The following is a 112,402-nucleotide window of genomic DNA, read 5'->3' on the forward strand; positions in this document are numbered from 1 at the left end:
GTCGACGGCCTGCTTGCGCTTGTCGAGATCGTTGCGTGCCATCTGCTCCTGCTGCTGGAAACGCTGTTCGGCGAGCTGCAGCAGAGACTTCTTGTTGGCCTCCAGCGCCTCGCTGGACAGCGACTTGAAACGCTCCTCCAGCTGCTCGCGCGTGGCCTCCAGCAGCTTCTGCCGTTCCTGGGCGGCCTGCTGCTCGGCCTCCATGCGCGTGCGCAGCTCGGCGGCCGCAGTCTGCTCCCGGTGCAGGCGTTCGCGTAGCTCGGAAACTTCGCCCTGCGCCCGCTCGAGTTGGGCATCGCGCTCGGCCAGTCGGCCATCCTGGGCCTCGACGCGCGCGCGCAGGCTGGCCAGCTCGTCGCGTGCGGCCTGGGCACCGGCGCGCTCGCGCGCCAGCGCGGCGCGCTGCGCCAGGCAGACGAGGGCGAGCACGGCGGCCAGCGCGGCGACCGGGCCCGCAACGAGCCAGAACAGCGCTTCCTGCATCAGGGTATCGATGGTCATGGCGCCTAGCCTGCCACGCGCGGTGGCTCAGCAGGTGAGGCGGCGGTATGTCGATAGAACATGAACCACCTGTCACCACCCGCAACCTACCGCCTGTCAGACCTTTCACCGCACCCCGGTCGGGATCGGCAAGCATGTGCGGCCAGGCCCTCGCATAGAACGCGTATCAGGCGCACCCTTGTGGAGCAAAGCCGATTTCAGTATCGCGATACGGAGAAGGTCAGCCACTATGCACGGTGATAGGCAGGGCCAATGGACAGAGAGCGACACCAGAGCCTTCGCGACGCTGCGTGAGCAGGCGGTTGCATTGCTCGCTGAGCACCTTCGGGCGAGCCTGACCCCCGTATGGAAAGCCTTCGGCGCGGATCCCGAAGAAGCCGCGCGCGCGGACGCCGAGCATCACATCGACGCACTGCAGACGGCGCTGATCAGCGGCAAGGCGCAGAGCTGGCTGGACTATCTGCTCTGGTTGCAACAGGTGCTCGTCAGTCGCGGCGCCGACGCCAGCCTCCTCGCGCAGGGACTGGACCAGCTGCAAAGCCTGTACGCACAGCAGCTTCCGCAGCCGACACTGAATCCGGTGAACGCGCTGCTGAGTGACTCGATGCAGGTGCTGCACGAAGAGCGTGAGGCGGCCACCGAGTACGGAGGCACCGGCCCCGATGCCTGGGCGGAATGCATCGCGTTCCAGCAGGCGCTTCTGGACGGGAATCACGCCCGCTCAGCCGCACTCTTCGAAGGGGCCCTTACCCCGGGTCGCAGCCAGATCGCTGCTGCCGTGCACGTCATCCAGCCCGCCCTCTACGACATCGGTCGGCAATGGCAACGCAACACGGTATCGGTAACACAGGAACGGCTTGCCACGACAATCGTGGAGGCGGTGCTCGCGCAGACCGCCGGGCTGGGTCCTGCGGCAGCCAAGAACGGACGGCGTATCGTGCTGGCTCGTGCCCCCGGGAACCATCACGCGCTCGGCTTGCGCATCGTCGCCGACGCCTTCGAGATGGCCGGCTGGGAAACGCGCCTGCTCTATAAACCGGCCTGCGCGGAGGCCCTGATTCCGCTGCTCCGAGAGTTGCAGCCGGAACTGTTGGGCATCTCAGCCTCTCTGGCACCGCATCTGCTCACCACCCGGGAACTGCTCCGGCAGCTGCGCGAAGCCCTGGGCGAGAGCATGCGCCCGGCCATTCTCGGCGGGCTCGCCGTCAATCAGTACCCCGAGATCGCCCGCACCACCGGCGGCGAGGTCATTGCCACCGACGCCGACCAGCTGGGACCGGCTCTGGCGGACCGGGGGCTGGCCGCGTGACCAACGCGGAGCTATTCGTCGATGTGCTACAGGAACTGGCCTCCGTGGCGATGGTGGAGATCGCCAGCGACGGCACCGTCCGCGAGGCCAACCGCGGATTCCGCCGCCTGCTACCGCAGGAGGCGCGAGAGGTCGAGTCGATCAACGCCGCACCCTACTTTCTGTCGCCGAGCCTGCGTCAGCTCACCGCTATGGCTTCCAGCGGTGACACGCCCTGCTACGAAGGGCTGATGACGCTGGGTGATCCCAACGGCGAAACGCAGTCGCTTCGCGGCCGGGTCTTCTGCCGCGAGGATCATCTGCTGATCGTTGCCGAGCACGATATCGAGGAGTTGTTGCGCGCCTCGCAGTCGGCGATGGCGCTGACCTCCGAGCTGACGCAGTCCCAGCGCGAGCTCATCACGACGAATCGACAGCTCCGCGAGCGCGAGGCCGAGATCCGGCACCTGTCGATGACCGACGGGCTCGCCGGACTGGGCAATCGCCGGCAACTCGACGAGGCGCTGTCTACTGAGGTCAGTGCGGCGAACCGCCACGGCAGGAATCTCTGCCTGGTCATGGTGGACCTGGATCACTTCAAGCAGGTCAACGACGCGCACGGGCATTCGGTCGGCGACAGCGTGCTGCAGGCGCTGAGCCGCACGCTGCTGAGCAACGCCCGCGAGGCCGATCAAGTTTGTCGCTTCGGCGGCGAGGAGTTCGCGATCCTGATGCGCGATGCCGACGCCGACACCGCGGCGGCAGCCACCGAGCGACTGCGCGCACGGATCGAGGAACTGCGGGTGGGACCGGTCGAGCATACGTTCACAGCGAGCTTCGGCGTAGCGCAGTGGCGTCCCGGCGAAACGCCGGGCTCGCTGCTGCAGCGCGCGGACAAGCTGCTCTATCGCGCCAAGGCGGAGGGCCGTAACCGCGTGGTAAGCGATAGCTGAGAAATCCCCGCCGACGGCTGTCTGCAGGTGCGTGGCTCGTGAGCTTCGGCAGTGCCGGTGTTCGTGCGCAGGCACGCCAGGAGCCTGGCAGGGGCTTCGCACGCGCCAAGGGACCGTACGAACCTTGGAAGCTACCGCGCGGCAGACCATTCGGCACTTGCCCTTCCGGTAGAGACCATAGTGCCTGGTCCGAAAGGGCGAGCTGCCTGGGCACGCTCCGCTCCACCAAGCACCAGTGGCAGAACGACGCAATGCAGCCATCACCGACAAAACGCAGCGCGATCCTTAAGCGAAGGAGCAACATTCGCTGGAAGAACGTTTGTGCGTTGCGCGAGGAGGCGATCTCGCTGCTTGCCGAGAACCTCCGGTCGGCGCTCCAGCCGATTTGGCAAGAACTCGGGGCCGACCCGCTGGCGGCGTCGCGCGAGGACGCCGCCTACGCCTTCGATGCCCTGCATGCGGCGCTGGAGTGCGCGCAAAGCGACGCCTTCCTGGATTACATCGATTGGCTCCAGCAGGTTCTGGCCAGCCGCGGCGGCGCCGATCTGCTACAGCCGGCGCTCATGGAGCTGGAGGACTTATTCGGTCTGCGCCTGACCGGCGCGGAGAGAGACGCGGTTACCGCACTGCTCTCCGAGACCCGGGCCAGACTGGAAGATGAGCGCGACGCGCCTCTGGACTACGGGGGAAGCGGCCCTGAAGAAGCCTGGAAGCACCCCGGGGGCTTCCAGGAAGCGCTTCTGGCCGGCGATCATCGCCGGTCCGCAGCCTTGTTCGAGGAAGGCATCGCGCGCAGCGGCAATCACGTTCTGACAGCCGTCCACCTGCTGCAGCCGGCGCTCTACGAGATCGGCCGGAAGTGGCAATGCAATGCGGTGTCGGTCACGCAGGAGCGCCTGGCCACGGCCATCGCGGAGGCCGTTCTCGCGCAGGCATCCGGTCAGACCCCACCCGCTGCTGCCAGCGATCGCTGCGTCGTGCTGGCGCGGGCGCCGGGCAACCACCACGCGCTGGGCATGCGCATCGTCGCCGATGCCTTCGAGATGGAAGGCTGGGAGACCTTGCTGCTCAACGGACCGGCATCCTCGGATGAACTGCTGCCCATCCTGCGCGAGAAACGCCCGCAGTTGCTCGGCTTCTCGGCGGCGTTGCCGCCGCAACTGCTGGCTGTACGCGAGCTGCTTCGGCAACTGCGCGAAGCACTGGGCGACGCCATGCCCCGAGTGATCCTCGGCGGGCTTGCGGTCAATCAGTACCCCGAGGTAGCACGCAGCATGGGCGGCGATATCGTGGGTAAAGACGCAGGCGATCTGCAGCAGGTTATGGCAGAGCTGGAACGGGCCGCCTGAGCGTTACCGCAACGGCCACCACGCCCGTTCGTCCGGTAGCAGTGCCTCAGCAGGGTTGACGGGTGGCGGCACCGGCCCAGGGCGCCACGCCTGCGCTGCGCGCGGCGGTCACGCCCGGCGGCTAATATGCCCGGCTCAGCGCTCCCGGAGCTCCACAGCCATGTCGCAAGGCATTTCCGCGCAAGGCCTCAGCAAGCGCTTCGGCGCCACGCAGGCGCTCGACGGCGTCGATCTCGCCGTGCCGGCCGGCACGGTGCTGGGCCTGCTCGGGCCCAACGGCGCCGGAAAGACGACGGTGGTGCGGATTCTGGCGACGCTCGTCGCCGCTGACGGCGGCACGGCCACGGTCGGCGGCTTCGACGTGCAGCGGCAGGCGCATCAGGTGCGCCAGTCCATCGGACTGACCGGGCAGTACGCCTCGGTGGACGAGAAGCTGACCGGCCGCGAGAACCTGAAGCTGATCGCACGTCTGCTGGATTTCAGCCGCGACGAGGCGCGCGAACGGGCCGACGCGCTGCTCGCGGACTTCGATCTGCTGGAGGCCGCCGATCGCCCGGTCCTGGGCTATTCCGGCGGCATGCGGCGGCGGCTGGATCTGGCCGCGAGCCTGGTCGGCCGCCCGGCTTTTCTCTTCCTCGACGAGCCCACCACCGGGCTCGACCCGCGCGCGCGGCTGTCGCTGTGGGCGCTGATCCGCCGGCTCGTGTCCGAGGGCACGACGGTGCTGCTTACGACGCAATATCTGGAGGAAGCCGACGCGCTGGCCGATCGCATCGTCGTGCTGGACCGCGGCCGCGTCATCGCCGAAGGCACGGCCGAGCAGCTGAAGGCGCGGGTCGGTGCGCAGACCCTGGTGGTGCGGGCCCGCGATGCGGCCGATCTGCCGAAGCTGGTGGAGATTCTTGCAGCCGAGAGCGGCGCGCGACCGGAGGTCGATGACCGCCGCGCCAGCGTGCCGGCGCCCGACCCCGCCCTGCTGCCGCAACTTCTGCGCGCGCTGGACGCGGCGGGCATCGCCGTCGACGAACTGCTGCTGCGCGGCGCCAGCCTCGACGATGTCTTCCTGGCGCTTACCGGCCGTCACGCCGAGGCGGAGAACCCTGAGACGGAGGAACAAGCATGAGCGCCCCCGCCAGCCGTGTCGGCATCGCGCAGGCGTTGCGCCAGACGCGAGCGCTAGCCTGGCGCAGCATCCTGCAGATCCGCCGTAACCCCTTCGAGCTGGGCGACTACAGCATCCAGCCGATCATCTTCCTGGTGCTCTTCCTCTATGTCTTCGGCGGCGCCATCGCGGGCTCCACCGAGGACTACCTGCGCTTCATGCTGCCCGGCATCATCGTCATGAACATGATCTTCGTGACGGTCTACGTCGGCCACGGCCTGAATACCGACCTCACCAAGGGCATCTTCGACCGCTTCCGCGCCCTGCCCATCGCGCGCGCCGCACCGCTGGCGGGGCGCATCACGGCCGATCTGGTCAAGCAGGCCTGGTCGATCCTGCTGCTGCTGATCGTCGGCTTCCTGCTCGGCTTCCGCATGGAGGCACCGTGGTACGGCCTGATCGGCATGAGCGCGCTGCTGCTAGTCTTCGCGCTGGCTGCTTCCTGGGTCATGGTGCTGCTGGGCGTGCTCGCACGCGACCCGGAGCATGTCCAGCTCTTCGGCTTCACGGCCATGTTCCCGGCGACCTTCGTCAGCAACATCTTCGTGCCGGCCGAGACCATGCCGGGCTGGCTGCAGGTCGTGGTCGCGATCAATCCGGTGTCGATGCTCGCCGACGCCAGCCGCGGCCTACTGCTGGGCGGGCCGGTGCTGGCACCCGCAGCGGGTGCCATGCTGTGGGCGCTCGGCATCACCGCAGTCTTTGCACCGGCCTCGCTGTGGGCGCTGCGCCGGCGCCTGGCGCGGGGCTGATTTCTCGCCTGTTGAGGCTGTCCGAGGTCACCTCGGCGGCAGCGGAGCCCCGACACGACGGCTTCTCCAAGGTGCCCCCGGGTCGAAACCGCGAGGGGCCGGGGCAGGGACGGCGCAGCAGGCGCAGCGCGTCTCGCGTAGCATTTAGGCCACATGCATTCATTGGTGAAGCCCGTGCAGATCACCGCAAAAACCGTCGCCGAATTCCATTACACGCTAACCAACACTAACAACGAGGTCATCGATTCCTCCCGCGATCGTGAGCCGATGCGCTATCTGCATGGCGCGAACACCATCGTCTCCGGTCTCGAGCAGGAAATGGAAGGCAAGAAGCCCGGCGACAAGTTCCAGGTCGAAGTCACGCCGGAGAACGGCTATGGCGAGCGCGTCGATCAGCTGGTACAGAACGTGCCGCGCTCGGCCTTCGAGGGCATTGACGAGGTCGCCCCCGGCATGCGCTTCCGCGCCGAGACCCAGAACGGCCCGGTCACCGTCACCGTCACCGAGGTCGGCGACGAGGAAGTCACCGTCGACGGCAACCACCCGCTGGCCGGCGAGACGCTGAACTTCGATGTCGAGGTCGTGGACGTGCGCGAAGCTTCCGAGGACGAAGTCGAGCACGGTCATCCGCACGACGAGAACGGCGAGCACGAAGAGCACTGAGGCCGCAAGGAGCGGCTGCCAGGCCGCTCCTTCTTCAGTCGCCGAACGAGCGCAATCCCTGCCGCTCGTGCCATTCGGCCAGCGAGTACTCCGGATACTCGGCCACGACATCGTCTTTCGGCCCGGCCTCGACCGGCACCCAGGACGCCTTGCTACCGGTCATCAGGTGCAGATGCACCGGGGCCGGTGGCAGCGGCGTGTCGATGATCGATGCGAAGGGATGCACCAGCTCCGGCCAGCGTGGATCCCATACCCAGAGCGCACTGCCGCAATGACCGCAGAAGCGGCGTTCACCGGGGCTTTGCTCGCCGGTGTCGTGCAATTGCGCGTGGAAGATGCGGATGCCCTCCCTCCCCCGCAGCACTTCCAGCGTCGCGTTGTCGGCGCCGATATTGATCGCGTAACCGCCGCCCCCGGCCGTCTTGCGGCAGATCGAGCAGTAGCAACGCGCAAAGGGATAGGGGTGCGGCGCGAAGACGCGGAAGGCAACCGCACCGCAATGACAGGACCCGTCCAGCCACATGGCTTCGACTCCCGGAACGCAGGAAAGCCATTGTGCACGTAGGCACGCCATGGCATGCAAGGGTCCTTGCACGCCCGCCGCTTTAGTCCTGCGCGCCGTCGGGCCGGGTTCCGAATAGCGTTGTGATAGCTTCGAGCAGCGTCTCGACGGGGATATCCTCCGGCGCGGCGGAAGCAGCGACCATCAGCGCCTGCTGCAGGCGGGCATTGAAGCTGGCGATTGTCTCGCTGCCGCTGAGCGGCCCTGGAGCGATCATCGGCGGCGCGCGGTGTTGCGTCGCCTGCTCGTAGTCGTAGGCGATGCCGATGCCTGTGCCCTCGTCGAAGCGGCGGACGAAGATTTCCATGCCGCGCGGCACGCCGCGCCCCTCGCGATCCATCGGACCGGCGGCGCTGGCGTCGAAGCCCACCGGCACGACGATGGAGCCCATGTGCGTGGTCGATCCGAGGTCGCAGGTGCGCCCGCCGGTGGGGCCCGGCGACAGCACGAAGGCGTCGAGCCGAACCTGCTCGCCGTTCTCGTCCCGTACCGGCTCGCCGTCGGCGTCGACCAGTGCATCCATGATGCCGGTGACGTAGGCGCGCTCGGCGGCCATGGCATCGAGAGCCTCCTGCGTGCCGGCAGCATCCGGATCGCCCGTTGCATTCACAGCCAGCAGCGCCACCGAGCGCGGGCCGACGCGTCCCGTCTCGAGAATGCCCTGCATCCCGAAGCAATCACCGCGATCGTTGGCCGTGCCGCTGTTGAGGCTCGTCAGGCAGCGTCGCGGGCTCTGCCCGCCGTCGGACTCGAAGACATTGAAGTAATCATTGGCATCGAAATTCTGGTTGCCCGCGCCGCGGCTGCTGAACTCGGGCAGATGGATGTCGTAGATATTCGCGCCCATCGCCTCGAGCCGCTCGACGGCCGCCGCGATGAGCGCTCCCTGCTCGCCGGTGCCATAGGGTTCCGTATTGCTTCCCAGCTGTCGCAGCACGCCGATGTTGCGGCCAGCCACACCGTGGGTCTGACGGTCCAGGAAGCGCGTGTAGCTGTCCGGACGCTCGGCCGCCGGGAATTCCAGCGTGCGAAAGTCGCGCTCGTCGACGCTGGCCATGGCCGTGAGCATGAGGGCGGCGTCACGCACCGTACGCGTCATCGGCCCGCCGGTATCGCGGGCGTGCGACAGCGGGAAGATGCCGTGCTGCGAGACCACCCCCAGGCTGGGCCGGATACCGACCAGACCGTTGACCGACGACGGATGCCGGATCGATTGGCAGGTATCCGAGCCGGTACCGCCGATGGCGAAGCTCGCGGCGATGGAGGCGCCGGTGCCTGAGGACGATCCGGCCGGGCTTTCGAGAGTGTTGTAGGGATTCGTCACCTGGATGGCGCGCGCCGAGAAGCCGGTGGTGAAGTAGGCGAACTCGTCCTGGTTGGCCTTGCCCAGGATGAGCGCACCGGCGTCGCGCAGGCCGCGCACGCTCTCGGCGTCGATGCCCGCCTGGTGACCCAGCATGGCGTAGCTGCCGGAGGTCGATGGGTGATCGTGGGTGTCGTAGTTGTCCTTGAGCAGCACCGGCATGCAGTGCAGAGGGCGGTCGCCGATGCCGCCGTCGCGCGCATAGGCCGCGTCCAGCGCCTCGGCCTGCGCGATGGCGGCCAGATTCAACGACAGCACGCCGCGAATGGGCAGACCGCCGTTGGGCTGTGGATTGTTGTTGTGCGCGAAGATGCGGGCGCGATACATCTCTGCGAGCGTGACGCAGCTCAGGCGGCTTCCGTCCAGCAGTGGCAAGGCACCCGCGAGCGCCGCGTGGACGTCGTCCACGGTCGCCTCGACAATATCGAAGCTGCCGCTCGGTGCGGCCTCACCGGACTCGGGCGCACTGCCGCCACCGCAGGCAGTGAAGAGAATAGCGACACATAGCAGGGCTGCGGGATGACGCATTATGGTGCTCGTGAGGGCATAGGCCCGGAGGTTGCTGCGGTGCAGCATCCGTGCCATCTGAAGGGCGCGTCACCCCACGCCCGAGACTCAGCGAGCGCCGCGGAAACGAAAGACCGAGGGGGCCTGGTGGCGCTTGAGCGTCAGCGTGATGAGGCTGGTGCCGTGGGCGCGGAAGAGCGCGCGTAGCTCGGTACCGTCGACCACCAGATGGCCAGTATCGACGTCTGAGTAGCTGCGGTAGCCGACCTTGCCGTCGCCCGCGTCGGGACTCGCGGTCACGCTGATATAGAGACGATCGTCGGTGCCGTCCATCAGCGCGCGCATGACGGTGGTGTCGATGAGCAGACTGCGGCGCGAAGGATCGTCGCCGTAGGCGTGGACATTGACGACGCCCTCCTCTTGGATGCGGCGTGTGCGCTTGCGATCACGGGGACTGCGGTCGTCGTTGACGTAGAGCTCGACGATGTAATCGCTCACGGCGTTGCCGGCGTCATCGACGGCACGAACGACGGCGTTGTGAAAGCTGTGGAAGTGACACTCGCCGCGTGCTTCGGCCGCGGCGGTGACGCTCTGATTGTGCGCCTGCAGCTCGCTGCACCAGTCTTCGTAGCCGGCATCGGTGACCCTTAGCGCCCGACGCATCAGCGTCAGGCTGTCCGGTGCACGCGGCCCGCGGTTCTTGCCGGCAATACTGGAATGGTCCTCACCGTCGAGAATGCCGAAGGCCACTGTATGCTCGGGCCGACTCTGACTCATTGAGGGCGATGCGGCTGGATCACCGGTGAAATCGACACCGATGCGCAGCGCGTTGAGATTGGCACTGGCGACGCGCACGGTGCCATCCGTACCGGGCCGGTTGGCGATACCGGAGATGCCGTCGTAGCCGGTGTTGCCGCAGAGCACCGTCGCCAGCACCGCACCGGGTCCGTACCAGCGCGCGCCACCGAAGCTGTCGCGCTGGGCGAGTTGCTCGGCGTAGGGGCTGGCCAGCTCCAGCCCTTTGAGGATGTGGGTGCCGGTCTCGAAGAGCCGCGTGCCGCGCCAGCCGCGCAGCGCGCGCCCGACCAGGCTGCGGCCGGTATGCGCCAGCGGCGAGCCGAAGTTCGCCGGCGCCAGCATCAGCAGGCGGCGGATGGGCACGGTGTCCGGCGCGAAGCACTGTGTCATCCAATCGCGGATGATCAACCCGCCCGTGCTGTGCACGACAGCGTCCACACTGCGCGGCTTGCGTGGCAGGTCGCGGTCGCTCCAGGCCCGGTCAAGCGCTGCGACCAGATCGGCGTAGCGCAGCTCGTCATCCAGCGAAACGTAGTCCCCGAGGTGAACCTCGGCGATATCCGCGCCGACACCTTCCGGCGGCGCCTTCGCGAGCCGGCGCGCCAGGGGACGGAAAGAGCGGCCGTCGTCGCTCCAGCCGTGGATGATGACGAGCATCGATTGCCTCCGCGCATCGCCCGGGCCACGCCCTGCACGCTAGCCCATGCCGCGAAGCGGCGCCAGTCCGAGCGAACCTACCGGGCGCGCCGCAGGTCAAAGGTCAAGGCATCGCACGCGGGAGTTCCGTCATGGACCTTAAGGATCGTTTGGGTGATCTTCTGGGACGGCGCGAACGCGCCGAAGAATCCCGCTACTTCGCGACGCTGCTGCGGAAACAGGCGCAGCGCGCAATGGAGCCGCCCCCGGCCACCGAAGCGCTACCGGCGGAGGGGCATTGTCCGCGCTGCGGGCTACATGTCGTACCCGGCCAACTCGCTAGCCTGAGCCTGCACGAATGCCCGCGCTGCGGCGGCCGCTGGCTGGATCGGGGCGCCACCCAGGCCTTCCCGGGTGTCATGCATCAACCCTGCGCGCGCTACTTCGAGAGCTTCTTCCGCGCGCACTAGTGCCTCGCAGGGGTGCTGGACGCGCATTCAGCGCCTTGCCATGCTCGCTGAATGCGCGCTTCCGAAGCCGAACTGCGGAGGACCCCGGGGCCCGGTGGCCTGCTGGCAGCGCTGATGCTGCTGCCGGCGAGCGTCTGTGCGCAGCTCTACCACTGGGTGGACGAGCGCGGTGTCCCGCACTACAGTGACCGACCGCCGCCGGGTGGCGCCGAGCGCATCGAGGCAATTTCCCGCCCGGCGGTGCGCGAAGCCCGTGTCGCCTCGGTCATCGACGGCGACACCGTCGTTCTGGACGACCAGCGCCGGCTGCGACTGATCGGCATCGACGCCCCCGAGATGCCGTATCGCGGCCGGCCCGGCGAACCCGGCGCCGAAGCCGCTCGCGCACATCTGGCCAGCCTGGTCGAAGGCAGCGAGCTGCACCTGCAACCCGGGGACACCGCACGCGACGACTACGACCGCCTGCTCGGCTATTTGCGCGACGACAGCGGCCGGGACCTCGGCGCCGAGATGCTGCGCGCCGGCTGGGCGGTGGTCAGCCTGCACGAGGACAACGCAGGACACGCCGATGCCTACTTCGCAGCCGAGGACGAGGCGCGCAAAGCCGGCCGAGGGCTCTGGGCCGAGCCAGCGCTGCAGCCGCTACCAGCCATCGAAGCCGGCGCCCATCGCAACAGCTACCGTCAGCTCGAAGGCCGTGTCGTCGCCGCCCGTGCCGGGCGTGTCAGCGCCGAACTACGACTGGAGGGAGAGCTGCGCCTGCATGTGGCGGAGGCCGCCCGCGAGCGCTTTTCCGGCGCAAGATTGCGCGCGCTGGAGGGAGAGACCGTGCGCGTGCGTGGCGTCATCCGCCAACGCGACGGCCACCCGCTGATCCATCTGCGCCACCCGGCGCAGATGGATCAGCTCTAAGCCCGAGATAGGCCGATTATTCGCGCCTACTACCTGCCTTCTTCGCCGCGCGCTTGGCGCCGACGCCCTTCTTCGCACGGGCTTTCTTGGCGCCAGCCTTCTTCACTGCCTTGTGCGCCGTGGCTTTGCTCGCGGGCGGGGGTGCCTTGCGGCCTTCCAGCTCGGCGAGGGCGTCGACCGCGTACACGGCCAGGCGCTGCAGATGGGGAACGCTATCGCGGCAACCGATGAAGCCGAAATCCAGCTTGTCGACGTAGCTGACCACGGTGATATTCAGGCCGTAGCCGTGGAAGGGGATCGATATCGGGTAGTAGGCGTCCATGCGCCAGCCGCGGAAGTAGAGCGGCTCGGTGGGCCCCGGTACGTTCGAGATCACGACATTGAAGGCCGGACGAACATGACCGACAGCACCCGGCAACTGCGACAGCAGCAACGGCGACATCAGCAGCGCGCTGTACTGCATGATGCCGTTGCGCGTCATGCCCTGGAGCTGCTCCTTGGCGGAACGCGTCGAGGCGATGATGGCGTTGATGCGCTTGTAGGGGTCGGCGACATCGGTAGCCAGCGAGGCCAGCACCGCCCCTACCGCGTTGCCGCCGCCTGGATCGTCCTTGGGCCGGATGTTCACCGGCACCATCGCCGTCATCGGCTTCGCCGGCAGGGCCTTCTGCTCGATCAGAAGCCGGCGCATCGCGCCAGCGCTGATGGCGAGCACGACATCGTTGAGCGTGCCGCCGTGGGCACGCGCCGCGGCCTTCAGCCGGGCGATGTCGAATTCCTGCGTGGCGAAGCGTCGGTTGCGGCTTATGGGCTGATTGATGATTGATCTCGGCGCCTGCATGGGTGCCACGCGCTCAGGGTGTCCGCGCTGGAAGCTGCCCGCCACCGCGCGCGTGATACTGCGGCTGGTGCCCAGCTGCTGACGCAGACCCTGCATCAAGCTCTCCAGCACGGGCTGCTTCGTTTCGCCGCTGGCAGCCCGCTGCGCCTGTGGCGGCGCCGCGAAGAACAGCGGTGCCTCCCGCTCGTCAGGGGTGCGACTGAGGCTACGCGAGAGCAGCCGGATACCGGTATAGCCGTCGATGAGGCTGTGATGCACCTTGAAATAGAGCGCGAAGCGGCCGCCTTCCAGCCCTTCGATAAGGTGCACTTCCCACGGCGGGCGATGGAAGTCGATGCTGTGGCTGTGCAGGCGGGAGACCAGCACGCCCAGGGCGCGCTCGTCGCCCGGCTCGGGCAGCGCCGAGTGACGGATGTGATAGTCGACATCGAAGCTGTCGTCCACCACCCAGCCCTGCAGCGGATGCGCGAGGAAGCCCGGATACTTGAGCTTAAGATTCCAGGGTGGCTGCACCTGCGGCTCACTGCGCAGCTGCTCCATCAGCGCGCTCAGCGCCCCGGGTTCGGCATCGGCCGGTGCGGAGAAGGGCATCATCGAGCCGACGTGCATCATCGACTCGCGCGTCTCCGCGGCCAGGAAGGTCCAGTCCAGCGAGTTCAGGCGCTTGGTCGCCATGCCGCGTCTCCCGTTCTTTTAGTCTCCACGGCCACCTTAGCAGGCGGACGCGGTGGCTACTCCAGGAGGCGCGCGCGCAATCGCTCGACGACGGCTTCGCTCAGCCCGTAGGGCGCGAGGTAGTCGCGCAGGCTGCCGTGGACGTCGCGCATGCCGGCGAGAAAGCGCTGCATGTGCTCCGGTCGCGCATTCAGCGCCTCCGGCGGCGCGCCCTGCTCGCGATAGAGCGTAAAGGCTGCCGCGCGGTCCTCGGGGCGGATACCGGCGGCGACCAGCTCGGTGAGGGCATAGTCGGCGACGATCAGCTCGTCCGGCACACCGAGCAGGTCAAGCAGAGTCGCGGCGACGATGCCGGTGCGATCCTTGCCGGCCGCGCAGTGAAAGACCAGCGGCGTGGCTTCGTCGGCAGCGATGGCGGTCAGCACGCGCGCCAGCACCGGCCCGACGCCGCGCGCGATCCACAGATAGACCGTGCCCAGATCGTCGAGATCGGGCACCGGATCGTCCTTGGGCACATTCTCGCGATTCAGCGGCAGATGCAGCAGGCGAACGGCGTCGTCGTCGACGATGGGCGCAACGCCATTGCGCTCGCATTCGCGAGCATGGCGCAGGTCGATGACGCTGCTGATGCGCAGTTCATTGCGCATTCGCAGGATGTCGGCCGGTGTCAGGCCGCCAAGGGCGTCTGCGCGATAGAGTTGTTGCCAGCGCAGCCGCCGGCCGTCGCGCGTGGGATAACCGCCCAGATCACGCAGGTTGTGGCAACCCTCCAGCGGAATCCAGCGGCGGGCAATGGCGAGCTCCTGCTCCAGAACGAACCTCCGGTGCTTGAGAAAGGGGTTGCGCCGCGCTTCGACGGTAGCCGCTCGAGAGCGACGGCGCAGGGCATAGTATCGCGCAGTCGCCGGCCGCTTCTCGTCGCTGACGCCATATGCCCAAGGAATCCGCCAACACCCGCTGTGCGCTCTGCGACCGCGCCGTGCCGCTGAGCTTTCATCATCTGATTCCGCGCAAGAATCATCGCAAGCCCTGGTATCGGCGATATTTCAGCGTCGAGGAAATGCGCAGCCGCGGCGTCTGGCTGTGTCGCGAGTGCCACGCGGCCGTGCACCGCTTCTTCGACGAGCAGACCCTCGGCCGCCGGCTCAACACACTGGATGCGCTGCGGGCCGACGCACAGATCCAACGCCGCGTGGCCTGGGCGCGCAAGCTGCGCGCCCAGCGCTGAGGTCGATGCCCACCTCAGAACGAGCTTGGCGGCCCCAGGCGGCGCAGCGTCTGCAGCACCGCCTCATCCTCCACGAAATCGGCCGCCGAGCGTGCCTGCAGGATGGCTTCCGGCTTCTGCGCGGCGCTTATGGCCCAGCCCTGTACGTAATCGGCACCGCATTCGGCAAGGGCTTCGACAGTGGCTGCATCCTCCGCCCACTCGGCAATCGTGCGCATGCCCATGTTCTGGGCCAGCGCGACGATCGCGGAGACAATGGCGGCGTTGCGCGGATGCGCCGTCAGATCCCGCACCAGGGAGCCGTCGATCTTCAGCACTTCGGCTTCCAGCTCGCGCAGATAGTTGAAAGAGGTGTAGCCCGCCCCGAAATCGTCCAGCGCCACGCGCACGCCGCGCTCACGCAAACGCTCCATGAAGCGACGGCTCACCGGAAGGTCGCGTAGCGCCACGGCTTCGGTGATCTCCAGGCAGAGCAAGGGCGCGACGTCAGGGTGGTCCGCCAGCGTCCGCAGCACGGTGTCGATGAAGTCCTCGTCGTTGAGGGAGGTGCCGCTGAGGTTCACGCAGACGAAGCGCGTGGCCGGCAGCTGCTCCTTGTGCTCACGCAGCCACTGTAGAGTGCGGCCGAGAACCCAGGTATCGAGCTTGGTCATGTTGCCGCTGGTCTCGGCAGCAGCCAGCGCCCGACCGACAGGTACGGAACACCCGTCGGCGTCCTCCATGCGCAGCAGTACCTCGAAGTCCAGGCTTGCCCGCGGATCTTGCAAGGACATGATCGGCTGCATCTCGATGCGCAGACCGGCCGGAGCATCCCGGCGGTCCATGCTCTTGATGACGCGCAGCTCTTCGACCCGTTCGGCAAGCGCCCTCGCATTGCGGTCGTAGACGACCAGACGGGGGCCGCGCTTAGCCTCGTGGCAGGCGCGCTCAGCCGAGGAGATGGCGTCGATGGCCGCCATATTCGGCGTCAGCTCCAATACCCCGAAAGCGGCGCTGAGCGGAAAGGGCCGTTCGCCAACCACGATGGGGCGCTCGGTGATCGCGCTCTGGATCCGCCGGCAGATCCGCGCGGCCGGCGCCAGCGGCACATCGGCGAAGAGCAGCAGGAAGGTGTCACCACTGAGGCGCGCCACTACGGCCTCCGGCGGCAGCTCTTCCTGAATGCGCGCGCAGAGCTGGCGGAGCACGTCGTCACCCACGGCGTAGCCATGCAGCTCGTTCACCAGCTTGAAGCGATCCACATTCAGATAGACCAGCGCGCCGGGGCGTTGGGCGTCGCCGTCTGCGAGCGCTGTTTCCAGACCGACCTCAAGGCCACGCCGATTGCGTGCGCCGGTGACGGAGTCGTGATCGGCCAGGAAGCTGAGCCTGCGGGTGGCGGCGACCCGCTCGCTGACGTCCTGCAGCGAGCCCTCGATGCCGTCCTCGCCGCGCAGGGCGCGCAATTGGTACCAGCGCGCGTGGTCCGGCCCCCCCGTCCCTGGAATCTCCAGCTCCTGCGCACCCTCGGCGGCAAGGGTGTGCTGCAGCATCTGCTCCGCTTCCGGGCCGAAGAAGCCGGCCAGCCTCGCTGGATCGCCGGCCTGCTCCAGCCCGAGCATCTCGCGCAGCGCCGTGTTGCTGCGCTGGATGCGGCCCGCCTCGTCCAGCGTAAACAGGCCGATCGGCGTGTTCTCGTAGGTTCGTGCCAGCTTGCGCTGGGCCTGTTCTCGGCGCCGCCGCTCGTCGCGCAGCTGTTCGATGAAGGCCAGCACCGCCAGGGCGCTGGAGGCCAGCGCCGCCGTGACGTTGTTCAGGACGCCCATGAGCGCATCGAAGCCGAAAGCGGCAGCGACAATCTCGGAGGCCGAGCCAGACAGCACCATGAGCAGCGCGCCACCGTAGTACATTGCGACGCGCCCATTCGGTCGCAGTGCCATGCCGAACATGCAGGCCAGCACCACGGTGATGCCGAAGCCGACGATGCCCCACATCAACGGCAGGAAATCGCCGAAGGGAAGCAGGATGGCGGCCGCCAGCAACAGCGGGCCCAGCGCCTTGGCCGTAGCGAGCAGTCCATTGAGCACGACCGGCAGGCGCATCTCGCCGAAGAGCCGATCGAAAAGCGCGAAGGTCAGCAGGTAGTAGGCGGCGATTGTCAGCTGCCGTATCGGCTCCAGCCAGTCGGAGGGAAGGGTCGCGCCCATCCATTCGTCGTCCCAGCCGATGGATATGGCAGCAAGGCGCAGGTTGGCGAAGAGCCAGGTCGCGAGCAGCAGATAGCGTGCGTCGCGATTGACCAATGAGAAGGCCAAGGCCAGAAAAACGAGCCCGAGCAGGGCGCCTTCGAGCATGCCCGCAGCGCGGGCGGCATGGCGGCTGGCGCGATCCAGCGCTGCGGCCGACCACAGCTCGGCCGAAATATTGGCTGGCCCCGAGAAGCGACCGCGGCACAGCACTTCCTCGGGAGCCGCTTCATCAAAGGACACCGCAAAGCCGGTATCGGCCGGATACATTGCACCCGCCGTGCGATCACGGTCTGCACGGCCGAGGCTTTGCAGGCTCGCCCCTTCCCAGCATTCGATCTCTCGCGTGTGCCGCGACGGCAGCACAAGGACCGGTTCGCCGGAGACACGCCCGTCGATCGGTGTCCAGATCCAGAACGGCGTCTCCGCCAGATGCGTGCTGTAGCTATCGACCGCTGCGCGATCCTGGAGGCGCGCACGCGCCTCGACAGGTGACAGGGCCGTCTCGGTCTCGCCTAGCACGGCGATCGACAAGGGCTCGGATCGGGCGCCGAAATCGTCGGGCTGCACAAGCAGGAAGACCGACAGCGCAACAACGACGGCCGGAATCAGGAGATAGCTGAGAAAGCGAATAACCCGGTCGACGAGCTTCATTGCGTTTACCGTCGCCTCCAACCCCGGGAAGAAAAGACAACCGCCGCCGCACGGAGCCTGCTGTGTGGCCAGCCGTGCGGCGGCGGAATGCTGCGCACCGATACTTTATCGTCTTCGGCCAAACGATTGTTCAGCAATAACCTCTCAAGCTGGTATCGGGAGTCGTGCTTGGGGAGGTTTCAACAGATCCTACGCGCTGGCGCCGAGAACCAAGTCCGGATGCCGGGTACGGAACACGAAGTCGTAGAGCGGATGCCGGGCCTCGCGCCAGCGACGCTCGGCCGTATTCACTTCGAAGGCCAGCACCCGATGCGGAATGTTGCCCGCGTGTGCCATCGGCATGAAGCCCTGGCCAGGGAAAACCTCCTGAAATTGCAGCGCCTCGTACTGGCGATCGAGCGGTGATCGTCCCGCTACCACCATCCATTCGATCGAAGTCTGCAGGCAGTAGAGGAAGTAGGCCTTGAAGAGCACGGTCTTCGCGAGCCTGCCGGCAACGCCACCCGACACACCGAGCCGGGTCGCCTCGGCCAGCGGCCGGCCGCACAACCAGTCGGGCAGGGTCACGGACTGCTCCAGCAGCAGCGGGTTGTGACGGTTGCTCTGGATGCGCATGGTGCCGAGCGGCGCACCGTCGAGCTTGGATTCCGCCAGCAGGATGACCGCGCCCGGATCGCTGTCGCAGAGCTCGGCCGAACCGAGGGTCCGCGCCAGATCGGGGATGTGTCGCCCATAGGCCGATTGGCGGATAGTCAGAGCCTTGGTGAGCTGGGCTTCATCCAAGGCCAGCCGTACCGTGAAGGGCAGCTGCTCTTCGTGCAGCGCCTCGGCCGGGGCGCGTTGTGCCTGAGCTTGATTGTCTTGCGTCATAGCGTAGAGCTCCATATGCGAGTGAGTGCACCGCCACGGTCATGGCGGCAACTGCAGACTCGCACCCCTGGCACGACACCTCACGCCGGAAGGCGCACGACGTTAGGGTGGTATGCCGCGTCCGCAAGTTACGCCGGAAACGGAGAAGGACATGCCCCGTTTCGCAACCCTGCTTCTGGCGCTCGGGATCGGCGCCGCCCACGCCGGCGATGCGCCGGATTACCCCTATCCCGTCGAGCGCTTCGCCTTCGACAGCCAGCGGCAATCGCTGGAAATGGCCTACATGGATGTGCAGCCGGAGGCCGAGCCGCGCGGCACCTTCGTGCTGCTGCACGGCAAGAACTTCAACGGCGCCTATTGGCACCAGACCATCGACTTTCTGGTCGACTCCGGCTATCGGGTGATCGTCCCCGATCAGATCGGCTTCGGGCGCTCGTCGCTTCCCGAGCGCTACCAGTACAGCTTCGACCAACTCGCAGCCAACACGCGCGTGCTTCTCGATCAGCTGGATGTCGAGCGCGCTCGCGTGATGGGACATTCCATGGGCGGCATGCTCGCCACCCGCTTCGCGCTGCGCTATCCCGATTTCACCGAGGTGCTACTGCTGCTGAATCCGATCGGCCTGGAAGACTGGCGCGCCATGGGCGTGCCTTTCGTGCCCATCGACCAGATCTACCGGGCCGAGCGCGCCAAGGATTTTGATGCCATCAAGGCCTATCAGAAGGCTAGCTACTACGACGGTCAGTGGCACGACGTCTACACGCCCTGGGCACGCATGCTGGCCGCACAGTATGAAGGCGAGGATGGCGAGCGCTTCGCCTGGAACATGGCGCTGACCGCGGACATGATCCTGTCACAGCCAGTGATCTACGAGCTTGAGCAACTGGAGGTGCCGACCGTGCTGATGATCGGCCAGCGCGACCGCACCGCCATCGGCCGTGATCTGGTCGACAACAAGCTGGCCGAGGCGATGGGCGACTACCCTTCCCTCGGCCGTCGCGCCGCCGCGCGCATTCCCGAGGCTCGGCACATCGCCTTCGACGGCATCGGTCATCTGCCGCACATCGAGGCGCCGCAGCGCTATCTGCAAGCGCTGGAGAGCGTGCTCGACTGAGGAGGGCCGCGACGAATGCGCACGCGTGATGCCAGCCGCCGGGCCGTGCACATCAGCCTGGACCCAGGATGCCCCGTTTCCGACGACTATCCCCGGCGTGTGCCGGCACGACACCAGCTGGGGCCTGTCTCCGGCCCATGTAGCGCGGGCCGGATGGGGGTTCATGGGCACGCAGCCGCAGCGCTGGCACCGTCGGTCAACTGTCGTTCGCCGAGGAGCGGACAAACTGGCATACCTATAGGGCCTAGGCGCACCATGGGTCTACGTACTAGACGAGCGCTATCGCATCGCCGCGGAACCGACACGGAGCGGCATCACCATGAGCCTGAATCGACAACGACAACGCGGAGCGGTACTGGGCACCAGCCTGATTCTGCTCACCGTCATGACGACAGTGGGCATTACCGCTGCAACCCTGTCGGGTGACCGCGAGCAATCGGCGGCAAGCTACCGGCAGCAGGTGGATGCCATGATGGCCGCCGAGCACGGTGAGCTGGTCGTGCGCAACATCGTCTCTGACTGGATTGAGGCCAACAACGACTGGCCCGACGAAGCGCAAGCCCGCAATCTCGTCAATGCCGGCAATTGGCGCGGCATGGGTGGCGACGACGGCCAGGTGCGCCAGGCGCAGAGCTTCCGCGTAGCGGAAGTCAACGCCGCCGTCATCGACGGCACGGAATCCCTCGTTTTCGACATTGAGGGAGCGATCCGCCCCGGCGACGAGACACGGTCCTTGCGACAGATGCAGCTCGTCATCCAGCGCAGCAGCGAAGCCGGCGACAGCATTTCCCCCTTCGAGGGCGGGCTGATCGGCTGCGACGGCCTCAGCCAGAGCGGCAGCGCCAGCGTCGACAGCTTCCATTCCGGGCGCGGCGCCTACGGAGCCAATCTCGACAACGGCAGCGTCAATGCGCGCACCGGCGAGGTCCGCATGCGCACGATCAATGCAGGCGCCGACGGCAGCTTCTCCGGCAACGCGCCGGTCTACGGCGATGTCGCCGTAACCGGCGATCTCAGCATGAGCGGCGCGACGCCGATCCACGGCAACCTCTTCGTCGACGGCTCGGTCAACAACATGAACGGCACCGTCGGCGGCACGGTGCAGGTCGGAGGCAATATCAGCCTCGGCAGCGCCAGCAACGTGCAGGGCCCCGTGCGCGCCGGCGGCAATGTCACCGTAGGCAGTACCAGCACGCCTCCGCCCGCCATTTCCGCCATGGGCAGTGTCAGCTGGCCGAGCTGGTGGATATGGAGGCCCCTCCTCGATGCGCTGACCGGGAATTACAGGGAGCAGCAGGAGGATCTGGAGCTGGATCCGGTGCTCGACCCCTCGCTGGAATGCGACCCGCTGGCGGTGGTCGACCCCGACACGCTCGGGCCGGGTCAGATGTTCTGGGACGCCTGGAACGATCCGGCCATGCAGCCGCTCACCGACTACTTCATCGAGAGCGGCTGCGCTCACTGCATCGACAGCGGCAATCGGAGCACGCAGCTGACCGGCGGCAGAGGCAACCAGGACGCCCGCGACACCGTTATCGGTAACGACGGCAGCCGCACCGTCGTGCGCGTCGACAACGGCCTGGGAACCCAGGGTCGACTGTCCTCCTTGACCATCCGGGGCGATGTCACCCTGGTCGTCGACGGCGACTTCGACATCGGCAACAACACGCAGATGCGCATCGCCCCCGATGCCAATCTCACGGTCATGGTCAGCGGCCAGACCGATCTGGGCGGCGGCAGCAATGTCCTGACGGGCGCCCAGAATCAGGGCGCGCCCTTCGTGCGCAACGACAAGCCAGCCTTTTCGCTGTACTCAGCACATCGCGGCAGCCAGTACCAGCCCGGGGTGCGTGTCTCCGGCGCAAACAGCTCGCACGTTGCGGTGTACGCGCCCAACACCGGTGTGCGCATCCGTGGCTCAGGAAACATCTTTGGCGCCGTGCGCGCCGGCTTTCTCGACTTGAGCGGCAGCGGCGACATCCACTACGACACCATGCTCGGCGAGCTGAGCCCGCCCGGAGGCGGCGCTGCGGCGTCCCAGATCAGCGTCCAGCGTGGCGGTTGGTGGGAAGGCGCCGTCGATGAATAGCGGCAGGCCCACCGTACACGGCTTCACCCTCATCGAGCTGATGCTCGTCGTGGGTATCGTTGCCATCCTGGCGGCCATCGCGATTCCGAGCTACCAGATCTATGTGGAGCGTTCGCAGGTACGGGAGGGTCAGGCGGCGCTGTCGAACGCGCGCAACGCCTTGGAGCGCTGCTATACCGCCAGCGAGAACTACAGCTACGAGGATTGCGAAGACCGCATCGCAGCACAGAGCGAGAACGGCATCTACGGCCTGAGCGCGGCCATCGACGAGGATCTGGCCGGATTCCGGATTACGGCCACGGCGAGGCGCGCGCCGGCTTCGCGCGGCGGCTGCGCCGAGATGGAAGTCACGCACGACGGTGAGCGCAGCCCGGCGGGCTGCTGGTGATGCTTCGTCGCCGCAGGCACCGCGCCGGCCAGCAGACCGGCTTCACGCTCATCGAGCTGCTGGTCACGCTGTCGGTGCTGGCCATCCTCGCCACCGTCGCCGCACCGGCGATGGTTTCGCTGGTGGACCGCAACACTCTTGCCGCACGCACGAACGCAGTTAACGCGACCCTGCGCACGGCGCGCAACGAGGCGATCCGCGGCGCGCGACGCATCGAACTCGTATACAACAGCGGCGCCAAGACACTGCGCATCATGGACGAGGCGGAGAACGAGCAGCTGCACGAGAGTGACGCGCTGAGTGGCGTGGACGTATCGCTGTCGGCAGACATCGTTTTTTCCCAGGAAGGCCACCTCGTCGGACCGAACGACGTCGTGCACCTGCAGATCACGCGACACGAGTCGCGCTGGATCTGCGTCTTCCGCACCGGCATCATCGCCAGGGTCGACGCGGATTTGGCCAACAACTACTGCCGCGAGCCTTCATGAACCAGCTTCAAGCACGATCGATCAACAACGCGCGCGGCTTCACGCTGATCGAGGTATTGATCTCGCTGCTCGTTCTTGCCATCGGCATGCTCGGCATCGCCGGCCTGCAGACCATGTCCTTGCGCGCCGCGCAGGAGGCGCAGTTCGGAAGCATCGCCAGCGTGACGGCGCAATCGCTGGGCGAGCTGATCGCCCTTCGCGGCAGCTACGTCGCGGCCGATCGCAATGAACTCCTCGACGAGCTGGGCGGCGTACTTCCCGGAGCGGCCATCGACGTCGACTCCGTCGACAGCGGCACGGCCAGCATCGATCGTTTCGCCATCGACGTCGCCTGGGACGGCCGCGACGACGAGCGCGTCAGCTTGCGCTACCTCGTGTCGGCGCCGCAATGATGCGTGCGCGTGGAATGCCCAGCCGCCGGGCCGCTGCCGGCGTAACCCTGGTCGAGCTGATGATCGGCCTGGCGATCGGGCTGCTGCTGCTGCTCGGCGTCTTCTCGCTGTATCTGGCGCATCAGCAGACAACGCGCACGCAGGACGCACTGAACGACCAGACCGAAACACTGGGGTCGCTCACTGCCACCGTCACCCGGGAGATCCGCCGCGCCGGCTTCAACCTGCTCGACGAGCCGATCTCGGCGTGGCTCAGCGTCGACGGCGACGCGCGCGGTGTCCGCCTGCGCTATCGACCGCCCGATGCCGCCGACGAGGTCGCACTGCATCTGCGCTGGGATGCCGATACCGGCACCGTCACCTCCTCCCGCAACGGTGATCCGGAGGTTCCGCTGCACCCGGTCGGCGGTATCACCGATGTAGAGATCACGTGCTTCGCAGCGCGCGACGCTCCCGCAACGGACTGCGCTGGCGTCACCGACCCGCTGGCGCTGGCCTGGACGGTCACTCTGGCCGGTGCCGCCAATGCCGACGTGCGTGCGCGCGAGCTGCGCTTCGTGACAACCGCCCGCAACGGGCTCATAGCGAACGATTGACGGGTGCTGGCGCGGGCCACCTCCGCAAAATCGACGCTTGTGACAGCGGGGTTACAAGGTGTCTACTAAAGGCACTAGAAATCAAGAAGGAGACCCCGTCATGTCCTATTCGAAAAGCCTGCTGGTCGCGATGGCCGCGACTATCCTGGCCGCCTGCGGCAGCGGCGGTAGCAGCGGTGAAGGCGCCCCCGGCAATGGCAACAATGGCGGCGGAGGTGAGGCGCGGGACGGCGTCATCGAGCGTGTCGCCATCGAGTCACCGGTAGACGGCGAGATCGTCTTCCAGCTCTTCGAGCCGGAGCAAATCGTCCCCGGCGAGCGCTATCCGCTGGTGCTGGAGGGGCACGGCTACGGCGGCAGCCGGCAGACCGAGCCGAATGGGTTCATTGGCGAGCTGATCGCGCGCGGCTACTACGTCATCAGCATCGACCAGCGCGGCTTCGGCGAATCCACCGGACCGGTGCGCGTCATGGACCCCGACGCCGAAGGCCGCGACCTGATAGCGATCCTTGACTGGGCGGAAGAGAATCTTGAACAGGTCGCGCGTGACGGCGGCGGCACGATGATGGTGGGCTCCTATGGCTCCAGCTACGGTGGGGGCTACCAATTCCTTCTGCAGGCCGTCGATCCGCAGCACCGACTGCGGGCGATGGTGCCGGACATCACCTGGCACGACCTCAGCTACTCCTTGAACCCCGGCGACACGGTCAAGTCGGGATGGGCGCTACTGCTATCCATCGGCGGCGAGACCGGCTCGCAGCTGGGTCAGGACAACATCATCCGCGAGGCGCTGATCGAGGGCGCGGTCACGAACAACTTCCCGGACGGCGCGCAGGACTGGTTCCGTTATCACAGCCCGCGCTACTTCTGCGATGGCGAGCAGCTCGGTCCCTTCGAGTTCCTGCAGGGCAACGAGACGCCGCAAACGCCACCGACCGCACCGCCAGCGGCGGACGTCATGATCTGGCAGGGCTTCCCCGACACCCTCTTCAATGTCACCGAGGCCTTCGACAACTATCAATGCTTCCGGCAACGCGGCGGCGACGTCCGTCTGCTCACGCACCAGAGCGGTCACATCCTGCCGCTCGGGCCCGCCGCGCTCGGCGAGGATGTCGACGCAGCCCTAGACCAGCTCTCCGGCCTGGTCACCGTTCCCGAGTTCCAGGGCCCGGCCGGCGCCAACGCTTGCGGCGGCATCGACCGTGCCACGGCGACGCTGGCCTGGTTCGAGGCCAAGCTGAAGGGCAAAAGCGGGGTGCTCGACGCCGTCCTGCCCACCGGCGACGACATCTGCCTGTCGCTGGCCGACGACGATGCCGTTGCCGTTTCCGAAGTACCGGTCGGCGGCGAGGATTTCCCGGTCATCGCGGAAACGCCGCGGTTGTCGGGCCTGCTTGGTACCGTCGGCAGCCTTCTGGGCAGCGAGTTGCCCGGCGGCATCGCCGGTATTCCGCTGACCACCATCGGTGACGACGGCGCCGTACTCGCCGGGCAGCCGACCTTCCATCTGGATGTCTCCCCGGTACTACCCGGACTGGCGCTGGAAGACTGCCTGCTCGAGTTCCTGCCGCTGGCCTGCGATCCGATTCTCTATCTCGGCCTGGGTGTGCAGCGCGATGGCAGCTGGCAGCTCATCGACGACCAGCTGCAACCCCTGCGCGGCTTCGGCCCCCACGGCACGCCGCAGGATCCGGCGCGGCTGGTGGCCGTGGCCGAGCGCCTGCAGGCCGGCGACGTGCTCGGCCTGATGGTCTTCGGCTTCCACCCGCAGTATCCGATCTCCTTCTCGCGCGACGTGCTCGTCCCGGCCGTGAACCTCGAGGGCCGGGTGCAGGTGCCGCTGCTCTCCGACGGGCAGATCACCGCCGAAGGTTTCTGAAGCGGGTCCCGTCCGGGGCTCCAAGGATCGAAGCGCGCGGCCGGCGACGGCGAAGTCGCCGGCCGCGACGCGTTTCGGAATCGCTGAAGAGCGTCGCGGGCGCGGGCAAGTGAGCGCCGGCTGCGCTCAAGATGCCGAGCGCAGCGGATTGCAGTGCTTCTTTCTAGCGACTGCGCTTTCGGTGAACGAGCACAGGACAGGGCGCGATGCGTGCGACGCGGTCGGCCGTGCTGCCAAGAATCAGGCGCTCGACCGCGGAGGCGTGCCCCGCCGCAGCCACCACCAATAGATCGGCATTGAGCTTGCGCGCACTGTCACTGATCGTGCGCGCCGAGGGCCCTTTCTCGATGCGCGTCTCCGGCGTGACCGCCAGCTGGAGCGGACCGAGGAAGTCGTCGAGTGCCTTCTGGCCCTTCTTGGGGTCCGGGTCCTTCATGACCTGCTTGAGATCGTAGGGCGTGGCGAGCGGCGGCTCGATGGCGTGCATGACGGTTAAGCGGGTCTCCAGGCTGGCCGCCAGCTCGGCGGCGTGCGCGACCGCCAGGCCCGACGGCTCCGACAGATCGGTGGCCACGACGATGTGCTTCGGCGGAATCTTGCCCTTGGTGTCGCGCCCGACAATACAGACCGGCCGCTTGGCGCCGTTGAGCACCTTCATCGTGACACTGCCCATGAAGAAGCGCTTCACCCCGTCGGCACGATCCATGCCCATGCAAATGAGGTCGATATTGTTCGCGCTGGCGTAGTCCATGATCATCTGGCCCGGCGACTGCCCGGTCTGGACTTCACGAACGATCTTGAGCCCTTCCTCGTCCGGGACGTCTTTCAGCGCCTTCTCGCTCGCGCGCATGACGGTACGCACGTACTCGTCAGCCTTCTTGAGGCCGCGATACTCCATGTGCAAAGCAGACAGCACATTGATGTGCAGCAGATGCAGTTCGGCATCTTCTGCTTTTGCGAAAGCCATCGCCGCGGCACGGGCGTGATCGGACCGCTTGGCCAGATCGGTCGCCAGTAGGATCTTCTTGTAGATCGCCATTGCCTTCTCCTCGTTCTTGTCGAAGGCGGTGTCCGGCGTCTCGCTCGCCCCTGTCCCGTCACCGCCGGTTCTCAGCCTGTCCTAGTGACGTCCGCAACGCAACGGGTCGCCCGGCACGCGGGGGCTAGCTCAGGCAGCGCTTCGGCTGGCGGGAGCGTGGATGGTCGGGTGAATCGCGAAGCCGTTCTGTATGGCCAGCTCGGCGCCGCGCAGCTCCGGCTCTACCAGTTGCCAAAGACGCGCATGGCGGTAGAAGGGCGTCGTCGGAAAGAGGTGATGCATCAGGTGGTAATTCTGATACTGCAGCAACGGCCCGAGCAACCACTCCTGCCCTAAGCGCATGGTGGTGGCGCGCGTGAAGTTCTCGGCCTGTGAAACGTCGTGCGGCACGTGCGGCAGCCAGAAGAAGCTGAACCCCAGCATCATCTGCACCAGCCGCGACGGCAGGAACCAGAGCAGCAGCAGCTCCCAGCCGTAACCGGCAGCGGTGAGCGCTACTGCCAGCGCTGCGGCGATCGCCAGCATCCAAAGCGAGGGGCGCAGGAAGCGGCGCGCGCGCGGATCCTCCGAGCGCATCACTTCGCGGAAGTAGGCGAGATCGATGAAGGACCAGCGCAACGGCAGCTGCCACCAGGGGCCGCGGAAGACGCGGTCGGGATCCTTGTCGCTCACCGCGAAGCGATGGTGCTGCACGTGCCCCCAGCGGAAGAGCCCCAGATGCACATAGGGCGCGATCATCAGCACAGCAATCTGGCCGACCCAGTCGTTGACGCGGGTGTTGCGACAGACCGCGCGATGGATCGCGTCGTGGGCCACGCTGAAGGCGAGATAACCGAGCAAGCTGTTGGCGATCAAGCCGGCCCAGAGTGGGATCACGCCAGTCAGTGCCAGCACGTCAGAGGCCGCTACGCCGGTCACCAGGATCACGCACAGGATCACGGTTGGCCAAGCAGTTGCCTGCACGCGCGTGATCTGCTCCAGCTCTCTCCGGCGCGTGCTATCGAGGCTGGCAACAAGTTCCTGTGGCGTCATGGTTTACGCTCTTCGCTGGTCAGCAGCCTATCGATGATCGGATCGATGAGCTGCGCCAGCGTCATGCCGTGCACCAGCTGCTGGGCGCCGTGCAGCATCATCAAGCCATGCAGATTGATCCACAACGCGTGCGCGATCAGACGCGCATCGCCGCGCAGCTCGCCGCGCTGCACATAGCGATCGATGAGAGCGACCGTGTGCTCGAAGAGACTCTGGCGCGCGGCGAGCAGCTGCGGGTACCGGTCCGGCGGCGGCTGCTCGGTGCTGAACATCAAGCGGTAGTCGGCCGGACACTGCTGCGCGAAGTCGATATAGGCCTGCGCCACGGAATGGATGTGTGCGGTCATACCGCCGTCTTCGGCTTCGCGCGCCCGGACGAAGGTCTCGAAGTCGCGAAAGCAGGCGGCCCGCGCCTGCGCCAGCAACGCATCCTTGTCCGGGAAATAGCGGTAGATCAGTGTATGACTGATGCCAACGGCTTCAGCCACGCGCCGGAAGCTGACGGCGGCAAGGCCACGCTCGCGATAGATGGCCAGCGCCTGATCGGCGAGACGCCGGCGCATAGCTGCGAGTTGCTGCGCATCAAGGGCGGGACGTGCCATAAATCAATCATAAACACTGTTTATTTATCGCGTCAAGCCGCCGCCGCATCAGCTGCTGGGCGCCTCAGCGCAAAGCGTTAATTCCGAAGACGCGCGCTGCGTTGCCGCCCAGGAAATCGGCCCGGATCTCGGCGTCCAGGCCGAGGCTGTCTAGCTCGGCGAGCGCCTTGGCCGGGGCGATCATCGGCCAGTTGCTGCCAAAGAGCACCTTCTTGCGGCCGTTCGCCTTTAGGTAGCGGATCAGTTCCGGCGGGTAGCGCCGGACGGTGTAGGCCGAGGTATCGATATAAACGTTGGAGTGCTTGGTGGCGACCGCCACCATCTCCTCGGTCCAGGGATAGCCGATGTGACCGCCGACGATGACCAGCTCCGGGAAGTCCAGCGCGATCTGGTCGATGTAGGGAATGGGCCGGCCATACTCTGAGGGCTTGAGCGGCCCGGTGTGCCCGACCTGCGTGCAGAAGGGAACGCCCAGCTCGCAGCATTCGGCGTAGACCGGATAGAAACGCGCATGGGTGGGCGGCAGCTCCCACAACCAGGGCAGCACACGGATGCCCTTGAAGCCCAGCTCGCGGACGCAGCGCCGTATTTCCTTTACGGCCTGCATCGGCTGACTGATGTCCACCGAACCGATGCCGCTCAGCCGCTCGGGTGCCTGCGCGACCCAGCTCGCCACCTCGTCGTTGGAGATCAGCGCCCCCTGCGGACCCTGCCAGGCACTGAGCAGGCTGTGGCCGACCCCACCCGCATCCATGGCCTCGAGGGTCATTGACAGCGGTAACTCGCCGTCGGGGATCGCGCCGCCCGTCCAGCGACGAAGCGATTCCAGGAAGGGCGCGCCGAGCATGCGTGCCGTTGGATGCTGCGCCCAGGCGTCGATGATCACGGCGCGCCGCCTCAGACCGCTCTTGCCAGCGCAGGCGCCTCCGGCGCGTCGCGCGGGATCTGCGTACCGATGGTGCGCAGCAGCTGCCCCAGCCGGTAGAGCGCGCTAGGTGCGACGGTTTTGCCCGTATTCAGTATCGCCACCGAAATTTCGCGGCTGGGGTCCGCCCAGCAGATGATGTTCATGAAGCCGAGGTGCCCGAAGGCGCCGCGGCAATTCGGCCCGTAAAGACCAAAGGGATTTTCCCCCAGCACCATGCCCATCGAGAAGCGCACCGGGAGCATCAAGCTGCGATCGATGCGGATGCGGCTGGCCGGCTCTACCGCACGCGCCACCGTTTCCGGTGCAAGCAGTTGCCGCCCCTGGTAGCGACCGCCGACGCGTAGCATCTCGAAGAAGCTCGTGGCCTCCTCGGCGGTGGCGTAGAGGTTGCCGGCCGGAATGACGGCCGACAGGAATTCCGGGCAATTGGAGATGCCCGGCACGCGCTCGAAGTCGGCACCCAGCACGCGCCGCGCAATCATCCGCAGCGGTGCCGGAAGCGGCGCGCCCGTGAAGGCGTTACGCGCCGCCTCGTGATGCCGCTCGCGCGGCAGGCCGTACTGGAAGGTCTTCATGCCCATCGGGCGCGCGAAGTGCTCGGCCAGATAGTCATTCAGCGGCTTCCCGGATACGCGCTGCACCAGCTCACCGAGGATGAAGCCCGCGGTTACGGCGTGATAGGCCTGCTGCTCGCCGGCACCGTGCAGGGGCTTCGCGGCGCAGAGCATGGCCACCGCGCGCTCCCAGTCCCAGAGCAGGCTCGGATCGGGCTCGCGCATCGGAATGCGCGGGATGCCCGCCTGATGCGCAAGCAGATGCCGCACCAGTGTCTGTTCCTTGCCGTTGACGCCATACTCTGGAAGATAGTCGGTGACGCGGGCGTCCAGATCGACCAGGCCGTCCTCGGCGCACTTGTGCACGAGCATCGCCGTTACCGCCTTGGAGGCGGAGAACAGGCAGACCGGCGTATCGCGCTGCATGGGCCGGCGGGCCCCGTGTAAGGGATCGTCACCGGCCACACCCGCGGCATAGCCGATAGCACGGTCGTAGAGAATCTCGCCGCGACGCCGAACGCAGAGCTGCAGCCCCGGATGCAGACCGGTGCGGTAGAGGTCGAGCAGCGCGGCGTGAATCGCCTGCGTCGCCGCCGGATCCAGACCGAGCTGCTCGGCCGGCAACTCTGCCGGGTTGCGGTCGATGATCAGATCCAGATTGCGCCGGATATGCACGCGGTTGCGGCGAAGTGGATTCATAGCTCGTCTCCTGATGGTCGGTCCGCCGACTCGCGGTCGGCGACCGCGCGGAGGCGGTCGCGCAACCAGCGGCTGCCGGCGTCGTCTTCGGCCGAATGATGCCAGTAAAGCTGCACGCGGAAGCTCGGCAAGCGCATCGGCGCCGGCGCGATGTGCAGAGGAAATCGACGCGCCTGCTCGCGCGCCACGCGGCCGGGCAGCGCCAGCAGAAGATCACTGGTGGCCACCGCCGCGCATCCCGAGGCATAGCTCTGGCAACGCAGCTGCACCTGCCGATGCAGACCAGCGCGCTGCAGCGCAGCATCCTCAAGCGACAGCCCACTGGGGCGCCCCGACACGACGACATGCGCCCCCGCCAGCCAGTCCTCCTGGGCGAGGGGAGCAACCGCCAGGGGATGGTCGCGACGCATGACGATGCAGAGCGGATCGTCGAAGAGCGACTCGCGATGAATCTCCGGCCCTAGCGGCAGGGCGATATCCATGACCAGATCCAGCTGCCCGCGCGCCAGATCCCGGGCGACGCTCTCGCGCGCGAACTGCACCGAAGCCAGCGTCACCCCCGGTGCCTCGGCGCGCAGCACGGTCAGCAGCCCCGGCAGCATCGTCATTTCGATGACCTCGCGCAGGCCGACGGCGAAGCGGCGCACGGCGCTGGACGGCTCGAAATCGTGGCCGGCGCGAAGCCCGGCATCAAGCAGCGCCAGTGCCTGCCGAACACCCGGGGCCAGGGCGTGCGCACGCGGCGTGGCCACCATGCCACGCCCCTCGCGACGGAACAGCGGATCGCCGAAGCGGCTGCGCAAGCGGCCCAGCGCGTGGCTGACGGCGGGCTGGGTCAGGTGCAGCAGCTCGCCGGCCCGCGTCAGGCTGCCAGTTGCGTAGATGGCGTCGAAGACGCGGAATAGGTTGAGATCAAAGCGCACGCATCAATCATGCATCACATGCATGATTAAGCATACATAACCGCCATTGGATGCATGGCACTGCCTGGGTTTACCGTAGCCAGACTCACCCCGAGGAGACGGTCATGGATTTTTCCCACAGCGAGCGCACACGCGACTACATCAAGCGCATCGATGCCTTCATTCGCGACCGTGTCGCACCCGTCGAGGAAGCCCATCTCGAAGAGATGATGCAGGCTCGGCGCGGTGGTGACTGGAAGAACTGGCGCCTCAATCCCGAGATCGAGAAGCTCAAGGTCGAGGCGCGTGAGGCCGGTCTGTGGAACCTCTTTCTGCCCGACCCCGAACACGGCAGCGGCCTGAGCAACGTCGACTATGCACCGCTGTGCGAGGCCATGGGTAGGAGCCTGATCGCGCCGGAGGTCTTCAACTGCAACGCTCCCGACACCGGCAACATGGAGGTGCTGGAGAAGTACGGCAGCGACGAGCAGAAGGAGCGCTGGCTGAAACCGCTGCTCACCGGCGAGATCCGCTCGGCCTTCTGCATGACCGAACCCGACGTGGCTTCCAGCGACGCCACCAACATGGCGGCCACGGCCACGGTGGAAGGCGACGAGGTCGTGCTCAACGGCCGCAAGTGGTGGTCCTCCGGCATCGGGCATCCGAACTGCAAGGTGGCCATCTTCATGGGGCTGACCGACCCCGAGGCCAACCGCCACCAGCGCCACAGCATGGTACTGGTGCCGCTGGACACCCCCGGCGTGCAGATCAAGCGCATGCTGCCGGTCTTCGGCGAGTACGACGAGCCGTACGGTCACGGTGAGGTGCTCTTCGACAACGTACGGCTGCCGAAGTCCGCCTTCATTCTCGGTCCCGGCAGAGGCTTCGAGATCGCCCAGGGACGCCTCGGGCCGGGGCGCATCCATCACTGCATGCGTGCGCTGGGCGCAGCCGAGCGCGGCCTGCAGCTCATGATCGAGCGCGGTCTGGCGCGCGAGGCCTTCGGCAAGCAGATCGTCAACCTCGGCGGCAATCGCGAGCGCATCGCCGATCTGCGCGCCGGCATCGACCAGGCGCGGCTGCTGACCCTGTATGCCGCCTGGAAGATCGACCAGGTCGGCGCACTGGCCGCGCTCACCGAGATATCCGCCATCAAGGTGGTCGCCCCCAACGTGCTGCAGCAGGTCATCGACGAAGCCATCCAGATGCACGGCGGCGCCGGTGTCTCCAACGACACCCCGCTGGCGGCGATGTACGCCCAGGCGCGGGTGCTGCGCATCGTGGATGGCCCGGACGCAGTTCACCGCGGCATGATCGCGCGCATGGAGCTGGGCAAGTACGCCGCCGCCAAGCGATGAAGCCGGCGCGGATCGACGCGCTGCTCTACGGGACGCTGGCGGGACGGCGCGAGCGCGTCGCCGCCGGCTGGCCCGAGGGCATGCGCTGGGTCCCCACCACCAGCGGCACTATCCGCGTACTCGACGGCGGCGGCGACGGGCATCCCGTGGTCTTTGCCCCGGACGGCCCCTGCGTGATCGAGCACTACGCGGCGTTGCGTGCACTGCTTGAGCCTGATTTCCGCGTCATCGTCTTCGACCTTCCGGGCTTCGGCTTCAGCGCGCCACCCGCCGACTACGGGCATCGATTAAGCGAGGGCGCGCGCGTGGTCGCGGGGCTGCTCGAATCGCTGGCACTACCACCGGTGACGCTGGTGATGTCCTGCGTCAACGGCTTCTACGCCATGGCGGCCACGCGGCTTGCCCGCGCCCGCATCGCCCGCCTGGTGCTGTGCCAGACGCCCTCGCTCGCAGCCATGCAGCGTTGGACCGAACGCATGGTGCCCTCGCCCATCACCACGCCGGTGCTCGGCCAGCTGCTCAGCTTCTTCAGCCGGCGCCGCATCGCCACGGGCTGGTATCGGGTGGCGGTCGCCGATCGCGAGCAACAGGCGGTGTTCTCGAGAACCGCGCGCACTGCGCTGCGCCAGGGCGGCTGCTACTGCTTTGCCGGCGTCGTGCAGGGCATGCTGGCGACCGACGCAGCCGACCCGCAGCTGCAGCCGCCGCCGGATCTTCCTGTGACGATGGTCTGGGGCAAAGCGGATCGTTCGCATAAGCGCACCGATCCTGCGTCGCTGCGTGCGCACTGTCCGCAGGCTGAAATCGTGCCGATCGCTGATGCCGGTCACTTCCCGGAGCTGGAAGCGCCAGAAGCCTTCGCGGCGCTGCTGCGCCGCCGCTGTCTGCCGGCGTGACGATGGCCTGTAGCTTTCGACCACTGGCGACAGCGGCCGATCCGGCATGCAAGATGCACGCAGACTCACGAGGAGCGCAGCGATGATCGGTAGCCGCTTCGACGCCTTCTTCTACGGCCGTCTTGCCAAGAAGCGCCGCGAGGCACAGGCGCAGTGGCCGGCGGACATGCGCATGATCGACACGTCAGCCGGCCCCATGTGCGTGCGCGATACCGGCGGCGACGGCCCCGTGGTCGCTTTCGCGGTGGCCAGCCCCTGTGTTACCACGCACTACGACGGCGTTCTCGAAGCGCTGCGCAGCGACTATCGCGTTGTCGTTTTCGACATGCCGGGCTTTGGCTTCAGCCCGCCCATGGCCGACTACGATCACAGCCTGGGAGCCGGCGGCAAGGCCATGGCCGGCCTGCTGGAGACGCTGGCGCTGCGCGACGTGACGCTGGTAGCAGGCTCGATCAACGGCCTCTACGGGCTGGCCGCGAGCCAGCTGAGCGATCGGCTGGCTCGGCTGATGCTGGTACAGACGCCGTCGGCGCAAACGATGAAGGCCTGGTTCGGCCGCATCACGCAGCCGATCTTGCATCGGCGGCTGCTCGGCCAGTTCATCAACTTCACCAGCCGCGATCGCTTCCCGCCACTCTGGTACCGCATCGTGCTGAGCGATCCGGGACTTCGGGAAGCCTTCACCGCGCCGGCCATGCAGGCGCTGGCGCAGGGCGCCTGCTACTGCTTCGCCAGCTTCGTGCACGGCATGCGCGACATCGACCCGAACGATCCCTTGCTGTCCGCCGACCCGGCGCTGCCCGTGGATCTGGTCTGGGGCAATGCCGACCGCACCCACCGCAGCACCCAGCCCGAGGCGATTCAGCAGCACGCACCGCAGGCCGAGATCCTGCGCGTGCCCGAAGCCGGACACTATCCCGACCTCGAAGACCCCGAGGCCTTCGCGCGGCTGCTGCGCAGCCGCGTGCCCCCGAACCCACAATAGGTACCCATGAGCAATCAGCTGATCGACACCGCGGATGACGTCCGCGACGGGGAAGAACTGGATGTCGGCGCGGTCGACGCCTGGCTGAAGCAGCGCGTCGAAGGCCTCCAGGGCCAACCCGAGGTGACACAGTTTTCCGGCGGGGCCTCCAACTGGACCTACCGGCTGGCCTATCCGTCGCACGATCTGATCCTGCGCCGGCCGCCCGCCGGCACCAAGGCCGCATCGGCGCACGACATGGCGCGCGAGTATCGGGTTCAGGAGCGCCTGAAGCCGGTCTTTCCCTATGTGCCGCCGATGGTGGCGCTCTGCGAGGACACCTCGGTGATCGGCGCCGAGTTCTACGTCATGGAGCGGCTTCCGGGCATCATCCCGCGCGCCAACATGCCGCGCGGACTGGAAATGGACCCGGCCACCGCGCGCCGGCTCTGCCATTCGGTCATCGACAAGCTGGTGGCACTGCATCAGGTTGATGTCGACGCCGCCGGCCTGGGCGATCTCGGCAGGGGCAGCGGCTACGTCAAGCGCCAGATCGAAGGGTGGACCGAGCGCTTTGAGCGCGCCCGCACCTGGAATGTGCCGCGCTTCAGCTATGTCACGCGCTGGCTCACGGACAACATGCCCGAGGATGTCGCGACCTGCGTCATCCACAACGACTTCCGTCTGGACAACTGCGTGCTCGACCCGGACGACCCCACGAAGGTCACCGGTATCCTCGACTGGGAGATGGCGACCCTCGGCGACCCGCTGATGGATCTGGGCAACGCCCTGGCCTTGTGGACGCAGGCCGACGACGACCGCATCGCCCGCGCCATGCGGCGGCAGCCGACCCACCTGCCAGGCATGCTCACGCGCGCCGAGGTCGTGGAGTACTACTGTCTGCAGACCGGCCGCAGCATCGACAACTGGGCCTTCTACGAGGTCTACGGCCTGTTCCGGCTGGCCGTCATCGCCCAGCAGATCTACTACCGCTACCACCACAAGCAGACACGCAATCCCACTTTCCGGCACCTTTGGGTGGTGACTCACTACCTTTACTGGCGCTCCCGCAACGTCATCCGGCGGGCCGGCTGATGGGCGCGATCTATCTCATCCGCCACGGCCAGGCGAGCTTCGGCAAGACCGACTACGACCAGCTTTCCGATCTCGGCATGCAGCAGGCGAGCCGGTTGGGCGAGGCGCTGTCCTTCCGCCTGCCGCACCCGGACGCGATCATGGTCGGCGCCATGCTGCGCCACCAGCAGACCGCGGCCAAGGCGCTCGCCGGCATGGCTCTGCCCCCGGAGTGGCGAACCGATGCGCGCTGGAACGAGTTCGACCACGACGAGATCATCCGCGTCTACGAGCCGCGCTACGCCAGCCACGCCGTGCTGGCGGCGGACCTGGCGCGCTCGCTGCAGCCGCGGCGCGCCTTCCAGGACATGTTCGCAAAGGCCGTCGGGCGCTGGATCGACGGCGCCCACGACGATGATTACGCCGAGCCGTGGCCCGCCTTCTGCGCCCGCGTCAAGGCTGCCTGCGATGATCTCTGCGCGGAACTCGGCCGCGGCCGCTCGGCTCTTGTCTTCACCTCCGGCGGGGTCATCACCAGCCTAGCCGCCGAGCTGCTGAAGCTGGGTACCCGCGAGACGATGCGGATGAACTGGACCCTGGCCAACGCCAGCGTCACGAAGTTGATCTTCTCGGATCGGGGGCTCTATCTCAGCACTCTCAACGAGCACGCCCACTTCGAGGGCGCGCATCGCGATTTCATCACCTACCGCTAGGATTTCCCATGCGCAAGAACATTCTCATCACCGGCGCATCCTCCGGCCTCGGCGCCGGCATGGCGCGCGAATTCGCCGCCATGGGCCGCAACCTCGCGCTCTGCGCGCGCCGCACCGACCGGCTTGAAACGCTGCGCGACGAACTGCTCGCCCAGAACCCCGACATCCGGATCAGCATCGGCGCGCTGGACGTCAACGATCATGACGCCGTCTTCGAGACCTTCCGCGCCTTCGAGGCGGATCTCGGCGGCATCGATCGCGTCGTCGTCAACGCCGGCATGGGCAAGGGCCAGCCGCTGGGCACGGGCTACTTCTACGCCAACAAGCAGACGGCCGAAACAAACTTCGTGTCGGCGCTGGCGCAGATGGAAGCGGCCATGGAACTCTTCCGCGCTGCGAACTCCGGCCACGTGGTCGTGATCTCCTCGATCAGCGCCTTCCGTGGCATGCCCAGGAACCTCACCACCTACGCCGCCTCCAAGGCCGGGGTCGCCGCGCTGGCCGAGGGCTTGCGCGCCGACGTCATGGACACCCCGATCGAGGTCACCACCATCTACCCGGGCTATATTCGTTCGGAGATCAACGAGAAGGTCAAGAAGGTACCCTTCATCGTCGATACCGCTACCGGCTGCCGCGCCATGGTGCGCGCCATCGAGAAGGAGCCTGCCGAAGCCAGCGTCCCGTCCTGGCCGTGGACACCGCTGGGCGCGGCGATGAAGCGCCTGCCGTTGCGCATCGTTGCGCGCATGGCCTGAACCCATCGAGCAAGGAGTTCTACATGACCGACCGTCCCCAGCATCTCGGCCCGCTGCGTTTGCACTTCCAGGCCAACACACGTGCACCGCGCGAAGCCGTCTTCGCCTTCCTGGCCGACCACGACCGCTTCGGCACCCTGTTCGCGCCGCCCTTCGCCAGCAAGCCGGGCGCGCTGATCCGACGCAGCGCCACCGCGCCCGATGGCAGCGACCCGAACGGCATCGGGTCCAAGCGCGCTCTCCGGGTCGCCGGCCTGACGATGCTGGAAGAAGTGATCGTGGCCTATGAGCCCAACCATCTGATCGAGTACACCGCCACACGCGGGCCGATCCGCAACCACCTCGGGCGCATCGTGCTGGAGGAGGACGGCCATGGCGGCACGCACCTCGACTACCGCATCTGGCTCGACGGCAAGCTGCCCGGGCTGGGTGCCCTGCTCGGCGCACAGCTCAAGGGCGCGCTGCGCGGCGGCTGGGCGCGCGCGCAGCGCCAGCTCGAGGCGAGCTAGAAGCTGGAGAACTCAGGCCGCCTCGGGTAGCGCCTCTACCGAGGCGACCAGTTCGTCGACCTGTGCGAGGAATTCGCGGTTGTCGTGATCCCAGGGGTGGAAACCCGGACGGAAGTAGTCGAGATAGTCGCGCAGCCCGCGTCGGAAGACGCCCGGATCGCGGCCCAGCAGATAGCCATAGAGCCGACGCCAACCCCGGACGCTGCCCAGCGGGCGCGTGGTCGTGTCGCTGCGCAGCGTGCGCAGATACATGCGCCCGAGCTGGGCGAAGAGGATGGGGGTAGCGATGATCAGGCCCGACATGCGCAATGCTTCGGCGCGCGTGCCGGTACCAAAGACGCAGCGGAAAACGTCGAAGGCCACCGCCTTGTGCTCGGTCTCCTCCAGCGCGTGCCAACGCCACAGGGCGTCCATGGCGGGATCCAGCGGCTCGCCGAGCAATGCCTCGTCGGCCAGCAGACGGTTAGCGAGGACGGCCGTGAAGTGCTCCAGCGCCACCGTGCCGGAAAGCTGCATGCCGGGCGGGGTGTTGCGCTTGAACCATTCCAGCAGCGCTCGTACCTGATCCTCCATGGCCTCGGCCGGAATGCCGGCAGCTTGCAGCGCGCGGTTGTATTGCTCGTGCTCACGGCCGTGCATGGCTTCCTGACCGATGAAGGCGGTGACAGCCTCCTGCAGCTCGGGGTCGTCAATGCGGTCGCGGAAGTGACGCACGCTGTGGATGAAGAAGCGCTCACCCACGGGGAACAGCACCGACATGCTGTTGAGGAAATGCGAGACCTGCCGGCCGGCTGGGTGCCAGTCCAGAATGCGGCGACGGTCGAGCGGGAACTGAAGATCGCGACGTAGAGGAAGCATGATTGCCATCCTGTAACCTTGTCACCGAATGATGGCATAGTTATTCGAGCCTGCCAAACGGGATGACGGGCCGTCGATTCCGCGTGCGTGTGCACCGCATGCGTCGAGCTGTCATACACTGCCCGTTGATGGGCCACACGGGGGTCGCCGAGCGCGAGGATGACCGGGGACATGGGCAGTTACGACGAGCAGCCGGAAGACGGCCGGGTGCCGGCCGAACGCGAGTACACCATCGACCAGCTCGCCCGCGCGGCCAGAACCACTGTGCGCAATGTCCGCGCCTACCAGGACCGCGGGCTGATTCCGCCGCCCGAGCGGCGGGGGCGCACGGGCTACTACGGCGCCGAACACCTGTCGCGGTTGCGCATCATCGGCCAGATGGTCAACCGAGGCTACACGCTGGCTTCCATCGGCGAACTCATCGACGCCTGGGAACAGGGCCGCGACATCGGCCATCTGATCGGCCTGGAGACGGCGGTTTCCAGCCCCTGGTCCGACGAGGCCGGCGGCTATTTCACGTTGCCCAAGCTGGTGAAGATGTTCGGCGGCAACTTCGACCCGCGCTGGCTGGCGAAGGCCGCCGAGCTGGGAATCCTGCGCTCGGAAGGCGCCAAGTTCTATGCTCCGAGCCCGCGCATGCTGCACGCTGGCGCGGAGCTGGTGAAGGTCGGTATTCCACTCGACCAGATGCTGGATGTGGTGGCCAAGCTGCGCGACAACGTCGAACGCGCCGCCGACGAGATGGTGCTGCTGGTCGAGCAGCATGTCTTCGACCGTTTCGGGCCCGGCCTGCCACCGGACGACGAGGTGCCGCGGCTGGGCGAGACAATCTGGCGACTTCGGCCACTGGTGGAGGTCGCCGTGCACGCCGAGGTCGCACGCGCCATGGAGAAGGCCGCCACGCGCCATCTGGGTGATCGGCTGGCTTATGTTCTGGACCACCTGCACGAAGCGCCGCCGCCCGAAGCTGCCGAGGAGACGCCAGCCAGAACCGCGGCCCGGAAGGACAACGCCCGCAGGCGCGCCGCCAAGAAGGCGGCAACGAAGAAGTCCGCAGCGAAGAAGGCTACCGGCAAGCGCGCCGCTGCCAAGAAGACGACGACGCGCAAGAAGACCTAGAGACTCCGGCTATCGACCGGCTCACCCGCCTGCTCGCGTGCCTCGACAGGCAGCAGATGGTAATCGTGCCGCTTCATCCGGCGCATGGCGGCGCGATAGGCAAAGGTGAAACCCGGCCAGAGCGTGGTGTTGCGCCCGCTTTGCGGATGGATGTACCAGCTGGTGCAGCCAGTGGACCAGGCCGTGCCGCGCGCGTGGCTCGCATCCACCCATTCGTTGAAGCGCTGCTGCGCCTCGGCACGGGGCTCGATGGCGGCGAGTTCGTCGCGCCGCATGGTGCGCAGGCAATCCATGATGTATCCGATCTGGGTCTCGATCATGTACACCATCGAGTTATGGCCGAGACCGGTGTTTGGGCCCACGATGAAGAAGAGATTCGGGAAACCCGCCATGGTTGTGCCGTAATAGGCCTGCGGGCCGCGCTCGGCCCAGCCCTCGGTGATGTCGCGCCCGTCGCGGCCGATGATGGTGTCGGGGGGAACGGGGTCCTGGGCCTTGAAGCCCGTACCGTAGATGATGACGTCCGCCGGTCGTTCGCAGCCATCGGCGGTGACCACGCCGTCGCGCGTGATGCGCGTCACGCCGTCGGTAACGACGTCGACATTCGGCAGGGTCAACGCCGGGTAATAGTCGTCGCTGATCAGCACGCGCTTGCAGCCGATCTCGTAGTCCGGCGTGAGCTTGGCGCGCAGCTCCGGGTTGGGCACCTGCCGGCGCAGATGCAGCTTGGCCAGCGCGCGCACCAGCTTCAGCAGGCGCGGCTCGGCGATGAAGGCCAGCGCCCGCGACTCCAGGCGCGCATAGAGCGCCGCCCGCTGCGCCTTCTGCAGCAGCGGGAAGCGGCGGAAGATTGCGCGCTCGATACCCGTGATCGCGCGGTCCGGCTTGGGCATGATCCAGGCCGCCGAGCGCTGGTAAAGGTCCAGGTGCTCGACCTCCGGCACGATCTGGGGCACGAACTGAATGGCGCTGGCGCCGGTTCCGATGACCGCCACGCGCTTGCCGCGAAGATCGACATCATGGCGCCAGGTGGCCGAGTGAAAAGTCTCTCCGGCGAAATCGGCCGCACCGTCGATCTCCGGAATGGCCGGGTTGCTCAGTCCACCCATGCCCGAGACGACCGCGCGCGCCGAAAAGCGGGCGCCATTGCGCGTGCTGACCAGCCAGCGCGCGGCCCCTTCCTCCCAGCGCATCTTCGTCACTTCGTGCCCGAACCGGACCCACGGCAGCAGCTCATAGCGCTCGGCGCAGCCCTCAAGGTAGCGCCGGATCTCCGGCTGCGGCGCGAAGGCGCGCGTCCACTCCGGATTGGGTGCGAAGGAGAAGGAATAGAGATGCGACTGCACGTCGCAGGCGCAGCCCGGATAGTGGTTGGCGCGCCAGGTGCCGGCAACGCCGGTGTCGCGCTCCAGCACGACGAAATCGCGCATTCCGGCCTCCTTCAGCTTGATCGCCATGCCGAGGCCGGCAAAGCCGGTGCCGATGACCAGAACATCCACCGATTCGACGGTCGCGGTCGGGCCGGAAGTCGCAGCATCAAAGGCCATTCTGGCCTCCGTAAAGGTTACATTGATTGCTGACAATCTAATGCCGGCAGCACGCCGATGCAACCCCGAAAGCCATGTATGACAACGCCGTCAAGTTTTAATTTGACGCTATTCGCGTTAAAGTGAAGAGGCTTTGCGGCTGCATTCGACGCGTTGATTCGCTCGATGCGGACTGCGGTCGCCGCCCCTGATGGCGAAATGTGCTTGCTGGATCTTCGAGTCCGGCCGCGTTTCGTTGTTGACCATGCACCGCCACAGGAAATCATCATGAAACCTGAGAATCAGCAGAAAACCGAGCAGGACTTCGGCGCAGATCCGATATCCGTCCGCGACTCCGACCATTTCACCGAGGAGTACACGCAGTCCTTCGCCGAGAAGTGGGACGATCTCATCGACTGGGAGAGCCGCGCCGAATCAGAGGGTCGCTTCTTCATCGACCTTCTCAAGGAGAAGGGCAAGCACAAGATCCTCGACGCCGCCGCCGGCACCGGTTTCCACTCCGTGCGCCTGATGAAGGAAGGCTTCGACGTCGTCACCGCCGATGGTGCGCCCGAGATGCTGTCGATGGCCTTCGACAATGGCCGCAAGTACGGGCTCATCATGCGAACCGTGCAGGCCGACTGGCGCTGGCTGAACCGCGACGTGCACGGCAAGTACGACGCCGTCATCGTGCTCGGCAACAGCTTCACGCACCTCTTTGACGAGCGCGACCGCCGCAAGGCCCTGGCCGAGTTCTACGCCGCCCTCAAGCACGACGGCATTCTGATCCTCGACCAGCGCAACTACGACCGCATCCTGGACAAGGGCTTCTCCTCGAAGCACAAGTACTACTACTGCGGCGACCAGGTTTCGGCCGAGCCCGAGCACGTCGACGACGGCCTCGCCCGCTTCTGCTACAGCTTCCCGGACGGCTCGCAGTACCACCTCAACATGTTCCCGCTGCGCAAGGACTACACGCGCGGGCTCATGAAGGATGTCGGCTTCCAGAAGATCGAGACCTTCGGCGACTTCAAGGAAACCCACCGCGAGGAAGAGCCGGACTTCTACATCCACGTCGCCTACAAGGACTATCACAGCGGCGACGAGGAAGCGTAATGTCGAAGTACGACGACGAAGCGATCAACACCGCCCGCGACTACTACAACAGCGAGGACGCGGATAATTTCTACTTCCACGTCTGGGGCGGCGAAGATCTCCACGTCGGCATTTACAAGGACGACGACGAACCCATCTTCGACGCCAGCCGTCGCACCGTGCAGCGCATGGCGGAGCGGCTCGCCACGCTGTCCAAGGACAGCCGGGTACTCGACGTCGGCGGCGGCTACGGTGGCTCGATGCGCTATCTGGCACGCACCATCGGCTGCCATTGCACCGTGCTCAATCTCAGCGAGGTAGAGAACGAGCGCGACCGCAAGATGAACGCCGAGCAGGGCCTCGATCACCTCATCGACGTCGTCGACGGCGCCTTCGAGAACATCGAGTTCCCCGACGACAGCTTCGATATCGTCTGGTCGCAGGACGCCATCCTGCACAGCGCCGAGCGCGAGAAGGTTCTTACCGAAGTCGCGCGTGTGCTCAAGCCGGGTGGCGAGTTCGTCATGACCGACCCGATGGCCGCCGACGACTGCCCCGAGGGCGTGCTGGACCCGATCCTGGAGCGCATCCATCTGCCCAGCCTGGGCAACCCGAGCTTCTACATCGCCACGGCGGAGAAGCTGGGCATGAAGGACATGGGCTTCGAGAATCACAGCCACCAGCTGCCACGCCACTATGGTCGCGTGCGCGCCGAACTGACGCGCATGACTCCCGAGCTGGAGGGCAAGGTCAGCGAGGCTTACATCGAGCGTATGAAGACCGGACTCGGAAACTGGGTAAACGGCGGCAACAACGGCCATCTCGCCTGGGGCATCTTCCTGTTCCGGAAGCAGTGATCCGGCCGGCTGCGCCGGTCGTCATCGATCGGTCGGCGTAAGGCCGGGTTCACCCAGTCGTGGCACCCTTGCAGGGCCCGTCGGCACACCGCCGGCGGGCCCTTCTTCATTGCGCGAGCCCCATGAAGCCCATCCGCGACTGGTTCCAGCGTCAGTTCTCGAACCCGCAGGTCATCAGCCTGGTGCTGGTGCTACTGCTGTTCTGGGTGCTGGTCACCTTCTTCACCAGCACCTTCATGCCGGTCTTTGCCGCCGTGGTGGTCGCCTACCTGCTGGAAGGCCCTACCGGCCGGCTGGCCCGCATCATGCCGCGCTGGTCGGCCTCGCTGCTGATCTGGACCGCCTTCATGGCGTTGGCGCTGACCGCGCTCTTCACCCTGTTGCCGTTGCTGACGCGCCAGATCACTCAGCTGGTCACCGAGGTGCCGACCGTGCTGCGCGCGCTGCGGGACTGGATGATGACGCTGCCCGAGGATTACCCAAGCATCTTCTCGGCAGAGCAGCTGCGCGAGTTCGCCGATGGGCTGAACATCAATTTCGCCCGCGTCAGTGACGAGATTCTGGCGCGCAGCTACATGCTCGGTGCCGGCGTCACACTGGCGGTGGTCTACGGCGTGCTCGTGCCCCTGATGGTGCTCTTCCTGCTCAAGGACAAGGCCGCCATCCTGGGCTGGATGCGCGGCTTCCTGCCGGCGGACGTCAGCCTGCTGCAGCGGGTCTGGAGCGATATCGACCAGCAGATCGCCAACTACGTGCGCGGCAAGGTCGTGGAGATCGGCATCGTCTGGGCCGTAACCTATGTCGTCTTCCTGATGCTGGGGCTGAACTATGCGGCTCTGCTCGGCTTCATCACCGGCGTTTCGGTGCTGGTGCCCTATGTCGGCGCCACGCTGGTAACGCTACCGGTGGCCGCGGTGGCCTATACCCAGTTCGGCATCGGGCCGGACTTCGCCTGGGTACTGGTTGCCTACGGCATTATCCAGATGCTGGACGGCAACGTGCTGGTACCTGTCATTTTCGCCGAGACCAATGACCTGCACCCGGTGGCCATCATCGTCGCAGTGCTCTTTTTCGGCACGGTCTACGGTTTCTGGGGTGTGTTCTTCGCGATTCCGCTGGCCACGGTGGTCGCCGCCGTGCTCAAGGCCTGGCCGCGCGCACCACGTGAAGCATCGACCGAGTCGCTGCCCGCGCCAGCGGAGGAAGAGTCGCCCTAGCGCAACCGCAGCGCACCGGGTGCGCGGGCGCAGCACTGCGGCATAATCGCCGGCAGCACGAATTCCGGGAGAGCGATATGCGCGAGCGATTCACCAAGCTGGCCCTGCGCGGCCTCTTCAAGGCCGTCGTCGGCCCGCCGGTGCCGCTGGCCTTCCAGCGCGGATGGACGCAGGCGCTGACCGTCATCAACCCGCCCGCCCGCGGCATCGCGCGCGAGCAACAGCGCCTGGGCGGCGTCGATTGCGAGGTGCTTAGCCCGCGCGACGGCGAGGTGAAGCATACGATGGTCTTCCTGCACGGCGGCGCCTATGTTCTGGGCTCGCCTGCGACGCAGCGCGCCATCACTTCACATATCGCAGCCCTGGCGCAGGCACGTGTGGTGGTGCCCGACTACCGGCTGGCACCGGAACACCCCTGGCCGGCGGCCATCGAGGACGGCATGGTGGTCATGGCGGCCGTAGCCGAGCGCTTCGGGGCCTTCTCGCTGGGCGGCGATTCGGCCGGCGGCGGACTGGCACTGTGCTGCGCGCAGCGCGCGCGCGACGCTAAACAGGCCGAGCCGGAGGCGCTGGTGCTGATCTCGCCCTGGGTCGATCTCTCCAACAGCCTGCCCAGCCACAGCGAGCGCGCTTCGCGCGATCCCATGCTGCGCGGCGACTGGTCGGCGGGCGCGGCGGCCGCCTATGTCGCGGATCAGGGAGCGCTGGACGATCCGCGCTGGTCACCACTCTTCGGCGAGCAGCACGGGCTGCCGCGCACACTGATCCACGTCGGCAGCGAAGAAGTGCTGCTCGACGACGCCCGCTCGCTGGCCGAGGCCTTGCACGCCGCCGATGTCCCGACGTCGTTGGAAGTCTTCGACGGCCTGTGGCACGAGTTCCACATGCACGCTGCGCTGCTGCCGCGTGCCCGCGAAGCCGTGCAGGCCATCGCCGATTTCCTCGGCGAGACCGGCTGAGGCGCCTCAGCGCCGGAAGACGAGTAGATTCTGCACGGCCATGCCGAAGGCGCCGCGGCCGTCGAAGAGGGTAGAGCGCGTCTGGCCGATGCCGCCGGGCTCCACGCGGGTGTGGGCCTCCAGCCCCACCCACTCGCCTTCCGGCGGCCGGCGCATAAAGACCGTGAGATCGCTGTTGGCGAAGGCGTAATCGGCGAAGGGCGTCTCCCAGCTCAGGCCATTGCCGAAATCCGAGGCCGCGCAAGCGCGCATCGTCGGCGAATCGGCGCGATCGCCGATCAGCGGCATGGCTGGGCGCAGCCAAGCCGTGGCCGGCCCAGGACTATCGTCGCTGCCGCCGGCAACCAGGATCTGCATGCCGGTGGCGTGGAAGGCGGGGCGGTCCGGCATGCCGCCGAAGCCCGCACGCTTGCTGCAGGCCTCCGGTGGCGGCACCTCCGTTGCTGCGGGCTCGGCACCGAAGGCGGGCACCGCCTGCACATCACCGCGGCGATGCATCAGCGCCACGGCTTCCGCGGCGACCCGCTCGTCGGCGTCCAACAGGCTCAGGCGCAGGCGCCGCACCGAGCGGCCGCCTTCGGCGCGAACGCGATAGCGCAGCTCCTCCATCGGCACCGGCCGCGGTAGCTCGAGGCTCAAGCGCAGCAACTGCCAGTCGCCCGTCTCTTCGGCCATGGCCTCCTCGGCCAGCGCTGCCATCAGCGCCGCCGGCACGCCGCCGTGCTGAGCGTCCTCGCGCCAAGGTCCGGCAGCGTGCTCCGAGGGCTGCACACGATCGCCGTCGCGCCGCAGGATCGCGTTCTCAGGCATCAGCGATGTCCACGATCACGCGATAGCGCGCCTTGCCGTCGCGCAGATGCTGAATCGCGTCGTTGACGCGCGCGACGGGGAAATGCTCGGTGGTGGGGGCGATATCGTGCCGGGCCGCGAAGTCGAGCATGTCGGCGATGGCGGCCGGACTGCCGGTGGGCGAGGCCGAGACGCTGCGCTGCGCGCCGAGAAGCTGGAAGACCGTCACCTGCACCGGCTCCAGCACCGCGCCCACGAAATGCAGCCGCCCACGCGGCGCCAGCGCGCTGATGTAGCGCTTCCAGGGCAGCGTGGCGTTGACCGTCACCAGAATCAGATCGAAGCGTCCGGCGCAAGCCTTTAGGGCGGCGTCGTCGGTGGAGTCGACCACCTCGTGCGCGCCCATCTTCCGGGCCTCCTCGGCCTTGGCGGGCGAGGAAGTAAAAGCGGTGACCTCGCACCCCCAGGCGCGCGCGAACTGCAGCGCCAGATGCCCGAGTCCGCCGATACCCACGACTCCAACGCGGTCCGTGGGGCGGATGCCGAATTCGCGCAGCGGCGAAAAAACCGTGATGCCGCCGCAGAACAGGGGCCCGACCTCGGCCGGGGCCAGCGCTTCCGGCAGTGGCGTGACCCAGCGCCAGTGCGCGCGCACGGCCTCCGCGAAACCGCCGTGGCGGCCGATGATGGTGCCCTCGACGCTGGGGCAGAGGTGGTGATCGCCGCCGGTACATGGGCGACAGTGCAGGCAGCTGCCGGCGATCCAGCCAAGACCCACACGCTGGCCGACTTCCAGCCCGCGCGCGTCGCGACCGAGCGCGCGCACGCGCCCCACCACCTCGTGGCCGGGCACCAGCGGGTACTGACTCTGGCCCCATTCGTTGTCGAGCATCGACAGATCGGAATGGCAAAGGCCGCAGTGCTCGACAGCGATCTCGACGCCGTCGTCGGCCAGTGGGCCGGCGTCGTACTGCCATTCCTCGAGTGCTCCGCCGGCGGTCTGCGCCGCCCAGGCTCGGATCTGGGTCATCCCTGGCTCCTCATCGAATTCGCGCGCAGCATAGCCCGCTCGCTTGTCAGCTGCGTCATCATGGCGCCCCCGAGGGAGATCGCACATGAGCAATACCGAGCTGTCCGGCCGCACGGCCCTGGTCACCGGCGCATCCAGCGGGCTGGGTGTCGACTTTGCGCGCGAGCTGGCGGCGCGCGGCGCCGACCTGGTTCTGGTGGCGCGGCGCGAGGATCGCCTGCGCGCAGTCGCCGATGCGTTGAAGCGGGATTTCGGCGTGCAGGTCAGCATCGTTGCCGCCGACCTCTCCGACCCGGCCACGCCGGAGATGCTGCACCAGACTGTCGGCGCGCAGCATCGCATCGACATTCTGGTCAACAACGCCGGCCTCGGGGTCTTCGGCCCGGAGCTGGACATCGACTGGGCGCGCAGCCGCCAGTTGCTACAGGTCGACATCGTGGCTCTGGCGCATCTGAGCAAGCTCTTCGGCCGCGACATGCGACAGCGGGGTTGGGGCCGCATTCTGCAGGTGGCGTCCATCGGCGCCTTCCAGCCGGCACCGAGCTACGCGGCCTACGCCGCGGCCAAGGCTTTCGTGCTGCATTTCGGCGAGGCGTTGAATGTCGAGCTGCGCGGCAGCGGCGTCAGCTGCACGGTGGTCTGCCCCGGCGTCGCGGCCACCGAGTTCCACGATGTGGCCGGGCAGAAACACAACGGCTTCATCCGCCTGACCATCATGCCGCCGGCGCGCGTCGCCGCGGCGGGGGTGCGCGCCATGCTGCGCGGCCGCTCTAGCGTCGTGCCCGGCTGGATCAACCGGCTGATGGTCTTCGCGGTACGCTTCACCCCGCGCTGGCTGCAGGCGCGTGCCTCGCAGCTGTTGATGCGCAACTGATGCTTCGGAGGGGACGCATGCAGAAAAGAAGGATTCTCGGGGCGATGCTGCTCGGCGTCGCTGCGACAGCTGGTGGTCACGACAATGAAGTGACGCCGCGTGCCGAGCGCGAGCGCGCGCAGGTGCTGCAGGCCGAGGGCCCCCAGGACACGCGCGGCGTCAGCGCCATCGAAGCACTGGGCGCAGTTTCGCTCGCCGGCGAGATCCCCGACGACAGCGATCGCGTGTTACGCACCCGCGAGCTGACCATCGCGCCGGGCGGCATCGTCGCCGTGCACCAGCACCAGCAGCGCCCCGGCGTGGCCTACATCCTGGAAGGCGAGATGGTCGAACACCGCAACGACCGCGACGAGCCGGTGCTGCGCCAGGCCGGCGACACGGCCTTCGAGCGCAGCGGCGTCACGCACTGGTGGGAGAATGTCGGCGACGAGCCGGTACGCGCACTGGTCGTCGACATCGTTCCGGCTGAAGGCGAAGAGCAATGAGCGCGCTGCCGATCACCACCGGTTACGCCACCCTGCTGGCGCTGCTTCTGCTGGTGCTGTCGATGCGTGTCGTCGACGGACGCCGGCGCTTTGGCGTCAATCTCGGAGACGGCGACAACGCCGCCATGACACGCCGCATCCGTGCCCATGCGAACTTCGTCGAGTACGTGCCGCTGCTGCTGATCCTGCTGGCCCTGCTCGAAGCCGCACAGCTACCGGCCTGGCTACTACACGCTTTCGGCACGACGCTGCTGGGGTCACGGCTTCTGCACGGCTACGCGCTGGCCTTCACCGAGCACTGGATGCCCGGCCGCTTCATCGGCACGCTGCTCAGCTTCATCCTGCTGGCGGTGATGGCGCTGTGCGGTCTCTACACGGCGCTGATCGGGACGTGAGCGCGCAGCCGCAACTGGCCGAGCATGTCATTGATCAGCTGGCCGACTGGGGCGAAGTGCGCGCCAGGCGCATGTTCGGCGGCGTCGGGCTCTTCCACGAGGCCCGCATGTTCGGGCTGATCTTCAGCGGCCAGCTCTATTTTCGGGTGGATCGCGCTGCCGCCGAGGCCGACAGCGAGCGCGCGTTCGGCTATCAGCGCGGCCAGCGCTGGGTACGGCTACCCTATCTGCGCATCGACGCCGAAGCCCTCGAACACCCGGAAGCGCTCGCTCGTCTCGCCGATGCGGCCTGGCTGGCCGCCGGCACCAAACAACGCACACGCAAAGGAGTATCGGCATGACATTCGATTTTTCGGGCCAGACGGTCTTCGTTGCCGGCGGCACCAGTGGCATCAATCTGGGCGTCGCCCAGGCCTTCGCACGGGCCGGCGCGCGCGTAGCGGTGCTTTCGCGGCGTCAGGAGAAGGTCGACGCCGCGGTGGAGGGCCTGCAGGGACTGGGCGCGGAGGCCGCTGGTTTTGCCGCCGACGTGCGCGATTACGAGGCCGTCGAAAAAGCCTTGGGCGCTGCCCACCAGCGCTTCGGCAACTTTGACGTTCTGGTCTCGGGTGCGGCGGGCAATTTCCCGGCCAAGGCCACCGGCATGTCGGCCAACGCCTTCAAGAGTGTGGTGGAGATCGACCTGCTGGGTACCTACCATGTGCTGCGCGCCGCGCACCCGTTGATGAAGAAGCCGGGCGGTTCCATCGTCAACATCTCGGCGCCGCAGGCCTTCCTGCCGATGAATATGCAGATGCACGTCTGCTCGGCCAAGGCCGGGGTCGACATGATTACGCGCGTGGGCGCCATGGAATGGGGCCGCGAGGGCCTACGCGTGAACTCGGTCGTGCCGGGCCCCATCGACGACACCGAAGGTATGCAGCGGCTGGCGCCCACCGAGGCGGCGCGCGAGGCCGTCATGGACAGCGTGCCCATGGGCCGCTACGGCAAGGCCAGCGAGATCGCCGATTGCTGCATGTGGCTGGCCAGCCCGGCGGCGGCTTACGTCACCGGCGCTGTCATTCCGGTCGATGGCGGCTGGTCGCTGGGCGGCGCGCAAGCCATGGGGCAGGGCTTCGAGCAGCTCGCCAAGCCGCAGTAGGCTTGACCGCAGCGGCCTTCTAGAGATAGGAGGAAAACAGCCAGAAGAAGGCGTCGCGCAGCCGCGTCGGCAGGCGCCGACCGTCGAGGTCGGCCGCCAGCAGACGCGGTGCGCTGGCCTCGACGCTGTCGAAATAGGCGTTCAGCCGCTGCGCCAGCGGCGGGTCGTAGCACTCGACCGCCAGCTCGAAATTCAGGCGCAGGCTGCGCGGATCGATATTGGCCGTTCCGATCAGCGCGTAGTCGGTGTCGACGACGAAGAGCTTGCTGTGCGCGAAGGGCGGTGGCTGCATATGCACGCGCACCCCCGCCGCGAGCAGGGCCAGAAGGCTGTGGCGGGCGGCCCAGTCGACGAAGCGCATATTCGAGCGCACTGGCAGCACCACGCTGACGTCAACACCACGCAGAGCGGCGGCCTCCAGCGCCGCACGCAGTTCCGGCGACGGCAGGAAGTACGGAGTCATGATGCGCACACGTTCCTGCGCGGCGGTGACGGCGCCAAGCAGGACGAAGGCGAGTTTGTCGAGATCGTCGTCGGGTCCGTCGGTAATCAGCCGTGCGACGCTGCCGCCTGCGACCTCGGCGGCCGGCGGCGGCAGTTCCAGCGTTTCGCGGGCCGCCATGCGCCAGTCCTCCGCGAAAGCCTGGGCGAGTTGATCGACGACCGGTCCCTGCACCCGGAAATGCACATCCGCGACCGGATGGCGGGCCGTCGTAACGGCGACGCGATGGTACTCGGCGATATTCATGCCGCCCGTGAAAGCGATCTGACCGTCCACAACCAGCAGCTTGCGGTGATTGCGCAGGTTGATGTGCAGCATGGGCGGGATCAGGCGCGGCGGCAGGAAGCGGGTGGCGCGCACACCGCGGCGGCGCAGCCAGAACACCGGGAAGGAAAAGCCGTAGAGCGAGCCCACACCATCCACAAGCACCCGCACGGTGACACCGCGCTGCACGGCTTCGGCGACAGCCGTCATGAACTGCCGACCGGTCCGATCGTTGCGGAAGATGTAACTGGCCAGCCAGACCGACTCGCGTGCGCCGGCGATGGCCGCAAGCATCTCGGGGTAGGCGGCGTCGCCGTTGTGCAGGGGCTCTAGGCGGTTGCCGGACTCGGCCGACCGATGGGTGAGGCTGTCGCCGACGCGCATGAGCGCCTTCAGATTGTCCGGCAAGGGCGGCAGCCGCTGCCGGGCGTCGGCTCGACTGGCCTCGGTCGACAGATCGAGCAGCAGCCGGGCGCGCCGTCGCACGCGGTTGATGCCGAAGAAGAAATAGAGCAACGCCCCGGCCAGCGGGAAAAGCAGACAGACTGCGATCCAGCCCCAGGCGGATCGCGGATCGCGCGCGTGCAGCAGTGCGTGGCCACCAGCCCAGAAGGCGGCCAGCGGATAAGCCGCCGCCGCAATCCAGGTGAGATATCCGGTGAGCGTCGCCGCGTCCAGAGCCACGCTCAGCTCCCGCCCAGACGCAGCTGGATTGCCAGCGGGGCATGATCCGAGAGGTGCAGCGGCAGGGCGTCGACGCTGAGCAGTTCAACGTCCGAGGTGTGCAGCACCTGGTCCAGCGCGCGGCGCGGCTGCCAGCTCGGGTACGTCTTCGGAGCGTGCGCGACCGGCATGAATCCGCGGGCTCGCAGTGCCGGGTGCGCGCGCAGAAAATCCGAGCCGCTGTTGAGATCACCCATCAGCACCGTGCGCTGCTGGGTTCCGGCGAGGTCCGCCAGATAATCGAGCTGACGACGGCGGTCGCGCGCCCCGAGGGAGAGATGTGCAGCCACCAGGGTCAGATCGTCCCATTCCGGCCCGAAGTGCAGACGCATTGCCGCCCGCCCGGGAATGCGGGCCGGCAGGATGTGCGATTCCTGCGCCGTCGGCTCCACACGCGACAGCCAGCCGTGGCAGTGCTTTGCCACCGGTTGCAGATCACGCGTGACGATGTAACCGCAATGATTGAAGCCAGCGCGCTCTGCTAGGAACTCGATCTGGTTCGTCGCGCGCGTGCGCAGGCTACCGGCGTCGGCCTCCTGGATGGCAACAAAGTCGTAGTCCGCGATCAGCTCGGCGATGCGCTCGAGATTGGCCTGTTGGTCGCGCGACGGCCAGAAATGACGCCACGCACCGCTCACCATGTGCCCGTAGTCGCGCGTGTGCAGCCCGACCTGGATGTTGTAGGTCAGCAGACGCAGCGACTTGTCGACAGATTCGGCCATGGGCCGATTCTACGCAGGCAGGGCGTGACGGTTAGCACGCCAAGAAGAAGGACCGCAGATTACGCAGATTCCCGCAGATCATTCAGGACTCTGGTGGCGCTGACTTTATCAGCGCCACCAATGAACAATCCCCTTAATCTGCGAAATCTGCGGTTTTGCCCCGCCGCTAGTCCTCGGGCTCGTAGGCGAGGTTCGGCGATAGCCAGCGCTCGGCCTCGCGCTGCCCCCAGCCCTTGCGCTTGGCGTAGTCCGCGATCTGGTCGCGGTTGACGCGGCCGAGCACGAAGTAGCGGGAATCCGGGTGCGCAAAGAAGAGACCCGACACCGACGCGCCCGGCCACATCGCCATGGACTCGGTGAGCTGCATGCCGGTGTTGTTCTCGACGTCGAGCAGATCCCAGATGGCCTGCTTCTCGGTGTGCTCGGGGCAGGCCGGGTAGCCGGGGGCCGGACGGATGCCCTGATACTTCTCCTGGATCAGCGCGTCGTTGTCGAGCTTCTCGTCCGGAACATAGCCCCAGAACTCCTTGCGCACGCGCTGGTGCAGGCGCTCGGCGAAGGCCTCGGCCAGACGATCCGCCAGCGATTCGAGAAGGATGGCGTTGTAGTCATCGTTCGCCTTGCGGAACTCCTCGCATTTCTCGGAGCTGCCCAGACCGGCGGTGACGGCGAAGGCACCGACGTAATCCTTGAGGCCCGTCTCCGCGGGGGCGACGTAGTCGGACAGCGCCCGGTTGGGCACACCCTCGCGGTGCTCGGACTGCTGGCGCAGGCAGTGCAGGCGCAGCAGTTCGTCGGAACGCGATTCATCCGTGTAGACGGCGATGTCCTCGTTGTCAACCTGATTGGCCGGGAACAAGCCGATGATGCCGTTGGCGGTGAGCCACTTCTCCTCGATGATCTGATCGAGCATGGCGTTGGCTTCTTCGTAGAGCTTGCGAGCGGTCTCGCCGCTGGCCGGGTTGTTGAGCACATCCGGGAAGCGGCCCTTGATCTCCCAGGCATTGAAGAAGGGGCCCCAATCGATGCATTCGCGCAGCTCGGTCAGCGGATAGTCCTTGAAGACCTTGACGTACTCGGCCTTGTCGCCAGCCTCGCTGATGAGCTGCGGCACCGGCGGCTCGTAGCCCTCCCAGTCCGGCACGTCGCGGTTGGCGCGCGCCTTGTCGATGGGCAGCAGCTTGTCGGCCTTTTCCTTGCCGGCGTGGCGCTCGCGCAGCTTCTCGTAGTCGGCCTTCAGCTCTTCGAGCATGGCGCCGCGCTCGTTCTTGTCGAGCAGCTTGGCCACCGTCGGCACCGAGCGCGAGGCGTCCTTCACCCAGACGACCGGGCCGTGATACTTCGGCTCGATCTTGACGGCGGTGTGCGCGCGCGAGGTGGTGGCGCCACCGATGAGCAGGGGAATGTCGAGGCCCTGGCGCTCCATCTCCTTCGCGAAGTGCACCATCTCGTCGAGGCTGGGGGTGATCAGCCCGGAGAGGCCGATGATGTCGGCGTCGTGCTCCTTGGCGGCGTCGAGAATCTTCTGCGCCGGGCACATCACGCCCAGGTCGATGACCTCATAGTTGTTGCACTGCAAGACGACGCCGACGATGTTCTTGCCGATGTCGTGGACGTCGCCCTTGACGGTTGCCATGATCACCGTGCCGTTGTCGGAAGGATCCTCGCCCTCCTCCTTCTCGGCCTCGATGAAGGGAATGAGATAGGCCACGGCCTTCTTCATGACGCGCGCCGACTTGACCACCTGCGGCAGGAACATCTTGCCGGCGCCGAAGAGATCGCCGACGACACCCATGCCGTCCATCAGTGGGCCCTCGATGACCTCGATGGGCTTGCCGCCGTTGGCGGAAATCTCGGCGCGCAGCTCCTCGGTGTCTTCCTCGGCGTACTGGTCGATGCCCTTGATGAGGGCGTGCTTGATGCGCTCGCGGGCATCATTCTCGCGCCAGGCCAGGCGGTCGCCCTGATCGGCCTCGGAGGCGTCGCCCTTGTACTTCTCGGCGAGCTCGAGCAGCTTCTCGGTGGCCTCCTGCGGATCCTCCTTGCGGTTGAGGATGACGTCCTCGATGGCGTCGCGCAGCTCCTGCTCAACGTCCTCGTAGACCGTCAGCTGGCCGGCGTTGACGATGCCCATGTCCATGCCCGCCTTGGTGGCGTGGTACAGGAAGACCGAGTGGATTGCCTCGCGCACCTTATTGTTGCCGCGGAAGGAGAAGGAGATGTTCGATACGCCGCCCGAGATATGCACGTGCGGGCAGTTCTCCTTGATCCAGGCACAGGCTTCGATGAAATCCAGACCGTAGCGGGCGTGCTCCTCGATGCCGGTCGCTACCGCGAAGATGTTCGGGTCGAAGATAATGTCCTCGGGCGGAAAGTCCAGCTTCTCGGTGAGCAGCTTGTAGGCCCGGCCGCAGATCTCCTTGCGGCGCTCGAGGTTGTCGGCCTGGCCGTCCTCGTCGAAGGCCATGACGACCACGGCCGCGCCGTAGTGGCGGCAGAGGTTAGCCTCGCGCAGGAATTTTTCCTCGCCCTCCTTCATCGAGATGGAGTTGACGACGCACTTGCCCTGCAGGCACTTCAGGCCGGTCTCTATGACCTCCCACTTCGAGGAGTCCACCATCATCGGGATGCACGAGATGTCCGGCTCGGAGGCCACCAACTGGCAGAAGGTGCGCATGGCCTCGACACCGTCGATCATGCCCTCGTCCATGTTGATGTCCATGATCGCCGCGCCATTCTCGACCTGCGAGCGCGCGACATCCAGGGCGGTGGCGTAGTCACCGTCCTTGATCAGGTTGCGGAACTTGGTGCTGCCGGTGATGTTGGTGCGCTCACCGATGTTGATGAAGCCCTTGTCCTTGGTGACATTCAGCGGTTCGAGACCGGACAGCCGCGTGATCGGCTCGTGCGCCGGGGGCACGCGCGGCTTGATCTCGCGCACCGCGTTGGCGATGGCCTCGATATGGCTCGGCTGCGTGCCGCAGCAGCCGCCAACGAAGTTGATGAATCCGGCCTGGGCAAACTCGGCGACGATCTCGGCGGTTTCCTCCGGCTCCTCGTCGTACTCGCCGAAGGTGTTGGGCAGGCCCGCGTTGGGGTAGCACGACACATTGCAGTCGGCGAGCTTGGAAAGCTCCTCGATGTAGGGGCGCATATCGCGGCCACCCAAGGCACAGTTCAGGCCCACGGCCAGCGGCTCGGCGTGACGGATCGAGTTCCAGAAGGCCTCGGTGACCTGACCGGAGAGGGTGCGGCCGGAAGCGTCGGTGATCGTGCCCGAAATGATGATGGGCAGCTTGATCTCCTTCTCCGCAAAAACGGTATGCGCGGCGAAGATCGCCGCCTTGGCGTTGAGCGTGTCGAAAATCGTCTCGATCAGGATCAGATCGACACCACCGTCGATGAGGCCGTGAATCTGCTCGCTGTAGGCCCGGACCAGCTCGTCGAAGCTGGTGTTGCGCTTGCCCGGGTCGTTGACGTCCGGGCTGATGGAGGCGGTACGGTTGGTCGGGCCGACGGCGCCGGCTACGAAGCGCGGACGCTCGGCGGTGGCACGCGAGTCGGCCGCCTCGCAGGCGAGCTTGGCCGCTTCCACATTCAATTCGTAGGCCAGCTCCTCCATGTGGTAGTCGGCCATCGAGATGAACTGGCAGTTGAAGGTGTTGGTGCCGATGACGTCGGCGCCGGCATCCAGATAGGCGCCGTGCACCTCCTTGATCAGTTCCGGCTGCGTCAGCACCAGCAGGTCGTTGTTGCCGGCCAGATCGGACTCCCAGTCCTTGAAGCGCTCGCCGCGGTAATCGGCCTCGCCCAGCTTGTAGGACTGGATGCGCGTTCCCATCGCCCCGTCGAGCACGAGGATCCGCTCAGAAAGGTGCTTGCGGATTTCCTCTTCGGTGTGGCGGGTACGCTGGGTCTGACGTGGGTCGTCCATTATCTTCTTCAGTACAGATGAACCGATGATTATATCCTGTTATCCGGATAAGCGGATACCCCTAAGCCGGAATCAGTTCGGATCGAGACATCGTCCGCGTAGCCAGTCGGCCACCGCAGCGCCCGTTCCGCCGGGCCATGGGCGCAGTTTCTCCGGCGCGATGCGGCGGTAGTCGTCGAGCTCCTCATTGAGCCGGATCTCGCCTTCCGCGCGCACGTGATAGGCGATGATGAGCTGGTTCATGCGCGCGAACTCGTAATGGCCGACGAAGGCCTCGACGCGACCGGCCAGCGCCAGCTCTTCTTCAACCTCTCGCAGCACGCCCTGTTCGGGCGTCTCGCCAGCCTCCAGAAAGCCGGTGATCAGCCCGTACCACTTGGGCGGCCAGCTGCGGTTGTGGGCCAGCACGATGTGGCCGTCGTGCTCGACGATGGCAGCCACAACCGGCGTCGGATTGTTCCAGTGGATGTAGCCGCAGCTCTCGTCTGTGCAGACGCGGCGCAGTGCCTCGCCGCGCTCGGCGTCGATCAAGGGGGCGGCGCAATGGGGGCAGTAGCGAAAGACCGCCGTCATGCCGGCACCGCCACGAAGCGATTGTCCTGACGCATGGCAATACCGTCGTCGCCGGCGATCGTTATCGCCACTTCAACCGAAGCGCGCTCGCCACGCGTCAGAGCTTCGCGATATGCCGCAGCGGCCTCCGCCTGCCAGCCCGCTTCGGCGATCAGATCCGCATGCAACGGGCGCTGATAACGGCTACGACTGTCGGCAATGACGATGTTGCGTGTACGCGGCTCCGCCGTCTGGCCGGCATAAGCCAGCAGCCAGCCGGTAACGATACCCAGTAGCGACAGGCTGCCGCCGAAAGCACTGCCGTGGTGGTTGCCATTGGCGACCAGCGGGAGCATGGCGCGCACCCGATCGGGCGCCACCTCCAGCACGCGCAATCCGGCGTAGGCGAGCAGCGGTACCTGCCCGTGGAGCATCTCGGTGGCATCCTCGGCTTGCATGGGCCTAGCTTAGCGCGACGCGCGCCGTGGCTATTTTCCGATGCAGAAACGGCTGAAGATGGCGCCGAGCAGATCCTCGTTGTCGGCACCGCCGGTGATGCGGCCGAGCGCCGTATGCGCGGCGGCCAGTTCGGCGGCGGCGATATCCAGATCCTCGCGGGCATCCAGCGCTGCGGCGGCTCGTGCCAGCGCCGTTCCGGCATCGCTCAGCGCCTGCAGGTGGCGCGCGCGGGCGCTGAAGGGGGGCTCGCTCTGCTGCAGGCCGGCGAGTGCACGGATGGCATCCAGCAACGCTTCGATACCCTGGCCGTCGCGCGCGCAGATGCGCACCGAGCCGTCAGTGCGCGCTCCGGCGGGCCGGCCGCTGAGATCGCATTTGTTGCGCACACGCAGAAGCTGCTGGCCCGGCGCCAGCTCGGGGGGTGGCTCGGGCTCGGCGGTGTCATCGAGGAGCTGAAGCACGACATCGGCTTCCTGCATGCGGCGATAGCTGCGCGCCACGCCTTCACGCTCGACGCGATCCTCGGTTTCGCGCAGGCCGGCGGTGTCGACCAGGCGCAGCGGCATGCCGTCGAGCAGCAGATCGTGGACTAGCGGGTCGCGCGTAGTGCCGGGGACATCGGTAACGATGGCCAGATCCTCGCCGCACAGGCGGTTGAGCAGGGTGGACTTGCCGCTGTTGGGCGCGCCCGCCAGCACCACCGTCAGGCCCTCGGCCAGGCGCGCGCCGCGCGCAGCTTCCCCGCGCAGCTGCTCGAGATCTTCCCGCACCGTGTGCAGCCGCGGCAACACTTCGCCGCGCGCGAGCCAATCGACGTCCTCGTCGGAGAAGTCCAGCGAGCCTTCGATCTGCACGCGCAGATCGAGCAGCGCCTCGGCCAGCGCCGTCACCTGCGTCGAGAAGACGCCGGCGAGGCTGGCGCGCGCCGCGCGCGCGGCGCTGAGACTGGAGGCCGCAACCAGATCAGCGACCGCCTCGGCCTGGGCGAGATCGAGCTTGTCGTTGAGGTAGGCGCGCTGGGTGAATTCTCCGGGGCCGGCGCGGCGCGCGCCGGCCTCACAGGCCGCCTTGACGATGCCCTCCATAAGCACCGGCGCACCGTGGCCCTGCAGCTCGACGACATCCTCGCCCGTGAAGGAGTGCGGGCCGGTGAAGACCAGTACCAGTGCCTCGTCTAGCGGCTCGCCGTCGGCGTCGCGCAGGCTGCGCAATGCCGCCTGGCGCGGCGGCGGCAGCTTGCCGCAGAGTGCGGTGGCAACCGCGAAGGCCGCCGGCCCCGAGATGCGCACCACGCCGACGGCGCCTCGGCCGCCGGGGGTGGCGATGGCGACGATGGTCTCGCCGCGCATACGCGTATCAGGCCTTCTTGCGGCCCAGACCCTCTCGGTCGAGCTTGCGGTTGATGAAGTACTGCTGGGCGATGCTGACGAGGTTACTGACGAACCAGTAGAGCACCAGGCCGGCCGGGAAGAGAGTGAAGAAAGCCGTCAGCATGATGGGCATGGCCATCATGATGCGTTGCTGCATGGGCTCCATCGTCGCCATCTGCCCGGAGAGCTTCTGCTGCAGCCACATGCTACCGCCGAAGAGTACGGGCAGTACGTAGTAGGGGTCCGGCGTCGACAGATTGGTGATCCAGCCGATGAAGGGCGCCTGGCGCAGCTCGACCGATTCCAGCAGCACCCAGTAGAGCGCGATGAATACCGGGAACTGGACGAGCATCGGCAAACAGCCACCCAGCGGATTGAAGCCCTCTTTCTTGTAGAGGTCCATCATCGCCTGGTTGAGCTTCTGGCGATCGTCGCCGTAGCGCTCGCGCAGCTCCTGGATGCGCGGGCCGAAGTGGCGCATCTTGCCGAAGGAGCGGAACTGCGCCTCCGACAGCTTGTACATCGCCATCTTGACCAGCAGCGTCAGCGCGACGATGGCCCAGCCCCAGTTCCCGAGCAGGCTGTGAAGCAGATCGAGCACCCAGAACAACGGCGCCGACAGCGGCGTCAGAATGCCGTAGTCGATGGTCAGGCCGAGGCCGGGTGCGATGTCGTCGAGCTCCTTCTGCAGCTTCGGGCCAGCGAAAACGCGCGATTCGAAGGTTGCGCTGGCGCCGTCGGGAACCGTCTCGGTACTGCCGACGATTTGACCGAGATAGCCCCAGCGACTGCTGGGCTTTGCCGTGAAGCGAAGCGCTTCGTCCTGCGGCGGTAGCGCAGCGACAATGAAATAGTGCTGCATCATCGCCAGCCAACCGCCGTTCTGCTGGACCTGCAGCGGTTCGTCGGCGACATCGTCGAAGTCGATCTTCTCGAAGCCGTAGCGGCTACCGCCGTCGCGCGCCTCGTAGAAGCCGTAGCCGGTGAATGTGGGCGCGAAGGGGGGCTGATCGCCCAGGGTATGGTCGTTGCGCCAGAGCTGAGTGAAAGGCGAGGCATCTATCGAGGCGCCGCTGTTGTTGATCACCTCGTGGGCAACGTCAATGACATAGCTGCCGCGGTGAAAGCGCAGACGCTTGATGACGCGCACGCCGGTATCGCTTTCGGTCTCCAGCGTTACGGTGACGCTCTCCTCGCCTTCGCGCAGCCGGTACTGGCGCTGCTCACTGCGATATATGGATTGCTGCGTGGCGGGGTTGCCCTGCGGCGCCAGCACGCCGCTCTGCACCACCGACCACTTCGGCCGGCTATCGTCGAGGATCGGCAGGGGGTCTGGGCGAGCCTCGGATTCCGGATAGTCGAGTAGCGCCAGATGCCGGATGTCGCCCCCGCGCAGGCTAATGCGCGCGCGCACGGTATCGGTGTTTACTCGGATTTCTCCGTCGCCGTCGGCCACCGGCGCAGCATCCTCTTGCGGCGCCGCGGACTCGTCGGCGCCCGGCGCCTGTGGCAGATCGTCAGCGGACTCCTGAGGCAGCTCGGATTCGGCAGCGAGCTCGGGCGGCAGCTCACCGGCGAGCTGCGCCTGATCCTGTTGCCACGCCTGATAGACGAAGAAAAGCAGGACACCAAAGACGCAGATGAGGATGAACCGGCGGTTTTCCATCTCGGTCAGCTTCTTGTGTGATGGGCGCAGTCGTGCGGCGCGTCCGGCACCGGATCAACTCCGCCTGGGTTCAGGGGATGACAGCGCAGAATCCGGCGCACCGCCAGCAGGCTGCCGCGCCAGGGGCCGAATCGTTGAACGGCCTCCAGCGCATAATGCGAACAGCTGGGCTGGAAGCGGCAGCGCGGCGGCAGCAGGGGGCTGATCAGTCGCTGATAGAGACGGATCAGCGTGACGATCACTGCTTCGACGAGGCGTCCAGGGCGCTCCATAGTTGCTCCAGGTCGGCGACGATTTCGCTATCGGGGCTACGTCCGGCACCCGGCCGAGCCATTACGACATACCAACCCGGGCGTGGGGCACAGCGCAGAAAGCTGGCGCGGGTGAGGCGCTTGATACGGTTGCGCCGCACGGCACTGGGTGACGCTTTGCGACTGATCGCCAAGCCAAGCCGCGCCGGGGACTGCGGTTGTGGCAGCGCGACAACCGTGCAGATGCGTCCCCGATGCCGGCGGCCGCGCTTCATCACCTGCGCGAACTCCCTTGGCAGTCGCAGGCGCTGCGGGCGCGGCGGATTCGTCAACTAGGGCGCGAGCCGCTTGCGGCCCTTGGCACGACGACGAGCGATAACACGACGGCCACCGACGGTCGCCATGCGGGCACGGAAGCCGTGCTTGCGGCTGCGGCGCAGACGCTTCGGCTGATAGGTTCTTTTCATCGGAATTTTCCGCGGGGAAAAAAGGCGCGCAAGTGTAATCGCGCGGACTGCCCCGCGGCAAGCGGACGACGCTGTGGATAAGCTGGCGACGCACCGCTAGACTGCGCGACCAATCCTACCGGTTACGTATCGTGGCAGCCGAGCTCTGGAACCGTTGCCTGCGCTTCATGGAGCGCGAGGTCGACGAACGCGACGTTATGGCCTGGCTGCAGCCGCTGCGGCCCCATGCTCAAGGCCAGCACCTTCGGCTGGACGCACCCAACCCGGCGGTTCAGGCGCGCGTGCAGCGCGATTTCCTGGCACTGATCGAACGCGCGCTGGCCGCCTGCGACAGCTCCGAGCGCTGGAGTTTCGAGGTCACTGTCGGCGGCGGACGCAGCAGCAGCGAGAGCACTGAGGCCCTCAACGGCGAAGGCGAGGTGGTCGTTGGCGCTAGCGCCGCAAGCCGCGCCGCACAGCGGCTCGACGACCGCTACACCTTCGGCAATTTTATTGAGGGCAAATCCAACGCCCAGGCACGCGCCGCCTCGCTGCAGGTCGCTGAGGCTCCGGGCGAACGCTTCAATCCGCTTCTGATCTACGGTGAGTCGGGCCTGGGCAAGACCCACCTGATGCACGCCATCGGCAATCACATCGGCAATTCCGGCAGCGGCAAGCGCGTGCTTTACGTCGGCGCCGAGAAGTTCGTTCGCGACCTCATCACCGCCATCCGCGGCAACACCACCGAGCAGTTCAAGTCGCACTATCGCTCGGTGGATGCCCTGCTCATCGACGACATCCACTTCTTCGTCGGCAAGTCGGGGTCACAGGAGGAGTTCTTCCACACTTTCAATGAGTTGCTCGACGGGCGACAGCAGATGGTAATGACCTGCGACCGCTATCCGGCAGAGCTGGACGGGCTGGACTCGAGACTGAAGTCGCGCTTCACCTGGGGCCTGACGGTCCCCGTCGAAGCACCCGAGCTGGAAACGCGGGTGGCGATCCTGCTGAACAAGGCGGAGGAACGGGGCGTGATTCTTCCTGAGCGCGTTGCCTTTTTCGTGGCGCAACGCGTTCGTTCGAATGTGCGTGAGCTGGAAGGAACCCTGAACCGCCTGGTGGCGAGCTCACGCTTCCTGGGCCGCGACATCACCGAGGATTTCGCTCGCGAGACGCTCTACGACATCTTCTCGAGCTACGAGCGGCTGGTAACCATCGACAACATCAAGCGGGTGGTCGCCGGCTACTTCAAGATCCGGGTTAGTGATCTCAACTCGGTGCGGCGCACGCGTACGGTTGCTCGTCCGCGGCAGATTGCCATGGCACTGTGCAAGGAGCTCACACAGCACAGCCTGCCGGAAATAGGCGCCGCCTTCGGAAAGGACCATACGACTGTCATGCATGCATGCCGCAAGGTACGCGAGCTGCGCGGCGACGACGCCCGCGTACGCGAGGATTGGGAGAATCTGCTACGTCAGCTCGGCGGCTAAGCGACTTCAACAAGCTGGGGGTAAGGGGGATGCAATAGTTGGGGATAAATCGGAGCGTGGCGCAAAAGCGCTTGTTATCCACAGGCATTCCCCACGCTTTACCAGAGAAGCACACGTAGTTTGAATGTTCATAAATTATTGAATACAAATAAATTTTTTGACTTACAAGCAGCAAAGACCGGCCCCAGCTACCATCACAGTTCTCTATTAAATAAAACAGTTTAGGAAAGACGAGCATGAAGATCGAGATCGCGCGGGATAGCCTGTTCGACGCGCTGAATGCAGTCGTCGGAGTAGTCGAGCGACGCCAGACCCTTCCCATTCTGGGGAATGTGTTGCTTCGAGCGGATGAGGACAGCCTGACGCTAGTGGCTACCGACCTCGAGCTTCAGCTGACCAGTCGCGTCCCCGTGACGGTGGTTCAGCCAGGCGCGATCACGGTGCCAGCCCGCAAGCTCTACGACATATGCCGTGGGCTGCCTGAAGGGGCATCAGTCGCACTTCAGGTGGAGGACGCGCGCGCTGTCATGAGTTCTGCAGGCTCTCGCTTCATCCTTTCCACGCTCCCGGCCGAGGAGTTTCCGGCACTCGAGACGGAAAGCGAGCATCAGACAGTACGTCTGGCGCAACGCGATTTGCTGCGATTGATCGACAAGACACATTTCGCGATGGCGGCTCAGGACGTGCGCTACTACCTCAACGGCTTGTGCCTGCACCTGTCGGATACCCGCTTGAAGGCAGTTGCCACCGATGGCCACCGCTTGGCCTTGAGTGAGTGCGATCTTCCCGAGCGCTTCGAGGACCGCCAGGTACTGGTGCCGCGCAAAGGAATCCAGGAGCTGCAGCGCTTGCTCGACGACAGCGAAGCAGAGGTTGCGTTGATGCTCTCTGGCAGTCAGTTGGCGCTGGAGCTGGGAAGCACAGCCTTCGTTTGCAAGCTCATCGACGGACGGTTTCCCGAATACCAGCGCGTTATTCCGGATCCGGAAGGCATGTATCTGCGCGCGGACCGGGAAAGGGTCCGTCAGGCGCTGGCACGTGCAGCGATTCTAGCCAACGAAAAGTTTCGCGGGGTCAGGTTGCAGATATCGGAGAACGAGCTGCGGCTGCAGACGCACAATCCCGAGCATGAGGAGGCGGAAGAAGTCGTTGAGGTGAGCTATGAGGGCACACCGCTAGAGATTGGCTTCAACGTGACTTATCTCCTGGAAGCCTTAGGTGCGATGGACGGCGAGAGCTTCTGCCTGACGCTGAAGGCCAGCGATGCCAGTGGCCTACTGACAGAGCCGGATGATGCTGACACCCGCTATGTCGTCATGCCGATGCGGCTCTGATTGACTGTGCGTCGCGCACGGTAAAGCGGCCGCCGCGCAGCGCGAGGCCGGGATGATTCTGAGTCAGTTACAGCTCCGCGGCTTTCGCTGTCTGGCGGATCAGGAGCTAGCGCTCCATTCACGGATGAACTGGCTGATTGGTGGCAACGCTGCGGGCAAGACCAGTGTTCTCGAAGCGGTCTATTGGCTGGGGCGCGGCAAATCATTCCGCACGGCGCGCGCCGCCCAGTGCATTCGGCGTGGAGATCAAGGCTGGCGTATAGCGGCAAGGCTGGAGCATGCGGATTGCCCGGCGGATCGGATCGCAGTGCGTTTCACAGGTCGCGGGCTGGAGCCGAGCTGTAACGATCGGGCCGAGACGGTGGTGGCTCAGGCGCGACGCGTGCCAGTGCAGCTTATCGAGCCCGGTCTTCATCGGGTTGTCGAAGACGGGCCGGGTTATCGGCGCCGCTTTCTGGATTGGGGAATGTTCCACGTGGAACAGGATTACCTACCGGTCTGGCGGGCTTATGCCCGCGCCCTCCGCCAACGCAACACGGCCTTGCGCGAACGTGCCGATGCAGCGAGCCTGGCAGCGTGGACGCAGGAGCTGGTTGCGCGGGGCGAAGCACTGGCAGCGATCCGTGAGCGCGGTATGGCGCGTTTGCGCGAGAAGTTTCAGGCCCGCGGCGTTGAACTCGGGCTCCCGGAGCTGGAAGTGGCGCTGTATCAGGGCTGGGATGAGGGTGCGACGCTGACGGAAGTGCTGGCGGCGCGCGAGGATCGTGACCGACGTTTGAGCGCTACCGGTAGTGGCCCGCATCGCGCGGAGCTGCGCTTCCGGATGGATGGCGAGCAAGCGCGCGAGCACATCAGTCGTGGGCAGCAGAAACTGCTGCTCGCAGCGCTAAGCCTCGCGCAAGCAGACGTCATTGTCGAGACCACCGGCGCCCAACCTTTGCTTCTGCTCGACGACTTCACCGCCGAGCTGGGTTCCGGTTTTCAGGCGCAGTTGGTTGCGGCACTGGCGGCGTATCCGGGCCAGAGCATCATCAGCTCGCTGGAACGGCCGGTGGCCTTGGTGGAGACGCTGCCCATGAGTATGTTCCACGTGGAACACGGGCGGCTGCAGGCCACCGCCTGATGCGGCCTTCGCCTGCCTCGGCGGGCTATACTAGGCGATCGTCCAACGGTGATGCGTCTTGACCGAATCAGCCTATAACGCCAGCAGCATCCGAGTTCTTCGCGGTCTCGAGGCGGTGCGCGAGCGCCCCGGTATGTATATCGGGGATACCGACGACGGCACCGGCCTGCACCACATGGTCTTCGAGGTGGTCGACAACGCCATCGATGAAGCCCTCGCAGGCTACTGCAGCGAGATCGTCGTCACCCTGCATGCTGACGAAAGCGTCTCTGTCAGCGACAACGGTCGCGGCATTCCGGTGGACGAGCATCCGGAAGAAGGTTGCTCCGCAGCCGAAGTCATCATGACGGTCTTGCACGCTGGCGGAAAGTTTGGCGGTGACGGTTATAAAGTCTCCGGCGGTCTTCATGGCGTCGGTGTTTCCGTCGTTAATGCGCTTTCGCATACGCTGCAGCTCGATATCTACCGCGACGACACGCAGTACCGCATCCGTTTCCGCGACGGTATCCCGGAAGCGCCGCTTGCCCCGATCGGCCCGACTGAACTGCGCGGAACCAATGTCCGTTTCTGGCCGAGCCTCGAAGTCTTCTCGCATTGCGAGTTCGAGTACGACATTCTGGCCAAGAAGCTCCGCGAGCTGTCCTTCCTCAATGCCGGTGTTCGTATTGTTCTCCGCGACGAGCGCGAGACACGAGAGGACGTTTTCCAGTACGAAGGTGGCACCGCCGCCTTCGTGCGCTACCTGAACCGCAATCGCGACGCCGTGCACCCGACGGTCATCCATATCTCCGCGGAGGAGGGGGACACTGCCATCGACTGTGCGCTGCAGTGGAGCGATAGCTATCAGGAGAATGTTTTTTGCTTCACCAACACCATCCCCCAGAAAGATGGCGGTACGCATCTGACCGGTCTGCGCAACGCCCTGACCCGTACGCTCAGTGATTATCTCGAGAGCGAAGGCATTCTCAAGAAGGAAAAGATCAACCTGCAGGGTGAGGATGCCCGCGAAGGGCTGACGGCAGTGCTATCGGTCAAGCTGCGCGAGCCGCGCTTTTCCTCGCAGACCAAGGAGAAGCTGGTTTCCAGCGAAGTGACGCCGGTGGTGCAGTCCCAGGTTACCGAAAAGCTGCGTGATTTCCTTCTGGAAAACCCCAAGGAAGGGCGCGCGATTGCGGCAAAGATCGTGGAGGCTGCGCGTGCACGCGACGCTGCGCGCAAGGCGAAGGACCTGAATCGTCGCAAGAGTGTGCTCGATGTCGCCGGTCTGCCGGGAAAGCTGGCGGATTGCCAGGAAAAGGACCCCGCGAAATCCGAGCTTTTCCTAGTCGAGGGTGATTCGGCGGGTGGTTCCGCCAAGCAGGGGCGCGATCGGCACTTCCAGGCCATCCTGCCGTTGAAGGGCAAGATCCTCAATGTCGAGCGGGCCCGCGTCGAGAAGATGTTGTCCTCCACTGAGGTCGCCACGCTCATTACGGCGCTCGGATGCGGTATTGGCGCCGAGGAAATGCGCCCGGAGAAGCTGCGCTATCACCGCATCATCATCATGACGGACGCCGATGTCGACGGCTCGCATATCCGCACGCTGCTGCTGACCTTCTTCTATCGACACATGCTGAGCCTCATCGAGAAGGGCTATGTCTACATCGCTCAACCGCCCCTCTATAAAGTAAAGTCAGGAAAAACAGAGACTTACGTAAAAGATGAGGCCGAGATGCAGGAATACCTGCTGCGCCAGGCGCTGCATCAGGCCGGTATGCGTTGCGGGGGCGAAGAGATCGACGCCGAGCGCTTTGCGGGCCTCGTGCGTGATTGGCACGCCAGTGAACAGCACGTCGAGCGCCTGGCACGTCGCTATGACGCTGAGCTGCTGCGCAGCCTGCGCGATATGCCGCCGCCAGCGGGGGATCGCAAGGCATGGATCGCCCAGCTCGAGGCGGCCGTTAATCATCGCGCCATGCACCGCGGCCAGTATCGCGTCGAGGAATCGGGCGACGGCATTCTCGTGCACCGTCACGCCCACGGCTTGCGGCACACGCACAGCATCGCGCAGAGCTTCTTTGAAGGGCCCGATTACGGCCGCCTGGCCAGTCTCTACGAACGTGTCGCTGAGCTTGGCACTCCCGCTGAGGTCTATCGTGGCGACAAGAGCCAGGAGATTGCTGGCTTTGAGGCTGCCTTCAAATGGCTGATGCAGGAAGCGAGCCGCGGCCTGAACATCCAGCGCTACAAGGGACTGGGCGAGATGAACCCCTCGCAGCTCTGGGAAACGACGCTCGATCCCGAACGTCGACGACTCGTTCAGGTTCGCATCGACGACGCGGTCGCTTCCGACCAGATCTTCACGACGCTGATGGGCGAACACGTCGAACCGCGTCGCGAGTTCATCGAGCAGCACGCGCTGCAAGTCGGCAACCTAGACGTCTGAAGCCCGCGGCGGCCGGACTAAGCACCGTGCATCGTCTGGCCATCTACCAGCTCAAGGGCGGCGTAGGTAAGACGACAACCGCGGTGAACCTGGCTGCGCTGGCTGCGCGCGATGGCTGGCCGACACTGCTCTGGGATCTGGATCCGCAGGGAGCGGCTAGCCACATACTCGGCGCCCAAGCGGCTGACCTGAAGATCAAAAAGCTGCTTAACGGGGAACAGCCGGCTGGACGCCTCGTTGAAGCCACTCGCTGGCGTCACCTTGACGTGCTGCCTTCGACGCGCAAGCTTCGCAACGCCGACACGCATCTCGGCAGCGACAAGGCCGATGCGCGCTGGCTCAAGCAGCTGCTTGATCGGTTTTCGGAAAGCTATCAGCTGGTGATCATCGACAGTCCGCCTGCGCTGGGTGGTCTGGCAACCAGCATCATGCGTGCAGTCGACATGCTGCTGTTGCCCGTCGAAGCCGGGGCACTGGCGCGCCGCGCCGTCGTGCAGGTGGAGGAGCATCTGCGCGAACTCGCTATCCGCAAGCCCGTAATGCGCACCTTTCTCAACCGTGTCGACCGGCGGCGGCGCCTGCACCGCGAGAGGGCGGCCGCTCCCGGAGACTATCTGCCGTCGGCGAGTCCCGTCAGCATACCGGCATCCGCAGCGATCGAGAGTATGGGCAGCGAATGCGCGCCGCTATGCGAACTCGCTCGGGGGTCCCATCCGGCGGCTCGGGCTTTCGCGGCGCTGTGGCAGGACACGCGCGCACAGCTTGAAGGCAACGCGACGAAGCGACGCAGCTGAACGGTCTAGTTGCCCGTCGAAGATAGCGCTGCCTCCAACGCGCGCTCGCGCTCCGATAGCTGGGCCTCGTCGTCGGCGGTCAGCGTTATATGACCGACTTTTCTACCGGGACGCGCCGATTTTCCGTAGTCGTGCAGATGGACACCCGGAATGGCCAGCAAGCCCTCGACGGGTGGAAGCGACCCGAGAAGATTGATCATGGCGCTGGCGCCGCGCAGACCGGTGTCGCCGAGCGGCAGGCCCGCCACCGCGCGCATGTGATTCTCGAACTGCGAGCAACTAGCGCCTTCGATGCTCCAGTGCCCGCTGTTGTGCACGCGCGGCGCGAACTCGTTGGCGAGCAGCTCGCCGCTCTTGCTGACGAAAAACTCCAGCGCCAGCACGCCAACATGCTCGAGCTTCTCGACCAGCCGTCGCGTGTACTCGGTCGCAGCTGTCGCCAGCGGATCGTCCGGTCGGGGCCGGGCGGCGCGAAGAATGCCTTCGTCGTGCCGGTTTTCGCTCAAAGGGTAGAAGGCCAGTGCGCCATCGGAAGCACGCGCAACGAGGCACGACACTTCGCGCGCGAGGGCGACACGCGCTTCGACGATGGCCGGCTGGGCACCAATCTGCGCCCAGGCGGCCTCCAGATCGCTGTCGGCATCGAGCATCACCTGCCCCTTGCCGTCGTAACCCATGCGCCGGCTCTTCAGCACGCAGGGCATGCCAACGCGCTCGACGGCTTCGCGCAGGGCACGCGCATCGTCGACTTCTGCCCATGGTGCGACCGGAATGCCCAGACTTTCGAAGCAGCGCTTCTCGAGCAGCCGGTCCTGGGCGGTTTCGAGCGACTCGCGGCCGGGCCGCAAGACGCAGCGCCGGCTCAGATGGTCGAGCGCGGCCAAGGGCACGTTCTCGAACTCCAGCGTGACGATGCCGCTCGCCTCCGCCAGGGCATTGAGCACGGCTTCGTCGGTGTAATCCGCGCGCAGCCGTCGTCCTACAGCGGCCGCGCAGCTCTCCTCGGCCGGGTCAAGGAAAAGACACTCGATGCCCAGCGGATGCGCTGCCAGGCCCAGCATGCGGCCGAGCTGGCCGCCGCCGAGCACGCCGACCCGTCGCGGTGACGCCACAACAGCACTCATGACGCGCTGGGCGGGAGTGTGTCGCGTGCCAGAACCGCGTCGCTCTGGTGTTGGCGGTAACCATCGAGGCGTTGTGCCAGCGCAGTGTCTGTGGTGGCCAGCATGGCTGCTGCCAGCAGCGCCGCGTTGCTGGCACCGGCGCGGCCGATAGCCAGCGTGCCGACTGGCACGCCGGCCGGCATCTGTACGATCGACAGCAGCGAATCCATGCCGGACAGCGCCTTCGACTGTACCGGCACACCCAGCACGGGCACTCGCGTCTTGGCGGCAAGCATGCCCGGCAGATGGGCTGCGCCACCGGCTCCGGCGATGATCACGCGCAGCCCGCGCTCCACAGCGCTTTCAGCGTAGGCAAAGAGCCGGTCCGGTGTCCGGTGCGCCGATACCACTCGTGCTTCGAAGGGAATCTGCAATTCTTCGAGCACCGCGGTGGCGTGCTCCATGGTCTCCCAGTCGGAAACCGAGCCCATCACCACACCGACGATTGCCGTGTCTTGCGCCATTGCCCCTCCAGGCCAGCAGGAAACCGCACATTATTCGGTTGGCGCTACCAAAAGGCAATGCGGGGCCGCTTCTCAGTCGCTCAGCGCGAAGCGGGCGCGCACGCGTGCAGCATGGACGATCTCGCCGACCGAGACGCCGCCGCCCGCGTCATCCCGACTGGATTCCGCCATCGTGCGCATGGCGACCGGTCCCGGCGATCCACTCCGTTCGGGCTCCGCGTCGAGCGCAATCAGATCGCCCAGCTCACGGCCAGCTGCCTCGGCGATCGCCTGCGCGCTCTGCTGCGCGTCCCGCGTGGCATCGGCCAGCGTCTGCTGACGGGCTTTCGCCGGATTCGACAGCTGCATCTCGGGCGGTGAGACGTGGGTCATGCCGGTGGCCGCCGCGGCGCGCAGATAATCCGGTAACCGGCCCATTTCCACCACACGCAGCTGAATGTCGCGCCGCGCCAGAAAGCCCGTCTGTTCGCGCTCGCCACGCTCCTCGTTCCAGCGATACTCGGGCATGACCTGGACGTCCGTGCTGCGGATCTGGCCGGGGCCTGCGCCGACATCGCGCGCTGCCTTCAAGAAACGGTCAGCCACGCGGCCGGCGGCTTCCATCGCCTGATCCGCGCTGTCGGCGCGCTGCTCGACGGCGAGCTTGAGCTCAGCGCGATCGGGCACCAGCCGCAGCTCGGCCTCGCCGGTGACCGTAATGCCGGCCGGCAGCTCGGATGCCCCCAGCGTCGTGCTCAGGCCCATCAGGGCGATCAGCGCGGCGAGGCTGCTTCGAAAGGTGGTGGATCGCATGGGGTGTTGCCTCCGGTGTGAAATGTCTGGGCACTCGGAACACTGCAGGGATGTCCCCTGTCTGAGTACACTGCAGTGTTCCCCAAGCCGCCGAATCCCCGCTGAATGTCCGCAGAAGACGAAGTCGTAAGCCTCAAGCGCGATGTCATCGCCGCCCTAGTCCCCTCCGGTCAGCGCGTGGAGCTGCCCGAAGGTACCGAGGCGCGCATCACTCAGGCGCTGGGGGGCAGCTTCACGGTCATCATCCAGGGCCACATGTTCCGTATCGAGGGCAGCGATGCCGATTGCCTCGGCAAGGACCCGCCCGCGCTGCCCGAGGTCAACGAGGACGCCAGCGACGAGGACGTTCAGAAGGCGATCTACGAGCAGATGGGGACAGTCTATGATCCCGAGATTCCGGTCGACATCGTCGAGCTGGGACTAATCTACCGCTGTGAGCTGAGTCGTCGCGAAGACAACCAGGTCGACGTGGCCATAGACATGACGCTGACGGCTCCCGGCTGCGGCATGGGCGATTTCCTCGTCAACGACGTGCGCAGCAAGGTCCAGGCCCTGCCTGTCGTGGGCGATGTCACCGTCAATCTCGTCTTCGATCCGCCCTGGCGCCAGGACATGATGTCCGAGTCGGCGCAGCTCGCGGTCGGTTTCTTCTAAATGCTCTTCTTGCGCGCGCGATGCACGCGCCGCGCCTGCGTGATCTCGTCCAGGAAGTAGCGGAAGAATGCGCCCAGCACGCCCATCGTCATGCGTGCGCCGCGTCCGTCGGCGATGCGCTGAAGCTGCTGGTAATACCAGGCCTGTGCGCCGAAGACGTTGAGGATCTTGATGGCATAGATCGGGCTGTTGCCGGATAACCAGCGCCGGTCGCTGAGCTTTACCCGGTTCTCGTGACGCACGGCCTCGGTGCTTTCTCCCGCCAGCCAGCGCGCGGGCATATCCATATCGGTGGTCATCGGTCGGCCGATGCCGACGACATCGCAGTGCCCGGCGGTCAGCACCTTTTCGATGAAGGCGGGCGTGCGGAAGCCACCCGTGACCATGACCGGCATCTTCGCGACCTTGCGGATCGACTGCGCGTAATCGAGGAAATAGGCTTCGCGCTGCCGCGTGCTGGAGCGCGCGCCCGGATCGACGCTGTCGGCCTTGCCCTCGAAGCCGAGCAGCTTGGGCTGCTCGTAGGTGCCCCCCGAAACTTCCAGCAGATCGATGCCCTCGGCATTGAGCATTTCCACGACCTGCAGGCAGTCGGCGTGGGAGAAACCGCCCTTGCGGAAATCGTCAGAATTGAGCTTCACCGCGACCGGGAAGTCCGTGCCTACCTCGGCGCGAACCGTGCGCACAGACTCGATCAGAAAGCGTGCGCGATTCTCCAGGCTGCCGCCCCACTCGTCGCTGCGCTGGTTGGTCACCGGCGACAGGAAGCTGGAGATCAGATAGCCGTGCGCGGCGTGGATCTGCACGCCCGTGAAGCCGGTTGCCTTGGCAATACCGGCGGCGTAGCCGAAGCGGCCGATGAAGTCGCGGATTTCCTCGCTTTCCAGCGCGCGCGGGCGGGCGTAGTTGCCCAGAATCTGCAGACCCACGGCCGAGGGCGCCAGTGGCTCGCTGGTGACGTAGCGCGGCGACTGGCGGCCAGCGTGGCTGATCTGCATCCACAGATGGTTACCGCCGCGCGTGCCGGCGCGCGCCCAGCGGCGCAGCGACTCCATGGCCGTCTCGTCCGGCGGATGCGCGCGGTCGATGGCGACATTACCCGGCCGCTCCAGCACGCGCCGATCGATCATAACGTTGCCGGTGAGCAGCATGCCGGCGCCGCCATCCGACCACTTACCGTAGAGTTCGGCGTGTCTTTCCGTTGCGTTCAATCCCGCGTCGGAAAGGCCTTCGGTCATGGCCGCCTTGGCAAGGCGGTTGGGCAGCGTGCTGCCGCAGGGCAGCGTCAGCGGCTCGGACATGCGCATGGAATCGGTCTCCCTGAATACCGCCGTCGGCGGTCTTGAACAAGCGGTCGGTACTCTAAAGCAGATGATTACCCGCTGCGCGCGCTAACGCGGCTGGCAGTGCGCGCACCAGACGCTGCTGCGCCCGGTGATGCGGCTGCCGCGCAGCGGCTCGCCGCAGCGCCGGCAGGGCTGCCCGAGGCGCCCATACACCTTCAGATCCTGCTGAAAGTAGCCAGGCTTGCCGTCGGCGCCGCTGAAATCACGCAGCGTAGTGCCTCCCGCGACGATGGCCTGGGTCAGGGTCGCGCGTACGGCCGCGGCCAGGCGGTGACAATCCGGCCGGCTGAGTCGGCCCGCGGCGCGTCCGGGACGGATGCCGGCGGCATGCAGCGCCTCCTGTGCGTAGATATTGCCGACGCCGACGACGATGCCGGCATCCATCAGCAGCGACTTGATGCTGGCGCTGCGGCCGCGCAGGCGTGTGTAGAGATAGTCGCCGTCGAATTCGGACTCGAGTGGTTCCGGTCCGAGCGCGCGCAGCCAGCGGCTGGCTTCCGGTGGCCCGTCCAGCAACTGCAGGAAGCCGAAGCGGCGTGGGTCGTGGTAGCGCAGCAGTGCGCCGGCGTCAGTGCGCAGATCATAGTGATCGTGCTTGGCTGCCGGCAGCGGCTCCGGCAGTACGTGCAGGCGCCCCGACATGCCCAGATGGATCAACAGCGTATCGCCGCTGTCCAGCGCCAGCAGCAGATACTTGCTGCGCCGCCCGACCCCGGTCACGCGTCGCCCGATGACGCGTACCGGCAGCCCGGCATCGATGCCGAAGCGCAGCCGCGGGTCGCGAACCTCCAGCGTCTCGATACGTCGACCTTCGAGCCAGGGCGCGATGCCGCGCCGGATGGTCTCGACCTCGGGGAGCTCGGGCACCGGGCCTACTTTGTCGGTGACATGACGGGCTCGCTGGCCTGCGCCTCGTCGTCGCTGCCTGGCTCGGCCGCGCTGTCGTCGAAATCGAGCAGCAGCGGCGCCTTGTTGCGTGCCACATGATACTGCACGGCGTAATCCGGTCGCCGCAGCAGCAACTGCTGGCCGCGCTCCGCCACCAGCGCGATGCGGCTGCCGTCGCCAAGCTCGAGCTCGACGGCCTGCTCGTCGGCGGCCTCGCCCTGGTCGATGGCACGGGTCCACATCGCGCGTAGCGAAGCCCAGGCTTCGCCGGCGGCGGCAGCGGTCTCAGTCGCAATCTCCTGATCGGGGTGATGAGCGCGCCATTGCCCGTCCTCGCGCCGAAGCGTCCGCTCGCCCATGCGCACCGCGATCAACGGCGACTCGGTGCCGGCGAGCAGCGCCTTGTGCACCAGCTGTGCGTGCGTGCTGGGCGGCGGCAGACCGGCTGGGTCCTTGACTTGCAGCACCGTGTCCCCGCGCTGCAGGTACCGCTGCCGGGTGACCGGATTGAGCCCGCCGACGATGATCTCCGCATCGTCGAAACGCAGGCGGTATTTCGGCTCGGTCAGCCCGAGCTCGGCCGCATCGACGGCTGACAGCGGAAAGCGCTCGCCAATACCGGCCTCGGCTACGCCCAGCAGCCGGTTGGCTTCCGCCGGATCGACCGGCGCGACAACTGGCTCATTCAGCCACCAGCCGTCGGAGCGTCGCTCGAGCATGACGCGCAGCCCGTCCTCGCGCATGAAGCCGGCGCGCTGGATGTCGGAGGTCGGTGTAGCAATGAGGGGCTCCGGCGGTGCATCACGGGTCTCCACCCAGACCAGGGCGGCGGCCGCGCCGACCAGAAAGAGCAGAAACAGATTGATCAAATGTTTGCGCATGACTCTCCCCTAGCGCCGGCGGCGCAGTGCCCAGCGCGTGACACCGAAGGCGACGAGCAGCAACGGTAAACCTATGACGATGCCGCCGGCGATGGCGGTGAGCGCGAAGCCCGACATGCGCAGCGAGCTGTCCGGTGCCTTGGGCACATCGATGTCGAGCTGCTTGTCGCGGGCGGCTGCCCACTGGAAGAGATTCAGCGCCAATTGCCGATTGGCTGCCTGCTCAAGATAGGCGTTGATCAGGAAATCGGAGTCGCCGATCAGGGCGACACGCTGCTGCAGGCGCGAGCCGTCCTCCTGCTCGCGCTCGCGCGTCAGCGTGGCGGCGACCGTGATGGGTCCGCGGATGTCGCCGGCCGCGTCGTCGAAAACGAGATCGCCTTCGATGGCACCCGTCTCCAGCCAGGCGTTGTCGCGCGTGACGATCAACGGCATGCCGTTCCACTCGCCGTCCATGTCCCACTCGACACCGGAAATCAGCGGGAAGACCGTGATGGCATCAAGCCGTCGCGTCAGGGGGTTCGGTGGATAGCTTGTGGCGACGAAGATGCCCGGATGCCCGGAGGTTTCCTCGTAGTCCGGGAAGACCGCCACGCCGGGTTGCCAAGTGACACCCAGAGCCTCGGTGACGGGCTCGAGTTCGCGGGCGCTGTCGGGATCGGCCAGCCAGACGAAATTGCCGCCGTCGTCGATCCAGCTGGCGATGCGCTGCTGCTCCTGCGGCAACGGCGTGCTGTTCGGGCTGGCGAGCACCAGGGTCGTGGCGTCTTCGGGAATGCGGCCGGCTTCGGCCAGGTTGAGGGGCTCCACGCGGAGGCCGCTGTCCGCCAGCGCCGTCACCAGGCCCGACATGCTCAGATCGCCGCCCTGGCCGCCGCCCCCGCTCAGGCTGCGTTCGCCGTGGCCGCGCAGGAAGTAGACGACGTGCTCGCTCGGGTTCGCCAGCTTCTGCAGCGCGCTGGTGATGGCGGGTTCGGTCAGGGAGCTGACGACTTCGCGGTTGCCCTCGTAGCGGATTTCCACTTCGTTGAAGTTGCGGATGCCGGCCTCGCGCGCCCGCTGCGGCTCACGCGAAGGATCCACGAAGCGAACCTCGATGTTGTCGCGCGCGCGCCGGTAGCGCGCCAGATCGCCGAGGACGGTGCGCTTCATCTCGGCGTCTGCGGAGGTGTAGGCCGTGAAGACGATCGGCTCGGGCATGCGCTCGAGCAGCGCCAGGCTGGCTTCGCTGAGCGTATTGCGCCCGCCATAGGTCCAGTCGAACTCGGTCTTGTAGAGCTGGCTCAGTGTGCCCAGCAGCACGACCAGTGCCAGCACCAGCACGATGCGCAGGATGGCCTGCAGTCGCATATCAGCTCCGCTCCATGTCGAGGCGCTGCACGGCTGCCCAGAGAAAGGTGCCGGTGAACAGCAGGTAATAGATCACGTCCGCGGTATCGAAGACGCCACGGCGCAGATTCTCGTAGTGGGCGATCAGGGAGAGATGCCGGAAAAGCTCCGCGAAGGGAATCTCCTGGTAGGCGAGCACGTCGACCAACCAGAACATCAGCACCAGACCGAAGCCGCCGACGGCCGCGATGGTGGGCTCGCGCGTCAGCGTCGACACGAAGAGCCCCGCCGAGCTGAAGGCCATCAGCATGAGCAGCATGCCGAGCATGCCCGCGGCCAGGCGCCCGTAGTCCAGCGAGGTGCTGAAGGACAGCGAGGCCGGCATGACACCGAGGATGAGCAGCAGCGCGGCCATGAAGACGCACAGACCGAGGAACTTGCCGAGCACGATCTGTGTCAGCGACACCGGCGCGGCCATCAGCAGTGTCAGCGCGCCGTTCTTGCGCTCCTCGGCGAAGAGCCGCATGGTCATCAGCGGCATGACGAGCAGGAAGAGCAGCGTCGCGAAGCCGAATACGCCGGCGCTGATGTAGTCGGATACGCCGATGTAGTCGGACAGCGCCATCGGGTCCGCCTGCAGCGACAGCAGCAGGTTGATGAAGATGAAGCCGGAAATGGCGGCCACGACGGCCAGCACCGTCCAGGCCAGGGGCGAGGTGAAGATGCGCCGGGCCTCGTTGCCGGCGATGCTGAGCGTGCCTGCAATCATGCCGCCTCCCGCGCGGGTGCCTTTGCCTCGGCGTCGCTGCCCGAAGTGAGCGCGACGAAGATGTCCTCCAGCGTGCGCAACTCCGGCTGCAGCTCGAAGAGCCCCCAGCCCTCGCTGGCCGCGGTTGCGGCCCAGCGTTCGCGCGCCGCCGTGTCGGTGCGGCAGCGCAGGCGAAAGCGCTGGGCGCCCAGCGCTTCGACAGCCTCGACGTCCTCCAACGCTGCGAGCTCCCCCTCTTCCGGCGGCTTGCGCAGGCCGATGATGGCGCTGGAGAAGCTGGGCCGCATGGCCGTGGCCATGTCTTCGGAATACACCACCCGGCCGCGGTTGATGATCATGACGCGGTCGCAGATGGCCTGGATCTCGGGAAGGATGTGACTGGAAAGCAGTACCGAGTGCTTGCGGCCCAGCTCTGTGATCAAGGCGCGAATCTCGCGGATCTGGATCGGATCGAGGCCGACGGTGGGCTCGTCGAGCACGATGACCTCGGGGCTGTGGATGATCGCCTGCGCCAGGCCAACGCGCTGCTGGTAGCCCTTGGAGAGATTGCCCACCAGCCGTCGTCCCATGGCCTGCAGGCCGCAGGAGTTCTTGGCGCGTTCCAGCGCCGCCTCACGCTCGCCGCGCGGCACGCCGTGCAGGCGTGCGGCGAAGCCCAGGTACTCGTCGACACAGAGCTCCGGATACAACGGCGGCTGTTCCGGCAGATAGCCGAGCTTGCGCTTGGCCGCCACCGGCGCCGTGCGCAGATCAAAGTCACCGATCGCGACGCTGCCGGCGCTGGGTGCCAGGCAGCCGGTAAGCATCTTCATGGTGGTGGACTTGCCGGCCCCGTTGGGGCCGAGCAGACCGAGGATCTCGCCCTGGCGCAGCTGCAGATCCACGCCCTCGACGGCAACGGTGGGCCCGAAGGCGCGGGTCAGACCCTGCGCCCGTATCAGTGGTGCTGCTTCCATTGTGAGCTTGCTTCCCTGTTCGTTCTGCGGGTGTCACCCGACGGCTTCATAGGGACAGCGCTGGCGGCTTCAAGTGCCCGAGGCGGGAAGAATGCCGCGTGCCCCAAGCTGGGCGGCGTCGCCGATGCGGGTGTTCGCTGCCATGGTGTCACGGAAGGGCCGGTAGGATTCCCAGACGCGCGCGGCAAATTCATCGCGATCAGCGAGTTCCGTGATGACGGCGTCGGCTGCCGCGCGCAGCTCCGAGAGCACATCCTCGGGAAAAGGCAGCACTTCGACGCCGTGCTCCTCCTGCAGCTCTCGCAGCGCCTCGGCGTTGCGGGCATTGATCTCAGCCAGCATGGTGTGCGATGCGGCGAGGCAGGCAGTTTCGACGATCTTCTGCAGATCCTCCGGCAGTGCCTCCCAGGCCTCCTTATTGACGATGGCCTCCAGGGTCGCGCCCGGCTCCTGCCAGCCGGGGTAGTAGTAGTAGGGCGCGATCTTGTGGAAGCCGAAGGCGAGATCGTTGTAGGGGCCAACCCATTCCGCGGCGTCGATGGCGCCGGAGGACAGCGCCTGATAGAGCTCGCCGCCGGGGATGTTGACGGTGGCCACGCCTAGCCTGGCCATGACGTCGCCGCCCAGGCCGGGAATGCGCATGCGCAGGCCGTCGAGATCGGCGACCGAGTCTATGCGCTTGCGGAACCAGCCGCCCATTTGCGCGCCGGTGTTGCCGGCGTCGAAGGGCACGAGATTGAAGTCGGCGTAGAGCTCGCGCCAGAGCTCCATGCCGCCGCCCCAGTGCAGCCAGGCATTCGTCTCGTTGGCGTTCATGCCGAAGGGCAGTGCCGTGAAGAAAGGCATGGCCGGCGATTTCCCCTTCCAGTAATAGGCCGCGCCGTGGCCCATCTCCGCGCTTCCGCGCGACACGGCATCGAAGACCTCCATCGCCGGCACGCGTTCACCGGCGCCGAAGACTTCCACGGTCAGCCGGCCGCCGGACATCGTGGAGATGGTCTCTGCGAGCCGCGCGGCGCCGCTGCCCAGTCCCGGGAAATTGCGCGGCCAGGTGGTGTACATCTTCCAGTGGAAGCGTTCGCTGTTGCGGGACCCGCTCTGGTCCGACTCCTTGGCGCAGCCGACGGCACCCAGTCCGGCGGCGGCCATCAGTGTGGCGAGCATGTCGCGTCGAAGCATGGGCTGTGTCCTCTTGTTTTGAACGGTTCTGGCCGCTCAATCGTTGTAGAAATCGGGGCTGCCGGCGGGCCGTCGACGATAGCGGCGATAGGCCCACCAGTACTGATCCGGCAGGTGCATGATGCAGGCTTCCACACTGGCGTTCAGTGCCGCCAGCCCCCCGCCGGCGGCCGGCGCCGGCCGGATGTGGAAGCGGAAACCGCTCGCGCCGACGCGCTCGGCGTAGCAGTAGAGCACGCGCGCACCCGTGCGCTCCGCCAGGCGGTGCATGAGCGTCGGCGTGTGTGCCGGTACGCCAAAGAGCGGAGCGAAGTCGCCCGCCCCCGGAGGGGGATCCTGATCGGGAAGAATGCCGACCCGCTCGCCACGCTTCAGCGCGGCGAGCAGCGCGCGCACTCCGCCGCCGTCGCTGGAGACCAGCTTTGCTCCCAGGCGTTGCCGACCGACCAGCATGAGGGCGTCAACCGCCCCCTTTTGCGGCTTGTAGAGCGAGGTGATGCCCCCGTGGCGGGCACAGAACATGCCGGCCAGTTCCCAGCAGCCGATGTGGGGACAGAGCACGATGGCACCGCCGGGGGTGTCATCTGCCAGCGCATGTAGGCGCGCGGCGGCCGCCGGCGCGTCGATCCAGCGCAGCAGCCTTCGGCGCGGGCCGTACCAGATCGCCAGCGATTCCATAAGCCCGCAGCCGAGATGCTGCAGACTGCGCCGCGCCAGACGCCGCCGGGTGCAGGGCGACGCCTCTGGAAAGAGACGATCGAGATGGTGCGAAGCGATACTGCGCTCGCGCGTCGATAGCCACCACAGTACGAGACCGCCGGCTCGACCGAGCGCACGGAGTAGAGGAAGCGGCAAGTGGCCGACGGCGCGCATCAGCGCGCGGAGAAGCTGCGCCTTCATGGGCCGGTATCATAAAGGCCGCACGCGAAGAGCTTCCGTGCTGAAGCAGCGTGCGGATACGGCCGTCCGTGGCGTGACTGCCGGCCGAGGCATCCTTGCACGCGACACATCCATGGCGGTCGATAGGAATGCTGCCGTATCCGGGGTCTGCTACCTGTAGGCGGCCCACGAGGCCTTTGTAGGAAATTGCAGATAAAGCGATGATCGGATTGCTTCAACGGGTGCGCGAGGCCTCGGTCGCGGTGGACGGCGAGCGCATCGCGCGCATCGACGCCGGCCTGCTGGTGCTGGTGGGCATCAAGCGCGAGGACACGGCCGCTCAGGCGGCACGGCTCGCGCAACGTCTGCTGGACTATCGCGTTTTCGCAGATGCGCACGGTCGCATGAACCGTAGCCTGCACGATATCGACGGCGGCTTGCTGCTGGTGCCTCAATTCACCCTCTGCGCTGACACGCGCCGCGGGCTGCGACCGGGATTCGAAGCAGCGGCGCCGCCCGAACAGGCGGTCGCCCTCTTCGAGTCGGTGCACGCAGAAGCCGAGACCTTGCATCCGGGCCGGGTGGCCGTCGGCCGCTTCGGTGCCGACATGCAGGTGGCGCTGCTCAACGATGGTCCGGTGACCTTCTGGCTGGAGGTCTGAGGTGGACTACCCGATAGGCGGAGTTGCGCCTGCGGGCAAGCGGAGTATCCTACGCGCCCTTCAGCGACCGACCGGTCAACAATGGACGCGCGCAGCGCCCGCGTGCAGCGGGATACCAAGGAAACGCAGATCGCCGTCGCCATCAATCTCGACGGCAGCGGACAGGCACGTCTGGAGACCCCGGCGCCCTTTCTCGATCACATGCTCGATCAGATCGCCCGTCACGGGCTGATCGATCTTGATATCACCGCCCGCGGCGACACCGAGATCGATCTGCATCACACCGTCGAGGACATCGGCATCACCCTCGGTCAGGCGCTGGCCAAGGCCGTCGGCGACAAGAAGGGGCTGATGCGCTACGGCCACGCCTATGTGCCGCTGGACGAGGCGCTGTCGCGCGTCGTGATCGACTTCTCCGGACGGCCGAGCCTGCACTGGCACGTCGATTTCCCGCGCGCGCGCATCGCCGACTTCGACGTGGATCTGTTCAGCGAGTTCTTCCAGGGCCTGGTCAACCACGCCCAGCTGACGCTGCACGTCGACGCCCTGCGCGGCCGCAATGCGCACCACGTCGCCGAGACCATCTTCAAGGCCTTCGGCCGCGCGCTGCGCGCGGCGGTGGAGCGCGACCCGCGCTCGGACGCCATTCCCTCCACCAAGGGCAGCCTCTAGGGCCATCCGCCATGTCTGCCATTGGCGTCATCGACTACGGCATGGGCAACCTGCACTCGCTGGCCAAGGCGCTGGAGCGCTCGGCCGGCTCGCAGCGTGTGCTGGTCACCTACGACCCCGACAAGCTTGCCAAGTGCGAGCGGCTGGTGCTGCCCGGCGTCGGAGGGGTACGTGCCTGCATGGCCGAGCTGCAGCGCCTGGAGCTGGATGCCTTCGTGCGCGAGCAGGCGCAGACCAAGCCGCTGCTCGGCATCTGTCTGGGCATGCAGGTGCTGCTCGACCACTCCGAGGAGAACGAGGGCGTCGACGCCCTCGGTCTGATTCCCGGCAAGGTCAAACGCTTTCCCGATCCACCCGCCCCTAAGCCCGGCGAGCAGCGCCTGAAAGTGCCGCACATGGGTTGGAACCGCGTGCGCCAGACGCAAGCGCACGCGCTCTGGGAGGGCATTCCGGACGAATCCTGGTTCTACTTCGTGCACAGCTATTACGCTGAGCCAGCGCTGGCCGAGCATGTGCTGGGCGAGGCGACCTATACGCACGCCTTCGCGGCTGCCCTCGGGCGCGACAATGTGGCAGCCTTTCAGTTCCACCCGGAAAAGTCGCAGCAGGCAGGTATGATGCTGCTCAACAACTTCATCCAATGGGAGCCCTGAGCCGCACGACGGGCGCCTAGATCCAGCGGGGTGCGAGCAGCCGATTGCCCTAGGGTGACGGTCGCGCTGGAAGGCCCAGTCGGCTCACCGACACATCATGTTTCTCATCCCCGCAATCGATATCAAGAACGGGCAGTGCGTGCGCCTGCGCCAGGGCAAGATGGACGACGTCACCGTCTTCTCCGAGGACCCGGTCGCGGTCGCCCGGCGCTGGGCCGAGGCCGGTGCCGAGCGGCTGCACATCGTCGACCTCGACGGTGCCGCCACCGGCCGGCCCGTACACGCCGAGCTTATCCAGCGCATCTGCGAAGCGAATCCGAATCTCGCCGTGCAGGTCGGCGGCGGCATCCGCGACGAGGAAGCCGTGCAGGGCTATCTCGACGCCGGCGCGCAGTGGGTCATCATCGGCACGCGCGCGGTGACCGCACCGCACTTCCTGCGCGATCTCTGCGTGGAGTATCCGCGCCACATCGTCGTCGGCCTCGACGCCCGCGACGGGCGCGTCGCCGTCGACGGCTGGAGCAAGCTGTCGCATCACACGGTGCTGGAGTTGGCGCAGCAGTTCGAGGAGGACGGCGTCGAGGCCATCGTCTACACCGACATCGGCCGCGACGGCATGATGAAAGGGGTCAATGTCGAGGCGACGCGCGAGCTCGCCGCGCAGATTCGCACGCCGGTCATCGCCTCCGGCGGTGTTTCGACAATGGATGACCTTCGCGCGCTGCACGCTGTCGAAGAGGATGGCGTCGTCGGCGCCATCATTGGTCGCGCCCTCTACGAAGGCACCATCGACTTCAAGCAGGCTATCGAGGAGATGGCCGGGAGCTGACCCTATGTTGGCGAAGCGCATAATTCCCTGCCTCGATATCGACCGCGGTCGCGTGGTCAAGGGCGTGAAGTTCCGCGACATCGTTGACGCCGGCGACCCGGTGGAAGTGGCGGGTCGCTACGACGCCCAGGGCGCCGATGAGCTTGTCTTCCTCGACATCACCGCCAGCCACGAGGATCGTCCCACCCTTTTCGCCACCGTCGAGCAGGTCGCGCGGCAGATCTACATCCCCTTCACGGTGGGCGGCGGCGTGCGCACCTGCGCCGACGTGCGCGCGCTGCTCTCCGCCGGTGCCGACAAGGTTGCCATCAACACCGCCGCGGTCATCGACCCGGATTTCGTCACCGAGGCGGCTGGCCGCTACGGTGTGCAGTGTATCGTCGTCGCTGTCGACGCCAAGCGCGTCAACAAGCGCAAGGAACCGCCGCGCTGGGAGGTCTTCACCCACGGCGGCCGCAAGGCCACCGGTCTGGACGCCGTGGAGTGGTGCCAGACTATGGTCGAGAAGGGCGCCGGCGAGTTGCTGCTGACAAGCATGGACAAGGACGGCACCAAGTCTGGCTATGACACCGAGCTGCTGCGCGCGATCTCGTCGCACGTCCCGGTGCCGCTGATCGCCTCCGGCGGCGTCGGCAACCTGCAGCATCTCTACGAAGGCCTCGCCGAGGGCGAGGCCGACGCCGTGCTCGCGGCCAGCATCTTTCATCAAGGTACGCACAGTGTCGGTGAGGCCAAGGCCTTCCTCGCCGAGCGCGGCATCAATGTGCGGCTGCCGCCGCAGGCGGCCTGAGCCCATGACCGATAGCGCCGCACTCGATGCGTTGGCTGAAACCATTCGCCAGCGCCTGGCCAGCGGCGATCCGGACAGCTCCTACGTCGCCAGGCTTCACGGCAAGGGCCTCGACGCCATTCTCAAGAAGGTGGGCGAGGAAGCGGCCGAGGTGCTGATCGCCGCGAAGAATGACGATTCAGTGAATCTGGTCCACGAGCTGGCCGACCTGTGGTTTCATTGTGCAGTTCTCATGGCGCATGCGGACATCGCCCCCGAGCAGCTTTATGGGGAGATCGCCCGACGCGCCGGAACCTCCGGTATCGCCGAGAAGGCATCCCGGGGAACTTCCTCCAACGGAGCGTGATATGGCACCGAGTCTCTGGCAATTGCTGATCGTGCTGGGCATCGTCATCGTCGTTTTCGGCACCAAGCGGCTGCGGGGCATGGGCAGTGATCTCGGCTCGGCGATCCGCGGTTTCAAGGATTCCATGAAGGGCGGCGAGAAGGAGGGCGAGGAGCACGTCGCCCATCTGACTACCGAGGAACGCGAAGCCGCCGACAGCGAGCAGCAGACGCAACAGAAGCAGCACGACAAGTCCGGCAGCTAGAACTCCGTGTTCGACCTGGGCTTCTGGGAGCTGCTCTTTGTCGGCGTGATCGCGCTGGTCGTTCTCGGCCCCGAGCGCCTGCCCGTCGCGGCGCGCACGCTCGGGCGCTGGGTGGGCCGTGCGCGCGCCTACACGCGCAGCCTCTCCAACGAGCTCGACCGCGAGGTCCAGATCCGCGAGCTGCGCGCGAATATGCGCTCGGCTGAAAGCAAGTTCCGCTCGGAAGTCTCCGGCGTCGACCGCTCGGTGCGCGAGCTGGCCGAGGACACCGCGCGTGAAGAGGCAAAGAAGCCGCCATCAGACGCCGGCGCTGCAGAGGCGTCGCCGGCCGACAGCGAGCGAACCCTGACTCCGAGCGAGAGCGACGTCTCGCCCGCTCCCGAGCTGCCGCCAGAGGCCGACAGCGACGACGGTAGCCGCTGGTGAGCGAGCAGGAGAAACAGCAAGGTCGCGCCCACGCGGCCCAACCGGATAGCGAGCAGCCGCTGGTCGCGCATCTGATCGAGCTGCGCGACCGCGTGCTGCGCGCGCTCATCGGCATAGCCATCGTCTTCGTGCCGCTGGCCTTCTTCGCCCAGGACATCTACACCTTCACGGCCGCGCCGCTGATGGCGCTGCTACCGGAGGGCGCGAGCATGATCGCCACCGATGTGGCTTCGCCCTTCTTCGCGCCCTTCAAGCTGGCTGCGCTGGCGGCGCTTGTGATCGCCCTGCCCTGGGTTCTGTACCAGATCTGGTCCTTCATCGCGCCGGGCCTCTACATGCAGGAGCAGCGCCTGGTGCTGCCGCTGCTGGCGACCAGCACTGCGCTGTTCTACTGCGGCATGGCCTTCGCCTATTTCGCCGTCTTTCCAGTGGTCTTCGGCTTTTTCATCTCGGTGGCACCCGAAGGCGTAGCCGTGATGACGGACATCTCGCGTTATCTGAGCTTCGCTCTGGGCATGTTTCTGGCCTTTGGCATCGCCTTCGAAACGCCCGTCGCCATCGTGCTGATGGTCTGGAGCGGTTTCACGACGCCGGCAAGTCTCGCCAAGAAGCGGCCCTATGTGCTGGTCGGCCTCTTCGTGCTGGGCGCATTCCTGACCCCGCCCGATATCGTGTCGCAGACCATGCTGGCGGTGCCCGCCTATCTGCTCTTCGAGATCGGCATCCTTGCTGCGCGCTGGTTCGTGCCGGGCAGCGCCGATGTCGACGCCCAGCGCGACGCCGACGACGCCTGAGATCGTGACCAGAGGCGCGCGCCTGCCGATACTGGTCTACGGCACGCTGCGGCGGTGCGGTGAAGCGCATGCGCCCTTCGGATTGGCGCGGCGTACGCGTTTTCTCGGCCGCCAGGTCTTGCGCGGCTGGCTCTACGATCTGGGCGCCTATCCCGGTTTTCGCCCCGGCTGGGGCTATGTACCGGCCGACTGTCTGCTGCCCCGGGATCCCGAGTTGCTCGCCGAGCTGGATGCCTTCGAGGGCGTCGAGCACGCTGACCCGGTGCGCGGCGAGTATCGGCGTATCGCCTGGCCCTGCCGTGCCACCGGCGGTCCGGCCTGGCTGTGGGTCTATAACGGTGCGGTGGCGGGCAAGCCGCTGTGCAGCGGCGGGTGGCTGGCGCGCTCGGATGCGGCGCTTAGCCTGCCCGCAGCATGGCGATGATCGGCGCGGTCTCCGGCCGCTGCCCGTGCCAGAGCGCGAAGCTGGCCGCAGCCTGCTCCACGAGCATGCCCAGGCCGTCGTGCACGGCCACTGCACCGGCGGCGCGCGCCCATTCCGCGAAGGGGGTGTGCGCGGCGCCGTAGCTAAGGTCATAGGCTACTGCTCCCTGCGCCAGCAGCCCGTCGGGCATGCGCGGGAAAGCGCCCTGATGGCCGACCGACATGGCGTTGATGACGATCTCGAAGTGGTCGCCCTTCAGTGCCATGTGCGTTGCGGGTCGGATCGGACCATGCGCGGCCAGCGCCTCGGCGATGGTCTCGGGCTTCCAGGGCGAGCGGTTGGACAGCACCAGCTCTGCCGGGCCGGTTTCCAGCAGCGGCGGCAGGATGCCGCGCGCCGCGCCGCCGGCGCCCAGCACCAGCACGCGCTTGCCCGCCACCGCTACGCCGAGATTGTCCTGCAGGTCGCGCAGCAGGCCCTCGCCATCGGTGTTGTCGCCGGTCCAGCCGGCGTCGATGCGACTCAGCGTGTTAACCGCCTCGGCCAGCCGTGCTCGTTCGCTGACGCGCGCGCATTCGGTCGCAACGGCCTGTTTGTGCGGCAGCGTCACGTTCAGGCCGGCGTAGCCGGCCGCGTGCAACTCCGTGAGTCGCTCGCTCAGCGCCTCCGGCTCCACTTCGATGCGCTCATAGTCCAGCGCGATGCCCAGCTGCTCGCCGAAGGCGGTGTGGATGCGGGGTGAGGCGGAATGCGCGATGGGCTGGCCGATGACAGCGAAACGGCTCATGCGCCGGGCTCCGCCAGCCATTCGGCTGCCTCGGCTGCGAAATAGCTCAGGATCATGTCGGCGCCGGCTCGCCGGAAGCAGAGCAGCGATTCCATGATGGCGCGCCGGCGGTCCAGCGCCCCCGCAGCTGCGGCGGCCTCCAGCATGGCGTATTCGCCGGAGACCTGATAGGCCGCAACCGGTACGCCGAACTCAGCCTTGGCGCGCGCGACGATGTCCAGATAGGGCATGCCCGGCTTGACCATGACCCAGTCCGCCCCCTCGCGCAGATCCAGCGCGATCTCGCGCAGCGCCTCGTCGCCGTTGGCCGGGTCCATCTGGTAGCTGCGCTTGTCGCCGATCAGCGCCGTGCGGCTGCCCACCGCGTCGCGGAAGGGGCCGTAGAAGCCCGAGGCGTACTTGGCCGCGTAGGACAGGATGAGGGTGTCGAAGCGGCCGTCGCGCTCGAGCGCGGTGCGCAGTGCGCCGACGCGGCCATCCATCATGTCCGAGGGCGCCAGCACATCGGCGCCGGCGCGGGCGTAGAGGATGGCCTGGCGCGTCAGCACCTCGACCGTCGCATCGTTGTCGATGCTGCCATCGGCACGCAGCAGGCCGTCGTGGCCGTGGTCGGTGAAGGGATCCAGGGCAATATCGACAATCACGCCCAGCTCAGGCACGGCCTGCTTGACGGCCTTGATGGCGCGCGGCACGAGACCTTCCGGGTCCAGCGCCGAATCGCCGCGGGCGTTCTTCTCGGCGGCGGGGAGGACCGGAAAGATCGCCACCGCGGGGATGCCCAGCGCGTGAACACGCGCGCATTCGGTGCAGAGCGCGTCGATGGCGCGTCGCTGGATGCCGGGCATGCTCGCGACCGGGCCGACCAGATCGCCCTCGGCGACGAAGAGCGGCTGGATCAGGTCGGCGGGCGCCAGGCGATGTTCACGCGTCATGCGCCGGGCGAAATCCTGCATGCGGTTGCGGCGCATGCGCGTCGCGGGAAAGCGTTGCTCGATCATGGCGGCATTATAGGGATCGTGGCGCGCACCTCTGCACGCCGCGCGCCGCAACGCTAGGATGCTCTTCCCTTCTTCGCGATCCATGCCCGCCCCTTGAGCCACGACGATCCGCGCCTGCAGGAACTGCTCGCCGCAACCGCGCGTGGCGACCGCGCCGCCTTCTCAGAGCTTTATGCCGCGACCAGCGCGCATCTCTTTGCGCTGCTGCTACGTATTTTGCGCAGAAGGGATCTTGCCGAGGAGGCTCTCCAGGACTGTTATGTGCGCATCTGGCAAAAATCGGGCAGCTACAGCGCCGAGCGCGGCGCGCCGGTGGCCTGGCTCGCCAGCATCGCCCGCTACCGCGCGCTGGACATGCTGCGCGCGCGGCGGCCGGAGGTTTCCGAGCAGCAGAACGAGTCGGGGGAACCGCCCGCCACGCATGTCGATGAAGGCATCGACGTGCAGCGGCAGGCCGAGGATCAGCACGAGCTGGAGCGCCTGCACGATTGTCTTGCTGAGCTCGGCGGCGAGCAGCGCAGCGCCGTGATGCTCGCCTACTACGAGGGTTTCACGCATCCCGAGCTGGCCGAGCGCATGACCGCCCCGCTGGGCACGGTCAAGAGCTGGGTGCGACGCGGTCTGCAACGGCTGCGGGAGTGCCTGGAGCAATGAAGATTCGCAACCCCGACATCCGTTCGCTGCTGGCAGCCGAGTACGCGCTGGGCACCTTGCAGGGGCGCGCGCGCCGGCGCTTCGAAAGCCTCGCCACTGCCGATCCGGAGCTACAGCGCGAGGCTGATCGCTGGGAGGCGCATCTGCACGCCGTGATGACCCGCCAGCTCGATCCGGTGACGCCGCCCGAGGCGCTGCGCGAGCGCATCATGCAACGCATCGGTGCCGATGCTGGCGCCAGTATTAGCGTGCGGCAACCGCGCCGCGCCTACCGCCGCCGGCGCGTCTGGGCCGCCGCCTCGGTGGCCGCGACCCTGGCCGTGGTGGCCTTGCTGCTGCCGGAAAGCCTCGAACAGCCGGAAGGCCCGCAGATCGTCCAGCCCGAGCTGCAACCCTTGATGCAGCTGGAAGTCGCCGAGGCCGGTGCGCAGTGGACGGTCGGCCTGCGCGGTGACGCGCCGGTCATCGCCGCTTCGGCGGACGGCGTGACGCCGCCCGAAGGCGCCGACTACGAGCTGTGGTGGGTGGACCCGGAGGGCACGCCGCATTCACTGGGCGTGCTGCCGCGCCGGGGCGAGCGCCCCGTCAGCGTGCCCGAGGCCGGCGCCGGCCTCGACAGCGGTGCGTTGGCCATCTCGCGCGAGCCCGAGGGCGGCGCGCCCGAGGGTACGCCGAGCGAAGTGCTGAAGGTCTTCCCGCTCTGACGTGAGCGTCGCCGCGGGCGACGCCGCTTCCCCTCACCCGCGCAGCGGGAGAGGGGGGAACCGTCCGCGGATGCGGACGGTGGGGAGCGGGTGTACCGGCAGCGGAATCCATGCTGCGAGTGCGCCGCACCCGGAACGGCTGCCAGCCGCGCACGAGGGCGGTCGCCTGCGCTAGCATCGTCCGGAACCGGGGAGATGCCAACACCATGACCTACCTGCTCGCTGTCGATCAGGGCACCACCAGCACGCGCGCCATCGTCTTCAACGCGGAAGCCACCGCGGTGGCCTCGGCGACGCGCGAGCACGAGCAGCACTACCCGCAACCCGGCTGGGTCGAGCACGACGCCGGCCTGCTCTGGCGCAACACGCGCGACTGCGTGCGCGAAGCCATGGCCAAGGCCGGGCTGGAGGCGAAGGAGATCGCGGGCCTGGGCATCACCAACCAGCGCGAGACCGTCGTCGTCTGGGACCGCGCCACCGGCGAGCCCATCCACCCGGCGATCGTCTGGCAGGACCGGCGCACCACCGACTTCTGCAAGCAGCACCACAGCGACGCGCGCGACGCCTGGCTGCAGCAGAAGACCGGCCTGCTGCTGGACCCCTACTTCTCGGCCACCAAGGTGGCCTGGATCCTCGACAACGTCGAGGGTGCGCGCGCCCGTGCCGAGGCCGGCGAGCTCGCCTTCGGCACCATCGACAGCTGGCTGATCTACAAGCTTAGCGGCGGGCGCGTGCATGCCACCGACGCCACCAACGCCTCGCGCACCCTGCTCTTCAACATCCGCCTGCAGCGCTGGGACGACGAGCTTCTCGAGTTCTTCAACGTCCCGCGCGCGATGCTGCCCGAGGTCCACGACTGCGCCCACGCCTTCGCACAGACCGACTCGGCGCTCTTCGGTGGCGCCATCACCGTCGCCGGCGTCGCCGGCGATCAGCAGGCGGCCACCGTCGGCCAGGCCTGCTTCGAGCCCGGCATGATCAAGTCCACCTACGGCACCGGCTGCTTCATGGTGCTGAACCTCGGCGAGAAGTTCGTGCATTCGAACAATCGCCTGCTCACGACCACGGCATATCGTCTCGACGGCAAGGTGACTTACGGGCTCGAAGGCAGCATCTTCATCGCCGGTGCGGCCGTGCAATGGCTGCGCGACGCCGCGCATCTCATCAAGCACGCCGCCGAGACCGAGGACATCGCGCGCTCGATCCCCGATACCAAGGGCGTCTACATGGTGCCTGCCTTCACTGGCCTGGGCGCGCCCTACTGGGATCCGGAGGCGCGCGGTGCGGTGCTCGGTCTGACGCGCGATACCGGGCTGGCGCACATCGTGCGCGCGGCGCTGGAATCGGTCTGCTATCAGACGCGCGATCTCATCGGTGCCATGCGCGAGGACGCCTATGCGCCCAGCGAGCTGCGCGTCGACGGCGGCATGGTGGTCAACGACTGGGTCGTGCAGTTTCTGGCAGACGTGCTGGGACTGCCGGTGGTGCGCCCGCAGAACATCGAGACCACGGCCCTGGGCGCGGCCTTCCTGGCCGGCCTGCAGACTGGGGTATACGCCGATCTCGACGCCATCGGTGCGCATTGGCGGATCGATCGCAAGACCGGCCCAGGCATGCCCCGCGAAGAGGCCGATCGCCTCTACGAAGGCTGGCGGCGTGCGGTGGCGCGTGTGCGCAGCGAACCGGCCTGAGACGGATTCAGTTCCGACCAGCGCGCCGGTAGAGCGCCTCGCATTCCACCATCAACTCCGGCCGGCAGACATCGCCCTGCAGCACGCTGACGGCGCCGCCCAGCCGCTCGCGGTCGACAAGCGCCAACTCGGCCGGGTCGCGTAGATAGACCACCGTTCGCAGTGGCTGCCAATCGCCGCCGGCGGCCTCGCGCAAGGCGGCGAGATTGCGCTCGGTCTCGAGCAGCTGCGCGGCAGTGTCGTCGGGGTGGCGGCTTTCGTGGCCGACCACGGCGGCCGTGCCTGAGACAATGAGTTCGCCCCAGCTCGTGCGCTGGGCACGCACGAAGCTCGGCGGCTGCGGGCCGTAGCGGCGCGGATAGTCGAAGGCACTGGTCTGGCGCGGGTTCTCGATAGCCTCGGCAGGCTCGCGCCCGGCCATGAAGTGGATGCAGGCGCCGTCGCCGGGCCGGCCGATGACGGTCGCGGCCGGAAAGGCATTGGCGTCGAGGCCGGCGGCCGTCAGTGCGCGACCCCGGCCGATGCAGAACTGGCGATAGCGCTCGTCGTCACCCTCGCCGGCGTGGATGTGGCCGAGATAGATCCAGCTACGTAGCAAATGCGGCAGGCCGGTGGTCGGCAGCAGTGCCAGGATGCGCGCGAAGGCCTCTTCACAGGAGGCGGCGCAGTCGGCCCGCAGCGCCGACTCGGGAATCCGGAGCTGCCCGAAGCCGATATCAGCGTTAGTGCGCAGCCCCAGCTCGCCCGTGCTGTGGTCGGTTAGGGGCGTCTCGGAAAGCCACCACTCGCGCTGCGGCCCTGCCAGATGCGGCAGACCGGTGCGCAATTCCCACATAGCCGGCTCGCCCTCGGCTTCACCATGCGTCACGCAGAGCAGGACGCGGCCGGCATCGACCGCCGGCTCCGCTTCGGTGGACAGGCGATAGGGCGGCGTGCGGGTCATGGAAAGGCGGCCGGCAAGAGCCGGCCGCGGCAGGCGGGTCTCAGCCCAGCAGATCCTCGATGGCGCCGCGCTCCTCGCGCAGCTCGGTCTCGGTCTCGGTCATGCGCGCGCGCGAGAAATCATCCACGGACAGATCCTGCACGATGCGGTAGTCGCCGTTCTCGCAGATCACCGGGTAGGAATAGACCACGCCGGGGGCGATGCCGTAGGAGCCGTCCGAGGGGATGCCCATGCTCACCCAGGCGCCGTTCGAGCCCAGCGCCCAGTTGCGCATGTGATCGATGGCGGCCGAGGCGGCCGAGGCGGCGGAGCTGGCGCCGCGCGCCTTGATGATGGCCGCGCCGCGCTGCTGCACGGTGGGAATGAAGTCCGACTCGATCCAGGTCTGGTCGACCAGATCCTTGGCCGGCTTGCTCTTGACCGTGCAGTGCGACAGGTCCGGATACTGCGTCGAACTGTGGTTGCCCCAGATGACGAGCTTGTCGATGTCGTTGACGTGGCTGTCCGTCTTATTGGCCAGCTGCGCGGCGGCGCGATTGTGATCCAGGCGCGTCATGGCGGTGATCTGGCGTGGATCGATCTTGGGCGCGTTGGTGGCGGTGATCAGCGCGTTGGTGTTGGCCGGGTTGCCGACCACCAGAATGCGCACGTTCGACTTGGCGTTGTCCGACAGCGCCTTGCCCTGTGCCGAGAAGATCTTGGCGTTGGCCTGCAACAGATCCTTGCGCTCCATGCCCGGGCCGCGGGGGCGCGCGCCGACCAGCAGACCGTACTCGATGTCCTTGAAGGCGACGTTGGGGTCATCGCTGGCCGTGATGCCGTGGACCAGCGGGAAGGCACAGTCCTCGATCTCCATGACCGTGCCGCGCAGCTTTTCCATGGAATCCGGGATATCCAGCAGCTGCAGGATGACCGGCTGGTCCTTGCCCAGCATGTCGCCCGAGGCGATGCGGAAGATCAGCGAGTAGGCGATCTGACCGGCGGCGCCGGTGATCGCGATGCGTACGGGGTCGGCCATAGTGTGAACTCCAGAATCCGGTGGATGGCAAATTGATGCCGCGTGGCGGGTCGCAATTATGCAGGAATGCGGGGGCATTGCCCCGCCGGTGGTGCGATCAGCCGGCCTGCAGGCGCAGCACGCGGTCCGGTGGCACGCGCGTGATGCCGCGCAGTGCCAGCCAGCCGAGGCCGCCGACCAGAATCCCGCCCGCCACCGGCCCGAGCAGCCAGGGCCACCAGGGCATGGCGAAGGGGATCTCGAAGACGCGCGCCGCCAGCGCCACGGCCACCCCCTGCGCGATGCCCGCCGCCAGCGCGCCGGCGGCCGTGCCCAGCGCGCCGTACTCCACCAATAGTGCGCGCCTGATGAAGGCGCGCCGCGCGCCCAGGGTGCGCAGCAGGGCAACCTCCCGCTCGCGCTCGGCGCGCGAGGTCTCGATGGCGGCGAGCAGCACGATTAGGCCGGCGGCCAGCGCGAAGGCGAGCAGGAAGGCCAGCGCGGCGACGACGCGGTCCATCACCGCACGCACCTGCTCGAGCAGCGCGCCGATATCGATGGGCGTGATATTCGGAAAGGCTGCGACCAGATCGCGCAGTAGCGGTCCGCGCGCGGCGTCGAGATGGAAGCTGGTCAGCCAGCTTGTCGGCACCTGGCCTTCCAGCGCCCCCGGCGTGGCCATCAGGAAGAAATTGGGCCGGAAGCTGTCCCACTGCACGCTGCGCAGGTTGTGCACTTCGAACTGCCGATCCTCGCCGGCGAAGCGCAGCGTCAGCGTGTCGCCGATGGCCAGATCCAGGCGCTCAACGGCGTACTCGTCGGCCGACAGCAGCGCCTCGTCCTGCTCGGCGGGCGACCACCATTGGCCTTCGAGCAGCTGGTTGTCCCCAGGTAGCTCGGCGCTCCAGGAGAGATTGAAATCGCGGTTGATCCAGCGCCGGGTTTCCTCGTCCTCGAAATCCGAGGCCGACACCGCCTCGCCGTTGAGTGCCACTAGCCGCCCGCGCGCCATGGGCCAGAGGCGCACATCGGTCAGCTCGCGCTCGGCGAGAAAGTCGCGCAGCGGCTGGCGCTGATCGGCCTGGACGTTGATCAGGAAGACGTTCGGCGTGCCCGGCGGCAGGCTCGCCTGCCACTGCGTCAGCATCTCGACGCGCACGATGGCCATCAACAGCAGCGCCAGCAGCACCAGGCCGAGCGCGGCCGCCAGGCCGCCGGCGCTGCGCCGGCGCCGCGCCAGATTGGCCAGGCCCAGCCGCCAGGCGGCACCGGCCGCGCCGCTGCGGCGCAAGCCCTCGAAGACCGCCAGCAGGCTGCGCGCGATGAAATAGAGCAGCAGCGCGACGGCCGCTGCTCCGCCGATTACTGCCGCGGTCAGCGTCAGGCTGCGCGCCTGCATGCCTACCAGTAGCACCAGTCCGATCAACGCACCCAGGCGCAGGCTCCAGGCACTGCCGCGGGCAGAGTCCGCCGCGCGCTGGAAAACACGCATGGGCGAGACGTCGCGTACTGCCAGCACGGCCGGCATCGCGAAGCCCACCAGCAGCAGCGCACCGAGGAGCGCGGCACGGCCCGCGGGCATCCAGGAGGCAGGTGCCGGCAGGCCGGCGTCGAAGAGGGTGCCGGCCAGCAGTGCAATCACGCCCTGGCCGGCCAGGGCAATAAGCAGACCCAGCGCGATGCCGACGCCGCCGAGGGTGAGCAGCAGGCCGAGTAGTGCTCGCCCGATGAAGGCGCGCGTCGCGCCCAGCACGCGCAGCAGCGCGGCCTCGTCGCGCAGCCCGCGGCCGAAGCTGTCCGCGGCGATCATGGCTGCTGCCGCGGCGAGGATTAGCGCGCAGACGACAGTGAGATCCAGAAAGACGCCGGCTCGATCCAGTGCGGCGGCGAGCTCGCGACGTGCCTCGGCGGGGGTCTCGAAGGTGACGCCCGCCGCCTCTGCCTGCTCACGCAGCGCGGCCAGCGCTTGCTGGTCGCCGGCGAGCTGCAGGGCGTAGCGCACACGTGCGCCTTCCCCGGTCAGCCCGGCATCGACGAGATCGTCGGCGTGCAGCATCAGCCGCGGCGCCAGGTCACCGAAGCCGCCGCCGCGGTCGGGCTCGAAAGCCAGTGCGCTGGCGACGCGCAGCGTGATAGTGCCCACCTGCACCTCGGCGCCAGGCGTCAGGCCCAGTTCGGCCCAAAGCCGGTTGTCGACGTAGATCTCTCCGGCTCGCGGCGGCGGTGCGGATCGGGCTTCGCCGAAGGGGGCGTCCGACACGCGTAGTTCGCTACGCAATGGGTAGCCGGCTGCCACAGCCTTCAGCGAGGCCAGTGCGCTCGCTTCTTCGGAGCCGAAGACCACGCTCGGCATGGTGGCGAAAGCGGCTGTGCGCAGACCAGCGTCTTCGGCGGCGCTGCGCAGAGCCTCAGGGATGGGCTGGCGGCTGCGCAGCACGGCGTCAGCACCGATGCTCTCGCCACTCTGCGCCACCAGCGCGGCGCGCACGCGTTCCGAGAACAGTCCCACGGCGCCGGCTGCGCCCACTGCTACGGCCAGTGCCGCCACCAGCAGAAGGGCGCTGCGCTGTTGCCAGCCGTGACGCGCACGGCGCAGCGCGTAGCGCAGCGGCGAGGCAGTCGTCATGCGGTGCTGCCGCGCGGGGTGGCGATCTGCTCGAGCAAGCCGTCGGCGAGATGCAGACGCCGGCCGCAACGGCCAGCGAGCTGATGATCGTGCGTCACCAGCACCAGTGTTGTACCGGATTCCTGATTGAGGGCGAAGAGCAGCTCAATGATCTGAGCGCCGGTTGCCGCGTCCAGCGAGCCGGTGGGCTCATCGGCGAAGAGTATTGCGGGCCGGGTTACCCACGCGCGCGCCAGCGCCACGCGCTGCTGCTCGCCGCCCGAGAGTTGATGCGGATAGTGGCCGTGTCGCTGTGCCAGCCCGACGCGGGCTAGCGCATCGGCGGCGCGGGCTGCGGCATCGTGGCGCCCCGCCAGCTCAGCGGGCAGCATGACGTTCTCCAGGGCCGTGAAGCCGGCGAGCAGATGAAAGGACTGGAAGACGAAACCAACAGTGTCGGCGCGCGCTGCCGCGCGCGCCTCCTCGTCCATGGCGCTGGTATCGCGACCGTTGAGTAGCACGCGACCGCTGGTGGGTGTATCCAGGCCAGCGAGCAATGCGAGCAGTGTGGTCTTGCCCGATCCACTTGTACCGAGGATGGACACGGACTCCCCAGGGGCGACGTCAAGCTCGACACCGCGCAGAATGTCCAACTTCTGCAAACCACTTGACACGCTCTTGCACAACTTTTCGGCACGAATGATGGATCGCATGCGGCTGCTGACTCTTCTGCTGGTGGTGGCGGTCCTGCCGCTGCCGGCCGCGGCTGCGCCCAAAGTGCTGGTGCTGGGCGATTCGCTGTCGGCTGCCTACGGCATCGCGCTGGAGGCGGGCTGGGTGCATCTCTTCCAGGAGCGTATACGCAGCCGCGGTCTGCCGCACCAGGTGATCAACGCCAGTGTCAGCGGCGAAACCACCAGCGGCGGGCTGGAAAGGCTGCCCGATCTGCTGGACAAGCACGAGCCCGAGCTTGTGCTGATCGCGCTGGGCGGCAACGACGGCCTGCGCGGGCTGCCGATTCCGCGCATGGAGGAGAACCTGCGCGCGATGCTCGACAGCGTGCAGGCGGCCGGGGCCGAGGCGGCGCTCTTCGAGATGCGCATCCCCAGCAACTACGGCGCCACCTATACCCAGCGTTTCCGCGCCGCTTTCTCGCAGGTCGCCGAGGCCGAGGGTGCTGTACTGGTCCCCTTCCTCCTGGCCGACATCGCCGGCGACCCTAGCGCCTTCCTCGACGACGGCATCCATCCTTCGGCGCAGACGCAGCCGGTCATTCTCAAGGCTGTTTGGCCGCATCTACTGCCGATGCTCGGCGCATCCAAAAGCGGCAGCGACCGTAACTGACAACAAGCCACTCACGAATATCTCATGCGTATTGCCGTCATCGGTTCCGGGATCTCCGGTCTGAGCGCCGCCTATCTGCTCAGCCGCCGCCACGAAGTCACGCTCTTCGAGGCCGGCCAGCGTCTGGGCGGCCACAGCAACACCGTCCAGGTCGAAGCCGGGACGGGGCAGCTCGCCATCGATACCGGCTTCATCGTCTGCAACGCTGTGAACTATCCGAACTTCTACAAGCTGATGGCCGAGCTGGGCGTCGCGCTGGTGCCCAGCGATATGTCCCTGGGCGTTTCGGTAGCGCAGGGGCGCGTGGAATGGGCCGGCGACGACAACCTGCTGAAGATCTTCGCGCAGCCGTCGCTGTTGGCTTCGCCGACCCATCTGCGCATGCTGACTTCCGTGCTGCGCTTCAATCGGCACGTCAAGAAGCTGCTCGCCGAGGATCGCTTGCCCGAGATCACGCTCGGCGAATTTCTTGAGCAGCACGGTTACCCGATGGCGCTACGCGTGCGCTACGTTGCGGCCATGGCAGGTCCGATCTGGAGTTGCTCCACGCGCGGTGTGATGGAATTCCCCTTTCCGGCCTTCGCGCGTTTCTTCGAAAGCCACGGCTTGCTCAGCGTCGCCGATCGCCCCCAGTGGATGACGGTTGACGGTGGCTCGCGCAGCTACGTCGAGCGCCTGCGCGCGAAGAGCCGCGCCACCATCCATACCGGTATGCCGGTACGCGGGCTCAGCCGCCACGCCGAGGGCGCGCGCCTGCGCACGGACGCCGGCGAAGCCGAATTCGATGTTGTTCTCTGTGCGGCGCACTCCGATCAGGCGCTGGCCCTGCTTGAGGACGCCAGCGCCGAGGAGCGCGCCGTGCTCGATGCGGTGCCCTTTGCCAGCAACCACGCCGTGCTGCACCGCGATCCCGGCCTGATGCCGCGCCGCCGCCGCGTCTGGTCGAGCTGGAATGCGCTGCTCGCCGAGGACGGACTCAGCGATAGCCCCATCGGTGTGACCTATTGGATGAATCGGCTGCAGCCGCTGCGCACGGATCAACAATGGTTCGTCAGCCTCAATCCGCCGCGGCCGCCAGCGCGCGAGAGCGTGGTCTACGAGACCACCTACACACACCCGCAATACACGCCGGCCACCATCGCCGCGCAGCAGCGGCTGCCTTCGATCCAGGGCGGCAATCGCGTCTGGTGGGCCGGCGCCTGGACGGCCTACGGTTTCCATGAGGACGGTCTGCGCTCGGGGCTGCGCGCCGTCGCGGGCATCGATCGCGACTGTCTTCCGGAATGGGTGGAGGGACTGTGAGCAGTATTCTGGCTAGAGACGAGGCCGTGCTCTACAGCGCGCGGGTCATGCACCGCCGGCGTGTGGCGCCCTTCTATCGCTTCGTCTACCGCGTCTTCTATCTGCTGCTGGATGTCGACCGCATCGCCGATACGGCGCGCCGGCACCGCCTGTTCTCCTACAACCGCTTCAACCTGATCAGTTTTTACGACGCCGATCACGCCGTGCCACCGGGCGGCTTGCGCGCCTGGGTTGATCGCACCCTGGCTGAGCGCGGCATCCGTCTGCACGGCGGGCGTGTGCGCCTGCTCTGCATGCCGCGCGTGCTGGGCTTCGTCTTCAATCCGATCAGTATCTTCTATTGCGAGGATGCTTCCGGAGAGCTGCGCGCGGTCATCGCCGAGGTGCGCAATACTTTTGGTGAGCGTCATTGCTATGTGCTCGATGCCGATGGCGCTCCGCTGGCCTGGGAAGCGTCACTGGAAAAGTCCAAGCGCTTCCACGTCTCCCCCTTCTTCGATGTCGAAGGTGGCTATCGCTTCAGGCTGCATGAGCCCGACGCGCGTCTGCGTGTCGCGATCTCCGCGTACGGCCCCGACGGCCCGCTGCTCGATACCGTGCTCAGCGGCGAAGCACGCAGCTTCGACGCGCCCCGCATTCTCCGCACTGTTGCCGCCATGCCCTGGATGACCGTCAAGGTCGTTGCTGCCATTCACTGGCAGGCGTTGAAGATCTGGCTGCGCGGCGCCGCCTTTCATCGCAAACCCGAAACGCCCCCTCAGGAGACCAGCTGATGGCACGAGATCCCTCCCCCCGCTACGACGACGCGCAGGGACAAGAACCCCTGATGCACGCTCTCACCGAGCCCATGCAAGGCGATCGCGTCTCGGGCAAGGGCCTGAGCCTGGGCCTGCGGCTGCTGCTCTACATGCTGCGCGGCCTGCGCGTCGGCAGCCTGAGCGTCGAGCTTCCCGATGGCAGCCGGCGCGAGTTCGAGGGCAGCATCACCGGCCCGCATGGCGTGATGCAGGTGCGCCGTGCCGATCTGGTCGGTCACGTCATGCGTGGCGGTGAGGTCGGCTTCGGCGAGGCCTATATGGCCGGCTGCTGGGATTCTCCCGATCTGACCACCCTGCTCCGCGTGCTCTATCGCAACGAGCCGCATTTCCGTGGACCCTATGACAAGAATCTGCTCGGCCGCATGGTGGGCGCCCTGCAGCATCGGTTGCGCCTGAGCAAGTCTCGGGCACGCGACAACATCGCCCATCACTACGATCTCGGCAATAGCTTCTATCGCCAGTGGCTGGACGGAACGATGGCCTATTCCAGCGCCGTCTTTGCCACGTCGGAGCAGTCGCTGGAAGCTGCCCAGATCGAGAAGTTCCGCCGGCTTGCCGAGCGACTCGAGCTTCGCCCGGAACATCACATGCTGGAGATCGGCTGCGGCTGGGGAGGCTTCGCGATCTGGTGCGCGCAGCGCTACGGCTGTCGCGTCACCGGCCTGACGCTGTCCACCGAGCAGCTGGAAGAGGCGCAGGCGCGCGCAGAGGCCGCTGGCGTGGCCGACCGCGTCAGCTTCCGGCTCGAGGATTATCGCGATCACGACGGCGTCTACGACCGTATCGCCAGCATCGAGATGTACGAGGCCGTCGGCGAGCGGCACTGGCCGGGATACTTCCAGGCCGTGCACGACGCACTGGTGCCGGGCGGTCGCGCCGCCATACAGGGCATCACCCTCGCGCCGGAGATATTCGACAGCTATCGGCGCAAGCGCGATTTCATTCAGAAGTACATCTTTCCGGGCGGCATGCTCTGCCCGCCTGAGCACTTCCGGGCGCTTGCAGCGGAAGCCGGCCTGGAAAGCAGTGACGCTCGCTTCTTCGCCGACGATTACGCGCGCACGCTGGCAATCTGGCATCGCAACGTGATGGCCTGCGCCGATCGCGTCACCGAGCAATTCGATGCGCGCTTCCTGCGCATGTGGCGCTACTACCTCGCCTACTGCGAGTGCGGCTTCCTCACCGGTTCCATCGACCTCATGCAGATCACGCTGCAGCGCCGCGCCTGAGGCGCCCTCAGGCGACCGCGCGCGGGTCGTCGTCGCCGTCTTCGCGCAACAGAGCTTCAACCCGGGCGCGGTCGAGGCGCTGCACGGGTTGGCCGTCGGCCGGTGACAGCGGTTTCTGGCGGCGGCCAAGTTCATCGAAGATGGCGATGTCGACGCCGACGTCGCCGGCGTTGAAGTGCAGCAGCGGAATGTCCTGCGTGCGGCCGTCGCCGAAGCGGTAGCGGCGCTCGCCGGTCTCGAAGGTGATGCCGCGCTCCAGAAAGAAAAGATCCAGCGCCTCGGCCATATCCGCGAAGCAGTGCAGCTGCAAGCGATGTCCGCCGTGCGCTGCCCCCGTGGCGGCGGCTCCCACCATGCGTGGCGAGAAGTCGGCGAGCAGTGTCATGACTTCCAGAGCGGTCTTGCGCATGCGACGCAGCTGGGTGTGATACGCGTCGCCGCCGAATAGCTGCTGGTACTCCAGCACCGCAGCCTGGATGTCGGAATTGGCCGGCATTGCCGTGCGCAGGCTGAGCCCGAGCCGCTGCGAAGCCTTCTGCTTGGCCAGCCGGTAGTCGGTGAGCCGTTCCTCGACGAGGATGCGCGCTGTCTCGCGGACCAGATCCACACCGGCAAGGCTTGCCGATCGCTTGCCCATGATTGCTGCCCCACCGGAACCTGCGAATAACTTATGCAGGTGTAGCGATGGCGTCAACGTTGTCGCGCGCCGATATAGAGAGTTGCTATCGAGAGTTAGTAGAGCGCGTCCAGCGCGGAACCGCCAGGTTCGCTGCTGGTGGCATGTTCCATGTCCGGCAACCGCTCTTCGGGCAGCGTCTCGAAGACTACCGACTCGGCATCCGGGTGTGCGATGAGACCGCTGTCCGCGTCGATGCGCACGTCGATCAGGCCCTCAGGTCGCGGCATGAAGCCTTGCGGAACGCCTTCCAGAGCGACGTTCATGAAATCGATCCATACCGGCAGTGCCGCGCGTGAGCCGCCTTCGCCGCGTCCTAGCCGGCGCGGTTGATCGTGGCCGATCCAGACCGCCGCCGCGAGTTCGCGCTGGATGCCGACGAACCAGGCGTCGGCCTCGTCGTTGGTCGTTCCCGTCTTGCCCGCGATGTCGCTGCGCCCCAGCCGTGTGGCGCGGGCGCCGGTGCCCCGGCGCGTGACGTCGCGCATCATGTCGGCCGTCATCCAGGCGACGCGTTCGTTGACGGTGCGCGGTAGGCAACCCGGCACTTCCAGTGGTGCGGGAGGTAGCGCCCCCTCGGCCTTGCGCCGTTCGCTGGGCAGCGCCGCACTGGTGGGCACCGGCATGCTGATGGTGGCAGGGACGAGATCCTCCGCCTCGCCTTCCGCTTCGTCTTCGGTGGCGTCCTGCGCGCGCGTGGCCTCGTACTCGAAAGTCGCCGGCAGCGGGTTGTCGCACAGTGGCGGAATCGGCGTAACGATGGGGCGGGCGTTCTCCTCGGCGCGGTCGATGCGCGCGATGAAGTAGGGGTCCACCAGGTGGCCGCCGTTGGCGAAAGTGGCGAAGGCGCGGGACATTTCCAGCGGCGTGAAGACTGGGCTGCCCAGCGCCAGCGATAGATTGTTCGGCATGCGTTCCAGCGGTAGGCCGAATCGTGTGGCGTAGTTGCGCCCGACCTCTACCCCGATGCTGCGCAACAGCTTGATGGAAATGATGTTGCGCGAGTGCACCAGCGCCTCGCGCAGGCGTGTCGGCCCGTGGAAGCGGCCGCTGTAGTTGCGAGGGCGCCACTTCGCCTCCAGCGCGTAGTCCTCCATGACGATAGGGGCGTCGATGAGCACCGAGGCCGGGGTAAATCCCTGATCGAGGGCCGCAGCGTAGATGATCGGCTTGATGGCGCTGCCCGGCTGTCGTTCGGCCTGGATGGCGCGATTGAAGCGGCCATCGAAGAAGTCGTAGCCGCCGACCAGTGCGGTGATGGCGCCGCTGTCGGGCCGCATGGCTACGACTGCACCCTGAGCGATGGGCTCGGCCGCGAGTCGCCAGTCGGCTTGCTCGGGGTCGACTTCGGCTTCATCTCCCTCGCCATCCCGGTTTTCGAGATAGACGAGGGCGCCGCGAGTCAGTCGGGTGTCGCCCAGCTCGGCCCAGTCGTAGTCCTCGGGCGTGAGGCGTGCGCGATCGCCGGTAGCCAGTGTCAGCTGCATGCCTTCTGCATCGTGTGAAAGCACGACGGCGCGGGTCAGCCCGGCCAGGCGCGGCAGCTCGTTGATGCCGGTGATCACGGCCTCCGCGAGCGGCTCGCCGCCCAGCTCATCGCGTACTGTCTCGGCGATCATCGGGCGATTCGTCCGGTAGCCCTGGCGTGCGCTGTGCTCGCGCAGATGCCGGCGCAGCGCGTTGGTGGCGGCCTTCTGCTGGCGGCTGTCGATGGTCGTGGTGACACGGTAGCCGTCGGTGTACGCGGCATCGCCGTAGCGGTCGATCATCTCCTGGCGCACCATCTCGGCGACGAAATGCGCATCGACGTCGACATCGGCGCGCTCGGGGTTGGCGATCACCGGCTCGGCACGCGCGCGCTGCAGCGCCGCATCGTCGATGTAGCCGAGATCGTGCATGCGCCCCAGCACGTAGTCGCGCCGCTCGAGTGCGCGCTCCGGATCGTTGACCGGATTGTCGCGCGAGGGGGCCTTGGGCAGCCCGGCCAGCACTGCCATCTGGGAGACGCTGAGCTCCGCCACCGGCTGGCCGAAGTAGACCTTGGCGGCGGCGCCGACGCCGTAGGCGCGCTCACCGAGGTAGATCTTGTTGAGATAGCTCTCCAGGATCTGTTCCTTGGACAGCACCTCTTCCATACGCAGCGCCAGGAAGATCTCGCGGATCTTGCGCTCGTAGGTGCGCTCGCGCGTAAGGAAGAAGTTGCGCGCGAGCTGCATCGTGATCGTGCTTCCGCCCTGGCTGCGCTCACCGGTCAGCATCAGATTGATGCCGGCGCGCAGGATTCCCTGCCAGTCGACGCCCGGATGCTCGAAGAAGCGCGCGTCCTCGGCAGCGATGAAGGCTTCAATAAGCGGCTTCGGAAGCTCCGCATAGTCCAGCGGATCACGCCGCTCGGCGCCGAACTCGCCGATAAGCTTCCCATCGCGCGTATAGATGCGCAGCGGCACCTGCAAAGGGAGCTCCTGCACGGCCTCGACCGAGGGCAGATCGCCTTCGTAGATTTTCTTGGCGACGAAGAAGCCCGCAGTGGCCAGCGCGGCCCCCGCCGCGAGGACGACGATCAGCACAAAGCCCGTGCGCAGGGCGATTCTGGAGGCGAGAGACATGAGAAAGGCAGGCGGACCGAAAGCGACAGAGAGCGTAGCAGTGGCGCTATGCGCTGCCGCATGGCGCTTACATATCAGGGGCTTGGGTGAAGAATCTAGTGTTGCATCCGAGCTTCACCGCGTTATATTAGCGGACACAGGCCGATGCAGCCGGGGGGAGGAGCTGCGCGGTCGCCACGCGAGCGGTGCCTAGATGGGAGTGATGCCGAGGCTGTTCGGGCGCAGGAGCCAGCCACTGGTTGGCGTGGATATTTCCGCGTCCGCCATCAAGCTGGTGGAGCTGTCCGGTGACGAAGACGACCCGCAGGTCGTCGCCTTCGCGGTGGAGCCTTTACCTGAGGGCGCCATCATTGATCGACAGATCAGTGATCCCGATGCCTTGGCCAGCGCCCTCAAGCGCACGCTGTCGCGCGCCGGTACGAAGACGCGGCGCGTCGCCCTGGCCGTACCGGGCGCCTCGGTGATTTCCAAGGTCATCACCATGCCGGCCTCGCTCTCCGAGAACGATATGGAAGAGCAGATCGCCGTCGAGGCTGATCAGTACATTCCCTATCCGGTCGCCGAGGTCAGCCTGGACTTCGAGGTCATCGGCCCTTCGGAGAATGACCCTGACGCAGTGGACGTATTGCTGGCCGCCTGCCGTCGCGAGCACGTCGAGGCGCTGACCCAGGTTCTGGAGCTGGCCGAACTCGAGCCCGCCGTCGTCGACGCCGAACCCTTCGTGCTGGAGAACGCCTGCGACTATCTGCGTCGCCAGATGCCGGCGGAAGGCAGCGGCCATACCGTGGCGGTGATCGACATCGGCAACAGCGCCACGCATGTCAACGTGCTGCACGATGGCGACAGCGTCTTCTCGCGCGAACACAGCGTCGGTGGCCGCAACCTGACCGAGGAGATCATGCGCGCCTACGGCATGGACCTGGCGGAGGCGGCGCAGGCGAAGAAGGAGAACGCGCTGCCCGAGGACTATCGCGAATCGATCCTGATTCCCTTCTTCGACGAAGTCGCTCAGCTCGTGGATCGCAGCTTCCAGATGTTCTTTGCCTCGGGGCGTGTCAGCCAGCACATCGACCAGCTGCTGATCGCCGGTGGCTCGGCTTATCTGGAAGGCATCGTCGAGCATCTCGGCCAGCGCCTGCAGATCCCCGCCGAGCGCGCACGCCCGCTGACCGGCATGAAGGTGGCCCTGCGCAGCCGCTCCGCGAATCTGGAACGCAACGAGAGCGCGCTGCTGCTCGCCCTCGGTCTGGCCTCCCGAACCTTTGACCCGGTGCGCTAGCCTATGGCCACGCACATCAATCTTCTGGATTGGCGCACCGCGCGTCGCGAGCGCCGGCTCCAGGAATTCAAGAAGCAGATGATCGGTGCAGCCGTCCTCGGTGGCGCCGTCGCCTTGCTGTGGTGGATGCACGCCGGCTCGGTGCTCTCCGATCAGCAGGCGCGCAACAATCTGCTGCGTAGCGAGATCCAGCGGCTCGACCAGGAAATCAAGGAGATCTCGCAGCTCGAACAGGTCCAGCAGAATCTGTTGGCGCGCATGGAGGTCATCGATTCGCTGCAGGCTTCGCGTTCGGCGACCGTGCATTTCTTCGATCAGCTCGTGGAGACCCTCCCCGACGGCGTGCATTTGCAGAGACTTCAGCAGAACGATCAGGAAGTCACGATCGAGGGCATCGCCGAGTCGAACGCGCGCGTATCGAGCTACATGAAGAATCTGGACACGTCACGCTGGTTCGACAACCCGCGCCTGGTGGTCATCCGCAGCAACCAGCGCGAGAACGATCGAGTGCGCCAGTCCCAGTTCACGCTGCGGGTGCAGGTACTGCGCGATCCGCAGAGCGCGAATGAGGAGGGCGACGATGCAGATTGATCTGCGCCGCCGTTTCGAGGAGCTGCAGGGCCTGGATCTGCAGAATCCGGGCAGCTGGCCGGATTGGGTGCGGACAGCCGCCGCCGTGCTGCTGGCCACGGTGCTGATCGCCGGTAGCTACTGGTACCTCATCAAGGATCGCTACGTCGAGGCCGAGCGCGCCGCGCGTACCGAGCAGGAGCTGCGTAGCGAATTCGAGACCAAGCAGCGCCGCGCTGCCGCCCTCGACGCCTACCGCGCCCGCCTTGAGCAAATGGAACGCGACTTCGGCGCCATGCTGCGTCAGCTGCCCGGCAAGGCCGAGGTCGCGAACCTGCTCAATGACATTTCGCGCACGCGCAGCGCCAACAATCTGGACGAGGAGATCTTCGAGCCGCAGTCGGAGATCGTGCGTGACTTCTACGCCGAGCTGCCGAATCGCATCGTCGTCGTCGGCACCTTCCACGACATGGCGCGCTTCGTCTCGGATATCGCTGAGCTGTCGCGCATCGTGACCATCGAACAGGTGGAGATCTCGCGCACCGGTGGTGGCGGTGGCAACGACAGCGATGCGCCCACCGAGTTGCGCATGTCGGCTACAGCCAAGACCTACCGCTACCTTGATGACGACGAACTCGCCGCGCAGCGCAGCAGCGGCGCGCGCAGGGGGCGGCGATGAAGACGGCCCGACTGCTTCTGCCGCTCGCCGCGCTGTTTCTGGTGGCCTGCGACGACGGGCGTGAGGATCTGCGCGCCTATATCGACCGCATCAACGATCGGCCCGGGCGCGAGCTGGAACCGCTGCCCGAGCCGAAGCCTTACGAAAGCTTCGTCTATCGCGAGGCTGACCGCCGCGACCCCTTCGCACCGATTCGCCCCCAGCGCGAGGAGAGGCGTGGCGGGCTGCGCCCGGATCAGGACCGGCCGCGCGAGCCGCTGGAAGCCTATCCGCTGGACAGCCTGACGATGGTCGGCTTGATCGAGCGCGCGGGTACCCGTTTCGCGCTGCTCCGCGACCCAGAGAATAAGATTCACCGCGTATCCGTCGGCATGCACGCCGGCCAGAACTATGGCCGCATCACGGCCGTGACGCCCACCGAAACGCAGCTCGTCGAGATCGTTCCCGATGGCTTCGGCGGCTGGACCGAGCGCCCGGCCACGATCCCGCTCGCCGAGTAGAGAATCATGCAGGAGACCGATTCCATGTCCGGACAACTCATCATGCGGCACTTGCGCCGGGGGGCAGGCGGCCTGCTGCTGGCCGTGCTCGCCACCGCCGCGCCCGCTCAGTCCGAGCGCAGCATCGAGGCGATCGATCACGTCGCCCTCGACACCAATAGCGTGCGCATCACCCTTACCTTCGACGGCCCGGCGCCCGAGCCGAAGAGCTTCTTCGTCGAGGAACCGGCGCGGCTGTCCATCGATCTGCCGAATACTCGTCTTGGCGATCTGGGCCGCGTGCACCGCATCAATGTCGGTGACACGCGCTCGCTGGCGCTGGCCGAGGCCAGCGACCGGACGCGTGCGGTGCTTGAGTTGACCGCCGCGTTGCCCTATCAGATCACACGCGATGCCAATCAGCTCAATATTCTCGTCAATGCCGGAGAGAATCGGCAGGCCGTAACGAAGCCGGCGGGAGAACAGACAGCCGGCGCCGGTGGCGCCGAGCCGACCCGCGAGGCGGCGAAGCAGAAAGACGCTCCCGCAGGTCCGGCGATCCGCAACATCGATTTCCGCCGCGGCGAAGACGGTGCTGGACGGGTCATCGTTGACCTCACCCGCGCAGATGTCCGCATCGACAGCAGTGAATCGGAAGGCCGCATCATTGCGCGCTTCCGGGATGCCCGCGCCTCGTCCGAGCGCTACGAGCGCCTCGACGTGCTGGATTTCGCCACCCCCGTCAAGAGCATCGCACTGCGTCCGGATGGCAGCGACAGTGAGCTGGTCGTCACGCCCATCGCCGACGCGCGCTATGAGCAGATCGCCTATCAGGCCGGTCGTCGCTACACCATCGAGCTGAAGCCGCTCAGCGAGGCGGAGGAACGTGAGCGCGACGTTGCCGAGCCGGTCTACGAAGGCGAGCGCATCTCGCTGAGTTTTCAGGATGTCGAGGTCCGCTCGCTGCTGCAGATCATTGCGGATGTCGCTGAAACCAATCTGGTCGTCTCCGACAGCGTCGACGGCAGTATGACGCTGCGCCTGGAGAATGTGCCCTGGGATCAGGCGCTGGACATCGTTCTGCGTCAGCGCGGGCTTGGTATGCAGGAGCGCGGCAACGTCATGATGATCGCGCCTAACAGCGAGATCACCGAGCGCGCCTCGCAGGAGCGCGCCGCCCGGCGCGCCCGTGAAGAGCTGTCGCCGCTGCGTACCGAGGTCATCCAGGTCAACTACTCGCGCGCCGGCGATCTCGCCGGAATCATCCGCGAGGCCTCCGAGCAGCGCGAGGGTGGCGGTAACTCCGAGAACGATGTGCGCGAATCCGAGCTGCTCAGCCGGCGCGGCAAGATTACCGTCGACGAGCGTACCAACTCGCTGATCGTGCAGGAGGCGCGCGACAATCTCGCCGCGATTCGCCGCCTTGTCCAGCGCCTGGACGTGCCGGTGCGCCAGGTGCTCATCGAATCGCGCATCGCTATCGTCAACGACGATTTCGAGAAGAACCTCGGCGTGCAGGCCGGCTTCACGAGCATTGGCACGACGGGAGACGCCACGGTCGGCTTCAGCGGCTCGGGCAACGCCGCCAACACCGTAGTCAACGGCGGTGTTCCCGGCTTCGCCGATCGTCTGGGCGTGCGCCTGCCCATCGCCAGCCCCGCCGGCCAGTTTGGCGTTGCCGTGCTGGGTAGCGACTTCCTCGTCGATCTGGAGCTGTCGGCCATGCAGTCCGAAGGTCGCGGTGAGCTGGTCTCGACGCCGCGTGTCGTGACGGCCGACCGCAGCGAGGCGGTCATCAAGCAGGGCCTGCAGATTCCGATCACCACGCGCAGCCAGCAGGACGCCGAGTCGACCACTACGGAGTTCGTCGACGCGCTGCTTGAGCTGCGCGTCACGCCCGAGATCACTCCGGACGACGGCGTTTTCCTGAATTTGCTGGTGACGCGCAATGAGCCCGATTTCACGCAGGTGAACGCCGACGGCAATCCGGCCATCGCCACGCGCGAAGTCGGCACGCGCGTTCTGGTGCGCACCGGTGAAACCCTTGTGCTCGGCGGTGCCTATGAGTCGGAAACCACCGAGACGGTGACCAAGGTGCCGTTGCTCGGCGATATACCGATCATCGGTCGGCTGTTCCGCAGCGACTCGAGCATGAACAGTCAGCGCGAGCTGCTGGTCTTCGTGACGCCGAAGATCCTCAAGGAAGGCCTCGATATCGGCGGCGAGTGATTCCGGGGCCGGTCGCCGACTGGCGACCGGCCGGGCCGATATACTGCGCCCCCCTTGTATCGGGGAAGCTTGCTTCCCGCCTACCGTGAGCGTTCGCCCGCCCTTCAGGCTCCTGCAGCGACGCCGGCCGCGCAGCGAGCGGCCCGCCGCTCCCGCGTGCAGTGGCCGCATCTTCCTCGTCGGGCCCATGGGGTCCGGCAAGACGACGCTGGGCCGTCGACTCGCTTCGCTGCTGGGTATGGATTTCGTCGACAGCGACCACGAGATCGAGCGTCGTACCGGTGTCGATATCCCCTTCATCTTCGAGAAGGAGGGGGAGGCCGGCTTCCGGCGGCGCGAGCACGACATCCTCCAGGAACTTGCCGGCCGCGATGGCGTCGTGGTCGCCACTGGCGGCGGCGCGGTGCTGGACGCCGCGACGCGCGCTCGATTGCAGAAGGCCGGCCACGTCATCTATCTGCACGCCAGCGTCGACCAGCAGCTGCGCCGTACCGCGCGCAGCCGCCACCGCCCGCTGTTGCGCTCCGGCGACCGTCGCGCCATCCTCGCGCGGCTGCTCGCCGAGCGCGATCCGCTCTACCGCGAGACGGCTCACCGTATCGTTGCCACGGACGGGCGCAACACGCGCGCGCTCGCCCACGAGATCCATCGCAGCCTTATGCAGGAGAAGTCCGCGCCGTGACCGCAACCGCCCGACGTCTGCCCCCTCGTCAGCTGCAGGTCGAGCTGGGCGCGCGCACTTATCCCATCCGCATTGGTAGCGGGCTGATCGCCGACGCGGGTGCCTGGCGCGAGCTGCACGACCGCCCCGTGCGCCTGCTCAGCGACGAGGAAGTGGCGCGGCATTGGCTGAAGTCGGTGGTCGCGCAGCGCGACATCGCCCCGGAGCACACGCGCATCGTGCCGTCGGGCGAGGGCACCAAGACCATGCAGCAGGTGGAGGCCTGCCTCGACTGGCTGCTGGAGACGCGGATGCCGCGCGACGGCGTGCTGATTGCCCTCGGCGGCGGTGTTATCGGCGATCTTGCCGGTTTCGTGGCGGCGATCTATCAGCGCGGCATCGATTTCGTGCAGGTGCCGACGACGCTGCTGGCGCAGGTCGACTCCAGCGTCGGCGGCAAGACCGGCGTCAATCATGCGCTTGGCAAGAATCTCATCGGTGCCTTTCACCAGCCGCGGCTGGTGCTGGCCGACTGCGAGACACTTTCCACCTTGCCCGCCCGCGAGCTCAGCGCGGGTCTTGCCGAAGTCATCAAGTACGGCATGCTGGGCGACGCGGACTTCTTTGCCTGGTTGGAGGACAACATGGCCAAGCTGCGCGCCCTGGATGCGCAGCGTGTCATGGACGTCATCGAGCGCTGCTGCACGATGAAGGCTCAGGTCGTGGTTGCCGATGAACGAGAATCCGGGCGTCGCGCCCTGCTCAACCTGGGCCACACTTTCGCCCACGCCATCGAGACCCACACTGAATACGCGCGCTATTTGCATGGCGAGGCGGTGGGTATCGGCCTGGTCATGGCTGCAGGGCTGTCGCGCCGGCTGGGCTGGCTGAGCGCGAGCGAGGTCGAGCGCGTGCAGGCATTGGTGGCAGCCGCCGGTTTGCCCAGCACCGTCCCGGAGGACATGACACCGGCGGATTTCATGCGCCACATGGCACACGACAAGAAGGTGGTTTCCGGCCGGCTTCGCTTCGTGCTGCTGCGGCGGCTGGGCGAGGCGCTGGTCACCGGCGATGTGCCGGCGGAGCAGCTTTCGCGGCTGCTGGCCGAGTACTGCACGGCGACGGATTCGGCCTGATGGCCGTCGTGGCCTGGGCGGCCGACCCGGCGCGCAGCCGTGGCCGGCATTACGCCGAGCCGGCGCCGTCGGGGCGCAGCGAGTACCAGCGCGACCGCGACCGCATCGTGCACAGTGGCGCCTTCCGCCGGCTGGAGTACAAGACCCAGGTATTTCTCAACCACGAAGGCGACTGGTTCCGGACGCGGCTGACGCATTCGCTGGAAGTCGCGCAGATCGCGCGCTCGCTCGCGCGCTCGCTGACGCTGGACGAGGATCTGGTGGAGGCGATCTGCCTGGCGCACGACCTCGGCCATACCCCCTTCGGCCACGCCGGTCAGGACGCGCTCAATGCCTGCATGAAGGACCTCGGCGGCTTCGAGCACAACCTGCAATCGCTGCGCGTGGTCGACGAGCTGGAAGACAAGTACGCCGACTTCCGTGGCCTGAATCTCACCTTCGAGACGCGCGAGGGCATCCTCAAGCATTGCTCGCGCGCGCGCGCCGCCGAGCTGGGTGCGCTCGGCGAGCGCTTCCTGAACGGTACGCAGCCGGGCATGGAGGCGCAGCTCGCCAATCTGGCGGACGAGATCGCCTACAACAACCACGACATCGACGACGGCATCCGCGCCGGCTTGATCAGCCTGGACGAGTTGGAGGCGCTGCCGTTGGTGGCGGAGCCGCTACGCGAGGTGCGCCGCCTGCATCCGCAGGCCAGCGACCGCCAGCGGCGGCACGAAGTCATCCGGCGCCTGATCACGATTCTTGTCGACGACCTGCGCGCCACCACCGAGGCGCGCCTGGCCACGGCTGCGCCGGACTCGCCGGAAGCCGTGCGCGCTCAGTCGCGCCCGATGGTGGCCTTCTCCGACGCCATGCGCACGCAGGCCACCGAACTCAAGCGCTTCCTCTACACCCGCGTCTATCGCCACCACCGCGTTTACCGCATGACGCGCAAGGCCCAGCGCGTCATCCGCGAGCTCTTCGAGGCGCTGGTGGACGATCCGCTGCTGCTGCCGCCCGAGTTCCAGGCCGTGGCTGCGGCCGGCCGCGAGGCCGAGGGCGAGGCCGGCGTGGCGCGGGCCGTAGCCGACTATATCGCCGGCATGACCGACCGTTACGCGCTGCATGTCCACGGCAGCTTGTTCAACCTCCGGCAGGTGGATTGAAAAAGCGCGATAATAGCGACTTGCGCTAGCGATCAAAGGGCCGCTTTTCCTTGACACAAAAGGCTTGCTGATCGATAGTCGCCGGTCGCGCTGCGGCGAATTCCGACGTCTGACCCCGAGAACAGGCGCCCATCTGGAACAGGTGGCGCGTCACGGGGGAGTGTCGCCGCAGCCTCCATGCGCCTCCACCATGGATTGCTTATGTCGATGCAGCTCCCCGCTTCCGGCCTGTACCGCCCGGCCTTCGAGCATGACAACTGCGGCTTCGGCCTGATTGCCAATATGGATGGCAAGGCCAGCCATTGGCTGGTTCAGACCGCCGTTACCGCCCTGGCGCGCATGACGCACCGCGGCGCCATTGCCGCCGACGGCAAGACCGGCGACGGCTGCGGCCTGCTCATGAAGAAGCCGGACGCCTTCCTGCGCGCGGAAGCCGACAGGCTCGGCTTCGCCCTCGGCGAGCTGTATGCCGCCGGCAACGTCTTCCTGTCCAACGACACCGCCGAACAGAGCGCCCAGCGCGAGGCCATCGAGGCCGGCTGCGTGCGTCACGGCCTGCGCGTCGCCGGCTGGCGCACGGTGCCTACCGATTCCAGTGTCTGCGGCGAGGAGGCGCTGTCGACGCTGCCCGCCATCGAGCAGGTCTTCGTCGTGCCCGAGGGCGCCGCGCTGGATGCGCGCGCTTTCGAGATCCGCCTGTTCAAGGCGCGGCGCAATGCCGAGAAGCGCATCAGCGAGAACGGCAACGAAGATTTCTACATCACGCATCTGTCGTCGCATTCGCTGGTCTACAAGGGGCTGGTGATGCCGGAGCATCTGCCGGCCTTCTACCAGGATCTGTCGAATCCGGAGCTGGCCTCGGCCATCTGCGTTTTCCATCAGCGCTTCTCGACCAACACCATGCCGCGCTGGAATCTGGCGCAGCCCTTCCGCTTCCTCGCCCACAACGGCGAGATCAACACCATCCAGGGCAACCGCAAGTGGGCGGTGGCGCGCGCCAAGAAGTTCGCCTGCGAGGCGCTGGGCGACATCGAGGAGATCACGCCGCTGGTCGGCCAGCACGGCTCGGACTCCGAGTCGCTGGACCACATGCTGGAAGTGCTGCTCGCCGGCGGCAAGGACATCTTTGCCGCCATGCGCGCACTGATCCCGCCGGCCTGGCAGAACGTCGAGCATCTCGACCCGGATGTGCGCGCCTTCTTCGAGTACAGCTCGATGAATCTCGAGCCCTGGGACGGGCCGGCCGGTGTTGTGCTGACCGATGGTCGCTACGCGGCCTGCTGCCTGGACCGGAACGGTCTCCGCCCGGCGCGCTATGTACTGACCAAGGACCGCCACATCACGCTGGCCTCGGAGGTCGGGGTCTGGGACTACAAGCCCGAGGATGTGCTGGAGAAGGGCCGCCTGCGTCCGGGCCAGATGATCGCCGTCGATACCAGCAACGGCGAGATCCTGCAGCCGGCTGACATCGACGCGAAGCTGGCCGAGCGTGCGCCCTACAAGAGCTGGCTGAAGAACAGCGTGCAGCGGCTGCAGGCGCGGCTGACCGAGAGCCCCGAGATGCTGGACCGCATCGGTGCCGATTCGGTGGCGATCTACCAGAAGCTCTTCAACCTCAGCTACGAGGAGCGCGAGCAGGTGCTGCGCGTGCTGGCCGAGGCCGGCGCCGAAGCCATCGGTTCGATGGGCGATGACACGCCCATGGCCGTGCTGTCGCAGCAGCAGCGCTCGCTCTACGACTACTTCCGGCAGGTCTTCGCCCAGGTCACCAACCCGGCCATCGACCCGCTGCGCGAGCAGATCGTCATGTCCCTGGAGTGCCAGCTGGGCGCCGAAAGCGGGGTCTTCGACGAGACCGCCGAGGGGGCTTCGCGCCTGCTCGTCGACTCGCCGGTGCTGTCCGAAGGCAAGTTCAAGCAGATGCTGGCGCTGGGTGCCGAGAACCCC

At 66.8% G+C, this 112,402-nt stretch carries 112 protein-coding genes (2 of these 112 cut by a window edge); 65 read left to right on the plus strand and 47 right to left on the minus strand.

All coding sequences use genetic code 11. The annotated features are described in order from the left end of the window. A protein-coding gene (gene rmuC / locus U743_RS15275) for a DNA recombination protein RmuC (protein ID WP_052368260.1) crosses the window boundary here: on the minus strand, positions 1–501 show its start. It extends 987 nt beyond the left edge of the window; 501 of the gene's 1,488 nt are visible here — the first part of the coding sequence; its start codon is at positions 499–501; its stop codon lies off the left edge, out of view. Between the two features lie 229 nt (positions 502–730). Here rmuC and U743_RS18330 point away from each other — a divergent pair, with 229 nt between their 5' ends. The 6 genes from U743_RS18330 to U743_RS15305 all read left to right on the plus strand — a co-directional run bounded on the left by U743_RS18330 (position 731) and on the right by U743_RS15305 (position 6,668). Continuing rightward, positions 731–1,810 carry a cobalamin B12-binding domain-containing protein gene (locus tag U743_RS18330; RefSeq protein ID WP_052368261.1) on the plus strand — a complete coding sequence of 360 codons (1,080 nt, stop codon included), beginning with the start codon at positions 731–733 and terminating at the stop codon, positions 1,808–1,810. After that, on the plus strand, positions 1,807–2,742 hold the full coding sequence (locus tag U743_RS15285; protein ID WP_052368262.1) for a sensor domain-containing diguanylate cyclase: 936 nt from the start codon (positions 1,807–1,809) through the stop codon (positions 2,740–2,742). The genes U743_RS18330 and U743_RS15285 overlap by 4 nt, the downstream gene beginning before the upstream one ends. Before the next feature lie 326 nt (positions 2,743–3,068). Further along, positions 3,069–4,091 carry a cobalamin B12-binding domain-containing protein gene (locus U743_RS18335; protein WP_052368263.1) on the plus strand — a complete coding sequence of 341 codons (1,023 nt, stop codon included), beginning with the start codon at positions 3,069–3,071 and terminating at the stop codon, positions 4,089–4,091. A gap of 160 nt (positions 4,092–4,251) precedes the next feature. Next, positions 4,252–5,214: a daunorubicin resistance protein DrrA family ABC transporter ATP-binding protein gene (locus U743_RS15295; RefSeq protein WP_043769416.1), complete on the plus strand. Its 963-nt coding sequence runs from the start codon at positions 4,252–4,254 to the stop codon at positions 5,212–5,214. Further along, entirely contained in the window at positions 5,211–6,005 is a 795-nt protein-coding gene (locus tag U743_RS15300) for an ABC transporter permease (protein WP_043769419.1), read from the plus strand. Before U743_RS15295 ends, U743_RS15300 begins: the two co-directional genes overlap by 4 nt. A 153-nt stretch (positions 6,006–6,158) precedes the next feature. Then, positions 6,159–6,668, plus strand: coding sequence for an FKBP-type peptidyl-prolyl cis-trans isomerase (locus U743_RS15305; RefSeq protein WP_052368264.1), 510 nt, complete (start codon positions 6,159–6,161; stop codon positions 6,666–6,668). Positions 6,669–6,702: 34 nt separating this feature from the next. Here the strand turns inward: U743_RS15305 and U743_RS15310 are convergent, their stop codons facing one another. The 3 genes from U743_RS15310 to U743_RS15320 all read right to left on the minus strand — a co-directional run bounded on the left by U743_RS15310 (position 6,703) and on the right by U743_RS15320 (position 10,555). Continuing rightward, positions 6,703–7,191: a GFA family protein gene (locus tag U743_RS15310; protein WP_043769421.1), complete on the minus strand. Its 489-nt coding sequence runs from the start codon at positions 7,189–7,191 to the stop codon at positions 6,703–6,705. Positions 7,192–7,273: 82 nt separating this feature from the next. Further along, entirely contained in the window at positions 7,274–9,121 is a 1,848-nt protein-coding gene (locus U743_RS15315; RefSeq protein ID WP_043769423.1) for an amidase family protein, read from the minus strand. Between the two features lie 87 nt (positions 9,122–9,208). Then, positions 9,209–10,555 carry an esterase/lipase family protein gene (locus U743_RS15320; RefSeq protein ID WP_043769425.1) on the minus strand — a complete coding sequence of 449 codons (1,347 nt, stop codon included), beginning with the start codon at positions 10,553–10,555 and terminating at the stop codon, positions 9,209–9,211. A gap of 131 nt (positions 10,556–10,686) precedes the next feature. Here U743_RS15320 and U743_RS15325 point away from each other — a divergent pair, with 131 nt between their 5' ends. Both U743_RS15325 and U743_RS18340 read left to right on the plus strand, forming a co-directional pair. Further along, positions 10,687–11,004: a TFIIB-type zinc ribbon-containing protein gene (locus U743_RS15325; RefSeq protein ID WP_043769428.1), complete on the plus strand. Its 318-nt coding sequence runs from the start codon at positions 10,687–10,689 to the stop codon at positions 11,002–11,004. A 51-nt stretch (positions 11,005–11,055) separates the two neighbouring features. Further along, positions 11,056–11,916 carry a thermonuclease family protein gene (locus U743_RS18340; protein ID WP_084191598.1) on the plus strand — a complete coding sequence of 287 codons (861 nt, stop codon included), beginning with the start codon at positions 11,056–11,058 and terminating at the stop codon, positions 11,914–11,916. Between the two features lie 16 nt (positions 11,917–11,932). Here U743_RS18340 and U743_RS15335 read toward each other — a convergent pair whose 3' ends face one another. Both U743_RS15335 and U743_RS18895 read right to left on the minus strand, forming a co-directional pair. Continuing rightward, positions 11,933–13,432 (minus strand): WS/DGAT/MGAT family O-acyltransferase, encoded by a 1,500-nt coding sequence (locus tag U743_RS15335; RefSeq protein ID WP_052368266.1) that lies wholly within the window; start codon positions 13,430–13,432, stop codon positions 11,933–11,935. Positions 13,433–13,488: 56 nt separating this feature from the next. Continuing rightward, entirely contained in the window at positions 13,489–14,475 is a 987-nt protein-coding gene (locus tag U743_RS18895) for a tyrosine-protein phosphatase (protein ID WP_084191599.1), read from the minus strand. Here U743_RS18895 and U743_RS15345 point away from each other — a divergent pair. Then, the gene (locus tag U743_RS15345; protein WP_043769434.1) at positions 14,364–14,660 is read left to right on the plus strand and encodes a hypothetical protein; all 297 of its coding nucleotides are present in this window, start codon (positions 14,364–14,366) and stop codon (positions 14,658–14,660) included. The genes U743_RS18895 and U743_RS15345 overlap by 112 nt on opposite strands. 14 nt (positions 14,661–14,674) lie before the next feature. On the opposite strand, the gene U743_RS15350 is transcribed toward U743_RS15345, so the two are convergent. Together U743_RS15350 and U743_RS15355 are read right to left on the minus strand one after the other, a co-directional pair. After that, entirely contained in the window at positions 14,675–17,539 is a 2,865-nt protein-coding gene (locus tag U743_RS15350; RefSeq protein WP_043769437.1) for a putative bifunctional diguanylate cyclase/phosphodiesterase, read from the minus strand. Between the two features lie 189 nt (positions 17,540–17,728). Beyond that, positions 17,729–18,409: a hypothetical protein gene (locus U743_RS15355; protein WP_084191600.1), complete on the minus strand. Its 681-nt coding sequence runs from the start codon at positions 18,407–18,409 to the stop codon at positions 17,729–17,731. Positions 18,410–18,560: 151 nt separating this feature from the next. Between U743_RS15355 and U743_RS15360 the strand changes: the two genes are divergently transcribed. From U743_RS15360 to U743_RS15390, 7 genes are all read left to right on the plus strand, one after another. After that, on the plus strand, positions 18,561–19,523 hold the full coding sequence (locus tag U743_RS15360; protein WP_043769440.1) for an alpha/beta fold hydrolase: 963 nt from the start codon (positions 18,561–18,563) through the stop codon (positions 19,521–19,523). 319 nt (positions 19,524–19,842) lie between these two features. Then, positions 19,843–21,612, plus strand: a complete 1,770-nt coding sequence (locus U743_RS15365) for a pilus assembly PilX family protein (RefSeq protein WP_043769443.1) — start codon at positions 19,843–19,845, stop codon at positions 21,610–21,612. Beyond that, positions 21,605–22,000: a type IV pilin protein gene (locus U743_RS15370; RefSeq protein ID WP_043769445.1), complete on the plus strand. Its 396-nt coding sequence runs from the start codon at positions 21,605–21,607 to the stop codon at positions 21,998–22,000. The genes U743_RS15365 and U743_RS15370 overlap by 8 nt, the downstream gene beginning before the upstream one ends. Further along, a complete protein-coding gene (locus tag U743_RS18345; RefSeq protein ID WP_052368268.1) occupies positions 22,000–22,488 on the plus strand; it encodes a pilus assembly FimT family protein in 489 nt (162 codons plus the stop codon). Before U743_RS15370 ends, U743_RS18345 begins: the two co-directional genes overlap by 1 nt. Further along, positions 22,485–22,880: a type IV pilus modification protein PilV gene (gene pilV / locus U743_RS18350; RefSeq protein ID WP_052368269.1), complete on the plus strand. Its 396-nt coding sequence runs from the start codon at positions 22,485–22,487 to the stop codon at positions 22,878–22,880. Before U743_RS18345 ends, pilV begins: the two co-directional genes overlap by 4 nt. A gap of 14 nt (positions 22,881–22,894) precedes the next feature. Further along, positions 22,895–23,476, plus strand: coding sequence for a PilW family protein (locus tag U743_RS15385; protein WP_232226807.1), 582 nt, complete (start codon positions 22,895–22,897; stop codon positions 23,474–23,476). 100 nt (positions 23,477–23,576) lie between these two features. Then, entirely contained in the window at positions 23,577–25,355 is a 1,779-nt protein-coding gene (locus U743_RS15390; protein ID WP_043769451.1) for an alpha/beta hydrolase, read from the plus strand. Positions 25,356–25,518: 163 nt separating this feature from the next. Here the strand turns inward: U743_RS15390 and U743_RS15395 are convergent, their stop codons facing one another. From U743_RS15395 to U743_RS15420, 6 genes are all read right to left on the minus strand, one after another. Then, on the minus strand, positions 25,519–26,394 hold the full coding sequence (locus U743_RS15395) for a universal stress protein (protein WP_043769453.1): 876 nt from the start codon (positions 26,392–26,394) through the stop codon (positions 25,519–25,521). Between the two features lie 129 nt (positions 26,395–26,523). Beyond that, on the minus strand, positions 26,524–27,426 hold the full coding sequence (locus tag U743_RS15400) for a fatty acid desaturase (RefSeq protein ID WP_043769456.1): 903 nt from the start codon (positions 27,424–27,426) through the stop codon (positions 26,524–26,526). Beyond that, on the minus strand, positions 27,423–28,028 hold the full coding sequence (locus U743_RS18355) for a TetR/AcrR family transcriptional regulator (protein WP_084191601.1): 606 nt from the start codon (positions 28,026–28,028) through the stop codon (positions 27,423–27,425). Before U743_RS18355 ends, U743_RS15400 begins: the two co-directional genes overlap by 4 nt. Positions 28,029–28,092: 64 nt before the next feature. After that, positions 28,093–28,914: an amidohydrolase family protein gene (locus tag U743_RS15410; protein ID WP_043769459.1), complete on the minus strand. Its 822-nt coding sequence runs from the start codon at positions 28,912–28,914 to the stop codon at positions 28,093–28,095. Positions 28,915–28,925: 11 nt separating this feature from the next. Next, the gene (locus U743_RS15415) at positions 28,926–30,209 is read right to left on the minus strand and encodes a serine hydrolase domain-containing protein (protein WP_043769462.1); all 1,284 of its coding nucleotides are present in this window, start codon (positions 30,207–30,209) and stop codon (positions 28,926–28,928) included. Continuing rightward, on the minus strand, positions 30,206–31,132 hold the full coding sequence (locus U743_RS15420; protein ID WP_043769464.1) for a LysR family transcriptional regulator: 927 nt from the start codon (positions 31,130–31,132) through the stop codon (positions 30,206–30,208). The genes U743_RS15415 and U743_RS15420 overlap by 4 nt, the downstream gene beginning before the upstream one ends. 104 nt (positions 31,133–31,236) lie before the next feature. Here U743_RS15420 and U743_RS15425 point away from each other — a divergent pair, with 104 nt between their 5' ends. From U743_RS15425 to U743_RS15455, 7 genes are all read left to right on the plus strand, one after another. Then, complete coding sequence (locus tag U743_RS15425) at positions 31,237–32,469, plus strand: acyl-CoA dehydrogenase family protein (RefSeq protein WP_043769467.1); 1,233 nt, start codon at positions 31,237–31,239, stop codon at positions 32,467–32,469. Next, a complete protein-coding gene (locus tag U743_RS15430) occupies positions 32,466–33,365 on the plus strand; it encodes an alpha/beta fold hydrolase (RefSeq protein ID WP_052368271.1) in 900 nt (299 codons plus the stop codon). The genes U743_RS15425 and U743_RS15430 overlap by 4 nt, the downstream gene beginning before the upstream one ends. A gap of 82 nt (positions 33,366–33,447) precedes the next feature. After that, positions 33,448–34,350 carry an alpha/beta fold hydrolase gene (locus U743_RS15435; protein WP_043769471.1) on the plus strand — a complete coding sequence of 301 codons (903 nt, stop codon included), beginning with the start codon at positions 33,448–33,450 and terminating at the stop codon, positions 34,348–34,350. 6 nt (positions 34,351–34,356) lie between these two features. Further along, complete coding sequence (locus tag U743_RS15440; RefSeq protein ID WP_043769474.1) at positions 34,357–35,424, plus strand: phosphotransferase family protein; 1,068 nt, start codon at positions 34,357–34,359, stop codon at positions 35,422–35,424. Then, positions 35,424–36,116: a histidine phosphatase family protein gene (locus U743_RS15445; protein WP_043769476.1), complete on the plus strand. Its 693-nt coding sequence runs from the start codon at positions 35,424–35,426 to the stop codon at positions 36,114–36,116. Before U743_RS15440 ends, U743_RS15445 begins: the two co-directional genes overlap by 1 nt. Positions 36,117–36,124: 8 nt before the next feature. Beyond that, positions 36,125–36,871 carry an SDR family oxidoreductase gene (locus U743_RS15450; RefSeq protein WP_043769479.1) on the plus strand — a complete coding sequence of 249 codons (747 nt, stop codon included), beginning with the start codon at positions 36,125–36,127 and terminating at the stop codon, positions 36,869–36,871. A gap of 23 nt (positions 36,872–36,894) precedes the next feature. Next, positions 36,895–37,380: an SRPBCC family protein gene (locus U743_RS15455; protein ID WP_052368272.1), complete on the plus strand. Its 486-nt coding sequence runs from the start codon at positions 36,895–36,897 to the stop codon at positions 37,378–37,380. 12 nt (positions 37,381–37,392) lie between these two features. Here the strand turns inward: U743_RS15455 and U743_RS15460 are convergent, their stop codons facing one another. Continuing rightward, positions 37,393–38,238, minus strand: a complete 846-nt coding sequence (locus U743_RS15460; RefSeq protein ID WP_043772478.1) for a metal-dependent hydrolase — start codon at positions 38,236–38,238, stop codon at positions 37,393–37,395. 159 nt (positions 38,239–38,397) lie between these two features. Here U743_RS15460 and U743_RS15465 point away from each other — a divergent pair, with 159 nt between their 5' ends. Next, on the plus strand, positions 38,398–39,357 hold the full coding sequence (locus U743_RS15465; protein ID WP_232226808.1) for a MerR family transcriptional regulator: 960 nt from the start codon (positions 38,398–38,400) through the stop codon (positions 39,355–39,357). On the opposite strand, the gene U743_RS15470 is transcribed toward U743_RS15465, so the two are convergent. Further along, entirely contained in the window at positions 39,354–40,904 is a 1,551-nt protein-coding gene (locus U743_RS15470; RefSeq protein ID WP_043769482.1) for a flavin-containing monooxygenase, read from the minus strand. The genes U743_RS15465 and U743_RS15470 overlap by 4 nt on opposite strands. Before the next feature lie 267 nt (positions 40,905–41,171). Between U743_RS15470 and U743_RS15475 the strand changes: the two genes are divergently transcribed. From U743_RS15475 to U743_RS15490, 4 genes are all read left to right on the plus strand, one after another. Beyond that, positions 41,172–41,999: a glycine/sarcosine N-methyltransferase gene (locus U743_RS15475; RefSeq protein WP_043772482.1), complete on the plus strand. Its 828-nt coding sequence runs from the start codon at positions 41,172–41,174 to the stop codon at positions 41,997–41,999. Further along, a complete protein-coding gene (locus tag U743_RS15480; protein ID WP_043769485.1) occupies positions 41,999–42,835 on the plus strand; it encodes an SAM-dependent methyltransferase in 837 nt (278 codons plus the stop codon). Before U743_RS15475 ends, U743_RS15480 begins: the two co-directional genes overlap by 1 nt. Positions 42,836–42,957: 122 nt before the next feature. Next, entirely contained in the window at positions 42,958–44,052 is a 1,095-nt protein-coding gene (locus U743_RS15485; protein WP_043769487.1) for an AI-2E family transporter, read from the plus strand. A gap of 77 nt (positions 44,053–44,129) precedes the next feature. Beyond that, a complete protein-coding gene (locus U743_RS15490) occupies positions 44,130–45,011 on the plus strand; it encodes an alpha/beta hydrolase (protein WP_052368274.1) in 882 nt (293 codons plus the stop codon). 6 nt (positions 45,012–45,017) lie between these two features. Here U743_RS15490 and U743_RS15495 read toward each other — a convergent pair whose 3' ends face one another. Together U743_RS15495 and ahr are read right to left on the minus strand one after the other, a co-directional pair. After that, a complete protein-coding gene (locus U743_RS15495) occupies positions 45,018–45,821 on the minus strand; it encodes a thioesterase family protein (RefSeq protein ID WP_043769490.1) in 804 nt (267 codons plus the stop codon). Next, positions 45,814–46,830, minus strand: a complete 1,017-nt coding sequence (ahr, locus tag U743_RS15500; RefSeq protein WP_043769493.1) for an NADPH-dependent aldehyde reductase Ahr — start codon at positions 46,828–46,830, stop codon at positions 45,814–45,816. The genes U743_RS15495 and ahr overlap by 8 nt, the downstream gene beginning before the upstream one ends. An 85-nt stretch (positions 46,831–46,915) precedes the next feature. Here ahr and U743_RS15505 point away from each other — a divergent pair, with 85 nt between their 5' ends. The 5 genes from U743_RS15505 to U743_RS15525 are packed head-to-tail and all read left to right on the plus strand — an operon-like array spanning position 46,916 to position 49,725. Continuing rightward, positions 46,916–47,704 carry an SDR family NAD(P)-dependent oxidoreductase gene (locus U743_RS15505; protein ID WP_043769497.1) on the plus strand — a complete coding sequence of 263 codons (789 nt, stop codon included), beginning with the start codon at positions 46,916–46,918 and terminating at the stop codon, positions 47,702–47,704. A gap of 17 nt (positions 47,705–47,721) precedes the next feature. Beyond that, on the plus strand, positions 47,722–48,189 hold the full coding sequence (locus U743_RS15510; RefSeq protein ID WP_198022076.1) for a cupin domain-containing protein: 468 nt from the start codon (positions 47,722–47,724) through the stop codon (positions 48,187–48,189). Then, on the plus strand, positions 48,186–48,584 hold the full coding sequence (locus tag U743_RS15515; RefSeq protein ID WP_043769499.1) for an MAPEG family protein: 399 nt from the start codon (positions 48,186–48,188) through the stop codon (positions 48,582–48,584). Before U743_RS15510 ends, U743_RS15515 begins: the two co-directional genes overlap by 4 nt. Beyond that, the gene (locus U743_RS15520) at positions 48,581–48,925 is read left to right on the plus strand and encodes a TfoX/Sxy family protein (RefSeq protein WP_052368276.1); all 345 of its coding nucleotides are present in this window, start codon (positions 48,581–48,583) and stop codon (positions 48,923–48,925) included. The genes U743_RS15515 and U743_RS15520 overlap by 4 nt, the downstream gene beginning before the upstream one ends. Continuing rightward, positions 48,916–49,725, plus strand: a complete 810-nt coding sequence (locus tag U743_RS15525) for an SDR family oxidoreductase (protein ID WP_408607407.1) — start codon at positions 48,916–48,918, stop codon at positions 49,723–49,725. The genes U743_RS15520 and U743_RS15525 overlap by 10 nt, the downstream gene beginning before the upstream one ends. Before the next feature lie 19 nt (positions 49,726–49,744). Here the strand turns inward: U743_RS15525 and U743_RS15530 are convergent, their stop codons facing one another. The 10 genes from U743_RS15530 to rpmH form a co-directional block, all read right to left on the minus strand. Continuing rightward, positions 49,745–51,175 (minus strand): phospholipase D-like domain-containing protein, encoded by a 1,431-nt coding sequence (locus U743_RS15530; RefSeq protein ID WP_198022077.1) that lies wholly within the window; start codon positions 51,173–51,175, stop codon positions 49,745–49,747. Between the two features lie 2 nt (positions 51,176–51,177). Then, positions 51,178–51,936 (minus strand): endonuclease/exonuclease/phosphatase family protein, encoded by a 759-nt coding sequence (locus U743_RS15535; RefSeq protein WP_052368277.1) that lies wholly within the window; start codon positions 51,934–51,936, stop codon positions 51,178–51,180. A gap of 166 nt (positions 51,937–52,102) precedes the next feature. Then, complete coding sequence (gene metH / locus U743_RS15540) at positions 52,103–55,870, minus strand: methionine synthase (protein WP_052368278.1); 3,768 nt, start codon at positions 55,868–55,870, stop codon at positions 52,103–52,105. 72 nt (positions 55,871–55,942) lie between these two features. After that, a complete protein-coding gene (locus U743_RS15545; protein ID WP_043769503.1) occupies positions 55,943–56,443 on the minus strand; it encodes an NUDIX domain-containing protein in 501 nt (166 codons plus the stop codon). Continuing rightward, positions 56,440–56,880, minus strand: coding sequence for a YiiD C-terminal domain-containing protein (locus U743_RS18360; protein WP_052368279.1), 441 nt, complete (start codon positions 56,878–56,880; stop codon positions 56,440–56,442). The genes U743_RS15545 and U743_RS18360 overlap by 4 nt, the downstream gene beginning before the upstream one ends. A 30-nt stretch (positions 56,881–56,910) precedes the next feature. After that, positions 56,911–58,230: a tRNA uridine-5-carboxymethylaminomethyl(34) synthesis GTPase MnmE gene (gene mnmE, locus U743_RS15555; protein WP_043769506.1), complete on the minus strand. Its 1,320-nt coding sequence runs from the start codon at positions 58,228–58,230 to the stop codon at positions 56,911–56,913. Positions 58,231–58,237: 7 nt separating this feature from the next. Continuing rightward, a complete protein-coding gene (gene yidC, locus U743_RS15560) occupies positions 58,238–59,917 on the minus strand; it encodes a membrane protein insertase YidC (protein ID WP_043769509.1) in 1,680 nt (559 codons plus the stop codon). A gap of 5 nt (positions 59,918–59,922) precedes the next feature. Further along, on the minus strand, positions 59,923–60,189 hold the full coding sequence (gene yidD, locus U743_RS15565) for a membrane protein insertion efficiency factor YidD (RefSeq protein WP_043769513.1): 267 nt from the start codon (positions 60,187–60,189) through the stop codon (positions 59,923–59,925). Then, positions 60,156–60,500 carry a ribonuclease P protein component gene (gene rnpA, locus U743_RS19805; RefSeq protein ID WP_084191605.1) on the minus strand — a complete coding sequence of 115 codons (345 nt, stop codon included), beginning with the start codon at positions 60,498–60,500 and terminating at the stop codon, positions 60,156–60,158. The genes yidD and rnpA overlap by 34 nt, the downstream gene beginning before the upstream one ends. Then, complete coding sequence (gene rpmH / locus U743_RS15570; protein WP_043769516.1) at positions 60,501–60,635, minus strand: 50S ribosomal protein L34; 135 nt, start codon at positions 60,633–60,635, stop codon at positions 60,501–60,503. A 128-nt stretch (positions 60,636–60,763) separates the two neighbouring features. On the opposite strand from rpmH, the gene dnaA reads away from it, so the two are divergent. The 5 genes from dnaA to U743_RS15595 all read left to right on the plus strand — a co-directional run bounded on the left by dnaA (position 60,764) and on the right by U743_RS15595 (position 67,780). Further along, positions 60,764–62,104 carry a chromosomal replication initiator protein DnaA gene (gene dnaA / locus U743_RS15575; protein ID WP_043769519.1) on the plus strand — a complete coding sequence of 447 codons (1,341 nt, stop codon included), beginning with the start codon at positions 60,764–60,766 and terminating at the stop codon, positions 62,102–62,104. Between the two features lie 236 nt (positions 62,105–62,340). Further along, positions 62,341–63,438, plus strand: coding sequence for a DNA polymerase III subunit beta (gene dnaN / locus U743_RS15580; RefSeq protein ID WP_043769522.1), 1,098 nt, complete (start codon positions 62,341–62,343; stop codon positions 63,436–63,438). Between the two features lie 52 nt (positions 63,439–63,490). Beyond that, entirely contained in the window at positions 63,491–64,561 is a 1,071-nt protein-coding gene (gene recF, locus U743_RS15585) for a DNA replication/repair protein RecF (RefSeq protein ID WP_084191606.1), read from the plus strand. Positions 64,562–64,619: 58 nt separating this feature from the next. Beyond that, complete coding sequence (gyrB, locus tag U743_RS15590; RefSeq protein ID WP_043769526.1) at positions 64,620–66,986, plus strand: DNA topoisomerase (ATP-hydrolyzing) subunit B; 2,367 nt, start codon at positions 64,620–64,622, stop codon at positions 66,984–66,986. 26 nt (positions 66,987–67,012) lie between these two features. After that, the gene (locus U743_RS15595) at positions 67,013–67,780 is read left to right on the plus strand and encodes a ParA family protein (protein WP_043769529.1); all 768 of its coding nucleotides are present in this window, start codon (positions 67,013–67,015) and stop codon (positions 67,778–67,780) included. A 5-nt stretch (positions 67,781–67,785) separates the two neighbouring features. On the opposite strand, the gene U743_RS15600 is transcribed toward U743_RS15595, so the two are convergent. From U743_RS15600 to U743_RS15610, 3 genes are all read right to left on the minus strand, one after another. Further along, on the minus strand, positions 67,786–68,904 hold the full coding sequence (locus tag U743_RS15600) for a 5-(carboxyamino)imidazole ribonucleotide synthase (RefSeq protein ID WP_043769531.1): 1,119 nt from the start codon (positions 68,902–68,904) through the stop codon (positions 67,786–67,788). After that, a complete protein-coding gene (purE, locus tag U743_RS15605; protein WP_043769533.1) occupies positions 68,901–69,407 on the minus strand; it encodes a 5-(carboxyamino)imidazole ribonucleotide mutase in 507 nt (168 codons plus the stop codon). Before purE ends, U743_RS15600 begins: the two co-directional genes overlap by 4 nt. Positions 69,408–69,479: 72 nt before the next feature. Continuing rightward, positions 69,480–70,199 carry an SIMPL domain-containing protein gene (locus U743_RS15610; protein WP_043769536.1) on the minus strand — a complete coding sequence of 240 codons (720 nt, stop codon included), beginning with the start codon at positions 70,197–70,199 and terminating at the stop codon, positions 69,480–69,482. Positions 70,200–70,304: 105 nt separating this feature from the next. Here U743_RS15610 and sufT point away from each other — a divergent pair, with 105 nt between their 5' ends. Beyond that, positions 70,305–70,853, plus strand: coding sequence for a putative Fe-S cluster assembly protein SufT (gene sufT, locus U743_RS15615; protein ID WP_043769538.1), 549 nt, complete (start codon positions 70,305–70,307; stop codon positions 70,851–70,853). Here sufT and U743_RS15620 read toward each other — a convergent pair. From U743_RS15620 to U743_RS15655, 8 genes are all read right to left on the minus strand, one after another. Beyond that, positions 70,850–72,160 (minus strand): NADH:flavin oxidoreductase/NADH oxidase family protein, encoded by a 1,311-nt coding sequence (locus tag U743_RS15620; RefSeq protein WP_043769541.1) that lies wholly within the window; start codon positions 72,158–72,160, stop codon positions 70,850–70,852. The genes sufT and U743_RS15620 overlap by 4 nt on opposite strands. An 84-nt stretch (positions 72,161–72,244) precedes the next feature. Further along, on the minus strand, positions 72,245–73,066 hold the full coding sequence (mutM, locus tag U743_RS15625; protein ID WP_043769543.1) for a bifunctional DNA-formamidopyrimidine glycosylase/DNA-(apurinic or apyrimidinic site) lyase: 822 nt from the start codon (positions 73,064–73,066) through the stop codon (positions 72,245–72,247). A 5-nt stretch (positions 73,067–73,071) separates the two neighbouring features. Further along, entirely contained in the window at positions 73,072–73,968 is an 897-nt protein-coding gene (locus U743_RS15630) for a DUF4340 domain-containing protein (protein ID WP_043769546.1), read from the minus strand. A 9-nt stretch (positions 73,969–73,977) separates the two neighbouring features. Then, a complete protein-coding gene (locus U743_RS15635) occupies positions 73,978–75,318 on the minus strand; it encodes a GldG family protein (protein WP_043769549.1) in 1,341 nt (446 codons plus the stop codon). A 1-nt stretch (position 75,319) separates the two neighbouring features. Next, complete coding sequence (locus U743_RS15640; protein ID WP_043769552.1) at positions 75,320–76,066, minus strand: ABC transporter permease; 747 nt, start codon at positions 76,064–76,066, stop codon at positions 75,320–75,322. Then, complete coding sequence (locus tag U743_RS15645; protein ID WP_043769555.1) at positions 76,063–77,022, minus strand: ABC transporter ATP-binding protein; 960 nt, start codon at positions 77,020–77,022, stop codon at positions 76,063–76,065. The genes U743_RS15640 and U743_RS15645 overlap by 4 nt, the downstream gene beginning before the upstream one ends. Positions 77,023–77,091: 69 nt before the next feature. Continuing rightward, positions 77,092–78,201: a TRAP transporter substrate-binding protein gene (locus U743_RS15650; protein ID WP_052368280.1), complete on the minus strand. Its 1,110-nt coding sequence runs from the start codon at positions 78,199–78,201 to the stop codon at positions 77,092–77,094. Positions 78,202–78,237: 36 nt separating this feature from the next. Continuing rightward, entirely contained in the window at positions 78,238–79,101 is an 864-nt protein-coding gene (locus U743_RS15655; protein ID WP_043769558.1) for a lysophospholipid acyltransferase family protein, read from the minus strand. Between the two features lie 200 nt (positions 79,102–79,301). On the opposite strand from U743_RS15655, the gene dtd reads away from it, so the two are divergent. The 10 genes from dtd to U743_RS15705 all read left to right on the plus strand — a co-directional run bounded on the left by dtd (position 79,302) and on the right by U743_RS15705 (position 84,920). After that, the gene (gene dtd, locus U743_RS15660; RefSeq protein WP_043769562.1) at positions 79,302–79,742 is read left to right on the plus strand and encodes a D-aminoacyl-tRNA deacylase; all 441 of its coding nucleotides are present in this window, start codon (positions 79,302–79,304) and stop codon (positions 79,740–79,742) included. An 81-nt stretch (positions 79,743–79,823) separates the two neighbouring features. Continuing rightward, positions 79,824–80,414 carry an imidazoleglycerol-phosphate dehydratase HisB gene (gene hisB / locus U743_RS15665; protein WP_043769565.1) on the plus strand — a complete coding sequence of 197 codons (591 nt, stop codon included), beginning with the start codon at positions 79,824–79,826 and terminating at the stop codon, positions 80,412–80,414. Between the two features lie 11 nt (positions 80,415–80,425). After that, positions 80,426–81,067, plus strand: a complete 642-nt coding sequence (hisH, locus tag U743_RS15670; RefSeq protein WP_043769567.1) for an imidazole glycerol phosphate synthase subunit HisH — start codon at positions 80,426–80,428, stop codon at positions 81,065–81,067. 97 nt (positions 81,068–81,164) lie between these two features. Beyond that, positions 81,165–81,896: a 1-(5-phosphoribosyl)-5-[(5-phosphoribosylamino)methylideneamino]imidazole-4-carboxamide isomerase gene (gene hisA, locus U743_RS15675; protein ID WP_043769570.1), complete on the plus strand. Its 732-nt coding sequence runs from the start codon at positions 81,165–81,167 to the stop codon at positions 81,894–81,896. 4 nt (positions 81,897–81,900) lie between these two features. Continuing rightward, the gene (gene hisF, locus U743_RS15680; protein ID WP_043769573.1) at positions 81,901–82,686 is read left to right on the plus strand and encodes an imidazole glycerol phosphate synthase subunit HisF; all 786 of its coding nucleotides are present in this window, start codon (positions 81,901–81,903) and stop codon (positions 82,684–82,686) included. A gap of 4 nt (positions 82,687–82,690) precedes the next feature. Further along, entirely contained in the window at positions 82,691–83,032 is a 342-nt protein-coding gene (locus U743_RS15685; RefSeq protein WP_043769576.1) for a phosphoribosyl-ATP diphosphatase, read from the plus strand. Position 83,033: 1 nt separating this feature from the next. Then, positions 83,034–83,276: a Sec-independent protein translocase subunit TatA gene (locus U743_RS15690; RefSeq protein WP_043769578.1), complete on the plus strand. Its 243-nt coding sequence runs from the start codon at positions 83,034–83,036 to the stop codon at positions 83,274–83,276. A gap of 6 nt (positions 83,277–83,282) precedes the next feature. Further along, positions 83,283–83,702 carry a Sec-independent protein translocase protein TatB gene (tatB, locus tag U743_RS15695; protein WP_043769581.1) on the plus strand — a complete coding sequence of 140 codons (420 nt, stop codon included), beginning with the start codon at positions 83,283–83,285 and terminating at the stop codon, positions 83,700–83,702. Next, positions 83,699–84,496: a twin-arginine translocase subunit TatC gene (gene tatC, locus U743_RS15700; RefSeq protein ID WP_052368281.1), complete on the plus strand. Its 798-nt coding sequence runs from the start codon at positions 83,699–83,701 to the stop codon at positions 84,494–84,496. Before tatB ends, tatC begins: the two co-directional genes overlap by 4 nt. After that, positions 84,462–84,920 (plus strand): gamma-glutamylcyclotransferase family protein, encoded by a 459-nt coding sequence (locus U743_RS15705; RefSeq protein WP_052368282.1) that lies wholly within the window; start codon positions 84,462–84,464, stop codon positions 84,918–84,920. Before tatC ends, U743_RS15705 begins: the two co-directional genes overlap by 35 nt. Here U743_RS15705 and aroE read toward each other — a convergent pair. Further along, positions 84,895–85,707, minus strand: coding sequence for a shikimate dehydrogenase (aroE, locus tag U743_RS15710; protein ID WP_043769584.1), 813 nt, complete (start codon positions 85,705–85,707; stop codon positions 84,895–84,897). The genes U743_RS15705 and aroE overlap by 26 nt on opposite strands. Then, positions 85,704–86,705: a porphobilinogen synthase gene (gene hemB / locus U743_RS15715; RefSeq protein WP_043769587.1), complete on the minus strand. Its 1,002-nt coding sequence runs from the start codon at positions 86,703–86,705 to the stop codon at positions 85,704–85,706. Before hemB ends, aroE begins: the two co-directional genes overlap by 4 nt. Before the next feature lie 93 nt (positions 86,706–86,798). Between hemB and U743_RS15720 the strand changes: the two genes are divergently transcribed. From U743_RS15720 to glpK, 3 genes are all read left to right on the plus strand, one after another. Next, the gene (locus tag U743_RS15720; protein ID WP_043769590.1) at positions 86,799–87,359 is read left to right on the plus strand and encodes a sigma-70 family RNA polymerase sigma factor; all 561 of its coding nucleotides are present in this window, start codon (positions 86,799–86,801) and stop codon (positions 87,357–87,359) included. Continuing rightward, entirely contained in the window at positions 87,356–88,063 is a 708-nt protein-coding gene (locus U743_RS18365; RefSeq protein WP_052368283.1) for an anti-sigma factor, read from the plus strand. The genes U743_RS15720 and U743_RS18365 overlap by 4 nt, the downstream gene beginning before the upstream one ends. A gap of 206 nt (positions 88,064–88,269) precedes the next feature. Beyond that, positions 88,270–89,754 (plus strand): glycerol kinase GlpK, encoded by a 1,485-nt coding sequence (glpK, locus tag U743_RS15730; RefSeq protein WP_043769594.1) that lies wholly within the window; start codon positions 88,270–88,272, stop codon positions 89,752–89,754. Between the two features lie 7 nt (positions 89,755–89,761). Here glpK and U743_RS15735 read toward each other — a convergent pair whose 3' ends face one another. From U743_RS15735 to U743_RS15750, 4 genes are all read right to left on the minus strand, one after another. Beyond that, positions 89,762–90,697, minus strand: a complete 936-nt coding sequence (locus U743_RS15735) for a chorismate transformation enzyme, FkbO/Hyg5 family (RefSeq protein ID WP_052368284.1) — start codon at positions 90,695–90,697, stop codon at positions 89,762–89,764. A 40-nt stretch (positions 90,698–90,737) separates the two neighbouring features. After that, complete coding sequence (locus tag U743_RS15740; protein ID WP_043769597.1) at positions 90,738–91,715, minus strand: malate dehydrogenase; 978 nt, start codon at positions 91,713–91,715, stop codon at positions 90,738–90,740. Positions 91,716–91,812: 97 nt separating this feature from the next. Then, positions 91,813–94,320 carry an ABC transporter permease gene (locus U743_RS15745; protein WP_043769599.1) on the minus strand — a complete coding sequence of 836 codons (2,508 nt, stop codon included), beginning with the start codon at positions 94,318–94,320 and terminating at the stop codon, positions 91,813–91,815. Continuing rightward, positions 94,317–95,012 (minus strand): ABC transporter ATP-binding protein, encoded by a 696-nt coding sequence (locus U743_RS15750; RefSeq protein WP_043769602.1) that lies wholly within the window; start codon positions 95,010–95,012, stop codon positions 94,317–94,319. Before U743_RS15750 ends, U743_RS15745 begins: the two co-directional genes overlap by 4 nt. Here U743_RS15750 and U743_RS15755 point away from each other — a divergent pair. From U743_RS15755 to U743_RS15770, 4 genes are read left to right on the plus strand one after another with little or no spacing between them, the layout of a single operon-like run. Further along, positions 95,011–95,643 carry an arylesterase gene (locus tag U743_RS15755; protein ID WP_232226812.1) on the plus strand — a complete coding sequence of 211 codons (633 nt, stop codon included), beginning with the start codon at positions 95,011–95,013 and terminating at the stop codon, positions 95,641–95,643. The genes U743_RS15750 and U743_RS15755 overlap by 2 nt on opposite strands. A gap of 24 nt (positions 95,644–95,667) precedes the next feature. After that, positions 95,668–96,945, plus strand: coding sequence for an NAD(P)/FAD-dependent oxidoreductase (locus tag U743_RS15760; protein WP_043769604.1), 1,278 nt, complete (start codon positions 95,668–95,670; stop codon positions 96,943–96,945). Continuing rightward, entirely contained in the window at positions 96,942–97,718 is a 777-nt protein-coding gene (locus U743_RS15765) for a DUF1365 domain-containing protein (RefSeq protein WP_232226813.1), read from the plus strand. Before U743_RS15760 ends, U743_RS15765 begins: the two co-directional genes overlap by 4 nt. Continuing rightward, the gene (locus tag U743_RS15770) at positions 97,718–98,992 is read left to right on the plus strand and encodes an SAM-dependent methyltransferase (RefSeq protein WP_232226814.1); all 1,275 of its coding nucleotides are present in this window, start codon (positions 97,718–97,720) and stop codon (positions 98,990–98,992) included. Before U743_RS15765 ends, U743_RS15770 begins: the two co-directional genes overlap by 1 nt. A gap of 7 nt (positions 98,993–98,999) precedes the next feature. Here U743_RS15770 and U743_RS15775 read toward each other — a convergent pair whose 3' ends face one another. Together U743_RS15775 and U743_RS15780 are read right to left on the minus strand one after the other, a co-directional pair. Next, the gene (locus U743_RS15775) at positions 99,000–99,629 is read right to left on the minus strand and encodes a hypothetical protein (RefSeq protein ID WP_043769610.1); all 630 of its coding nucleotides are present in this window, start codon (positions 99,627–99,629) and stop codon (positions 99,000–99,002) included. A 95-nt stretch (positions 99,630–99,724) separates the two neighbouring features. Continuing rightward, a complete protein-coding gene (locus U743_RS15780; RefSeq protein ID WP_052368285.1) occupies positions 99,725–102,274 on the minus strand; it encodes a penicillin-binding protein 1A in 2,550 nt (849 codons plus the stop codon). 244 nt (positions 102,275–102,518) lie between these two features. Between U743_RS15780 and pilM the strand changes: the two genes are divergently transcribed. The 9 genes from pilM to gltB form a co-directional block, all read left to right on the plus strand. Then, entirely contained in the window at positions 102,519–103,553 is a 1,035-nt protein-coding gene (gene pilM, locus U743_RS15785) for a type IV pilus assembly protein PilM (protein ID WP_052368286.1), read from the plus strand. A gap of 3 nt (positions 103,554–103,556) precedes the next feature. Next, the gene (locus tag U743_RS15790; RefSeq protein ID WP_043769613.1) at positions 103,557–104,144 is read left to right on the plus strand and encodes a PilN domain-containing protein; all 588 of its coding nucleotides are present in this window, start codon (positions 103,557–103,559) and stop codon (positions 104,142–104,144) included. After that, positions 104,134–104,802, plus strand: a complete 669-nt coding sequence (locus tag U743_RS15795; RefSeq protein ID WP_043769616.1) for a type IV pilus inner membrane component PilO — start codon at positions 104,134–104,136, stop codon at positions 104,800–104,802. Before U743_RS15790 ends, U743_RS15795 begins: the two co-directional genes overlap by 11 nt. Next, complete coding sequence (locus U743_RS15800) at positions 104,799–105,302, plus strand: pilus assembly protein PilP (protein WP_043769619.1); 504 nt, start codon at positions 104,799–104,801, stop codon at positions 105,300–105,302. Before U743_RS15795 ends, U743_RS15800 begins: the two co-directional genes overlap by 4 nt. A 24-nt stretch (positions 105,303–105,326) precedes the next feature. Then, entirely contained in the window at positions 105,327–107,510 is a 2,184-nt protein-coding gene (gene pilQ, locus U743_RS15805) for a type IV pilus secretin PilQ (protein ID WP_198022078.1), read from the plus strand. 169 nt (positions 107,511–107,679) lie between these two features. Continuing rightward, positions 107,680–108,192, plus strand: coding sequence for a shikimate kinase (locus U743_RS15810; protein ID WP_043772522.1), 513 nt, complete (start codon positions 107,680–107,682; stop codon positions 108,190–108,192). After that, positions 108,189–109,307: a 3-dehydroquinate synthase gene (gene aroB, locus U743_RS15815; protein ID WP_232226815.1), complete on the plus strand. Its 1,119-nt coding sequence runs from the start codon at positions 108,189–108,191 to the stop codon at positions 109,305–109,307. Before U743_RS15810 ends, aroB begins: the two co-directional genes overlap by 4 nt. After that, positions 109,307–110,455 carry a deoxyguanosinetriphosphate triphosphohydrolase gene (locus tag U743_RS15820; RefSeq protein WP_156966473.1) on the plus strand — a complete coding sequence of 383 codons (1,149 nt, stop codon included), beginning with the start codon at positions 109,307–109,309 and terminating at the stop codon, positions 110,453–110,455. The genes aroB and U743_RS15820 overlap by 1 nt, the downstream gene beginning before the upstream one ends. A gap of 207 nt (positions 110,456–110,662) precedes the next feature. Then, a protein-coding gene (gene gltB, locus U743_RS15825; RefSeq protein ID WP_198022161.1) for a glutamate synthase large subunit crosses the window boundary here: on the plus strand, positions 110,663–112,402 show its 5' portion. Its footprint extends 2,733 nt past the window's final position; 1,740 of the gene's 4,473 nt are visible here — the first part of the coding sequence; it begins with the start codon at positions 110,663–110,665; its stop codon lies off the right edge, out of view.

The organism is Algiphilus aromaticivorans DG1253 (assembly GCF_000733765.1).
GTDB classification, from domain to species: domain Bacteria; phylum Pseudomonadota; class Gammaproteobacteria; order Nevskiales; family Nevskiaceae; genus Algiphilus; species Algiphilus aromaticivorans.

What these genes read in the sequence shown, in the direction of transcription:
- U743_RS18330 (WP_052368261.1), top strand. Translation starts at nt 731, where the DNA reads ATGCACGGTGATAGGCAGGGCCAATGGACAGAGAGCGACACCAGAGCC.
- U743_RS15295 (WP_043769416.1), top strand. Translation starts at nt 4,252, where the DNA reads ATGTCGCAAGGCATTTCCGCGCAAGGCCTCAGCAAGCGCTTCGGCGCC.
- U743_RS15300 (WP_043769419.1), top strand. Translation starts at nt 5,211, where the DNA reads ATGAGCGCCCCCGCCAGCCGTGTCGGCATCGCGCAGGCGTTGCGCCAG.
- U743_RS15305 (WP_052368264.1), top strand. Translation starts at nt 6,159, where the DNA reads ATGCATTCATTGGTGAAGCCCGTGCAGATCACCGCAAAAACCGTCGCC.
- U743_RS15310 (WP_043769421.1), bottom strand. Translation starts at nt 7,191, where the DNA reads ATGTGGCTGGACGGGTCCTGTCATTGCGGTGCGGTTGCCTTCCGCGTC.
- U743_RS15315 (WP_043769423.1), bottom strand. Translation starts at nt 9,121, where the DNA reads ATGCGTCATCCCGCAGCCCTGCTATGTGTCGCTATTCTCTTCACTGCC.
- U743_RS15320 (WP_043769425.1), bottom strand. Translation starts at nt 10,555, where the DNA reads ATGCTCGTCATCATCCACGGCTGGAGCGACGACGGCCGCTCTTTCCGT.
- U743_RS15325 (WP_043769428.1), top strand. Translation starts at nt 10,687, where the DNA reads ATGGACCTTAAGGATCGTTTGGGTGATCTTCTGGGACGGCGCGAACGC.
- U743_RS18340 (WP_084191598.1), top strand. Translation starts at nt 11,056, where the DNA reads ATGCGCGCTTCCGAAGCCGAACTGCGGAGGACCCCGGGGCCCGGTGGC.
- U743_RS15335 (WP_052368266.1), bottom strand. Translation starts at nt 13,432, where the DNA reads ATGGCGACCAAGCGCCTGAACTCGCTGGACTGGACCTTCCTGGCCGCG.
- U743_RS15345 (WP_043769434.1), top strand. Translation starts at nt 14,364, where the DNA reads ATGCCCAAGGAATCCGCCAACACCCGCTGTGCGCTCTGCGACCGCGCC.
- U743_RS15350 (WP_043769437.1), bottom strand. Translation starts at nt 17,539, where the DNA reads ATGAAGCTCGTCGACCGGGTTATTCGCTTTCTCAGCTATCTCCTGATT.
- U743_RS15355 (WP_084191600.1), bottom strand. Translation starts at nt 18,409, where the DNA reads ATGACGCAAGACAATCAAGCTCAGGCACAACGCGCCCCGGCCGAGGCG.
- U743_RS15360 (WP_043769440.1), top strand. Translation starts at nt 18,561, where the DNA reads ATGCCCCGTTTCGCAACCCTGCTTCTGGCGCTCGGGATCGGCGCCGCC.
- U743_RS15365 (WP_043769443.1), top strand. Translation starts at nt 19,843, where the DNA reads ATGAGCCTGAATCGACAACGACAACGCGGAGCGGTACTGGGCACCAGC.
- U743_RS15370 (WP_043769445.1), top strand. Translation starts at nt 21,605, where the DNA reads ATGAATAGCGGCAGGCCCACCGTACACGGCTTCACCCTCATCGAGCTG.
- U743_RS18345 (WP_052368268.1), top strand. Translation starts at nt 22,000, where the DNA reads ATGCTTCGTCGCCGCAGGCACCGCGCCGGCCAGCAGACCGGCTTCACG.
- pilV (WP_052368269.1), top strand. Translation starts at nt 22,485, where the DNA reads ATGAACCAGCTTCAAGCACGATCGATCAACAACGCGCGCGGCTTCACG.
- U743_RS15385 (WP_232226807.1), top strand. Translation starts at nt 22,895, where the DNA reads ATGCCCAGCCGCCGGGCCGCTGCCGGCGTAACCCTGGTCGAGCTGATG.
- U743_RS15390 (WP_043769451.1), top strand. Translation starts at nt 23,577, where the DNA reads ATGTCCTATTCGAAAAGCCTGCTGGTCGCGATGGCCGCGACTATCCTG.
- U743_RS15395 (WP_043769453.1), bottom strand. Translation starts at nt 26,394, where the DNA reads ATGGCGATCTACAAGAAGATCCTACTGGCGACCGATCTGGCCAAGCGG.
- U743_RS15400 (WP_043769456.1), bottom strand. Translation starts at nt 27,426, where the DNA reads ATGACGCCACAGGAACTTGTTGCCAGCCTCGATAGCACGCGCCGGAGA.
- U743_RS18355 (WP_084191601.1), bottom strand. Translation starts at nt 28,028, where the DNA reads ATGGCACGTCCCGCCCTTGATGCGCAGCAACTCGCAGCTATGCGCCGG.
- U743_RS15415 (WP_043769462.1), bottom strand. Translation starts at nt 30,209, where the DNA reads ATGAATCCACTTCGCCGCAACCGCGTGCATATCCGGCGCAATCTGGAT.
- U743_RS15425 (WP_043769467.1), top strand. Translation starts at nt 31,237, where the DNA reads ATGGATTTTTCCCACAGCGAGCGCACACGCGACTACATCAAGCGCATC.
- U743_RS15430 (WP_052368271.1), top strand. Translation starts at nt 32,466, where the DNA reads ATGAAGCCGGCGCGGATCGACGCGCTGCTCTACGGGACGCTGGCGGGA.
- U743_RS15435 (WP_043769471.1), top strand. Translation starts at nt 33,448, where the DNA reads ATGATCGGTAGCCGCTTCGACGCCTTCTTCTACGGCCGTCTTGCCAAG.
- U743_RS15440 (WP_043769474.1), top strand. Translation starts at nt 34,357, where the DNA reads ATGAGCAATCAGCTGATCGACACCGCGGATGACGTCCGCGACGGGGAA.
- U743_RS15445 (WP_043769476.1), top strand. Translation starts at nt 35,424, where the DNA reads ATGGGCGCGATCTATCTCATCCGCCACGGCCAGGCGAGCTTCGGCAAG.
- U743_RS15450 (WP_043769479.1), top strand. Translation starts at nt 36,125, where the DNA reads ATGCGCAAGAACATTCTCATCACCGGCGCATCCTCCGGCCTCGGCGCC.
- U743_RS15455 (WP_052368272.1), top strand. Translation starts at nt 36,895, where the DNA reads ATGACCGACCGTCCCCAGCATCTCGGCCCGCTGCGTTTGCACTTCCAG.
- U743_RS15460 (WP_043772478.1), bottom strand. Translation starts at nt 38,238, where the DNA reads ATGCTTCCTCTACGTCGCGATCTTCAGTTCCCGCTCGACCGTCGCCGC.
- U743_RS15465 (WP_232226808.1), top strand. Translation starts at nt 38,398, where the DNA reads ATGACCGGGGACATGGGCAGTTACGACGAGCAGCCGGAAGACGGCCGG.
- U743_RS15470 (WP_043769482.1), bottom strand. Translation starts at nt 40,904, where the DNA reads ATGGCCTTTGATGCTGCGACTTCCGGCCCGACCGCGACCGTCGAATCG.
- U743_RS15475 (WP_043772482.1), top strand. Translation starts at nt 41,172, where the DNA reads ATGAAACCTGAGAATCAGCAGAAAACCGAGCAGGACTTCGGCGCAGAT.
- U743_RS15480 (WP_043769485.1), top strand. Translation starts at nt 41,999, where the DNA reads ATGTCGAAGTACGACGACGAAGCGATCAACACCGCCCGCGACTACTAC.
- U743_RS15485 (WP_043769487.1), top strand. Translation starts at nt 42,958, where the DNA reads ATGAAGCCCATCCGCGACTGGTTCCAGCGTCAGTTCTCGAACCCGCAG.
- U743_RS15490 (WP_052368274.1), top strand. Translation starts at nt 44,130, where the DNA reads ATGCGCGAGCGATTCACCAAGCTGGCCCTGCGCGGCCTCTTCAAGGCC.
- U743_RS15495 (WP_043769490.1), bottom strand. Translation starts at nt 45,821, where the DNA reads ATGCCTGAGAACGCGATCCTGCGGCGCGACGGCGATCGTGTGCAGCCC.
- ahr (WP_043769493.1), bottom strand. Translation starts at nt 46,830, where the DNA reads ATGACCCAGATCCGAGCCTGGGCGGCGCAGACCGCCGGCGGAGCACTC.
- U743_RS15505 (WP_043769497.1), top strand. Translation starts at nt 46,916, where the DNA reads ATGAGCAATACCGAGCTGTCCGGCCGCACGGCCCTGGTCACCGGCGCA.
- U743_RS15510 (WP_198022076.1), top strand. Translation starts at nt 47,722, where the DNA reads ATGCAGAAAAGAAGGATTCTCGGGGCGATGCTGCTCGGCGTCGCTGCG.
- U743_RS15515 (WP_043769499.1), top strand. Translation starts at nt 48,186, where the DNA reads ATGAGCGCGCTGCCGATCACCACCGGTTACGCCACCCTGCTGGCGCTG.
- U743_RS15535 (WP_052368277.1), bottom strand. Translation starts at nt 51,936, where the DNA reads ATGGCCGAATCTGTCGACAAGTCGCTGCGTCTGCTGACCTACAACATC.
- metH (WP_052368278.1), bottom strand. Translation starts at nt 55,870, where the DNA reads ATGGACGACCCACGTCAGACCCAGCGTACCCGCCACACCGAAGAGGAA.
- U743_RS15545 (WP_043769503.1), bottom strand. Translation starts at nt 56,443, where the DNA reads ATGACGGCGGTCTTTCGCTACTGCCCCCATTGCGCCGCCCCCTTGATC.
- U743_RS18360 (WP_052368279.1), bottom strand. Translation starts at nt 56,880, where the DNA reads ATGCAAGCCGAGGATGCCACCGAGATGCTCCACGGGCAGGTACCGCTG.
- mnmE (WP_043769506.1), bottom strand. Translation starts at nt 58,230, where the DNA reads ATGCGCGGCGAGACCATCGTCGCCATCGCCACCCCCGGCGGCCGAGGC.
- yidC (WP_043769509.1), bottom strand. Translation starts at nt 59,917, where the DNA reads ATGGAAAACCGCCGGTTCATCCTCATCTGCGTCTTTGGTGTCCTGCTT.
- yidD (WP_043769513.1), bottom strand. Translation starts at nt 60,189, where the DNA reads ATGGAGCGCCCTGGACGCCTCGTCGAAGCAGTGATCGTCACGCTGATC.
- rpmH (WP_043769516.1), bottom strand. Translation starts at nt 60,635, where the DNA reads ATGAAAAGAACCTATCAGCCGAAGCGTCTGCGCCGCAGCCGCAAGCAC.
- dnaN (WP_043769522.1), top strand. Translation starts at nt 62,341, where the DNA reads ATGAAGATCGAGATCGCGCGGGATAGCCTGTTCGACGCGCTGAATGCA.
- recF (WP_084191606.1), top strand. Translation starts at nt 63,491, where the DNA reads ATGATTCTGAGTCAGTTACAGCTCCGCGGCTTTCGCTGTCTGGCGGAT.
- U743_RS15600 (WP_043769531.1), bottom strand. Translation starts at nt 68,904, where the DNA reads ATGAGTGCTGTTGTGGCGTCACCGCGACGGGTCGGCGTGCTCGGCGGC.
- purE (WP_043769533.1), bottom strand. Translation starts at nt 69,407, where the DNA reads ATGGCGCAAGACACGGCAATCGTCGGTGTGGTGATGGGCTCGGTTTCC.
- U743_RS15610 (WP_043769536.1), bottom strand. Translation starts at nt 70,199, where the DNA reads ATGCGATCCACCACCTTTCGAAGCAGCCTCGCCGCGCTGATCGCCCTG.
- sufT (WP_043769538.1), top strand. Translation starts at nt 70,305, where the DNA reads ATGTCCGCAGAAGACGAAGTCGTAAGCCTCAAGCGCGATGTCATCGCC.
- U743_RS15620 (WP_043769541.1), bottom strand. Translation starts at nt 72,160, where the DNA reads ATGCGCATGTCCGAGCCGCTGACGCTGCCCTGCGGCAGCACGCTGCCC.
- U743_RS15630 (WP_043769546.1), bottom strand. Translation starts at nt 73,968, where the DNA reads ATGCGCAAACATTTGATCAATCTGTTTCTGCTCTTTCTGGTCGGCGCG.
- U743_RS15635 (WP_043769549.1), bottom strand. Translation starts at nt 75,318, where the DNA reads ATGCGACTGCAGGCCATCCTGCGCATCGTGCTGGTGCTGGCACTGGTC.
- U743_RS15640 (WP_043769552.1), bottom strand. Translation starts at nt 76,066, where the DNA reads ATGATTGCAGGCACGCTCAGCATCGCCGGCAACGAGGCCCGGCGCATC.
- U743_RS15645 (WP_043769555.1), bottom strand. Translation starts at nt 77,022, where the DNA reads ATGGAAGCAGCACCACTGATACGGGCGCAGGGTCTGACCCGCGCCTTC.
- U743_RS15650 (WP_052368280.1), bottom strand. Translation starts at nt 78,201, where the DNA reads ATGCTTCGACGCGACATGCTCGCCACACTGATGGCCGCCGCCGGACTG.
- U743_RS15655 (WP_043769558.1), bottom strand. Translation starts at nt 79,101, where the DNA reads ATGAAGGCGCAGCTTCTCCGCGCGCTGATGCGCGCCGTCGGCCACTTG.
- dtd (WP_043769562.1), top strand. Translation starts at nt 79,302, where the DNA reads ATGATCGGATTGCTTCAACGGGTGCGCGAGGCCTCGGTCGCGGTGGAC.
- hisB (WP_043769565.1), top strand. Translation starts at nt 79,824, where the DNA reads ATGGACGCGCGCAGCGCCCGCGTGCAGCGGGATACCAAGGAAACGCAG.
- hisH (WP_043769567.1), top strand. Translation starts at nt 80,426, where the DNA reads ATGTCTGCCATTGGCGTCATCGACTACGGCATGGGCAACCTGCACTCG.
- hisA (WP_043769570.1), top strand. Translation starts at nt 81,165, where the DNA reads ATGTTTCTCATCCCCGCAATCGATATCAAGAACGGGCAGTGCGTGCGC.
- hisF (WP_043769573.1), top strand. Translation starts at nt 81,901, where the DNA reads ATGTTGGCGAAGCGCATAATTCCCTGCCTCGATATCGACCGCGGTCGC.
- U743_RS15685 (WP_043769576.1), top strand. Translation starts at nt 82,691, where the DNA reads ATGACCGATAGCGCCGCACTCGATGCGTTGGCTGAAACCATTCGCCAG.
- U743_RS15690 (WP_043769578.1), top strand. Translation starts at nt 83,034, where the DNA reads ATGGCACCGAGTCTCTGGCAATTGCTGATCGTGCTGGGCATCGTCATC.
- U743_RS15705 (WP_052368282.1), top strand. Translation starts at nt 84,462, where the DNA reads ATGTCGACGCCCAGCGCGACGCCGACGACGCCTGAGATCGTGACCAGA.
- aroE (WP_043769584.1), bottom strand. Translation starts at nt 85,707, where the DNA reads ATGAGCCGTTTCGCTGTCATCGGCCAGCCCATCGCGCATTCCGCCTCA.
- hemB (WP_043769587.1), bottom strand. Translation starts at nt 86,705, where the DNA reads ATGATCGAGCAACGCTTTCCCGCGACGCGCATGCGCCGCAACCGCATG.
- U743_RS18365 (WP_052368283.1), top strand. Translation starts at nt 87,356, where the DNA reads ATGAAGATTCGCAACCCCGACATCCGTTCGCTGCTGGCAGCCGAGTAC.
- glpK (WP_043769594.1), top strand. Translation starts at nt 88,270, where the DNA reads ATGACCTACCTGCTCGCTGTCGATCAGGGCACCACCAGCACGCGCGCC.
- U743_RS15735 (WP_052368284.1), bottom strand. Translation starts at nt 90,697, where the DNA reads ATGACCCGCACGCCGCCCTATCGCCTGTCCACCGAAGCGGAGCCGGCG.
- U743_RS15740 (WP_043769597.1), bottom strand. Translation starts at nt 91,715, where the DNA reads ATGGCCGACCCCGTACGCATCGCGATCACCGGCGCCGCCGGTCAGATC.
- U743_RS15745 (WP_043769599.1), bottom strand. Translation starts at nt 94,320, where the DNA reads ATGACGACTGCCTCGCCGCTGCGCTACGCGCTGCGCCGTGCGCGTCAC.
- U743_RS15755 (WP_232226812.1), top strand. Translation starts at nt 95,011, where the DNA reads ATGCGGCTGCTGACTCTTCTGCTGGTGGTGGCGGTCCTGCCGCTGCCG.
- U743_RS15750 (WP_043769602.1), bottom strand. Translation starts at nt 95,012, where the DNA reads ATGCGATCCATCATTCGTGCCGAAAAGTTGTGCAAGAGCGTGTCAAGT.
- U743_RS15760 (WP_043769604.1), top strand. Translation starts at nt 95,668, where the DNA reads ATGCGTATTGCCGTCATCGGTTCCGGGATCTCCGGTCTGAGCGCCGCC.
- U743_RS15770 (WP_232226814.1), top strand. Translation starts at nt 97,718, where the DNA reads ATGGCACGAGATCCCTCCCCCCGCTACGACGACGCGCAGGGACAAGAA.
- U743_RS15775 (WP_043769610.1), bottom strand. Translation starts at nt 99,629, where the DNA reads ATGGGCAAGCGATCGGCAAGCCTTGCCGGTGTGGATCTGGTCCGCGAG.
- U743_RS15780 (WP_052368285.1), bottom strand. Translation starts at nt 102,274, where the DNA reads ATGTCTCTCGCCTCCAGAATCGCCCTGCGCACGGGCTTTGTGCTGATC.
- U743_RS15790 (WP_043769613.1), top strand. Translation starts at nt 103,557, where the DNA reads ATGGCCACGCACATCAATCTTCTGGATTGGCGCACCGCGCGTCGCGAG.
- U743_RS15795 (WP_043769616.1), top strand. Translation starts at nt 104,134, where the DNA reads ATGCAGATTGATCTGCGCCGCCGTTTCGAGGAGCTGCAGGGCCTGGAT.
- U743_RS15800 (WP_043769619.1), top strand. Translation starts at nt 104,799, where the DNA reads ATGAAGACGGCCCGACTGCTTCTGCCGCTCGCCGCGCTGTTTCTGGTG.
- pilQ (WP_198022078.1), top strand. Translation starts at nt 105,327, where the DNA reads ATGTCCGGACAACTCATCATGCGGCACTTGCGCCGGGGGGCAGGCGGC.
- U743_RS15820 (WP_156966473.1), top strand. Translation starts at nt 109,307, where the DNA reads ATGGCCGTCGTGGCCTGGGCGGCCGACCCGGCGCGCAGCCGTGGCCGG.